Origin of the sequence: Bathymodiolus thermophilus thioautotrophic gill symbiont, assembly GCF_003711265.1 — a bacterium.
GTDB lineage: Bacteria > Pseudomonadota > Gammaproteobacteria > PS1 > Pseudothioglobaceae > Thiodubiliella.
Map to the genome: position 1 here is coordinate 2,536,951 of NZ_CP024634.1, position 115,343 is coordinate 2,652,293.

Genomic DNA, 115,343 nt, shown 5'->3' on the forward strand with positions numbered 1-115,343 from the left:
ATTTGTAACTGGATTTATTTCAAAATGATAAGGGGGGAATGCATTTTCCCCGAATTGATATGTCTGAGGATTAATATACAATGTACCGGCATAAAGCAAACCGCTACAAATTATAGTTATTAATAATAAGGTTTTTAAAAAACCAAAAAAAAATAGTGTTAAATTGAATTTGCATGTTTCTAAAAAGTTGTACGATTTGGGGTGCAAAAAAATAGTGTATTTTTCTAAATCTCAGGAACCTTCAAGGGGATTCTAAAGTTAGTAACTAAAATCAAAAACGATTTTTTCACCCTTATTTCAAGGTTTATCTTGTTATTACTATAAAAATATTCACTCCATTGGAGACCTTTGCATAAATATAAATAATCATCAGGAATCCACTTTTCACCCACTTGGTAATTTTTTAAACCCAGCCTTAGCCCTGCTAGGACAAGGTTTAAGAAAATTACCAAGTGGGCAAAAATTGAATATCATCCATATTTATGCAAAGGTCTCCATTAAATGAGAAAATTTACTTTTATCATTTGTCAAGTATACCACTTCCGAATGTTTTAGAGAATTTAAAAAATCTAAAAATAGAAGCCCAAAATCTAGCACCACCTATTACTCCGCCTACATTTATAGCCCTTTGTATAAATATGAATCATCATCAAAACCTACCTTTTACCAGGTTGGAAAAAATTGAATTTTGCCAATCATCCATATTTATACAGAGGTCTATCGTTATAATACTCACATGAATATCAAACAACTGCTTCACAACATTACCTCAACTGAGTTCAACTTTGCCGTAGCAGGATTGTGCCTCAACTCACAACAAGTACAAGAAGGCGATGTATTTATTGCCCTACAAGGGCGCTCAACTCATGGCATTCAGCACATTAACCAAGCCATTGAAAACGGCTGTATTGCTGTGTTGATTGACTCAAAAGACATTGAGTGTCGTGTGCCTGCTATTCGTATTGACGATTTAGGACTGCACTTACCTGTTCTGGCAAAACAAATGTATGGTGAAGCACTAAATGTAGAGATAATCGGCATTACTGGCACAAATGGCAAAACCTCAGTGGCTTGTTTTATCTCGCAATTGCTCACTTTATTAGGGGTTAAAAATGGGTTGATTGGCACACTGGGTATTGGTCAATCTGAGCAATATTCTCAGCACACCACACCCGATATTCTCACACTCTACCGCACACTTGCTGGGTATTTTAAAAATGGCATAAAAACCGCTGTATTAGAAGTGTCATCACATGGCATTGATCAAGACAGAATTGCAGGTCTCAACCTCACACATGCAGTGCTTACCAACCTCACGCAAGACCACTTAGATTACCACCAAAATCTTAGCGCCTATCAAAGTACTAAGGCACGATTATTCTCACTAGCCAGTGTTACTACCACTATTCTTAATCGAGACGATGAACATTATGTCAATTTTTTAGAAGTGGCAAAAGGCAAGAAAATCATCGACTTTGGTTTAGATGATTTTGACGACATCAAACCTACCGAACAAGGTTTTTTGGTCACACTACAAGATTATGTTTTTGAGGTACCTTTCTTAGGTGAATACAATTTATCAAATATCTTGGCTGCCTTTAACACGCTTAAAGCCTATGGATTTGACATTGAAAAAATCATCCCCCTACTACACAAACTCACGCCACCACTAGGCAGAATGCAGAAAATAGACAACCATTTGGTGTGGATAGACTACGCCCACACACCAGATGCCATCGAAAACACCATCACTTCACTGCAAAAACACTATCCAAACTTTAAAATTCGCCTGGTATTTGGTTGCGGTGGCAATCGAGATCAAGACAAACGCGCAAAAATGGGCAAAATTGCCTCAAAATTAGCAGACACCCTTATTTTAACCAACGATAACCCACGCAATGAAAACCCGCGTGCCATTATTGACGACATCTTGAATGGTATTGACGACAGTTATGAAGTGGACATCACCTTAGACAGACAACTTGCCATTGAAACTGCCATCACCACCTTGGGCGAAAATGAATGCCTGCTCATCGCTGGCAAAGGACATGAAACCACACAACAATTTAAAGACAATATCGTTGATTTAAATGATATTCAAATTGCCCAAAACATTCTTAAATCTTCTTGAAAAAGGCGCAATACCCAGTCATATAAATACCAATTTTCATCTTTTTTTATCAACCCAACAGTTGAGTACTAACTATATCAACAAAAATATAAGCACCATATTATTTCAAATAATATGAGACCTCTGCATAAATATGAATTAATATAACTGTTTTAGAAAAAACGGTATAATACGAATTTTTAGCAACAAAACAAAAAAATTATGTTTAAAATTTTAACTCTAGTTTTATTAGGTTTTACTTTGTCAGGTTGTTTTCTCACTAAAGTTGTTACCGTGCCAATGCGTGTTGTCGGTGCAGTTGTTTCAGTAGTGCCAGTAGTTGGCAATACAATGGATGCTGCGATTGATACAGCTGCTGATACACTGGATGCTGTTCCCCTTTAAAGAGAATCGTAACGCAGCGTTTTATTGCTCCAATATAAATAAAACCACTCAAAATCCAGTGTGTGTAAATTACACTGGATTTTTTTGACGACTTTTTAACAAGACCAATGGCTTAATTGACATCACTTAAAATACAAAATAATTTACACTTTACAGGCTATAACCGTTAAAAATAACAAATAAAATTGTTTTTTAACGGTTATAATAGTAAATTATGGCAAAAAAACCTGAAATCTTTGAAAACATCCAGCGCTTGCGAAAGCGTTATTATGCTTCATTCCAAAACAAGCAATCGTTATTAGACTTGCTCTCAGAAACCGAAGTTGGAGAGCAGGTTTATGACTCCAATGCAATTGAGAATTCCACGCTTACCCTAGGCGATACTGAGAAAGTTTTATTGCAAATTGACCTCGATAAATACATTTCTGAACGAGAGTTATTTGAAGCAAAAAACCTTGCTCGTGTGGTTGACTATATCAACAAAAAAGCCACACAATCGGAACTTACCTTGGAGATTATTCTGCTATTACATCAAATGTTACTGGCCAATATCAATGATGATTTTGCAGGAAGATGGCGACAAAAGGACGAATGGGTGCGAGTTGGCAATCATATTGCCGTTGCCCCTGAGCAAATTATCAACAAATTACACAAAATGCTGGCAGATTATTTTGCAACAAATGATGAACATATTATTAAACGCATTGCCCTACTACACTTGCAATTTGAGCAAATTCATCCTTTTATTGATGGCAATGGGCGCATTGGGCGTGTGTTAAATAATTATTTGTTAATTCGTGATGGCTTTGTACCGATTAATATTAAATTCATTGATAGAGCAGATTATTACAGCGCTTTTAGCGAATTTAATGAAACAGGAAAAACCAAAGTAATGGAGCAAATTATCGGCACAGCATTGTCAAATAGCTACCACAAACGCTTGGCATACTTAGAAGGCAAAGAAATTATCACCTTAGCAGATTACGGCAAACGGCACAAAATATCACACGCCAATCTCATTAACAAAGCCAAACGCCAAACCATTGCCGCTTTTTCTGAAAAAGGCAAATGGAAAATTGGTGATTAGTCCTAAAAAACCAATTAAGATAAACTTAAGACAATAAACCTCTTGATTTAATTCTTAATAAAACCCCTGCGTAAGCAGGGATTTTTATTGGGAATTACTTTATTTTTTTAAAGATTGATCAATAAAACGGCACCAAAATTATTCATATCATCACCATCTATATCCATCTTTTCAAACTCAACACGATATTTCATTGTCTCATTAATTTTTCCATCTACACCAATGCCATAAAATATATCGGTACCATCCAATTCGGATGATACACCAGTGGAAGTATTTGTAGTTTTAAAGTCCCAAGAATGAAAACCTAATTTAACAAAAGGTAAAAAATCTTCACCTGAATTGAAATAATACAATCCAGCCACACCGAAACTATTTCCAGATGTATCCAGTATAGTTACTACACCATCTACTGTTATGGCATCTTTAGTAAAATTAGTAAATTGCAATTCAGTAGCCACATTATCATTTAAACGCTTACCAACTAACGCCTTAAAACTAGTGCTTTTGTATTTCAAAGTATATCTTGTTCCAGAAATAACAATATTTTCTTTGTATTTACTTGATGTACCCCCAATACCAAAATATATGCCATTGGTGTTGGTGCTGGTGCTGGTGCTGGTGTTTGCATATGCTATTGAAATCAAAAAATTAGACAATACAATTATTTTTATTAAGTTTTTCATTTTTATCCTTATATAATACTTAAAAATTTTACCACAAGTCACAATAATCACACCTAAAATAATGCTCTCATCTGACACACACACTATTGCCAAAATGCTAAAAATTGATTGCCCTGTCAATGTTAAGTTTAATGGCGTTTGCACCGATACACGAAAACGCATGGATGGCGCTTTGTTTGTGGCATTGATTGGGGATAATTTTGATGCACATAACTACCTTCATCAAGCACAAAAAATGGGGGCGGTGGCTGTTGTAGTCAGTAAAAAAGTGGATTCAAATTTACCCTCATTGGTGGTTGAAAATACACAAACAGCATTGGGTTTAATCGCCCACTGGCATTTGCAAAATATCAAGCCTACTGTCATTGCCATTACGGGCAGTAACGGTAAAACAACCACCAAAAATATGTTAAAAAATATTCTGCAATTAAAGGCACCCACTTTAGCAACCCAAGGCAATCTTAACAATCATCTTGGCGTGCCAATGACTTTACTGGCATTGAAGAAAAAACACCAATATGCAATCATTGAAATGGGCGCCAATCATTTGAATGAAATTCAGCATTTATGCACGCTTGCACCGCCTGATATTGCACTTGTAACGAATACTTTGGATGCCCATATTGGCGAATTTGGTGGCTTTGATAATTTGGTTCAAGCCAAAAGTGAAATTTACACCTGTCATTCAAAAAATATTGTCAATACACAAACCACTTTTACAGGTGATATAAGTTTTGGCGAGGGTGGCAATGTGTTTGCCAGTAAGATTGACAACAATTGTTTTACTTTACACATTGTCAATAAAAAAGTACCTATTATGCTGCAACTACTTGGTAGGCATAATATTGACAATGCCTTAGCGGCAAGTGCTTGCGCTTATGCGCTAGGGATTGACATTAATCTAATCAAGCAGGGTTTGGAAAATACAACACCTGAAGCAGGTAGGCTGAATATTATTCAACAACCCAATCTTACTATTATTGACGACACTTATAACGCCAGCCCTCAATCCATGGAAGCGGCAATTGCCACTCTGTTAAATTTTGAAGGTGAAAAAATTGCCATACTTGGCGATATGGCAGAACTTGGCAACAACACCAAAGCCTTTCACCAAGAAATCGGGCAATTGGCTAAAAATACACTGGATAAAGTTTATACCTACGGAGAATTGGCAAAACATTACGAAGGTCTTCACTTTGACGATTTAGAGTGTTTAGCATCACATCTTTTAACTCATCACACCAACGCCACCCTACTAATCAAAGGCTCTCGTATCGTTAAACTTGAGCAATTAGTAAAGCATCTGCAAAAATAACACCATTCTTGCTTGACCTTTGACACAAATATAGCGATAATACTGGACTTGTTTATATGTTCTTCATTTTTTTGTATTTTATATACAGTAGATGACACATAACGCAATTGTTTATGTTTTGTATTTTTTTTTGCTTAAGAGCGTGAAATGCAAGGCATTTTTTATCAGACAGTATTTCATATACGGCAGATGGAAAATAACGCAGTAGTTCACGCTCTTAAGCAAAAAAAGCGCTCGTAGCTCAACTGGATAGAGTACTCGGCTACGAACCGAGCGGTTGCAGGTTCGACTCCTGCCGAGCGCACCATATTTTTTTTTCTAAACCCTTGTGAATATGCAGGGGTTTTTTGGTTTAGGCTGGTAAGATATTTTTTTATGATGACAATACCTAATATTTTAACTTTATCTAGAATTGCGTTAATTCCGCTTTTTGTGGTGTTGTATTATTTTCAACCTGCTTATACGGATGTGCCAATATTCACTTGGATTAATTTTTCGGTTACGGGTATTTATGCTGCTATTAGTATGACGGATTATTTAGATGGGTACTTGGCGAGGAAGTTGAAAATGACTTCAAAATTGGGGGCTTTTTTGGATCCTGTGGCGGATAAGTTGATGGTTTCAACGGCGTTGGTTTTGTTGGTTGATTATTATCCTAGTAATACACATTGGTATATTGGTGTTTGTGCGTTGATTATCATTTCTAGGGAAATTTTGGTGTCGGCATTGAGGGAGTGGATGAGTACTATTGGTCAGCGCTCTACTATTAATGTTTCATTTATTGGCAAGGTAAAAACCTTTGTGCAGATTTTTGCTATCTTATTCTTGCTTTATCAGCAACCCTTCTTTGGCTTGCCAAGTTTCGATATTGGTGTGGCATTATTGTTGTCTGCAACTTTGTTGACTTTATACTCTGGTTTAATTTATTTGAAAGAAGGTGTAAAAACATTCAAACCTTGACAAAAAACACATTATAATATGCCACTTATGCGGGAATAGCTCAGCTGGTAGAGCATCACGTTGCCAACGTGAATGTCGCGAGTTCGAATCTCGTTTCCCGCTCCAATTTCGAAGCCTGTCCTGACAGGCTTTTTTTTATTACCGCTTTATTCTTGGCCGGATAGCAAAGCGGTTATGCAGGGGCCTGCAAAGCCTTACAGACCAGTTCGATTCTGGTTCCGGCCTCCAAAATACAATAAAAAGCCCGACTATAGTCGGGCTTTTTATTGTCTGAAAGAACGATTCTTACAAAGATTTAAGGCGTAAGCGCAATGCATTAAGTTTAATAAAACCTGCTGCATCTTTTTGATCATAAGCACCTTGATCATCTTCAAAGGTAGCAATTTTCTCACTAAACAATGAATTATCAGATTGACGACCGACCACAATCACATTACCCTTGTAAAATTTAAGACGCACAACGCCATTCACAACTGCTTGAGTTTGGTCAATTGCCGCTTGCAACATTTCACGCTCAGGTGCAAACCAAAAACCGTTGTAAACCATATTGGCATATTTGGGCATTAATTCATCTTTCAAATGTGCTGCTTCTCGGTCTAGCGTAAGACTTTCCATGGCACGATGTGCCTTTAGCATTACTGTGCCAGCAGGTGTTTCATAACAACCACGGGACTTCATACCGACAAAACGATTTTCAACAATATCATCACGACCAACACCATGTGCGCCTGCTCGCTGATTCAAATCTTCCATTACCGATGCAGGACTCATTGCCTGTCCGTTAATGGCCACAATATCGCCCTTTGAATAAGTTAACTCTACATATTCGGCTTTATCAGGTGCATTTTCAGGTGATGCTGTCCAACGCCACATATCGTCTTCTGGCTCTGCCCAAGGGTCTTCTAAAATATCACCTTCGTAAGAAATGTGGAGTAAATTTGCATCCATTGAATACGGGGATTTTTTATTTTGTTTTTGATAATCAATTTCAATGCCGTGTTTTTGCGCATAGTCCATCAAAGATTCTCGTGAAGACAAATCCCATTCACGCCAAGGGGCAATCACTTGAATATCGGCATCTAATGCGTAAGCATTTAGCTCAAAACGCACTTGGTCGTTGCCTTTACCTGTGGCACCGTGACTAATAGCATCAGCACCTACTTTGTTGGCAATTTCTACCAATCGTTTAGAAATTAATGGGCGTGCAATGGAAGTGCCAAGCAAATATTCACCTTCATAAATAGCATTAGCACGAAACATTGGGAAAACGAAATCACGCGCAAACTCTTCGCGTAAATCTTCAATATAAATCTCTTCGACACCCGCTGCTTTTGCTTTGGCACGCGCTGGCTCCACTTCTTCACCTTGACCAATATCGGCAGTAAAGGTAACCACTTCACACTGATAGGTATCTTGTAGCCATTTAACGATAATACTGGTGTCTAATCCGCCAGAATAGGCGAGAACTACTTTGTTTATTTTTGTTTTATTCATTTGTTTTTATACTCGAATGTTTTTGTTAATAAAATTTGGTTGCGCTGATTTAACACTTCAACCTTCCATCGCCCTGTCCATTTACGCCAAAGGTTTTTACTGGAATAAACACGCCAACGATTGCCTTTTGGGTGAAACCTAACTTCTGCCATTTTTTTACCTTTGTAGAGCCAGCGATGTCTAATCGTTTGCCCCTTGAGGTTTCTTAAGTTGGTGTAAAAGAATATTTTTTTCGTGCTATTGTCAATTTCACTAACCTTACCCTGTGGCATTCTATTGACAATATTAAGTGCAAAGGTTGCCTGAGAAATATGTTCATGTGGCCATGCAGCAAACGCCGTGTTGATCAAAAATAAACATCCCAATAATAAGTGCTTCATTATTCCACCCAAGTGATCACATGTTGATAAATTTCTTTTTGTGCTATTTTATCATCTCTAAAGGTGCGTCCACGCACAGAAATTCCTGCTAAATGCACTGAATTCTTATCACCACTAATTAGCGGATGCCAATCGGGTAAAGATTTGCCTTCGTACAACAATCGGTACGCACAAGTTGATGGCAACCAATTAAATTTATCACCCCAATCGGGATAAATTGTCAAACAATCTGGCACCCAAGATTGACGCATTTCATAGTGCGGACATTGGCAAGTTTCCTCATCAAGATAACGACAGGCTACATCGGTGAAATAAATTTCATTCGTATCTTCGTCTTCAATTTTATGCAAACAACAACGCCCACAACTGTCACACAATGATTCCCACTGTGTTCGTGTCATTTCTTCAAGTGAAAGCGTTTGCCAAAAATTATCTGTCATTTTTTTAAAACTTTTTGTGGAGTTGGGTCGTCTTTTGCAGTATTGTTTGTCGGTGTTTTGCTTGTAGTATTGTTTGCTGGTGTTTTGTTTGTAGTATTGTTTATCAATGTTTTGTTTGTCGGTGTTTTGCTTGTAGTATTGCTTGTCAATGTTTTGTTTGTTGGTGTTTTGCCTATAGTATTACTTGTCAATGTTTTGTTTGTTAGTGTTTTGCTTATAGTATTGTTTGTCAATGTTTTGCTTGCAGTATTATTCGCCAATGTCTTGGTGGTATTATTGAGAATTTTGGAATTTTCTAATAAAGAGCGCGCAATTTCTTGCATATTTGGCATTTTGCCAACAATTGATTTTTTTGAGTCATTGAGAATAGGATGGCTGTGCCTACGGGCTAAACGAGATTGTGCCTTGCTAAATCCTCGTTTTGCTGACTCTTGATACATTAACAATGCCTGCACAGGCTTTGCTGTGCGTTCAAAAAAATCGGCTAGGTAATATTGCGCTTCAGCATTAGATTGTATGGCCGCTTTTTCATACCAATATTGTGCTAATTTTAAATCCTTATTGCCCCCCATTTCTTTTTCATACAACTGTGCTAAACTCAACTGTGCTGGAGAAAATTCTAATTTTGCCGCCCTTGCATACCAATATTGAGCGCCTGTTATATTTTGTCCAAAATGGTATATTTTGGCTAATTTGTATTGTGCAGTTATGAAATCTTGTTGCGCCGCCTTCTCATACCAAAATATTGCTTGATTCAAATTTTTTGTTATACCAATGCCATTGTAATAAAATTCAGCCAAATTAAACTGTGCTGTGGGATAGCCAAGTTCGGCAACTTGTGAATACCAATAGAAAGCCAATTTAATATCTTTTCTAGTATTAATACCGTGATAATACATATTTGCCAAACTGAATTGTGACCTAGCATTGCCACTTTTGGCGCCTTTTTTTAATTGTGTCAACAGTTGCTTGGCCGATAATACTTGCTCGGCACTTAATTTTTGCTTAACAGTATTGTGCGCCTCTTTAGGTTGCAGAAGCTGCAATGCCTGTGTGTTTACACTTAATAACAATAATAAAATAAATCGAATCATAAAATTTAAAGAAAGTGTCAGAATACTGCTTATTTTAAAGCGTTTTTAATTAATTTGCGACAATAATCGTGCCATGCCAATAGCAACACCCGAACACTGTGGCAGTGAATTTTCAAGTTGTGATAAAAATTCTTGGTTCATTTCAGGCACAAATTTTGTCAATTGTTGGCGCTTGTTTAATTCCACGGAAAACACATCTTTATAATCTGCACCCGCTTGCAATTCATCGTAACCATTGGCAATTTCCACACCATTCATATACAGTTCAAACCGATGTGCCACTTGCCCTTCTACTCTAGCAAGTGCGGATTGACTGGCTGGATAATCATAAATAAAACACAATGGCAAAGCCTGCAACTGTGGCTCAATCAAATGCGTAAAAAGTAAAATTTGTAAATCTTCAATCCACTCAAAATCACTCGTTAAACCTTGTTCAATCGCTATTATCTTTAGCGTTTCAAAATCTGTATTTAAAATATCAATGTTGCCGTATTGTGTGAATGCCTGAGCATAAGACAACTTACTAACAGAGTAGCGGATGCCCAGTGTTTGTAACAGTTGAACAATATCATCCATCAATTGATGAATATCAAAACCAAGGCGGTAATACTCCATCATGGTAAATTCGTTAAAATTTTGACTGCCTTGTTCATTGTCACGAAACACTTGGCAAATCTGATAAATATCCCCACTGCCCTGTGCCAGCAGTTTTTTCATTTCTAATTCAGGCGAAGTGTGTAAATATTTCGATTTTTGCTCAATATCTTTATTAACTTGTGCCGTAATGCTGTCAATATAAACATCAGTAACAGGGGAGTCTAACAGCTGAAGCGTACATACTTCAACAACCTCTCGCTCAGAGAAAAATTGCCGTATGCTTGCCAAAAAACACGCATATTGCTTAAGTGCGTCCCGCATACTCATTCGTGCGCGTATCCACTTTGACTTTTTCACCAATACTAATAAATAATGGCACTTGCACCACCACACCCGTATTCATTGTTGCAGGTTTTCCACCCGTACCAGCCGTATCACCCTTTAACCCCGGATCGGTATCTACCACCTCAAGCATCACATGATTTGGCGGTGTTACCGAAATTGGATTATTATTCCAAAGCGTAATCACACACATATCCTGTTCCACCAAATACCCTTTAGCATCACCCATTCCTGTTTCATCGACCACATATTGCTCAAAAGATTCTGGATCCATAAAATTATAAGTATCGCCATCACTATACAAATACTGCATATCCAACTCCATCACATCCGCACCCTCCACAGACTCGCCAGATTTAAAAGTCTTCTCCAAGGTTTTACCCGTAATCAAGTCCCTTAACTTTACCTTATTAGACGCCTGCCCCTTACCCGGTTTGCGAATTTCATTACTTATAATTGAACAAGGATTGCCATCTAACATTAGTTTTAAGCCATTTTTGAACTGACTGGTTGAATAATTTGCCATTTTTTAAAATCACGAAAATAAAAACTCTTATTTTACTCAAACTACACTAGATTTTGTTTGTAAAATAACGCCATGCTAAAAGTAAAGGATATGCCTAAAACTAACCCCTACAAAGAAAAACTATCTTACCATTCTGACTGCGTGGAAGAGTCTTTTCAGATGGGGTCATTAGACCAATTCGAAACACAAGACTCTAATTATAAACACGGCAAACCTAATTTTACTTTTATTGATTTATTCGCAGGTATCGGTGGCTTTCACTTAGCTGCTGCAAATCTAGGTGGGCAATGTGTTTTTGCCAGCGAATTTGACGACAATGCTCGCAAAACTTATGAAGCAAACTTTTTAAAACACAACAAAGAACTGTTTTATTCAGGTAACTTTGCAGGCGATATTACCGAGGTTAATGAAAAAGATATACCTGATTTTGACTTTTTATTTGCAGGTTTTCCGTGTCAGCCTTTTTCTCAAGCTGGATTTAAAAAAGGCTTTAGCGAAACAAGGGGCACGCTATTTTTTAATATTGTAAAAATCATTCAAGAAAAGCAACCTAATGTCTTTTTTTTAGAAAATGTGAGGGGCTTATTGAGGCATGATGACGATAAAACCTTTGCAACTATAAAACAAGTTATTACCGAAAAATTAGGCTATTCATTTTTTTATAAAATTATTAAAGCCTCTGATTTTGGCTTGCCTCAACACAGACCAAGATTATTTATGGTTGGCTTTAAAGATAAAAATATAAACTTTAAATTTCCAGAAGCTCAAGCGTTAAAAACAACAATGTCCGATATTTGGAATGGACATTGTCCGAAAAAAATTGGTTACACGCTTAGAGTAGGTGGTAGAGGGTCGAAAATTGATGATAGAAGAAATTGGGATTCCTATATGGTTGATGGCAATATTAAAAAATTAAGTTCTAATGAAGGAAAAAAAATGCAAGGGTTGCCTAATCACTTTATTTTCCCAGTTTCTGAAACACAAGCCATGAAGCAATTAGGTAACTCTGTTGCTGTAGCAGCAATTCAAGCTGTAATAAAACAAATACTTGGTTATCTGGAGCCTGTGCATAAATATGAATAATCATCAAAAATCTACTTTTCACCCACTTGGCAATTTTTTAAACCTAGCCTCAGCTCTGCTAGGACAAGGTTTAAGAAAATCACCAAGTGGGCAAAAATTGAATTTTGCTAATCATCCATATTTATGCAAAGGTCTCTATTTATATGAAAATACAAAATTTGAAAGTGCGGGCAGTTCAAGGCATAATTATGGGAAAATTTACCAACAAGAGGGTGAAATGTATTTTAATTTAAACCTACAAATTAGATTTATAAAATAACAAACTAATATGCACATACACGAATACCAAGCAAAAACATTATTTAACCAATTTGACATTCAAACGCCTAAAGGGGTTTTGATTTCAACTGTAGAACAATCAAGCGAAGCTTGCTCAGAATTAGGGGGGAGCGTTTGGGTGGTAAAAGCCCAGGTTCATGCAGGTGGACGAGGCAAAGGGGGTGGGGTAATTTTATGTCGCTCAATGGCAGAGGTTGAAAGTGCGTCGGAAAAATTATTAGGTCTGCAGTTGGTTACACCACAGACTGATGCTAAAGGCCTGCCAGTTAGCCAGTTGCTGATTGAGGCAGGGCAAAATATTGAGCGGGAATTGTATTTGGGACTGTTGATTGATAGGCAGACGCAAAAAATTACTGTTTTAGCCTCTGTTGAAGGGGGAATGGACATTGAAAAAGTTGCCAGTGAAACGCCTGATAAAATCATTAAATTTGGCGTTGACCCATTGGGCAGTTTGTCTGTGCAAGATTGTACTTTGGTGGCGGAAAAATTAGGACTTAATGCTGATTTAACTCAGCAATTTAACACAACACTCTTGGGTTTGTATGAAATTTTTACCCAAAAAGATGTGAGTTTAATTGAAATCAACCCCCTTATTGTTACGACAGAAAATCAATTATTGGCATTGGATGGCAAAATTGATTTTGATGATAACGCCTTATATCGCCATGAGGATATTGCTAAGTTGCGCGATATTTCTCAAGAAGATAAAAAAGAACAACTTGCCAGCGAACACCAGCTTAACTATATTTCACTTAACGGCACCATCGGCTGTATGGTGAATGGCGCAGGGTTGGCGATGGCAACAATGGATTTAATCGAGCATTTTGGTGGCTCACCTGCTAATTTCTTAGATGTGGGTGGTGGCACAACGGCCAATCGTGTGGCAAAGGCTTTTGAACTGATCCAAACTGAGGCGAATGTTAAAGGTATTTTGGTGAATATTTTTGGTGGCATCGTGCGATGTGATTTAATCGCACAAGGGATATTGCAAGCGATTGAAACAGTCGGCTTAACTCTGCCAATCGTGGTGCGATTAGAAGGCACCAATGCCCCAGAAGGTTTAAATTTACTTGATAAATCTGAGTTTAATATCCATGTAGAGTCCGATTTAACCAAAGCCGCCATCAAGATTGTGACATTAACCAAGGAGACCTCCGAATGAGCGTTCTAATTGACAAAAATACACGAGTAATCACGCAAGGCTTTACTGGTAAACAAGGCACCTTCCACTCCGAACAATCCATTGCCTATGGCACGCAATTCGTCGGTGGCGTCACCCCAAACAAAGGCGGGCAAACACATTTAAACCTGCCTGTTTTTAACACGGTAGCAGAAGCCATGAGCGCAACAGGTGCCAATGCCAGCATGATTTATGTACCGCCTCAATTTGCCTACGCTTCAATACTTGAGGCCATCGAAGCACAAATGCCTGTAATTACTTGCATCACCGAAGGCATTCCCGTGCAAGATATGCTTAAAATCAAAGCCATTCTAAAAACTTCCGATTCCATTCTAATCGGCCCTAATTGCCCCGGCGTAATAACACCCGATGAATGCAAACTGGGCATTATGCCTGGTAATATCCACCAAGCTGGCAGTGTTGGCGTTATCTCTCGCTCAGGCACACTGACTTATGAAGCAGTACACCAAACCACACTAGCGGGTTTAGGGCAAAGCACCTGTATTGGCATTGGCGGCGACCCTATTCAAGGGATGAATTTCATCGATTGCCTCGCCTTATTTGAAGCAGACCCACAAACCCAATCCATCATCATGGTAGGTGAAATCGGCGGTTCAGCCGAAGAAGAAGCGGCGGAATACATCCAATCCCACATCTCCAAACCCGTCGTCTCCTACATTGCAGGACTCAGCGCACCCAAAGGCAAACGCATGGGTCATGCAGGCGCAGTAATCAGCGCAGGCAGTGGCAAAGCCATCGATAAAATCAATGCCCTAAAAAAAGTTGGCGTTGCCATCGCACCAACGCCTGCAACCATGGGCGAAACTTTGTTGAATATTTTAAAATGAAAAAACCTATTATTGTATTAGGCATCGGCGAATTGGGCAGCGTATTCGCCCGTGCCTTTTTAAAAAACAACCACCCTGTTTACCCCATCACAAGAACCACCGATATTGACGAACTACGCACATCCATTGACCCCGAATTTATCTTAATTTGTACAGGTGAAGCAGATTTACAATCTGCACTAAAATCCATCCCCAACGAATGGAAAGACCGTGTAGCCATGATGCAAAACGAACTCCTACCTCGTGATTGGACAGCACACAACCTCACAAACCCCACCATAATTTCAGTCTGGTTTGAAAAGAAAAAAGGCACAGATTCCAAAGTACTAATCTCATCCCCCACCTACGGCAAAAAAGCACAAATCCTAGTTGATGCTCTAGCCCTAATTGACATCCCCGCCCATATATTAACCTCTCCAGACGAATTATTATTCGAATTAGTCTTAAAAAATCTCTACATCCTAACCACCAACATTGCAGGCATATCCATCGAACCAAACGCAACCGTTGACACCTTACACAATCAACACCTAACCCTAATGCGCAATGTCTCAAACGACATTCTAACCCTCCAAACCCAACTCGCCAAACAAACCTTTGATGCCCAAAAATTAGAACAAGGCATGATAAAAGCCTTCCAAGGCGACTTAACACACCAATGCATGGGCAGATCCGCACCCGCAAGACTAAAGCGCACACTTGAATTGGCAAAATCGTTTAATTTATCTCTCCCAACCTTAGAGGATATTGCCGGTCAAACTCTTTAGTTTTTTTAAGCGAATCTGACCTAACAAGGCTGGGTTGGTGGTGGTTTCTATGGCAGTAAAGCCCACTCTCATTATCAGCCTGTATAAGCATAAGAAGACCCCTGCATAGCATCCCAAAACCAACCATCAAAACCCAAAACCCTCAATTTTTGACTTTTCAAAGTCAAAAAACATATAAAACCCAGCTTTCATTAAAAAAATCATCAATATCAACTATAAATCGCTCATTTTTTACTCTTTTTTGTACTGTTTCCACAAAAAAAGACACAATAATCCCTAGGTTGTATTTAATCCCTTGTTAATATAAACATTCGCCGCTCTAACTAGATTATAAGCAATAGCTTTAAGATTAACTTCGCTGGCAACTTTCTCTAAACCAATATAACGACTTCTTGCCAAACCATAAGTGCGTTTGAGCGTACCAAAGGTGCGTTCAACCACAAACCTTCTTTTGCTGATTGCTTTATTGCGTAATTTATTCCAATGACTCATTTGCTTGCCTTTGGGTTTTTTGCGCATAATACCATCTCTTAACTTTTGTGCTTTAAGTGCTTCACTATTAGCTTGAGAGGCTGCTCCTTTGTCGTATAAAACTCTTACGCCTTTTTGATTGCCTGCCTGTTTAACATTTTCTTCAAAATGAGTCATTTCACTATCATTAGCAGGGTGCGTAGTGGCTTTGTTAATTAATCCATTGGCATCAGTTGTTACTACTGATGAATATCCATAAGTGTATTTTCCCGCCTTAAATGTCCATCTTGCATCTTTATCATCTGAATATTGAATTGGGTTACTATCAATCTCATAAACCTCACCAGTTTTGTGTGTTGTAATAATCTTCTTAGTGCGTCTAGCACTTTGAATTAAGGTTGCATCCATGGCAACATGTTTGCCATTAGAGAGTTTGAGTTGATTATTCTCAAGCATAAGATTGATGCTACTCAAAAGTCTATCAAATAGATTTTGTTTGATTAGTTTGGTTCTAAATCTGCCAATGGTTGTAGCATCAGGTTTGTTGCCACTTAGGCTAAAGTTGCAAAAGTTAATAAAGACTAAATCTCTACTAAGACTATCAGCCAACTTCTCATCAGAGAGATTGTGCCATGTGCCTATTAATAGCGCTTTAAACAGACTAACAGCAGAATAGTCAACTTTAATATGAGACAGATCTTTGGCTATAACTTCCCAATCGATAACTTTGTTAATGATGTCTAGTTGGGAGTTTGGTATGTTGATAAAACTATCAGCAAAGGTTTGTTCTTGAGTGGTTTTAACTCGCATTTTTTTGTAAGTGTCTGATAATTATAGTATTTTATCATAAATGCTAATGTTTGCATAAGGTTTTGAGGGTTGATTTGTGATTTTTTGTTGGGTTTTTTAGTTTAATGCAGGGGTCTTATAAGGGTTGTTATAGTTAGAGGCGCATCTTTTAACAGCCATGGTCAAGCAGTATTTAAAAAAGAAACAAATATTACTCACCTGACATTGATGGGCATAAAGGTGGGACATGGAAAGAGCTTGATTTAAAAGGTAATGATAGAAGCGCTTTGGATGAAAATTTAAAAAGGATAGGTAAATAATGTTATGTGTTAACTTTGAAACTGCTATGGTTAATCAGGAATTTAAGGGATCAATACAAATTGATGATTTTTATGAAAGTTTTATATCCTCTAGTTTTATAAGTAAAGATAAGTATATGAAACAATGGAAAGAAGGAATGGAACTAATCAAATTTGAAAACAAATCCATGATTATTGTAGATTATTATGGACATGATCATAAATTTGAATTTTGCGGAGTTTGGTGGCTTCTTTACAAAACGAAACAAAAAATAATGATTTTAAATGGCTGGATACCTAAAACTATTAATGGAGAAAAATTTTCATTTGATAACTGGAAAAACTTTATACCTGATTATGAAGAATATTCTGATGGAGGGGAAACATCAGAATGGGTAACTAATTTACCACCCAAGCCAAAAGTTAAACAAGACTCCGATAAGATTTGTTTAGAGACCTTGGGTCGAAAAAGGTGGCCAAGGCCAAAGGGACGCTACCCTTTTATCGAATAGATGGCGAATAAGGGGGTACTACCCTTTTTATGATAAAACACCCAAATGCCACCGATATCATATCACCATTAGCTATGACGCCAACGGCAATCTAGCAAGTTATCAGAACACAACTTACCCTACAGTCAAAACCAAGTCGTGGCACAATGCGCCACCAGTAACTGTAATGGTCTAACAAACTTAGACACAAAAATAGCCTTATAATACAAAATATAAGGAGGTCAATAATGACAAACACAACACAAAGAAAAGAACGAATAAACTTTACAATTGAACAAAAATTGGATTACGCCAAACTGATGGCGCATGAGAACTACAGCGACAAAAAAATTATAGCAATCTCAGGCGCTAGATCTTCTGCAGTTACAAGATGGAGGAAGTAATACTTAGCAGAGATAAACGGAAATACACCCAAATCTGGCAAAGCCATGACCCCTGAACAACAAAAAATTCAATTACTCAAGAAACAACTATGGCGCTCGCAAAGAAACAATGAAATCTTAAAAAGGCAACAGCCTTGTTCGCAGTGGACAATCAAAACACACCATGATTACCAAAATAAACAAGGCTTGCAAACAATACAACACTAAGGAATTGTGCAAATTACTCAAACTTCCTCGCAGTAGTTATTACTATCAGGTCAAAGACAAGCCTGTCAATGATAATATCAATAGTATGATTAAATTTATCAAACTGAAACACTAATGAAACAAGCTAGTGTAGTCGCCATACACCCAAGAAAACGATATTATTACCCTGATTTTCTGGCACTACACATAAAAAGGCAAAGAATCTGTTAAATCGTGCGTTTGAGCAACAAACATTCAACACCCATTGGGTGGGTGATATTACCTATATCAAACTTATCAAGATTGGAGCTATTTAGCCAGTGTGCTGGATTTAAGTTTGAAACAAGTTGTCGGCTGGGCGTTATCAAAGCATCCTAATGCTCAATTATCTAAAGATGCATTGCAAATGTGCCATATCAAGACATCAGCCCAATACCAATAAACTTATGTTCCATTCAGATCGAGGCGTGCAATACTGTGCAAACATGTTTACACAGTATTGCAACAGCAAAAACATCATTCAAAGTATGAGCAGACGGGGCAACTGTTGGGATAATGCAGTGATGGAGCGATTTTTTAGAAGTCTCAAGACTGAAAGATTAAATTATCAAAGTTTTGCTAATCACCAAGAAGTGGTGGATAATGTAGAAAGTTATATCTACTTTTATAACTACAAAAGAATTCATTCGGCCATTGGGTATTTAACACCTGCTCAGAAAACAGCTGAATTGGAAAAAGTGGCTTGAAATGTGTCCAAGTAAATTACACCATTACAGAGAGGAAACATCAGAATGGGTAATTAATTTACCATCCAAGCCAAAAGTTAAACAAGACTCCGATAAAATTTGTTTAATATAAAAAAATTAGTGAAAATCAAAGGAGTTGGTATCACTTGATTTTATATATAATGGAAATTTCTATATAAAACCAACTAACGAACTAAACCCTTACACCCCAATCTTACCTATGACAATAGCGCCAGAATGACCAACAAAACCTATTCAAAACTCTTTAACCAACAAAGCAGTTACGATAACAACGATAATATTATTCAAGACACCATTAACTTTACCACTCAAAGTCATAAAAATTACCAATACGACCACCAAGACAGGCTCACTAAGGATAGCCATAACAACCATTATTTTGCTTATGACAAACTCGGTAACATCACCAGTACCAATCAAAATAATCAAGGTAATAATCAAAGCACTCAAACAGAAGCAAGAACAACTAATGACGACAATCAATACACCCAAATAACACAAAATAGCAACAGCATCAATATCACCATCAGCTATGACGCCAACGGCAATCTAGCAAGTTATCAGGACAAAACCTATACCTACGACCTACTCAATAGACTCACCAGCATCAGCCAAAACACCACCACAATTGTACAATACTACTACCTAAAAGATAGACTAGGCTCAGTAGTAGGCTTAATAAACAACAACCAACAGCTGGTAGAAAGCTACCACTACAATACCTTTGGCAAACTCACTATCAAAGACCACGACCAAAATATCATCCCCAAATCCAACTACAACAACCCCTACGCCTACACTGGCAGAAGATTTGACAACGAAAGCGGACTCTACTACTACAGAAACCGCTACTACCAACCCAGCCTAGCAAGGTTCATCTCCCAAGACCCCAAAGGCTATATTGACGGCTACAACCTCTACGCTTATGTAAAAAACAACCCGCTTAGATATACCGATCCATTTGGCACTACTGCACAACAAGCCAATTACGATTATCAGGAAGAGTGGAACAATTGGGACAATGATAATGACTGGGATAGTTTTAATGATACTAGTTATTGGGATGATGGCAATAACAATAGCAGTCAAGACAATCCTGGCACCACCACTACTATAGGTGAAAATAATGGTATTATCAACACTATTGGCACTACCCTTACTAAAAGTGTAAATCAGTTAAGCGAGATTTTAGATGTTGTAACATCTGGTGCGAGTAGGAAAGTTGGCCCTAGTTATGGAATACATGCAAAAGGGAAACTGGGGCCATTTAAGGTTGGTGCTGGTGGCGCCAAACTTAATTCTAAGGGCTTGTCTACTTGGGGTAAATCAACGACAGATATTGAATTGAGTGCTTTCAAATACGGTGGCCGTGCTTATTTATGGGATATTGATATTGACTCAAGTGGTGTTAATAATATTGATATATTGGGAATTGCCAAGCCAACTTGGGACTGGTCTATTGGAGCAGGGGTAACTTTTCCACCTTATTCAGTTGAAGTTGAATACGACTTTCAGCCGCTGAAAGAGTATATTTACAATCAGTGGAATGAATGGATTTCAGAATGAGCACTTACCATTTATCACCGAAATTAAAAAAGTTTTTTCATTTATGCTACAGATCTACATTTTATTTGTTTTTATTTTATTTTATTTTTTTCTTAGTCTTTATCGGTATTATGTTTACAATTGCAACATCTAGGGCAGATCTAAAAGCAATGGAAAGCAATCAAATACTTCTTGGTGTGACTTATGTTTACAGTATTTTTTTACTATTTTGTATTGTAAGTATGGCGTTTTATGCATTTGGCTATTTATGGCAATTGTGGCAAGAAAATCAAAAAAAAGAAGCGCTCAAGGGGCTAGTTATCTTTATGTTTATGACTATGGGGACTGGATATATATGGTTTTATTATTCTGAAATAAAAAAGCGAAAAATTCGTATGAAGTTCCCCCCCTATCCTAAAGAACTAAAAAAAGATGTAACTAATCAACCCTTAAAAACCTCAAACCAAAAATCCAAAAAAATCCAAAGAATGTGAGAATAAAGAGAATAAGGGGTTGTAATGGTTCAACAAACTTAGGCACAAAAATAGCCTTATAATACAAAATATAAGGAGGTCAATAATGACAAACACAACACAAAGAAAAGAACGAATAAACTTTACAATTGAACAAAAATTGGATTACGCCAAACTGATGGCGCATGAGAACTACAGCAACAAAAAAATTATAGCAATCTCAGGCACTGGATCTTCTGCAGTTACAAGATGGGGGAAGTAATACTTGGCAGAGATAAACGGAAATACACCCAAATCTGGCAAAGCCATGACCCCTGAACAACAAGAAATTCAATTACTCAAGAAACAACTATGGCGCTTGCAAAGAGACAATGAAACAAGCTAATGTAGTCGCCATACGCCCAAGAAAACGCTATTAGAATCTGTTAAATCGTGCGTTTGAGCAACAAACATTCAACACCCATTGGGTGGGTGGTATTACCTACATCAAAACTTATCAAGGTTGGAGCTATTTAGCCAGTGTTGGATTTAAGTTTGAAACAAGTTGTCGGCTGGGCGTTATCAAAGCATCCTAATGCTCAATTATCTAAAGATGCATTGCAAATGTGCCATATCAAGACATCAGCCCAATACCAATAAACTTATGTTCCATTCAAATCAAGGCATGCAATACTGTGCAAACATGTTTACACAGTATTGAAACAGCAAAAACATCATTCAAAGTATGAGCAGACGGGGCAACTGTTGGGATAATAAGACCCCTGCATAGCACCCTAAAACCAACCATCAAAACCCAAAACCCTCAATTTTTGACTTTTCAAAGTCAAAAAACATATAAAATCCAGCTTTCATTAAAAAAATCATCAATATCAACTATAAATCGCTCATTTTTTACTCTTTTTTGTACTGTTTCCACAAAAAAAAACACAATAATCCCTAGGCTGTATTTAATCCCTTGTTAATATAAACATTCGCCGCTCTAACTAGATTATAAGCAATAGCTTTAAGATTAACTTCGCTGGCAACTTTCTCTAAACCAATATAACGACTTCTTGCCAAACCATAAGTGCGTTTGAGCGTACCAAAGGTGCGTTCAACCACAAACCTTCTTTTGCTGATTGCTTTATTGCGTAATTTATTCCAATGACTCATTTGCTTGCCTTTGGGTTTTTTGCGCATAATACCATCTCTTAACTTTTGTGCTTTAAGTGCTTCACTATTAGCTTGAGAGGCTGCTCCTTTGTCGTATAAAACTCTTACGCCTTTTTGATTGCCTGCCTGTTTAACATTTTCTTCAAAATGAGTCATTTCACTATCATTAGCAGGGTGCGTAGTGGCTTTGTTAATTAATCCATTGGCATCAGTTGTTACTACTGATGAATATCCATAAGTGTATTTTCCCGCCTTAAATGTCCATCTTGCATCTTTATCATCTGAATATTGAATTGGGTTACTATCAATCTCATAAACCTCACCAGTTTTGTGTGTTGTAATAATCTTCTTAGTGCGTCTAGCACTTTGAATTAAGGTTGCATCCATGGCAACATGTTTGCCATTAGAGAGTTTGAGTTGATTGTTCTCAAGCATAAGATTGATGCTACTCAAAAGTCTATCAAATAGATTTTGTTTGATTAGTTTGGTTCTAAATCTGCCAATGGTTGTGGCATCAGGTTTGTTGCCACTTAGGCTAAAGTTGCAAAAGTTAATAAAGACTAAATCTCTACTAAGACTATCAGCCAACTTCTCATCAGAGAGATTGTGCCATGTGCCTATTAATAGCGCTTTAAACAGACTAACAGCAGAATAGTCAACTTTAATATGAGACAGATCTTTGGTTATAACTTCCCAATCGATAACTTTGTTAATGATGTCTAGTTGGGAGTTTGGTATGTTGATAAAACTATCAGCAAAGGTTTGTTCTTGAGTGGTTTTAACTCGCATTTTTTTGTAAGTGTCTGATAATTATAGTATTTTATCATAAATGCTAATGTTTGCATAAGGTTTTGAGGGTTAATTTGTGATTTTTTGTTGGGTTTTTTAGTTTAATGCAGGGGTCTTATAATGCAGTGATGGAGCGATTTTTTAGAAGTCTCAAGACTGAAAGATTAAATTATCAAAGTTTTGCTAATCACCAAGAAGTGGTGGATAATGTAGAAAGTTATATCTACTTTTATAACTACAAAAGAATTCATTCGGCCATTGGGTATTTAACACCTGCTCAGAAAACAGCTGAATTGGAAAAAGTGGCTTGAAATGTGTCCAAGTAAATTACACCATTACAGAGAGGAAACATCAGAATGGGTAATTAATTTACCATCCAAGCCAAAAGTTAAACAAGACTCCGATAAAATTTGTTTAATATAAAAAAATTAGTGAAAATCAAAGGAGTTGGTATCACTTGATTTTATATATAATGGAAATTTCTATATAAAACCAACTAACGAACCAAACCCTTACACCTCAATCTTACCTATGACAATAGCGCCAGAATGACCAACAAAACCTATTCAAAACTCTTTAACCAACAAAGCAGTTACGATAACAACGATAATATTATTCAAGACACCATTAACTTTACCACTCAAAGTCATAAAAATTACCAATACGACCACCAAGACAGGCTCACTAAGGATAGCCATAACAACCATTATTTTGCTTATGACAAACTCGGTAACATCACCAGTACCAATCAAAATAATCAAGGTAATAATCAAGGCACTCAAACAGAAGCAAGAACAACTAATGACGACAATCAATACACCCAAATAACCCAAACACAAAATAGCAACGGCAATAGCGTCAATATCACCATCAGCTATGACGCCAACGGCAATCTAGCAAGTTATCAGGACAAAACCTATACCTACGACCTACTCAATAGACTCACCAGCATCAGCCAAAACACCACCACAATTGCACAATACTACTATGACGCACAAAACAGGAGAGTGCAAAAAGTATTGCAAAATAGCAACAGTAACAACAACACAACCACCACAACCTACCTCTACAACCAAAACCAAGTCGTAGCACAATACACCAGTAACGCCAACGACATTAGCAACATAGAACCAAGCGTAGAGTTCATCTACTCCAACAAACAAGACGACCCAATCGCCCTGATAACCAACCAACAAACCTACTACTACCTAAAAGATAGACTAGGCTCAGTAGTAGGCTTAATAAACAACAACCAACAGCTGGTAGAAAGCTACCACTACAATACCTTTGGCAAACTCACTATCAAAGACCACGACCAAAATATCATCCCCAAATCCAACTACAACAACCCCTACGCCTACACTGGCAGAAGATTTGACAACGAAAGCGGACTCTACTACTACAGAAACCGCTACTACCAACCCAGCCTAGCAAGGTTCATCTCCCAAGACCCCAAAGGCTATATTGACGGCTACAACCTCTACGCTTATGTAAAGAACAACCCGCTTAGATATACCGATCCATTTGGCACTACTGCACAACAAACCAATTACGATTATCAGGAAGAGTGGAACAATTGGGACAATGATGACAACTGGGACAATCTTGGCAATACTAGTTATTGGGATGATGGTGACGACAATAGTAGCAATTCCACTCCTAAAACAGGTGGAAACCTGCCAAGTAACACCTTAAACCTTGTCGTTCCAATAAAGGGTAAAAGTTCAGACAATCATTTAGTAGATAGTCAAAAGAATAAAACAATATCACAAAATAACCATGTTGGAAAATGGATTATTAACGATATAAGTATAAATAAAATACAAAGTACATTACAATTTTTAGGAAATAGGATTTACCAAGCAAAGAAGTATAAACCCCCAGGACAAGAAGATCTTTGGAATACAACCAGAAATGTAACCCAAATTTGGATCCCATTAACGACTGAAGAATTAAAGGGTAATAATAATCTAGATAATCTCGCGAATTATAAGTACGGAGTAACCAAAAAAACTACACAAAGATACTTAAAAGGCAGGGACGAATGGTCGTTAACAGGTAAATCTTGGTATTGGCAACCAGGAGTTAAAGATGAAGAGTATGAGTTTAAAAAGTGAAAATATATTGAGATTTTGGGGGGCGTTGGACTTATTTTTTATATTAATAATGCTTTATAGAGACATTGAATCCGGTTTAATTCCATATTATTCGTATATTGTAAATTCGATAAATATTATAGATAGTTATGGTAATAATCTTCCAATTGCATTCTTTTTATCCGCCATAATTTTACAACTATCTATTATATCTTCTGCTGTATTGTTATTGCTCAATCATCGGTGGGCAAAAATATTATGTTACAGTCAAATTCCATTTAGATTATTTTTAGTAGTGCCATCCATTCCTTTTATTTTAGAATTAGGCTCTAAAGTATTCAATAATAATGCTTATGCCGCCGTGATTTTATTATTACTATCTGAGATTGTGAAATTTATATCGCTATATAGAAAATTATAAACCCCCAGTAATTTCAGACAACAATTTAATTTTCTTACTTTAAGCCCATTAAACTAAACAAAAAACGGAGTAAAAAATGAGCACCTCATTCCCAAACTCCGCTTGGAAATACATAAACCACCGCCAACAAAAAACCACCTCCTGGCAACCCTCACCCAACCCAATGGCACCCTTATTAGCTGCATCTATAAGAATAAGGGGTGCTACCTTTTTGATGACAAAATACTCAAATGCCAAGACAAGCCAGAAGCATATTTGCCAACATTCCACACCACATAATCCAAAGAGGTGATCGCAATTGTGATGTATTTTTCAAAAAAAGTGGTAGCGCCCTTTTTTTCGGCATAGAAACCCACAAACATTATGACAACTACCAAAACCTTATTCACCTCTCTCAAGAAAACGCCCATTATTATCAATACGACAATGCCAATCGCCTTACTCAAACCACCGATGCCTTAGGCAACATCAGCACCCAAGATTACGACAACTTTGGCAATACAATTAGCGCCACTCAAGCACTAGGCACAAGTGCCGAAGTTACAACTTACTTCAACTATGGCAACAACATTTACCGCACCTACAACGCCCTCAACCAAATGATCAGTAGCAAACAACCACCTATACCTACGATACCAACGGCAACCTAACAACCCTCACCCAACCCAATAGCACCCAGATTAGTCACATCTACGACAGCCTCAATCGCAAAACCCAAGTCAACAATACCTTAGCACAGACCTTAATTATGATAAACTTTCCCGCATGACCCGTGCAACAGACCACAACCCCCAACAACAAGACAGCAATATCCAACAAAAAACCAATACCATTACCTATCGTTATAACGCCCTAAGTCAAGTCACCAATGAAACCCAAAACGGCAAAAGCGTCAGCGTTAGTTACGACAACAGCCAAAACCCAACCAGAATCCGCTACAACGCCCAACTCACCATCAGCAAAAGCTACAACTACTACAACCGACTAAGCACAATAGAATACCAAAACAATAACATCGCCAGCTTTAACTACAACGCCGATAAACCCATAGCACTTATCAAAAACCAAAAAATCTACTACTACCTCAAAAACCACCTCGGCTCTATCATCGCCCTAACCAACAACACTTGCCTATTAGAAATCTACGAATACAACGCCTTTGGCAAACTCACCATCAAAAACCACAACCAAAATATCATCCCCAAATCCAACTACAACAACCCCTACACCTACACCGGCAGAAGATTCGACAACGAAAGCGGACTCTACTACTACAAAAACCGCTACTACCAACCCAGCCTAGCAAGGTTCATCTCCCAAGACCCCAAAGGCTATATTGACGGCTACAACCTCTACGCTTACGCAAAGAACAACCCACTTAAATACACCGACCCATTTGGCACTACTGCACAACAAACCAATTACGATTATCAGGAAGAGTGGAACAATTGGGACAATGATGACAACTGGGGCAATCTTGGTGATACTAGTTATTGGGATGATGGTGACGACAATAATGGTAATAGTCAAAACAATCTTAGTATCACCCCTGCTACAGATATAGATGACTGGCGGAGTGGTGTCTCAAACTCTGTTGCTCCAATAACAAATGCCCCGCCAATGGAAAGCGGAAGTTCAGGTAATCATTTGGTAGGCAGCCAAGAAAATAGTTATTTTGGGCTGAATACTGATAGCAATCTTGGGGCAGGTGGTACGGCTAAAGACACAGTTCCAGTATTTAGCAAGAGTAATTTATCTAAATATATTCAAATCTCTCAAGAAAAATTTAAACAAGATAAATGGAAAGCTATTACTGGTAATTATTTCAACACCAACAAAGTGGTTACAATAGATTCTAGGAAAATAGCTGTGGTATTAAATAGTACAGCGTTTCCTCCAACTTTCCAACAAAGAATATCGGTAGAAGCACTTATTTTACATAGGGATACCGTGCAAACTAGTGTCGCCTATCCAGGTTTTTTTAAGCGCAAAGACTGGAGGTTTACTGGCAGTAATTTTCCAAGACCTATAATATATCAAGCACCAAAAGATAGTCGCTGGCGTATATCTTCTCCAAGACAAGCTCATCAGCATAATAATATTTCTCAATCATGGTTCAATGCCTATGTCCCTAAATAAAATATTCATATTTACACTGTTAACCATAAGTTTTAACTTGTCTTATGCTAATAATACTACCAAATACAAAGCATACGAATGCATTAGTTACATTCATTTTGATTGGGACGATTACAAAGGTGACAAAACCAAGATTTTTAACAAAACTAGAGAATACGACATTCAATACAACATGTTATTGTTTGTAAGTAGTTACAATATAAAACTTTCAGGAGATAGGTTTATAAAAGATGACTCAGGTATGTATTTATTATATGATGATAATTGTGAAAAAAAAACACAAATGAGTGAGAAAATTATGCAATATTATAAAAAAAATATTAAAAATTGGCCAAAGTATTTTGTAACCAATGCTATTATTGCACCAAATGTCAATTATTTTAACTAAAGGCAATCAAAAGGTCAGTATCACTTGATTTTATGCATAAAATATAAAACCCCAGCAATCTCAAACAACAATTTAATTTTCCTTATTTCAAACCCGCTAAACTAAACAAAAAAATCGGAGTAAAAAAATGAGTAAAAAACGAACTAAATACACCTCTGCATTCAAGACTAAACTCGTGCTTGAACTATTGCAAAACGAACAAACCTTAGTGCAGATTGCTAGCAAGCATAACATCCTTCCTCAGAACCTACAAAATTAAAAAAAAGCTTTCTTGCTAACGCAGAAATTGCCATGGAGCCCTCTAAAGCTGTTAAAGAATACAAAGAAGAACTTGTCAAAGCACAGCAACAGAATGAGCGTCTAACTACCCTAGTAGGCAAAGTAACAGTAGAGAAGTGGTTGGCAAAAAAGCTAAAAAGCTTGGACTCATCTAATCTCAAGCAGTTAGTTGATTTCAAGCCATCTTCATCCTCTTTATCCGTTAATTATCAATGTCAATTATTGAGCATTAACAGAAGTGAAGACCCCTGCATTAAACTAAAAAACCCAACAAAAAATCACAAATCAACCCTCAAAACCTTATGCAAACATTAGCATTTATGATAAAATACTATAATTATCAGACACTTACAAAAAAAATGCGAGTTAAAACCACTCAAGAACAAACCTTTGCTGATAGTTTTATCAACATACCAAACTCCCAACTAGACATCATTAACAAAGTTATCGATTGGGAAGTTATAGCCAAAGATCTGTCTCATATTAAAGTTGACTATTCTGCTGTTAGTCTGTTTAAAGCGCTATTAATAGGCACATGGCACAATCTCTCTGATGAGAAGTTGGCTGATAGTCTTAGTAGAGATTTAGTCTTTATTAACTTTTGCAACTTTAGCCTAAGTGGCAACAAACCTGATGCTACAACCATTGGCAGATTTAGAACCAAACTAATCAAACAAAATCTATTTGATAGACTTTTGAGTAGCATCAATCTTATGCTTGAGAATAATCAACTCAAACTCTCTAATGGCAAACATGTTGCCATGGATGCAACCTTAATTCAAAGTGCTAGACGCACTAAGAAGATTATTACAACACACAAAACTGGTGAGGTTTATGAGATTGATAGTAACCCAATTCAATATTCAGATGATAAAGATGCAAGATGGACATTTAAGGCGGGAAAATACACTTATGGATATTCATCAGTAGTAACAACTGATGCCAATGGATTAATTAACAAAGCCACTACGCACCCTGCTAATGATAGTGAAATGACTCATTTTGAAGAAAATGTTAAACAGGCAGGCAATCAAAAAGGCGTAAGAGTTTTATACGACAAAGGAGCAGCCTCTCAAGCTAATAGTGAAGCACTTAAAGCACAAAAGTTAAGAGATGGTATTATGCGCAAAAAACCCAAAGGCAAGCAAATGAGTCATTGGAATAAATTACGCAATAAAGCAATCAGCAAAAGAAGGTTTGTGGTTGAACGCACCTTTGGTACGCTCAAACGCACTTATGGTTTGGCAAGAAGTCGTTATATTGGTTTAGAGAAAGTTGCCAGCGAAGTTAATCTTAAAGCTATTGCTTATAATCTAGTTAGAGCGGCGAATGTTTATATTAACAAGGGATTAAATACAGCCTAGGGATTATTGTGTTTTTTTTTGTGGAAACAGTACAAAAAAGAGTAAAAAATGAGCGATTTATAGTTGATATTGATGATTTTTTTAATGAAAGCTGGGTTTTATATATTTTTTGACTTTGAAAAGTCAAAAATTGAGGGTTTTGGGTTTTGATGGTTGGTTTTAGGGTGCTATGCAGGGGTCTTAAGTGGCTTATATTACAAACCAAAAACAAACGATACTAAGCAAACCATCAAAAACCACATTACCAAAGTGTTTGAACGCATACCTATTTACGGCGAAAAAAAAGTACACCAACAATTACTTGAAGACGGCTACAAAGTAAGTCTAAACACCGTTGCACGCTATCGTCAAGAACTGGGCTTAAAGGCAGTATTGGCAGTTAAACAAGTTGATACGACCATACCAATCAAAACGCATAAGAAGTACAGTTACAAGCTTCGAGACCTTGGTATCAATCATGCCAATCAAGTTTGGTCTACAGACATTACTCATATCAAGATTGCAGGCGGTATGGTGTATATGGCAGCCATTATTGATTGGTATTCTAAAGCGGTGCTATCACACAAGATATTCAACACTATGAATTTGCAGTTAGTAATGAGTGTACTCAATGATGCTTTAGAAAAGCACCCACATCCAGAGATATTTAATACCGACCAAGGTAGTCAATACACCAGCGAGATACACATTAAACGACTAAAAGATTTAGGTATTCAAATATCTATGGATGGTAAAGGCAGAGCCACAGATAATATCTGCATTGAGCGCTTTTGGCGAAGTGCAAAATGCGAAAGGGTTTATCTGAACGAGTATCAATCTATTTGTGAGTTGATCGTTGATGTGGATGATTGTATTAAGTTTTATAATCATCGAAGATTTCATGAAACATTGGGGTATAGAAAACCAATGGATGTGTGTCGGGAGCGTGTACAATTAAATCAAGAAAAGGCGAAGGCTTCTTAAATTGGGCTATATAAGAAATTTTAAAAAGTTGTCAGGGGTTTTGGGGTAATGTAGTTGGTGGCGGTTTCTATGATAATAAAGTTCACTCTCATTATCAAACCTTTTGCTTGTATAAGCATAAGGGTTGTTATAGTTAGAGGCGCATCTTTTAACAGCCATGGTCAAGCAGTATTTAAAAAAGAAACAAATATTACTCACCTGACATTGATGGGCATAAAGGTGGGGCATGGAAAGAGCTTGATTTAAAAGGTAATGATGGAAGCGCTTTGGATGAAAATTTAAAAAGGATAGGTAAATAATGTTATGTGTTAACTTTGAAACTGCTATGGTTAATCAGGAATTTAAGGGATTCATACAAATTGATGATTTTTATGAAAGTTTCATATCCTCTACTTTTATAAGTAAAGATAAGTATATGAAGCAATGGAAAGAAGGAATGGAACTAATCAAATTTGAAAACAAATCCATGATTATTGTAGATTATTATGGGCATGATAATAAAAAATTTGAATTTTGTGGAGTTTGGTGGCATCTTCACAAAACGAAACAAAAAATAATTATTCAACATGGCTGGATACCTAAAACTATTATATGGAGAAAAATTTTCATTTAACAACTGGAAAAGTTTTATACCTGAAAGATATTCTGACGGAGAGGAAATAGCTGAATGGGTAATTAATTTACCACCCAAGCCAAAAGTTAAACAAGACTCCGATAAGATTTGTTTAGAGACCTTGAGTCGAAAAAGGTGGCCAAGGCCAAGGGGACACTACCCTTTTAGTCGAATAGATGGCGGGCGGCGACTAAAGGGATACTACCCTTTTAGTCGAATAGATGGCGAATAAGGGAGCACTACCCTTTTTATGATAAAACACCCAAATGCCACCAATATCATATCACCATCAGCTATGACGCCAACGGCAATCTAGCAAGTTATCAGAACACAACCGCCACAACCTACCCTACAGTCAAAACCAAATCGTGGCACAATACACCACCAGTAACACCAACGACATTAGCAACGCAGACCCAAGTGTAGAGTTCATCTACTCCAACAAACAAGATAGCCCAATCACCCTGATAACCGACCACCAAACCTACTACTACCTAAAAGATTAGACTAGGTTCAGTAGTAGGCTTAATAAACAGCAACCAGCAACTGATAGAAAGCTACCACTACAACGCCTTTGGCAAACTCAGCATCAAAGATACAGACAGCATCATAATAAACAATTCAAACCATAACAACCCTTATGCTTATACAGGCAGAAGGTTTGATAATGAGAGTGGACTTTATTATTATAGAAACTGCTACTACCAACCCAGCCTTGCTAGGTTTATCTCTAACGACCCTCAGGGCTTTGTAGATGGCTATAATATGTATGCGTATGTAAAGAACAATCCACTTAAATATACGGATCCATTTGGGTTGAGGGCTAGGAGTAGTTGCTATAGCACATGTAGCTCTACTGTTTATTTCTATGGTCTCTACAAACCAAAAGTAGAGCCTAGTCTTTTGAATTATCCTAGTCTTTTGAATTATGTGGTAGACCCTGTTCCTGTGAATAGTTTGTTAAGAAACACTCATATGGCGTTAGATGTGGCTGGCTTGTCTCCTGGTGTAGGTATAATTCCTGATGTTATTAATGCTATTGCATACACCATAGAAGGCGATTTTGCAAATGCAGGGATAAGTGGACTCTCTGCAATTCCTTTGTTAGGGCAGGTGGTAACAGCAGGTAAGTATGGTGCGAAAGTTGCCAGTATAAATAAATTTGCAAATAATCCAGATATAGATTTAAATTCTTATACTAGAATAAAAGGAAAAAGCAACACCTTTAAAAGTAGTAATGATAACTCTATTTGGTCAAAAGATACAACTAAACACGGCGGAGAACAATGGAAAAGATGGAAAAGCCAAAAAGAGTTCGAAAAAGGAAAGAGACCCCAAAGTATTTGGCCAGATGGAAGGATTAGAAAATAATGAAATTCCCAGTAAATAGCGAGCTAAGTCATTTAAAAAATAAATTATTTTTATCTAATTTTGATAATTTTTTAGAAAATGCTAATGATTTTATTTATATAAGTTTTTTTGACCATTGGCTTTCAAGAGAAGAAATAGAAAGCGACAAGATGGCTACATATTTTTTATCTGAAAATGCAGATAAAAAATTTTATAAATTATTTTATAATTTCGAACAAAAAATAATTGATTTTTTATTTGGTATTTACGATAAAGGGCATGTTTTTGGTTTTTTTCCAAACAACAGTAAAAAAGATTCACCTTTGTTTATATTAGAGACAAAGGGTGATTTAGAAGTGTTAGCAACAGTATCACTTAGAACAGAAAAAGAGGTTTGTTTTTATTCAGTATTTTATGAAGCATTAATATATACAAATGAGGACTTAACTTGGAAAATTATATTTTTAAATCCTAAATTAAGGAAGCTATTGGAATCAAATATTAATAAAACTAAGTTTAATACTTTAATTTTAAATAGAGGGCACCTCTAAAAAAACCAATGCAATTTATGAAAAGTATAAATCAGCATTTTTCTCATCCAAAAATTCATCAAATAGCGGGCTATTCTCCTTATTTTTGGCTAAAAAATGCACTATTTTCTACTTTCCCTAAATCGCACTGGAGTTTTTGGAGGTGCCCTAGAGACCTTTGCACAACTCAACTGAAAATCATCAATATGGTAAAATAACGCCTATCTAAAATGTCTTGGAAAAACATCCAGCAAAACTCATTTGCAGACTCTTTTGTTGTTGAGCATAAATCCCTATCAGGGGGCGCTACCTTTTTTATGACAATACGACAGCGTAGGCAACCGCACCCAACAAACCTCAGCCCTCGGACACACCACACATTACGAATACAGCCTATACTTGGCAAACCAACCAAACAAATTGACGCCAACGGCTTTAGCCATAAATATCGCCATGATGCCAACAGCAACCTCATCGCCCAAACAGATGCCAACGGCTTCACCCACTTTATTTTTTACGACTCATTAGTCAACCCTTAAAAACCACACAACAATTTGATTTATAACAATAAAAAATCAAATACCCATAGACAAATCAACCAACTTTTGGTATAACAACACTCTTTTACTGGTCGTTTTACCTAAAAAATATGCTAACCGAATCTTTGCCAATATCCACCCAAAACAATTTATTCCATTCAGAGCTTTTTAATCAATTAGACATCAAAGACCCACTCATTGCACTATCTCACGCCATAGACTGGCAAGTTTTCAATGATGCCTTCACCAAGCACTATTGCCTTAACAATGGCAGACCCTCAAAACCCATTCGCCTAATGGTGGGCTTGCTTATCCTCAAACAGTTAGAGAATCTATCAGATGAAGCCGTTGTTATGCAGTTTAAAAGAAACCCGTATTACCAATACTTTTGTGGTCACAGTGCTTATATTGCTAATGTACCTTGTAACGCCACTGAGTTAGTGCATTTCAGAAAACGCATTGGCGTTAAAGGTTTTAATCTTATCTTTAAAATGAGCGTTGAGTTACACGGTAAAAAAGCACAAGAGTCAACTGTGTTAATTGACACCACCGTTCAAGAGAAAAACATCACTTATCCTACTGACGCCAAACTGGCAATTAAGATAATTAATCGCTTAAACAAACTGGCAAAACAACACGGCATCAAACAGCGAAGAACTTATGTCAAAGAAGTTAAAAACTGTCGTCTTAGCATTCGCCACTTTCGCCATGTCAAAAAGCGTGCCAAAGCCAAAAAAGCCCTTAAAAGACTCAGAACCATTGCCAACAAGCTTATCCGTGAACTGCAACGCAAACTTTCAGTCTATTCTTTGTTTGAAATCTATCAAAAAGACTTCTTGTTCTACCAAAAAGTGCTCGCTCAACAACCTGGAGACAAAAACAAAATTTACGCCCTACATGAGCCCGATGTTTATGTTATTGCCAAAGGCAAAGACCATAAGAAATATGAATATGGCAACAAAGTTTCAATCGTCTCTACCAAAGACAGTAACATTATCGTTGGCGTGGCAAGCCATAAAACAAACATTCATGATTCAAAAACACTAGATACAGCCATTGCTCATGCTAACGCTAATCGTATCAAGCCCATTCAGAAGGCAGTATGTGATAGAGGGTATGTGGGTGCAAAAGAAGTACTAGGGGCTGAAATCATCTTACCTAAAAAGCCCCTGAAACGAGACAGCCGTTACCAACGAGATAAAAAGCGTAAGTTGTGTAAAAGACGAGCAGCAATAGAACCTATCATTGAAGACCCCTGCATTAAACTAAAAAACCCAACAAAAAATCACAAATCAACTCTCAAAACCTTATGCAAACATTAGCATTTATGATAAAATACTATAATTATCAGACACTTACAAAAAAATGCGAGTTAAAACCACTCAAGAACAAACCTTTGCTGATAGTTTTATCAACATACCAAACTCCCAGCTAGACATCATTAACAAAGTTATCGATTGGGAAGTTATAGCCAAAGATCTGTCTCATATTAAAGTTGACTATTCTGCTGTTAGTCTGTTTAAAGCGCTATTAATAGGCACATGGCACAATCTCTCTGATGAGAAGTTGGCTGATAGTCTTAGTAGAGATTTAGTCTTTATTAACTTTTGCAACTTTAGCCTAAGTGGCAACAAACCTGATGCCACAACCATTGGCAGATTTAGAACCAAACTAATCAAACAAAATCTATTTGATAGACTTTTGAGTAGCATCAATCTTATGCTTGAGAACAATCAACTCAAACTCTCTAATGGCAAACATGTTGCCATGGATGCAACCTTAATTCAAAGTGCTAGACGCACTAAGAAGATTATTACAACACACAAAACTGGTGAGGTTTATGAGATTGATAGTAACCCAATTCAATATTCAGATGATAAAGATGCAAGATGGACATTTAAGGCGGGAAAATACACTTATGGATATTCATCAGTAGTAACAACTGATGCCAATGGATTAATTAACAAAGCCACTACGCACCCTGCTAATGATAGTGAAATGACTCATTTTGAAGAAAATGTTAAACAGGCAGGCAATCAAAAAGGCGTAAGAGTTTTATACGACAAAGGAGCAGCCTCTCAAGCTAATAGTGAAGCACTTAAAGCACAAAAGTTAAGAGATGGTATTATGCGCAAAAAACCCAAAGGCAAGCAAATGAGTCATTGGAATAAATTACGCAATAAAGCAATCAGCAAAAGAAGGTTTGTGGTTGAACGCACCTTTGGTACGCTCAAACGCACTTATGGTTTGGCAAGAAGTCGTTATATTGGTTTAGAGAAAGTTGCCAGCGAAGTTAATCTTAAAGCTATTGCTTATAATCTAGTTAGAGCGGCGAATGTTTATATTAACAAGGGATTAAATACAACCTAGGGATTATTGTGTCTTTTTTGTGGAAAGAGTAAAAAATGAGCGATTTATAGTTGATATTGATGATTTTTTTAATGAAAGCTGGGTTTTATATGTTTTTTGACTTTGAAAAGTCAAAAATTGAGGGTTTTGGGTTTTGATGGTTGGTTTTAGGGTGCTATGCAGGGGTCTTCATTGGACATCTTAAAGCAGATTTTAGATTGTCTAGGAATTTACTCAAAGGGCAAGTTGGTGATGAAATTAATGTTTTAATGGCTGCTGTGGCGTGGAATTTGAAAAAGTGGCTGATTGCCACTGTTATTTTTTTGTCTTTGCAAAAAATTGGTTTGTTTTTTGTGAAAAGGGCGAGGATTTTGTGTGTTATTGTTTGAAAACTGGTTTGGTTGATTAGGGGTGGTGGGGTTTGGGGCTTTTAAGGGTTGACTATTTATTGTGGCGCTGTTTGTATCTTTGATGGTGAGTCTATTGAGTAGGTCGTGGGCATAAGCCTTGTCCTGATAACTGCTAGATTACCGTTAGCGTCATAACTGATGGTGATATTTAGGTATTTTGTCATAAAAAGGATAGCGCCCCTTATTCCTATAGCAGTACTGTGTGCCTATAAAATCGTTGACTCTTGCACTATTGTTATGCCATTGGCTATCCAAAGTTCAGCGGTGCCCGAACCAGCATTTATACAGACACCCGCAGTGCCTCCAGTTAGAGACTTTATGAAGCCAAATGCTTCAACTACATCACCTGCATTTCCAAAAATTTTAAGCACATCAGTTTCACTAGAAATACTTAATAGATCACTAAGATTAAGCCTCAAAGTGTTGTTGCCTGAACCAGTTAAATCAATAATTTCAATATCCTTAATCCTGCTATTATCCAGCAGTGTGAGGTCTAAGGTTAAGCCCTTGCCATCTAATGCCAGTGTATCAGTGCCATTCCCTCCATTAACACGAGATAATAGATTATTACTTTCTATATTCCCAGAAAGTTTTGAAAGATTATCTTTATTGATGATGATAGTATCATTGCCCATGCCTGAGTTGAATACATCTGTCCCACCGTTACCAGTTAGAATATCATCACCTAGACCAGAAACAAACAACTCATCCTTTTCAGTGCCAGTTAATGTGTCATCCTTATCTGCATTTTTATCACCTTGAAAATCAATAGAACGCCCGATATTTTCGTTATTAGCGTTAATTTCTGCTGAAGTTGACCAAGTTCCATCAAATTTGCCGAATCTTGCATAAAGAGATGTGCCCCAATATTCAGATGAAATAGAATCAATGAAGCCATCACCGTTGAAATCTGCTGATGAAGTCACTGGAGGGCAAAGGTTATCGCTGTTGATGACGAATCCTTGATCATCGGCGGTTCCATTTGCTATAGCAGATAGCGATACACTAGATGTGCTCTTTTTCCCAAAGATTGCAAATTTCTGGTACTCGGCACTAGCAATTATATCGCCTATACCATCACTGTTGGTATCGACAATTACATCATCTAGACCATCATTGTTTATATCACCTGCTGCTGACACCGATGCACCAGCATAAGATTCATATATATATCCCTTAATTGCAAAACCGCCAGTTCCATTGTAAACATCTTTGAGTAATACACTAGAGGTATCAGTTTTACCGAACACAACATAGGCTGTACCTGATCTCTTTATTCCCCAGGTATGCCATTCTTTAGGTGCACCTATAATCAAGTCATCTAGCCCATCTCCATTTACATCTCCTGCTGACGATACTGCATAACCACTTAGACTATTTCCTGCCCTACCTATAATAGTAAAACCTCCTGAACCTAAGTTATTAACATCGACCCCTTCACCATCAACTTTGCCAAAAACTACATAAGATTTACCTGTCTTCCATCCCCACTTATAGTATTGAGAGGCCAACCCAACAATCAAGTCATCTATACCATCCCCGTTTACATCACCTGCTGAGGATACTGCCTGACCCTGACTCCTCGGATAGATTGTATTCCAACTTGTACCTGTATTAATAGTGAAGCCATGTGCACTAGATACTTCTGGCACTGTTGAAGCACCACTCCCCCCATCAGTTGTAGTTCCTGAAATATCGGTGGTAATAGTAATGGCGTGTGCATTGCTATAGATTTCTGACGCATTACCAGCTAAATCTTTTTGCCAAACACGAATGTCTCCGATAGCATAACTATCAGGATCTAAGGTAAAGCTATTTCCTTCACCAAGAATGGCTATGCCACTGTCGCCACCATCAGTACAATAAAACCAAGTTGCACCTACTTCTAGTCCACTAACAATAATTTCAGCGTTGCTAGTAATTCCATCTGTTTGATCAGATCCGGTGTCCGTAAAACTAAATGATAATGTGGCTGGTGCAATTATATCAATTGTAGGCGCTACTGATGAAACCGAGAATGTGATAACTTCATCAAAACCATCCTTGCCTGAAAGGTTAATAATAATCGTACCAACTTGAGAAAGTTTTGAAGCCCAGGTAATGTCATTGACTAAAGTCCAAATATTATCGACAATAGTTGGAAGGTTAGAATCAATCCTATGCACAAGAGTACTGCCTTGTTTAAACAAAATACTGGAGATACTTAAATCCTTCACTGTTCCTATAACTGCGATAGCACCACTCAGTGCCACTATGGTTAACTCACGGGCATTAATAAGGTCATCAGCACCCTTACCATTCCAATAAAATTGATGCTCTAATACAGGTTCTAGAGTAGTAGTAACCACAGATAATGCAGCCAAGAATTCCCTCATACTAGCCTCTACATCGGTATCAATACTGTTAACTTCATCGTTTCCTGCATTGATTTGTGGCTCCCTGTAATATAGCTCACCGTTTTCATTCATAGTGAATTTTTCTTGGTATTTATCTGCCAAAGTAAAAATTACATTTTCATCAGCTGTTTCTGCTGTGTAGATTATGGATAAAGAAGGTAAACCTAACTTAACTTGAGTTTCCTCACCACTGCTGAATATTGGGCTAGTGGCGCCTAGTATGAAAGTTCCAGTGTTGCTACTAATAACTTCAGCACTATCGGCAAAAAATAACCTTTCTGAGTGCTTACGGTCTCCATAGCCATAACTGTTGTACTTTCCTATATTTTCATGTATGTCTTTCATAAAATATCCTGAATCGATCACTTTTAATTGCACAATATTTTTATTGTGCTTGTAGTTAATTTAGAGCATATATTACACATAAATGTAATGAGTTGTCAATACTTATTTTATGTTTTAAGTTAATAAAATACTCTAACTTAAAAGGGAAAGCAAAAAAGTGCTTGCATTTATAGTTAAGGAGAATAAATGGATACCACCCTTTTTATGATGGAATAAGGTGAAATAAGGGGCGCCACCCTTTTTATGAGAGAATACTCAAATGCCAAGACAAGCCAGAAGCATATTTGCCAACATTCCACACCACATAACCCAAAGAGGTAATCGCAATTGTGATGTATTTTTCAAAAAAAAGTGGTAGCGTCCCCTTTTTTTATATACATGGACAATAAATTAGTTAGGCTAAAAGATTTTCTAGCGATTGAAAAAGATGAAGGGGCTCTAAATATCTTCGTATATTAGAAGATTGTTGGGGTGGTAATAATTGTGATAAAGCTAAAAATATAGTTTCAATAATTGATAAAAACAACCTTCCAAGAGCTACTGCATTCCTATCTATGATGTATCTTACAGATAAAGGCTTAAAAGAAGATAAAGTTAAATCAGCATATTGGCCAAACAAGTCTTTTTCTAATTTTAAAATTATTGAGTGCGGAAAATGGTTACCAATATTTTATATACAAAATAAGAATTACAACAAAGCCTATGAAATATACTCTCAACTAAAATATTTGAATAATCACGCCATCCTTAATTCTCTAGGAACATTTCATAAAAAAGGCATTATATTATTACAAATAAGCATCTAAACATAGAAACTTGTCTGCCCCTATAAATATTAAGACCCCTGCATTAAACTAAAAAACCCAACAAAAAATCACAAATCAACCCTCAAAACCTTATGCAAACATTAGCATTTATGATAAAATACTATAATTATCAGACACTTACAAAAAAATGCGAGTTAAAACCACTCAAGAACAAACCTTTGCTGATAGTTTTATCAACATACCAAACTCCCAACTAGACATCATTAACAAAGTTATCGATTGGGAAGTTATAGCCAAAGATCTGTCTCATATTAAAGTTGACTATTCTGCTGTTAGTCTGTTTAAAGCGCTATTAATAGGCACATGGCACAATCTCTCTGATGAGAAGTTGGCTGATAGTCTTAGTAGAGATTTAGTCTTTATTAACTTTTGCAACTTTAGCCTAAGTGGCAACAAACCTGATGCTACAACCATTGGCAGATTTAGAACCAAACTAATCAAACAAAATCTATTTGATAGACTTTTGAGTAGCATCAATCTTATGCTTGAGAATAATCAACTCAAACTCTCTAATGACAAACATGTTGCCATGGATGCAACCTTAATTCAAAGTGCTAGACGCACTAAGAAGATTATTACAACACACAAAACTGGTGAGGTTTATGAGATTGATAGTAACCCAATTCAATATTCAGATGATAAAGATGCAAGATGGACATTTAAGGCGGGAAAATACACTTATGGATATTCATCAGTAGTAACAACTGATGCCAATGGATTAATTAACAAAGCCACTACGCACCCTGCTAATGATAGTGAAATGACTCATTTTGAAGAAAATGTTAAACAGGTAGGCAATCAAAAAGGCGTAAGCGTTTTATACGACAAAGGAGCAGCCTCTCAAGCTAATAGTGAAGCACTTAAAGCACAAAAGTTAAGAGATGGTATTATGCGCAAAAAACCCAAAGGCAAGCAAATGAGTCATTGGCATAAATTACGCAATAAAGCAATCAGCAAAAGAAGGTTTGTGGTTGAACGCACCTTTGGTACGCTCAAACGCACTTATGGTTTGGCAAGAAGTCGTTATATTGGTTTAGAGAAAGTTGCCAGCGAAGTTAATCTTAAAGCTATTGCTTATAATCTAGTTAGAGCGGCGAATGTTTATATTAACAAGGGATTAAATACAACCTAGGGATTATTGTGTTTTTTTTGTGGAAACAGTACAAAAAAGAGTAAAAAATGAGCGATTTATAGTTGATATTGATGATTTTTTTAATGAAAGCTGGGTTTTATATGTTTTTTGACTTTGAAAAGTCAAAAATTGAGGGTTTTGGGTTTTGATGGTTGGTTTTAGGGTGCTATGCAGGGGTCTTCGAATGGGTTTTGAGGGTCTGCCATTGTTAAGGCAATAGTGCTTGGTGAAGGCATCATTGAAAACTTGCCAGTCTATGGCGTGAGATAGTGCAATGAGTGGGTCTTTGATGTCTAATTGATTAAAAAGCTCTGAATGGAATAAATTGTTTTGGGTGGATATTGGTAAAGATTCGGTTAGCATATTTTTTAGGTAAAACGACCAGTAAAAGAGTGTTGTTATACCAAAAGTTGGTTGATTTGTCTATGGGTATTTGATTTTTTATTGTTATAAATCAAATTGTTGTGTGGTTTTTAAGGGTTGACTAAGTAGTCAACCCTTAAAAACCCCAAACCCCACCACCCCTAATCAACCAAACCAGTTTTCAAACAATAACACACAAAATCCTCGCCCTTTTCACAAAAAACAAACCAATTTTTTGCAAAGACAAAAAAATAACAGTGGCAATCAGCCACTTTTTCAAATTCCACGCCACAGCAGCCATTAAAACATTAATTTCATCACCAACTTGCCCTTTGAGTAAATTCCTAGACAATCTAAAATCTGCTTTAAGATGTCCAATGATAGGTTCTATTGCTGCTCGTCTTTTACACAACTTACGCTTTTTATCTCGTTGGTAACGGCTGTCTCGTTTCAGGGGCTTTTTAGGTAAGATGATTTCAGCCCCTAGTACTTCTTTTGCACCCACATACCCTCTATCACATACTGCCTTCTGAATGGGCTTGATACGATTAGCGTTAGCATGAGCAATGGCTGTATCTAGTGTTTTTGAATCATGAATGTTTGTTTTATGGCTTGCCACGCCAACGATAATGTTACTGTCTTTGGTAGAGACGATTGAAACTTTGTTGCCATATTCATATTTCTTATGGTCTTTGCCTTTGGCAATAACATAAACATCGGGCTCATGTAGGGCGTAAATTTTGTTTTTGTCTCCAGGTTGTTGAGCGAGCACTTTTTGGTAGAACAAGAAGTCTTTTTGATAGATTTCAAACAAAGAATAGACTGAAAGTTTGCGTTGCAGTTCACGGATAAGCTTGTTGGCAATGGTTCTGAGTCTTTTAAGGGCTTTTTTGGCTTTGGCACGCTTTTTGACATGGCGAAAGTGGCGAATGCTAAGACGACAGTTTTTAACTTCTTTGACATAAGTTCTTCGCTGTTTGATGCCGTGTTGTTTTGCCAGTTTGTTTAAGCGATTAATTATCTTAATTGCCAGTTTGGCGTCAGTAGGATAAGTGATGTTTTTCTCTTGAACGGTGGTGTCAATTAACACAGTTGACTCTTGTGCTTTTTTACCGTGTAACTCAACGCTCATTTTAAAGATAAGATTAAAACCTTTAACGCCAATGCGTTTTCTGAAATGCACTAACTCAGTGGCGTTACAAGGTACATTAGCAATATAAGCACTGTGACCACAAAAGTATTGGTAATACGGATTTCTTTTAAACTGCATAACAACGGCTTCATCTGATAGATTCTCCAACTGTTTGAGGATAAGCAAGCCTACCATTAGGCGAATGGGTTTTGAGGGTCTGCCATTGTTAAGGCAATAGTGCTTGGTGAAGGCATCATTGAAAACTTGCCAGTCTATGGCGTGAGATAGTGCAATGAGTGGGTCTTTGATGTCTAATTGATTAAAAAGCTCTGAATGGAATAAATTGTTTTGGGTGGATATTGGTAAAGATTCGGTTAGCATATTTTTTAGGTAAAACGACCAGTAAAAGAGTGTTGTTATACCAAAAGTTGGTTGATTTGTCTATGGGTATTTGATTTTTTATTGTTATAAATCAAATTGTTGTGTGGTTTTTAAGGGTTGACTAAGTATAAGGGTTGTTATAGTTTGAGTTATTTATTGTGGCGCTGTTTGTATCTTTGATGGTGAGTCTATTAAGACCCCTGCATTAAACTAAAAAACCCAACAAAAAATCACAAATCAACCCTCAAAACCTTATGCAAACATTAGAATTTATGATAAAATACTATAATTATCAGACACTTACAAAAAAATGCGAGTTAAAACCACTCAAGAACAAACCTTTGCTGATAGTTTTATCAACATACCAAACTCCCAACTAGACATCATTAACAAAGTTATCGATTGGGAAGTTATAGCCAAAGATCTGTCTCATATTAAAATTGACTATTCTGCTGTTAGTCTGTTTAAAGCGCTATTAATAGGCACATGGCACAATCTCTCTGATGAGAAGTTGGCTGATAGTCTTAGTAGAGATTTAGTCTTTATTAACTTTTGCAACTTTAGCCTAAGTGGCAACAAACCTGATGCTACAACCATTGGCAGATTTAGAACCAAACTAATCAAACAAAATCTATTTGATAGACTTTTGAGTAGCATCAATCTTATGCTTGAGAATAATCAACTCAAACTCTCTAATGGCAAACATGTTGCCATGGATGCAACCTTAATTCAAAGTGCTAGACGCACTAAGAAGATTATTACAACACACAAAACTGGTGAGGTTTATGAGATTGATAGTAACCCAATTCAATATTCAGATGATAAAGATGCAAGATGGACATTTAAGGCGGGAAAATACACTTATGGATATTCATCAGTAGTAACAACTGATGCCAATGGATTAATTAACAAAGCCACTACGCACCCTGCTAATGATAGTGAAATGACTCATTTTGAAGAAAATGTTAAACAGGCAGGCAATCAAAAAGGCGTAAGAGTTTTATACGACAAAGGAGCAGCCTCTCAAGCTAATAGTGAAGCACTTAAAGCACAAAAGTTAAGAGATGGTATTATGCGCAAAAAACCCAAAGGCAAGCAAATGAGTCATTGGAATAAATTACGCAATAAAGCAATCAGCAAAAGAAGGTTTGTGGTTGAACGCACCTTTGGTACGCTCAAACGCACTTATGGTTTGGCAAGAAGTCGTTATATTGGTTTAGAGAAAGTTGCCAGCGAAGTTAATCTTAAAGCTATTGCTTATAATCTAGTTAGAGCGGCGAATGTTTATATTAACAAGGGATTAAATACAACCTAGGGATTATTGTGTCTTTTTTTGTGGAAACAGTACAAAAAAGAGTAAAAAATGAGCGATTTATAGTTGATATTGATGATTTTTTTAATGAAAGCTGGGTTTTATATGTTTTTTGACTTTGAAAAGTCAAAAATTGAGGGTTTTGGGTTTTGATGGTTGGTTTTAGGGTGCTATGCAGGGGTCTTCTATTGAGTAGGTCGTGGGTATAAGCCTTGTCCTGATAACTGCTAGATTACCGTTAGCGTCATAACTGATGGTGATATTTAGGTATTTTGTCATAAAAAGGATAGCGCCCCTTATTCCTATAGCAGTACTGTGCGCCTATAAAATCGTTGACTCTTGCACTATTGTTATGCCATTGGCTATCCAAAGTTCAGCGGTGCCCGAACCAGCATTTATACAGACACCCGCAGTGCCTCCAGTTAGAGACTTTATGAAGCCAAATGCTTCAACTACATCACCTGCATTTCCAAAAATTTTAAGCACATCAGTTTCACTAGAAATACTTAATAGATCACTAAGATTAAGCCTCAAAGTGTTGTTGCCTGAACCAGTTAAATCAATAATTTCAATATCCTTAATCCTGCTATTATCCAGCAGTGTGAGGTCTAAGGTTAAGCCCTTGCCATCTAATGCCAGTGTATCAGTGCCATTCCCTCCATTAACACGAGATAATAGATTATTACTTTCTATATTCCCAGAAAGTTTTGAAAGATTATCTTTATTGATGATGATAGTATCATTGCCCATGCCTGAGTTGAATACATCTGTCCCACCGTTACCAGTTAGAATATCATCACCTAGACCAGAAACAAACAACTCATCCTTTTCAGTGCCAGTTAATGTGTCATCCTTATCTGCATTTTTATCACCTTGAAAATCAATAGAACGCCCGATATTTTCGTTATTAGCGTTAATTTCTGCTGAAGTTGACCAAGTTCCATCAAATTTGCCGAATCTTGCATAAAGAGATGTGCCCCAATATTCAGATGAAATAGAATCAATGAAGCCATCACCGTTGAAATCTGCTGATGAAGTCACTGGAGGGCAAAGGTTATCGCTGTTGATGACGAATCCTTGATCATCGGCGGTTCCATTTGCTATAGCAGATAGCGATACACTAGATGTGCTCTTTTTCCCAAAGATTGCAAATTTCTGGTGCTCGGCACTAGTAATTATACCGCCTACATCATCATTGTTGATACCGATAATTACATCATCTAGACCGTCATTGTTGATACCGACAATTACATCATCTAGACCATCATTGTTTATATCACCTGCTGCTGACACCGATGCACCAGCATAAGATTCATATATATATCCCTTAATCACAAAACCACCAGTTCCATTGTAAACATCTTTGAGTAATACACTAGAGGTATCAGTTTTACCGAACACAACATAGGCTGCACCTGATCTTTGTATTCCCCAAGTATGCCATTCTTTAGGTGCACCTATAATCAAGTCATCTAGCCCATCTCCATTTACATCTCCTGCTGATGATGCTGCATAACCATTTAGGCTGTTTCCTGCTCTACCTATAATAGTAAAACCTCCTGAACCCAAGTTATTAACATTGACCCCTTTACCGTCAACTTTGCCAAAAACTACATAAGATTCACCTGTATCCCATCCCCACTTATAATGTTGAGAGGCCAACCCAACAATCAAGTCATCCATACCATCCCCATTTACATCACCTACTGAGGATACTGCCTGACCATAATCCCTCGGATAGCGTGTATCCCAACTTGCACCTGTATTAATAGTGAAGCCATGTGCACTAGATACTTCTGACGCTGTTGAAGTACTACTCCCCCCATCAGCTGTAGTTCCTGGAATATCGGTGGTTGTTTCTGTGATAATAATAATGGCGTGTGCATTGCTATAGATTTCTGACGCATTACCAGCTAAATCTTTTTGCCAAACACGAATGTCTCCGATAGCATAACTATCAGGATCTAAGGTAAAGCTATTTCCTTCACCAAGAATGGCTATGCCACTGTCGCCACCATCAGTGCAATAAAACCAAGTTGCACCTACTTCTAGTCCACTAACAATAATTTCAGCGTTGCTAGTAATTCCATCTGTTTGATCAGATCCGGTGTCCGTAAAACTAAATGATAATGTGGCTGGTGCAATTATATCAATTGTAGGCGCTACTGATGAAACCGAGAATGTGATAACTTCATCAAAACCATCCTTGCCTAAAAGGTTAATAATAATCGTATCAACTTGAGAAAGTTTTGAAGCCCAGGTAATGTCATTGACTAAAGTCCAAATATTATCGACAACAGTTGGAAGGTTAGAATCAATCCTATGCACAAGAGTACTGCCTTGTTTAAACAAAATACTGGAGATACTTAAATCCTTCACTGTTCCTATAACTGTGATAGCACCACTCAGTGCCACTATGGTTAACTCACGGGCATTAATAAGGTCATCAGCACCCTTACCATTCCAATAAAATTGATGCTCTAATACAGGTTCTAGAGTAGTAGTAACCACAGATAATGCAGCCAAGAATTCCCTCATACTAGCCTCTACATCGGTATCAATACTGTTAACTTCATCGTTTCCTGCATTGATTTGTGGCTCCCTGTAATATAGCTCACCGTTTTCATTCATAGTGAATTTTTCTTGGTATTTATCTGCCAAAGTAAAAATTACATTTTCATCAGCTGTTTCTGCTGTGTAGATTATGGATAAAGAAGGTAAACCTAACTTAACTTGAGTTTCCTCACCACTGCTGAATATTGGGCTAGTGGCGCCTAGTATGAAAGTTCCAGTGTTGCTACTAATAACTTCAGCACTATCGGCAAAAAATAACCTTTCTGAGTGCTTACGGTCTCCATAGCCATAACTGTTGTACTTTCCTATATTTTCATGTATGTCTTTCATAAAATATCCTGAATCGATCACTTTTAATTGCACAATATTTTTATTGTGCTTGTAGTTAATTTAGAGCATATATTACACATAAATGTAATGAGTTGCCAATACTTATTTTATGTTTTAAGTTAATAAAATACTCTAATTAAAAGGGAAAACAAAAAAAGTGCTTGCATTTATAGTTAAGGAGAATAAATAGATGTCACCCTTTTTATGACAAAATACTCAAATGCCAAGACAAACCAGAAGCATATTTGCCAACATTCCAACCCAAAGAGGTAATCGCAATTGTGATGTATTTTTCAAAAAAAATGGTAGCGCTCCTTTCTTTTCATACTACTACCTAAAATATAAACTAGGGCTCAGTGGTAAGTTTAACAAACAACAACTGGTAGAAAGTTACCACTACAACACCTTTGGCAAACTCACCATCAAAAACCAAAATATCCCCCCCCAATCCAACTACAACAACCCCTACACCTACACCAGCAGAAGATTTGATAATGAGAGTGGACTTTCCTCCAACGACCCTAAGGGCTTTGTAGATGGCTATAACATATATGCGTATGTGGAGAACAATCCTCTTAAATATACGGATCCATTTGGGTTGAGGGGTGAGGAGTAGTTGTTATAGTTTATGTGGCTCTATTTTGTCAAAAAATACATCTAAACACGGTAGAGAATAATGGAAAAGATGGGAGCCAAAAAGAGTTCAAAAAAGATTTACCTTTGTTTATATTAGAGGCAAAGAGCGATTTAGAAGTGTTAGCAACAGTATCGCTTAGAACAGAAAAAGAGGCTTGTTTTTATTCAGTATTTTATAAGGCATTAATAAATACAAATGAAGATTTGACTTGGAGAATTATATTTTTAAATCCTAAATCAAGGAAGCTATTGGAATCAAAAAAAGGCAAGATATTACAATTAGGCCGACAAGTGCAAATAGGATAATTTATATTTTTTATTGTCATCAAAAGGTTAAAACGATAGTTTTGAGGGGTTGATTTTTTGAGGGTGGTATGATTTTGAATGTGTTACCCATGTGGGTTATCCAAACAGTTTGGGGTGAGGTGCATAATGAAAAAATTTAAACCGATAAATTAATAATCTCATTCCAGAAGGTGGGTATAATTTTTTAGTAAATTACTTTTTAATACTTTTAACTATTACACACTCTACTCAAAAAAATCTTCGCTTTATTGCCATTTGTCTTGCTTTAAGCGCCACTGCTTTACTTGCTTCTTGCGTTAATTCCCATGCAACCAAACAAACAAAACAATCGCAACTACCGACTCAATTATTGGTAAAAAAAGATTATCTTAGAGAGATAGCGCCATTGAAAAAAAACTACAAGGTAGGCGACAAGGGGCAGGAGGTTGTTAAAATAGAAGAGTGGCTGATGTTATGGCAACTGAATGAAAACTTTACTAGTGATATTATCAAAATTACACCCGATAAAGAATTTGATCAAACAACCGAAAAAATCCTCAAGCAAGTGCAATTATTTGTTAATCTGCCAGCAACAGGTGTAGTAGATCACACCACTTGGAAGGCATTAGTTTCACCGATGACCAGAGCGTTTGACATTCGATCTTTCACAAACAAAACATTGCGCCAAAAAATGAAATATTTTGCCACCAAGCACTTGCAATATAGAGCCTCTGAGCTGATGACAGATAATATTGGTCCGTGGGTTAGGTCTTATATGAACGACCATGATGGGGCTTGGGCGTATTGGTGTCAAGGGTTTGTTTGCACTATTTTAGATCAAACTTTTAGCACCATTGGAGAGTATTTTAACGAATATTATGCGGACACTTGGACAGTTGAAGTTATGCGTGAGCAGGCGGCAGCTAAAAAATTATTAGTTAGTCATCAGCAATTGAAAGACAAGATATATCTACCGCAAGAAGGAGATATGGTGCTGTATATATCAACCAAAGATGGTAAAGCGCACCACACAGAAATTATTTATCAAATTTTAGATGCAAAAAATGGTGATATGCTCACTGTTGGTGGTAACACCAATTTTTCGGGTAGCACAGATGGGGTTGGCACATTTCTAATAGACAGAAATTTCTTAGATGCAAAGGTAGAAGTAATTAAATTAATTGACATTGAAGTCATCAGCCAACACAAGAAATTTCCAAACAATGCACGGAAATTATTAAGAAGTTACTCAAATGTAATAGCGGATTTTTCTGACAATCACATCCTTTTTAAAAGCGGAAAACGCCTATTATTTAACGACAACAAAACTAAAACGGCTGACCAATTACTCAGCAACCCAGACATCAAAGACCAATTTTACTACCCTTACCAAAAAGGCAAGATCTCAACACTAGTAAAACCTCGTTTTGATCCAGGTAGAATTGCCAATCAAGATTTTTTCAAAACTATATATGGCAACACCCAAGCCGAAGTTGAAAAAAACCTTGTTGACATTGTTTGGGCACCAAAATCAGATGGACGCAAAATCAAAGTGACTAAAATTAACGGCGTAGCAAGCAAAATAAAGGCCATTGGCGAAGAATTAGACAAACACCCAGAGCTTAAACCCTTTATTCGCAATATTGGAGGCAGCTATAAATGGCGTAAAGTAAAAGGCACTAATCGATTAAGCCGACACAGTTTTGGCATTGCAATTGATCTTAATGTTGCCAAATCTAACTATTGGGAATGGGATTGCAAATGCACAGATGAGCAAAAAATCCTTGCACCACATACCAGTAAAATTCCACAAATCATTATCGATACTTTTGAAAAGTATGGCTTTATTTGGGGTGGAAAGTGGTATCACTACGACACCATGCACTTTGAATATAGACCTGAATTGCTATAGGATTGCTGTGCAAGTTAGGCAAAAATTGGATTTTGCTAACCATTCAACTTATACAAAGGTTTCATTTTATAAAACAAAAGAGAGTATCTCTGATATCAAATTGATTGGTTTGTTGGCTCTACAGATAAAATCTATATATTGCCATTGTTAAATAATCTTGCTGACGCAAGGAGACCGCTGGAACAAATTGTTAGGTAATTGATAGTTTTTTAATATTGTATTGCAGTCGTTAAAATCATTTATTAGGTGGCTTTAAATAATGAATATTTGCACCATTCCTTATCTTTGAATGGATATGTTATATTTTATTTTTGTTCCAAAGCCAACTGGTATTTTAGGTGACTGATATTCATATGAGTTTAAATACAAAGTTATTGCCTTTGCAGAATCGCCTATATATACATGATATTTATCCAATATAACCATTCCCTTATAACCTGTGGGATTTTTATGCCAGCAGCATGCTCCTTCTCTTTCGGCAGTAATATCTTCACCATTAGGCCCGCTTAACATACTAAAAAACCATCGCTGACCTCCATGCCCACCTGTTTCCTTCCAGCCACCTGTTTTAATAGCCTTATGTTCATTTTTTCCATATTCAGAGTCTTTACTATGCTCTGTTAAATAGAAAATAGGTGGTTTTTTTCTAACAAACTGGGGGCTCTGTTGACACGAAACCAACAATAAAAGAAATAGTAATATTATTGTAATTTTTGATAGCATCTAACTTCCTTGAAAACACAATTATTGTTATAAAGACACATTTCCTTATTTCACTTAAAAAATAAACTCTTGTAAAACTGATTAGATTATATCTATTTTTAAACTAAAATTTAATCAAATCTGATAACAGAAAACAAATTAATTATTTAATGAATGCGTGAAATAATTCCTAAATTGACGGATGCAATTTTAGAGCACTCTCTTTGTTGTCACATTTAAAAGCTGCTTTGTGGCGATTGGAATAAGGGAGCCTCCAAGATGGAAAACAAGAGAGTATCCACTCCTTGTTTCCATCTTATTCTCTCGAAAAATGGTAGCACCCCTCCCATTCTCTATAACAAAAATGAAGACTCTGCTCAAATTTTTGATTATGTGAAAATTCACTCAAAATCACCCTTCTTATTTTGAGTAATTTTATATTCAAATGAAACTAATGACCTTTTAGCTCCATTACGACCCTTCATTTTAATTACACCAAGTTTAATGGCTAAAAAAATCCATTCTTATTAACTACAATAACAAATTCATCAGAGTTAGGGGTTCTGGCTCTCGATGTATAATCAAATGCATTGGAGGCATTTGTTATATCTGAAAAAGACCTTACTCCATCAGCTAGCGCGATCCCTTCAATGTTTTCAGGATCGTTATACATATGAATTGAGGCATCACTTGCACTAGAAAATTGTAGGTCAAATTGCATACTACCCGACCCAACAACAAAACATCCATTGTTGTTTTCATAGTCAAATTCAACTGTTCCAGTAGAATTTGGATTAGAATATTGGCTAGAACTGATTGCATTACAAATAGCTATCGGACTTTTAGAAGCTTCAAAAGGATTTTTTCCCACGGTTGGACGAGCTTTAGTAGTTTCGTCGTGAATTCCGCTTATTAGTTCTAAATATGCGCTTTCAAAATCAGCGCAAAAATCCACATAACGCTTAGTTATTAGAAATGTAGGAATAGCTTTCAACTTATTGCATCTGACGATGGGTATGATTTTTTCAGAATTTATATTTTTTATTAATTCTGAAGTTAGGATCATTTTTTCGTATCCAACTCCGTTCTTGCCTTCATTGGCTTTAGATGCATATGCTTCAGAACAAACACAAATAACTCGATCGGATTCCGTTAGCCTATCCATAAAGGCTGGGATATCTCCTCCAAGTCTCAAGTCCCATTGATCTAGAATTACATCAACACCATTCTCTCTTAATCTAGTGGCGAGGCTGAGCACCCATTCTTCATGCTCTTCATTATCGTGCGAATATGACATAAAACATTTGGGTACTGGACTCATAAACTTTCCTTTTTTATACAACTATCATTACAAGGAAACACCCCCTGTATTTTTACAACTTTATTGGCTTGAAATTAGATTTTATTACTTGGTGTGATATTTAAGCAAAAGATTTCTTGCATAATTTTATGCAATTATAACAAAAAATATAGGGATTAATATAAGAAATTTATGTGCTTACCATTCTATTTTTAATGATCTAGTTTAGTGATTCATCTTGGTAAAAACTTGCTCAATTTTTTGCTCTAAAGCCAGCAAACTAAAGCCTCGAATTTCTTCGATAAACTTTTGTCCCATAAAAAATACTTGCACCACGGGCAAGGAAAATACGCCGTGTTGAGCGCAAATTTCTTGTGTGTGTTCACAATTAATATAAGCCATGGTTAGGGTTGGAAATTTATCAGAAAAACTAGTTTCAATTTGTGGTTTGATGGTTTGGCATACGCCGCAGTTTGTGCCGCCGAATAATATTAATATTGCTTCTTTTTCTTGCTTTAAGGTGTCTAATTGCGTTTGATTGTGGATGTTGATCATAGTTGATTTTTTAGCTGGGTAAAGAATACTTCAAAACTGGGTAGGTTTAATTGAGACGACCTTTGTTTTTTGCCCCACATGGGTTCGGGAAAATGGCTGTCGGTTTCAAAGCGTGCCATAATGTGCCAGTGGACTTGTGGTAATAAGTTTCCAAAAGAGGCGATATTAATCTTATCTGCATTGAAATAACTTAACATTAACTTTTCAGTAATGTCAATGATTCTAAAAATCTCACGCTTTTCATCTGCTGTGCATTCGCTAAATTCTTTGATTTTTCGTTTGGTGAAAACTTTAATCCAAGGGATTTCGCTAGGTTCTATTGCTACGATTACTAGGTCATTTTGATATATTATCATGGCTTACTGATTTTATTGTCTTCTTCTAAATTGTTCACTATCTTTAGAGCCTTGTGTGCATGGTTTTTATTCTTAGACTGGGACAATTCACGAAGCACAGACACTACATTTTTTACATATATGGCAAACTCTGTACGATGTCCATAAGAGCGTAAAAACTCATGAACTCCTTTAAGGTATTCTGCATTATCTAACATGTGTTGCCTTATCTCTTCTTGTGAAAGTTGAGATAAATGTTTTACCCTTTGCTCATAATCACAGTTTTCTTCATCACGCATCAAAATTATTATTTTTTCAATTGGATTAACGGCTTCTTGATGATTGTTTTCAATGCATTCTTTGTAAAAATCAGATAACTCCACATCAAAATCTAAAATTTTTTGTAGATCATCAAATTCAGCATTTTTCATCCAATCAAGATTCCCTTGAATGAATTCTTTTAAGCGTTCAATAGCAAAATTGTGATATTTTTGTTTATTGTTGCTATCTAGATTTTCTAGTGTTTGAATATTATCTAAAAAAACTTCAGGTGAAAAAGCACTTTCAGTGATAATTTCCTTTTCTAAAATCTTCCATAAATCTAATGTATATGCATCTATTCCATACGACATATCATAGAGATGCTTATCTCGCTTTACTCCAATATCCTTATGTACAGAATATAAACGCCGATTCTCAACTTTAGGTTCAACAATTCTTATAAAAGATTCCTCATTAACAAGTGAGGTTTGACAATACTTAATAAGCTCAGATGCAATATCACTTTGTAAAAAATCAAGTTTATTATGGTCGTCACCATCAATCAATGACAGTAACTCCTCGAATCTTTTGTCTTCTATAAATTTATCAGTTTCTTCAAGTCCAAGTGATGGTAAGAGTGATGGTGATCTCTTACGGACATACTCTATAAAATCAGAAAAAGAAGAAACTTGTGCGTTAATAGCGGCAATTTCGATAATACTACCCACTATTTCAGTTGTAACTTCTGGTGCATCCTTAATATAGGGCTGAATAAAGGAGAAATCATTTAATGCATTAATAATTCGATCAATAATCCGTATATTATTTATTTTGTGCCTTGTTAAATAATCCTCTAACGGATAATCTGTAAAAGTGGCTAACTTACTCTTTAATATGTCTAACGATTCAGATGGCTTTGGATTGTAGTCAAATTCATAATCAATCAACTTTTCTTTATATTTGGCAAATGTTTCTTTGTTATTGCTCTCTAACTCCCCTTCATTTAAAATCATAACAACTTTGCAATTTTTTTGTTCTTTTAGTTCAGATATAAGACCCAGAACTTCTTCTAATTTCATTGACGAAGACAGCCTTTCAAAATCATCAAAGCATACAATAACATCTTTAAAATCTTTATTATCAAGCAAAGTTATGAGTGCTGATGTATTGATATACGGAACCTTTATGCCTTTAAGTAATTTTTTTAAATTTTCAAGGGCGTGCCCACCCTTGGAAATAACTTGTAAAAATATATCTGTTCGAATGTCTGAAATTTTTTCCTTGCCAAACAAAGAGATATAAGCGGTCTTTTGTCCTGTCGATTTCTTGTTGAATTTATACCAAGAGGTAATTTTTTTACTCGTTAATTTATCTTTAAATTCATTCCAAAAATAGGTCTTACCCACACCCCATTTACCACTAATAGAAACAACAACAGCATCATCTCTTCCAAGAATATTTGCCAGTCTTTCCTCTAAATTTTTGGCACTCATTGCTTGTTTTGTTTATTTAATAACATGGCATCACCATAGGAAAAAAACCGATAGCGTTCCTTAATGGCGTGTTGATAAATTGCCATCATTTGTGTGTATCCGATGAAGGCGCTGACTAGCATTAGTAGGGAGGATTTGGGTAGGTGAAAATTGGTGATGAGGCTGTCAACGATTTGGAATTGGTAACCGGGGTAGATGAAAATATCGGTTTCTCCTTGTTGGGCGATGAGTTTGCCGTTTTTAATGCTGGATTCTAAGACGCGGACAGTGGTTGTGCCGATGGCGATAATGCGTCCGCCATTGGCTTTGGTTTGGTTGATTTTATCAACGGTTGCCGGGTTGATTTCGAATATTTCGCTGTGCATGGTGTGATCTTCGATGTTGTCGGTTTTGACGGGGACGAATGTGCCTGCGCCGACATGGAGTGTTACAAATGCGTGGTCGATGCCTTTGTTTTTTAACTTTGTGAGTAGTTTGTCGTCAAAATGTAATCCTGCGGTTGGGGCGGCGACGGCGCCGTCTTTTTGTGCGTAAACGGTTTGATAGCGGTCTAAATCTTGTTGGTTGTCTGTGCGTTCAATATAAGGTGGTAAGGGGATATGTCCAACATTGTCTAGTAAAGTAAGTAGTGAATCGGTGGAAAATTCAAGTGTGTAAAAACTGCCTTGCTTGTTTAGGATGGTTGCGGTTTCGCCATTTTCGAGTGTGATTTTGCTGTTAATTTGTGGCGCTCTGCTGGCTCTAATCATTGCCAGTGCTTGGTTTTCATCTAAAAGGCGTTCAATCATAATTTCAACTTTGCCGCCTGTTGCTTTTACGCCAAACAAACGCGCGGGAATGACCTTGGTGTTGTTCATGACCAGCAAATCGCCCGATTGAAGAAAATCGGCTATTTGATTAAATTGTGCGTCTATGATGCTTGATTGTCCAACTAAAAGCCGTGAATCCGTTCTATTTTTTGGTGGATTTTGGGCGATGAGTTCGCTGGGTAGATTGAAATCGAATGCTTTTAATTGCATGGTTTTTTGCTAAACGGGCAGGGCTCGTTCAATAACTCCAGAACTTGATAAGTGGCAGTAACAATGGCACGGGGGGTAATGGTGGCACCAGTAAAAGCATCAAATGTACCGCCGTCTCGTTTGACCTTCCACTGGTTTTTGTTGGGATTGAATAAAGACAAACCTTTAAATTGTTCAATCCAATTTGATTTTTTTAACTCAATTTTATCACCCAAACCGGGGGTTTCCTTGTGTGCAATAACACGAACACCTAAGAGTTTTTTATCCACGCTAACCCCTGTTAATAGACGAATACCACCACTATAACCGTTGGGATAAGTGTGTTCAATTAAATAGGCAAAGGTTTTATTTTTCTTCTTAGCGGGGTAAATACCGATGGTTTGTTTAACCCCGTGCAGTGTGATTACTTTGAGAAATTTATCTTTTAGAATGTCATTGTCATAATTTTCAACCAATTCGCCAAGGCGTTGAATCAATAACTGCTCTTCGTTGTATTTGATTTGCGCTTTGGTAGAATCATATATTAATGCGACTAAGAATACACTGATGACAGTGAATATAAACAATAATGCGCCTGCTTTTATCATTGATTTAATCATTTTTCTATTCTGACTTGCCAAAAACTCTGGGCTGTGTGTAATAGTCAATCAATGGCACGGTGATGTTCATCAACAATACGGCAAAAGCAACACTGTCTGGATAATTGCCAAAGGTGCGAATAATGACAATAAGTACACCTATTAAAAAACCATAAATCAGTCGCCCTTTTGGTGTGGTGCTGGCTGAGACTGGGTCAGTGGCAATGAAGAATGCGCCTAACATTGTACCGCCTAACATTAAGTGGTTTTGCACAGGTAGATAGTATTCGCTACTGCCTAGTGATAGGAAGAATGCGGTTACTACAATGCCTAATAAAAAAGCGCTTGGAATTTGCCAGAAGATAACTCGGCGTATCAGTAAATACACGCCACCTAGTAAAAATCCCATATTAACCCACGCCTGAGTGGCTGAATGCACATTTATTTCACTTATCATCTTACCCAGCCCCAATTGGGTTTTTACTTCGTCTAAGTGCGTTGCGCCACTCAGTGCATCAACGAGATTAAGGTTAAATATTATTTCAAATGCTTGGCTAAGATTGATAAATTCACTTGCCCATGTGGTCATTGGCAATGGGTAAGAAATCAACAAAAAAGCATAGCCTAGCATCGCTGGATTAAAGGGGTTGTTGCCTAATCCACCATACAGTTGTTTGCCGAAAATAATCGCAAAACTCACCCCCACGACCACCACCCACCATGGCGCAATACTTGGGATTGACACGGCTAGTAACAGGGCTGTTAGCACTGCCGAGCCATCACTAATGGCGGGCATAATAGGTCGTTTTCTTATTTTTAAAAAGAGGGATTCTGTTGCAAGTGCAGTTACCACGGCTAAGACAATTTGCACAATAACGCCCCAGCCGAAGAAGGTGTAAATCGCAATTATGCCTAATGCTAAAGCGTAGATCACTTGGCGCATCATCTGTGAAGTTGAGTTAAATATTGCTATCATTTTTTATCCTGCTTGGTTTTTTTGACCCTTGCCATGGCTTGTGCTATTTTATCTTTTTGCACTTTGTCGTTTGCCATTTTTTTCTTCAATTCTATTTTTTTCTTTGCCATCATTTCAGCGCGTTCTTGCTTATTTCTCTCTAAACGATATTCCCTAAATTCAAATCGCTCTCTAGCAACATCTGTTTGGTGCTTTTCTCTCATCTGCTGCTGATGTAGTGCCTTAGCAAAGGAAAAATACTCAGCCAATGGAATGTGGCTCGGACACACCACATCACAACAACGACATTCAATACAATCTCTTAAATTATAATCCATTGCCCTATCAGTATGCTCACTCTTAGCATGCCAATACAATTGCTGTGGCAATAAGCCAACAGGGCAGGCTTGATTACATTGCCCACAACGAATGCATTCTTGAACATGGGGCTTGGCTTTTGTGTGATTAACAAAAATACAATTGCTAATCTTACAAATAGGCACAGCAAGCGTTGCCACATCAACACCCATCATCATGCCCCCCATGCGAATATCATGTTGTTTATCATCGGGCTTGGCCAGAGCCACAATATGGGCAAATGATGCGCCCAGCCGCACGGCAAAATTATTCGGCACAACGCCGCTGCCTGTTACGGTTACAATTCTAGAAACCAGTGGCTTGTTCTCAATCACGGCATCAAAAATGGCCTTACTGGTGGCAACATTTTGACAAACAAAACCTTTGTCGGTGGCAAATCCACCTGATGGAATTTCAACATTGAATAAAGTCTTAATCAATAACTTTTCCGCACCAGAAGTGTATTTAGTTGGGATTTGAACAATGCTAATTTTGTCATTGTGATTAAACATTAATAACGATCGATAGGCCTCAGGCTTATCGTCTTCAATGGCAATAACCGCTTGACTTGCACCACTAATATGTAGCAAAATCTCCACGCCACGCACCACTTCTCGTGGATAATGTTGCATCAAAGCATCGTCACACATAATCCCTGGCTCGCACTCGGTGGCATTGATAATGAGCGTATGGCAATCAAGTGATTTACTGAGTTTTGAATGCGTGGGAAATCCTGCGCCACCCAAGCCAATAATGCCCGATTGTTGTATATGCTGAATCAAAGTTTCAGGCGAACAATGCAGAAAATCACCACAATCTTCACGCTCAATCCACACATCTTTGCCATCAGATTGAATGGTAATACATGTTGATTTCAAGCCAGATTTATGCGGAATAATTTGTTCGTCAATTGCCACCACCGTACCAGAAATTGAGGCATGAATAGGCACGCAAAACACATCTTGTGTTTGCGCAATTATCTGCCCTGTCAACACTTTATCACCCACCACAACACAAGGTATCGCCTCATCGCCTATGCGCTGTTGCAACGGCAATACAACTTTATCCGGCAGTGGCGCTTGCACGATTTCTACCTGGTCTACAGGATAGGGATTGGTCATCACAATACCGTCATTAAAGGCACTAAAGGCATCACGCATGTGTTGTTACCTCGTTTATATTCGGTATATAATTCTTTAATGTTTGTTGCGTTTCTTTAATGTGAATACAATCTACAGGACACACTGGAATACACAAATCACAACCCGTGCATTCCTCTTCAATCACTGTTGTCATAACCTTAGAAGCCCCCACAAAAGCATCCACAGGGCAGGCTTGAATGCACAAAGTGCAACCAATACAAACTTGCTCATCAACCACCACCACATGGTCGGTTGTATTTTCTCCAAATTCTTCATTCAGCAACAGCGTTTCCACATCCAGCAACTGTGCCAAAGCATCCACGCCATCTTGTCCACCGGGGGGACACTGATTAATTTGCGCCTCCCCTTTGGCAATTGCCTCAGCATAAGGGCGACATCCCGCAAAATCACATTGCCCACATTGAGTTTGGGGCAAAAGTGCATCAATTTGATCTACCAACGGATTGCCTTTAACCTTAAATTTAATCGCAGCATAGCCTAACAACAATCCTAAGATTAAAGACAAAATGGAAAAAATAAGAATTGAATCAAACATATGCAATCATGCCAATCCAATAAAACCCATAAACGCCATTGACATCAACCCAGCAGTAATGAGCGCAATAGGCACACCCTGAAACACAATAGGCACATCTGCCCCATCAATATGCTCACGAATACTCGAAAATAATACCAACACAAAAGAAAAACCAACCGCCGCACCAAAACCATACACGGCTGATGCCAAAAATCCATTGTCTTGATTCACATTTAATAACGCCACCCCTAAGACCGCACAATTTGTCGTAATCAGTGGCAAAAATACACCCAAAGACTGATGCAAAACAGGAGAAGTCTTGTTCACCACCAATTCCGTAAAACCTACCACGCCTGCAATCGTAACAATAAAAGCAATCGTTCGTAGATATTCCAGCTCAAATGGAATCAAAATATAAGCATTAATCAAATAACTGCTTACACTCGCCAAAGTCAGCACAAAAGTCGTGGCAAAGCCCATACCAATTGCCGTATCAATTTGCCTAGACACACCCATAAATGGACACAAGCCTAAAAACTTCACCAAGACAAAATTGTTCACCAAAATGGTACTAACGAGAATCAGAACATACTCATTCATAAAAACCCTCGTATAACAACTCGCATAAAGCCTGACGAATATCATCTAATTCATTGGCAACACTGTCCACTTCATTTTTAATTCTATTCTTTAACAAAGAACGAATTTCACCAATGAGGCCTGTGCATAAATATAGATGATGAGCAAAATTTAATTTTTGCCCTCCTAGAGGATTGCTGTGTGATGCTAACCAAATCAGTGATTTTCTTAAACCTTGCCCCAACAAGACTAAGGCTAGGCTTGCCCGCCTAAAGGATTGTTGGGCGTTGCTGGAAAAAATACTAAGTGGGTGAAAAGTAGATTTTTGATGATTATTCATATTTATGCGCAGGTCTCATAAATGCAAGCATCCGCATCTTGCTTTAACTCGTCTCGCTTGTTAATGAAATAACGATACGGCAGATTGCCTTCAATAATGTTAATCACCCTATCAGTTTGGAAAAAATCAACCGATTTGCGTATGTCCCTCGTTGCTTGCAACATAACCACCTCATTTTGTTAAATCGTTATGTAACATTATAACGCAATGAGGCCTTTGTATAAATACGGATGGTTGGCAAAATTCAATTTTTACCCCCTAGAAAATTGCCAAGTGGGTAAAAAGTGGATTTTTGATGATTATTCATATTTATGCAAAGGCCTTTGATAGAAGGTCTCACAAAATAATCTTCAACAAACCAAATGAACTGATCAACAGCAACACCGCCCCAACCCAGCGCTTAAACAACCTATCATTTTGAATAATTTTATCGTGTAATTTAAGCCCTATCAAATGCCCAATTGTCGCCGTAGGAATTAGCAACAATGACAACTGCCAATCAATTACCACCCCAAATGCTACAAAAGTGCTCATCTTAATTCCCACCAAAATAAACCACAGTACAAACAGCGTATTACGCAAATATTCCTTCGCCACATAACGCATATACACTGCCACTATCAACGGTGCACCTGTCAGCGAAGTGCCTGCCACATAACCACCTAAAACCAACAAAAGTTTATCCACCCACGGCTGATGCGAGGTAATTTTTTGATTAGAAACCCAAATAACAGCGTAAAAAATCGTAATCGAATACACAAATATAATCATCACTTTATCAGGCAACGCAATCAACCCAAATACCCCAATCAAAGTTGGTGGAATAATCCAAATAAGCGATTGTCTAAGATACACCCAATCCACCTTTTTAATTGATTTCAACAAAGTTAATGACGAAAAAAACAACAGATGAATACCAACCACAGGCAACCAATAAACTGGCGATGCCCCTATCAACAACATTAATGGCAATCCCAGTGCTGCACCGCCAAACCCAAGTCCCGTGCGCACAAATCCTGCCCACATAAAAATCAGACCTACTAACAATAACTCTACATTGGAAAAAATCACATTATGTCATCTATAAAAAATATTTGATTACGACTTTAAATTACTATCCTTAAGACCTTTACATAAATATGTATTAACAAAATACAATTTTTGTCAAATTGGTGATTTTATTAAACTTTGTCCTAACAGGGCTAAGGCTGGGTTTAAAAAATGACTAAGTGGGTAAAAAAGTGAATCCTTGGTGATTATTCATATTTATATAATGTGAATTTACACTCCTTAATTTCTTTCTGTGGTAATTTTGGCGTTACTAATAACCACTCCATATCTTCCTGCCCAAAACTCCTTGTCTTTACCACCATCTCTATAAGTAATATAATGCACGGTCTTTCCTGCTGGGATGTCGATAATTTGAGAGACTTTTTCCACTGATCGGTCTCCATTCCAAATGCAAAGTTTTGGTGTTTTTGTCGGTCTCTTTCCAGTGGAAAACCGATTAATAATATTATGATCTTTATCCTTCAACTCTACTTCTAAAAGCAAATAGTCGTTACTACAATATGTATCCTTAAATTCGGCACTAACTAACACCTTGTCATTATCATCTAATATGCCAAATTCATTCATATCAATTGTTTGCTCTTTAATGTTCCAAAGATATGAGGTGTTAAAGCCCTTATTAACACTATTGTTGTAAAAGCCAGAGGCGAAACCTTTTCCACCATTTTCAATGATATTCCAATATTTTAAACCCTCTTGAGCGTTGTTGTTTTTTAAAAGATTACCGCCAACATTGAAACCTAAAACCTTTAAAAATTTCCAATAATAATTATCGCCACCATTTACTGGAAAGGATTGATACTTTTTATTCCTCCCCAAACCCACAAGTTTAAATACCTCATAGCGCTTACTATACGGATTAAAATATCCAAATTCATCTCCTAAATTAGCCATTCTACTATCGTCACCCCAATGCTTGTATTTTGAAATTTCTTGGTTAAGCTTAATAGCCTCAGATAACACATTGCCTAAATATAGCCAATAATCGTTATTGGTTTCATCCGTCGGAAAATCTTTATAACGCCCATGATGGTTCAACTTTTGAAGACTAAAATATTCAGTTTTTTGAGTATATGGATTTTCGTACACATAAATTGTGTTTATCTTTCCTTTTCTGTCATTTGTTCCCCAAGCATTTATGGTTGCATTATTAGTTGTGTAAAGAATATCATCAATAGACTGCCTGTGCTTTTTAGTTGCGTAATTTGAAATCATAACAACGGACTCTGTTTGATATGCAACCTTCACTCGATTTTTCTTTTCAGAATCATATAACTGAAAAGAAGAGGTTAAATAGTGCTCCATGGTTAGATTTTCAACATAAGAATCTGCTAAAAAATAATGTATATTGCCATTAGGTGTGACACTAAGACCTAATGTCCACCATGTAGATTCTTGTATTTTTTTTACCCCAGGGAAATCAAATGACACATCCATAGAAGAGGGGGCAGGGCGGCGTAAACTTATTGTATATTTTAGATTTCTTGGGTTTTGGTATATCCAAATTCCTGGCCACCGGGCCTTCGTACCATTCCAAAATTTGGACACAGTAGGCATTCTGAGCGATGTGTATTGGAGACTGTCCATTAAGGAAATACCTTCGGTGTATATATGCATTAAAACAGCAGGAGTATCGGATGCCACCCATCCTTTTTTGTTTATGATAGGCATAAAAAAATCATCTTGGTTCTCTTTGTCTACGCCACTGTAATACTTTGTTCCTCCAGTAGAGTGATCGTCATGCCATTGAGAATTGCGAATATGGGAGTAGAATTGGAGAGATTTTTTACCAGAAAATAAACTTGAATCCGAGAAGCCACTTTTAACATTCGGAGTACGACCTACTTTAATGCTTTCTGGGGCGCCTCTTTGAGTTCCAGTTAACCCGTAACCTTGACCCGCCCATCCATGATTATAAAAAAAATCACTACTCCCTCTTTTTTCTTTCTCAAAATCAAGTTTTTGTACTGTACTTCCCGTACCTGGAATTGCAACAGGATACACAATTGAACCAAACACTGTATTAGAAATAAAAGATATCAAAAAAATAGAAGTTTTTTTTGTACTTTTTTTTATTTTTTTACTATAATGCATTACTTCTCTTCAATATAAATATAAAATCTTGCAATACAAATATAGTGTACCTTTTTACTTTATCTATACTCAATCATAAGTTCAATAAAATGAATTGAGCAAAACAATAATAAATTTATGATTTCGTATATTGTAAGTTGCAAGCCTTGATTGTATATTATTCAGAAAAATATGTCAATACTTTTTTAAAATGAATGATATAGCACTTATAATCGCCCAAATATTAGTAGTAAAAATACTTGTGCTACTTATTGGTAGAACAGATATTTTTACTACTAGAGACCTTTGCATAAATATAAATAATCATCAACAATCCTCGTTTTACCCACTTGGTAATTTTTTAAACCCAGCCTTAGCCCTGCTAGGACAAGATTGAAGAAAATTACCAATTGGACAAAAATTGAATTTTGCTAATCATCCATATTTATGCAAAGGTCTCTACTAATGCTTGGGATGAGGATGAATGCCAGATTGTTTAGTTTATTTTTGAAAATGGCATGGCGTTATCATAAAAAATATTTGATTACAACTTTAAATGATTGTCTCAAACTGAAGCACATCCAAGAACAAAAGTTAGGTTGTTAGTTTTCTCTCATCTACAAAATCACAAAAGCTATAAATAAGTAGTTAAATATATGCAAGCAGACATTACTTCGGTCAAAATATGGCTTTATCGTTTTGTAAGAAAAACAGCACAGTAATAGAAAATATAAATATTATACAAAGACCTCTATTGGCATGTCAAAAATAAAAGCAATGCTTAATCCATGCTTATCATACGACTTAATTGGAAATTCTAATATGCTCAAAACAAAAATAAACTTAACGAAGTATGGCAACCAATGCCTCGGCACTTTGCTGCACTAAGTTCAAATCCTTACCTTCAACCATCACTCGAATAAGTGGCTCAGTACCAGAAGCACGAATTAACACTCTACCTGCCCCACCCAAATCATTTTCCACTTTAAGTTGCGCCTGTTGTAAGGCTTGATGTTGCAATAAATCAATCTTTTCTTTGACTTTAACATTGATCAATACTTGTGGATATTTCTGCACTTCAGATTTTAATGCATGGAGTGTTTTACCACTTTTAACCAGCACTTCTAATACTTGTAAAGCAGCAATAATGCCATCACCTGAAGTGGTTTGATCAAGGCAAATAATATGCCCTGAGCCTTCGCCACCGAGAATGGCATTGTTTTGTTGCATTTGCTGCATAACAAATCTATCACCCACATCAGCTTCAATAAAATTAATGTTCAAATCTTTGTAACTATGTTGTACGCCTAGATTGGTCATTTTAGTACCAACCACCGTATTATTTTTAAGTCGGTCTTGCGATTGCCACGCTTTGGCAATAATAAAAACCAACTCGTCACCATCAATCAATTCGCCTTGACTGTCAACCATCATTAAACGATCGCCATCGCCATCAAAAGCAATCCCTAAATCGGCTTTTTTCTCCACCACAACTTGTTGTAAATTCTGGGTATTAGTCGCACCGCAATCAAGATTAATATTAAACCCATTCGGCTGGTTATGGATAACGGTGGTATTGGCACCCAACTCAGAAAACACATCTTTTGCAATGTGATAAGTGGCACCATTCGCACAGTCAACTACAATATTAAGGCCAGATAAATTAAGGTTTTTGTCAAACGAATGTTTACAAAAATCAATGTAATGCTCCAAGGATTGCTCATGTCGAATGGCTTTGCCGATGTTTTCACTGCTCACGCTAACCATTAACTGTTGCAATTGTTCTTCAATATTTTTTTGATCTTGGCTACTGAGTTTAAGCCCTTTATCAGAAAAGAATTTAACCCCATTGTCTTGAAAATGGTTATGCGATGCACTGATTACCACGCCTGCTGTAGCGCCGTAAGTTTGCGTTAAATATGCCACTGCGGGGGTTGGCATTGGGCCAAGTAGCCCAACATCTACGCCAGCAGATAAAAAACCTGCCTCTAGTGCAGATTCAAACAAATACCCTGAAACACGGGTGTCTTTGCCGATAACAACACTGGGTTTTTTGTTTTTTTGTGCCAAAACTGAGCCGACTGCCCAGCCTAATTTTAAAAAAAAATCTGCCGTAATTGGTTCAATACCGACTTCGCCACGAATACCATCTGTTCCAAAATAATGATTCATTTCTCCACCTTCTGTAATATTGTTAACGCATCTTTGGTTGCCAAAACATCATGCACACGCACCATATTTGCCCCCTTCTGAATTGCGATTATGGCCGCCATAGTGCTACCAACAACCCTTCCTTTTATTTTCCTATCGTTAAGCATTTGAGCAATCATTCTTTTGCGTGATAACCCTGCTAATAATGGCAAACCAAAACTTTTGAATTCATTAAAACGGCGTAAAATTTCTAAATTATGTTCGTAAGTTTTACCAAAACCAAAACCGGGGTCTAAGATTAACTTTTCTGTGCCAATACCTGCACCAACACAAGCCTCAATTCTTTGTTCAAAAAAATGTTTAATATCATCTACCACATCCCCATACACAGGGTTATTTTGCATATTGCTTGGATTGCCTTGCATATGCATCAAACAAATATTAACGCCCAATTCACTCGCTGTTTTTAATGCACCCTCAACACGCAAGGCATAAATATCATTAATCATACTGGCACCCGCTTTAACGGCTTGTGCCATTACTTCTGGCTTTGAGGTGTCAATTGAAATAGGCGTGTTAGTAATTTTAATCAGCGTCTCAATAACGGGAATAACGCGTTGAATTTCATCTACAACAGAAACGGGGTCGGCATTTGGGCGGCTTGACTCACCACCAACATCAATTATATCAACACCTTGCTCAATCATACGCTGTGCACCTTGAATGGCATCAGCACTATTAAAATGTTGTCCGCCGTCAGAAAACGAGTCGGGGGTTACATTTAATACACCCATAATTTTTGTTTGCACAGTCATTAACAATGACCCAATGAAAACTTAGGCGACTTGCTCAGTAGTATTGCCACTTGGTGCTTCATTGGCCTTGTCATCACTGGCATCTGCTGCTGGCTCAATAGTTTTGCCCAATTCAGTAGAAGCAATATCAGAATCAACAATAACTGCCGCCTCACGCATCGGTCTTCTTTCCATTAAGTCGTCAATTTGTTCTTTATCAATGGTTTCAAATTCCATTAGCGCCTTAGTCATGGTGTGCAAAATATCAATATTATCTGTCAATATTTTTTTGGCTATTTCATAGTTGGCGTCAATAACTTTGCGAATTTCAGCATCAATTATTTTAAAAGTGTCTTCTGAAATATGCTTATGCTTAGTCACTTGGCGCCCTAAAAACACCTCGCCTTCATCTTCACCATACGCCAAAGGCCCTAAAATATCAGACATACCCCATTGTTTTACCATTTTATGCACAATCTCAGTAGCCCGCTCAATGTCATTACTGGCACCTGTAGTCACGCCATCTGCACCATAAATCAACTCTTCAGCAATACGGCCACCGAATAATGATGCCACTTGCGAGTTCAATTTGCGTCTAGAGATACTGTAACTGTCCTTTTCTGGCAAAAACATCGTTACCCCTAGCGCACGCCCTCTAGGAATAATACTAACCTTGTAAACTGGGTCGTGTTCAGGCACTAAACGGCCAACAATCGCATGCCCTGATTCATGGTAAGCGGTCATTTCTTTTTCGGCTTCATCCATAACCATTGATTTGCGTTCAGCACCCATCATAATCTTGTCTTTGGCTTTTTCAAATTCCTGCATACCCACCAATTCTTTGTCCTTACCCGCGGTAATCAACGCCGCTTCATTGCATAAATTTGCTAAATCTGCCCCTGAAAAACCGGGTGTGCCTTTGGCAATATCACTGGTTTTAACATTTTTTGCAATTGGTAATTTTTTCATGTGTACTTTTAGAATCGCATCACGACCACTAATATCTGGCAAACCCACCATGACCTGACGATCAAAACGCCCCGGTCTGAGCAACGCAGGGTCAAGCACATCTGGACGGTTGGTAGCGGCAATGACGATAATGCCTTCAGACCCTTCAAAACCATCCATTTCAACCAACATTTGATTGAGTGTTTGCTCTCGCTCATCATGACCACCGCCCATGCCAGCGCCTCGTTGACGACCCACTGCATCAATTTCATCAATAAAAATAATACAAGGTGCATTTTTCTTGGCTTGTTCAAACATATCACGAACGCGTGAAGCGCCAACACCCACAAACATTTCAACAAAATCAGATCCTGAAATGAAGAAAAATGGCACTTCTGCCTCGCCTGCAATGGCTTTAGCCAATAAGGTTTTACCTGTACCTGGAGGGCCAACCAACAAAACCCCTTTGGGAATTTTGCCACCGACTTTGGTAAATTTACTTGGTTCAGATAAAAAATCCACCAACTCTTTTACATCTTCTTTGGCCTCTTCTACGCCAGCCACATCTTTAAAAGTAATGTTTGATTCATCTTTGGGGATTAGTCTTGCCTTAGACTTGCCAAAACTCATGGGATTTTTGCCACCCATTGCGCCACCAGCCCCTTTCATTGTATAAAGAATAACCCCAATCAATAATAAAATTGGCGCTAATGAAATAATCAACTGCTTAAAAAATCCATCTTTTTCAGGTGGCTTGGCAACCACATCAACCCCATTATTAAGCAAATCACCCATCAAACCTAAGTCGCCAGGACTGTAAGTAACAAACGCTTTTCCGTCTGAACCTATGCCAGTAATATTGCTACCTGAAATGGTTACATTGGAAACATCGCCCTGTTTGACGCTTTGAATAAACTGAGAATAGGTAATGCTGTCTTTCTCTTCATTGGACTGAAACTGACTGAAGATTGAACTTGCCACAGTACCCAAAACTAACCAAAATAATAAACTTTTAAGCATAATAAAAAATTAAGAAAAATTAAGAAAAATTAAGGCAACAAATATACCCTATTATGTACCCGCATATTACAGAAATAGAATGTGTGTTTTTTAAGGTTTAATGCACAAATAAATTCAAATTCTGTCATAATTCTTACTTTCAACCTTATATTTGATAAAAAAATATGTCAAAAACCAGCCTCTTTGTCATTATTCTCCTTTCCAGTTTACTGGGCGCTTGTGATTTTCACATACCCACCAAAGTTGTAGCACTTAATGCATCAATCACTGGCAAAACAGACAGCGTATTTGCAATCAAACTTAAAGAACATTTTGATACAGAAGCAGCTCAATCTTTCATTGTCCAAGTTGGCAATGAAGCACAAAGAAAACAAGCCGCTACTTATTTAGACGGTACTGCCAGTAGTCACACGCTAACACTTAGCGTACCAGTTAAAATATTTCGCAACAAAAAATTATTGTTATCCAAAACCCTAAGCGCCAGCACAACCACGGGCAAACTACCTACAACACAAGCCAATAGGCTACAAATTGATGCAAGTTATACACAACTCCGCAGTACCATTATTACAGAACTATTAAGAAGGCTGGAGTACCTAGATGAGAATTAAACCTGAACAATTGAAAAATAATGTAGCCAAGCAACTCAATTCTCTTTACTTTGTTTTTGGCCCAGAACTCTTGTTGACCGAACAAAGTTTAACTTACATCAAAAACAGCGCAAAAGCACAAGGCTTTGATGACAGAGTTAGTTTTGAAATAGATGGTAATTTTGATTGGACTGCAATCACTGCCGAGCTTTCAGCCGTATCGTTATTTTCACCAAAACGCATTATTGAATGTCGCTTAAAAACAGGCAAAATTGGCGTCAAAGGCTCAAAGGCACTCACTAAAATTGCCTCAAGCCTACCAAGTGACATTTTATTTATTGTCTCCACTGGAAAACTTGATTTTGCGCAACAAAAAAGCAAATGGTTTAAAACACTTGATCAATATGGCGTTATCGTTCAAGTTTGGGAAATGCAAAAAGACCATTTGGTCGGCTGGATTGCTAATCACATGGCAGAATCAGAACTACAAGCCAACCAAAAAATCGCAGAAGGCATCGCCTACTACACCGAAGGCAATTTACTGGCATCTATGCAAGAAATCCAAAAACTCAAGATGGCTTACCCCGATGGCAATATCGATACCCAAGATTATCTGCAACAGCTTAACCAACAATCTCAATACACAGTTTACAACCTCATCGATTCCGCATTAGCAGGCGACAGCAATCAAGTGCTAAAAATTTACGCAACAATGACCGACAGTACAGCAATGCCGATTATGCTAAGTGGTGCACTCTACCGAGAAATTGATGCAATCATTAATATGGCAATTGAATTGCAACAAGTAAAGCAAATCGACAGCGTGCTAAACAACCATAGAGTATGGAAAAATAGGCAAGCAACCATTGGCAATGCACTAAAACGCCTGCCTTATCAGCATTTACAAAAAATATTATTGTCACTTGGGCGCATTGACCGCTCAATCAAAGGCATGGATAATCTCAATGTCATTGACGAATTACGCGCATTATTACTAACCATTGCAGGGAAAACATTATGGACTCAATAACCAATTTAATCACCACACTCGGTAAAAATGCACGCACCGCTGCAAAAACACTCCGCAGTGCCAGCACACAACACAAAAACAACGCCTTAAATAACATCGCCACACAAGTTAATCAAAACCGCAAAGACATTTTAAACGCCAACCAAAAAGACTTAGAACAAGGCAAATCCAGCGGACTGGATGCGGCACTATTAGACAGATTGATGCTGGACGATGCACGCTTAGACGGCATTATTGAAAGCCTTAATCAAATTGCCGCCCTACCCGACCCAGTTGGAGAAATTACCAATCTTAAATTCCGCCCAAGTGGCATTCAAGTGGGCAAAATGCGAGTGCCACTTGGGGTAATGGGCATTATTTACGAATCCCGCCCTAATGTAACAATTGATGCCGCAGCACTTTGCCTTAAATCAGGTAACGGTGCAATTTTGCGTGGCGGATCTGAAGCCATTCATTCCAATTTAGCACTTTATACTTGTGTAAAACAAGGTTTAATTGATGCAGATTTAGACCAAAACTGCGTGCAATTAATCAACACCACCGACCGTGCAGCAGTTACCGAACTGGTTAAAGCCTCTGATTATATAGATGCCATTATTCCACGCGGCGGCAAGGGCTTGGTTGAAGCCATTAGCAACAATGCCAAAGTACCTGTGATTAAACACCTGCACGGCATTTGTCACACTTATATCGACAAAGATGCTGACACTCAAAAAGCCATTGATATTGCCTTTAATGGCAAAACACGGCGTTATGGCGTCTGCAATGCCACCGAAACTTTATTGGTACACGCTTCTGCTGTAGGGCGCATTATGCCCGAACTTGTTGCAGAATTTATTGCCAAAGGCGTAGAACTCAGAGGCTGTATAGAAACACAAAAACTCTCAAAACAAATCAAACAAGCCACAGAAGAAGACTGGAACACAGAGTACCTGGATGCCATTTTATCCATTCGCATTGTCAACTCAATATCCGATGCCATTAACCACATTGAAACCTACGGCTCAGGACACACCGAATCCATTGTTAGCGAAAATTACACTTCTACACGGCGCTTTATGAGCGAAGTAGATTCCTCCTCAATCATGGTGAATGCCTCTACTGCTTTTGCCGATGGCTTTGAATACGGACTTGGTGCCGAAATTGGCATCAGCACTGACAAATTTCATGTGCGTGGCCCTGTGGGTTTAGAAGGACTCACTTCACAAAAATATATCGTGTTGGGTGATGGGCATATTAGAAAATAATTGCCAAAAAAATCTTTTCAGTCTGCATTTTCCCAAACTTGACAACTTGGCAACTTAGGTTAAAATAAAAATTTTAGTAACAGTCTAAGCTCATGTTAAATATTTCAAGTGCCGATGCAAAGAACAATTTTTCTGATGTGTTAAAACAAGTACAAAATGGCGAAAGTTTTGTGATTGAATACGGCAGAAAACAAAAAAAAATCGCCAAAATCATCCCTTACCAAGAAACAGAAATCCAACCCATTAAAATTGGTCTGTATAAAGACAACGATGCATTTGATTTTAAAATACATGATGACTGGGAAATGACTGCTGAAGAATTATTAGACTTGAAATAATATAGAGGCCTTTGCATAAAATATGAACAATCATCAAAAATTGAATTCTACCAATCCATATTTATACAAAAATTTCAATGTATATTATTGATACACATATTTTTCTTTGGCTGATAAAATACCCAGAAAAAATTAATCAGCACCAACTGCAAATATTACAAAATGCCCGAGAAAACATTTACATTAGTAATATTAGTTTTTTAGAAATTGCATTAAAGTTTCAAAAAGGAAAATTAGAATTATTTGGCTTTTCGCCCGAACAATTGGTAAAAATTGCCAAAAAAATGAACCTAAAAATAATTGATATAGACGCACAAACCATGGCAAATTCTCACCAACTTCCCCCCGTTAAAAAACACAAAGACCCATTTGACCGATTGCTTGTTTGGCTGTGCTTGCAAAATAACTGGACCTTACTTTCAGCTGATAACAAACTTAATGAATACACACAACAAGGATTAAAGTGGATATAAACCAACAATTAGAAATTTTCCAGCGTGGCACTGATGAAATCTTGCCACTTGAAGAACTAAAAGACAAACTGAAACGCAAAAAAGTTTTAAAAATCAAAGCCGGCTTTGATCCAACCGCACCTGATTTGCATCTAGGACATACCGTTTTAATCAACAAACTCAAGCAGTTACAAGATTTGGGTCATGAAATCCAATTTTTAATCGGTGATTTCACTGCGATGATTGGCGACCCAACGGGCAAAAGTAAAACTCGCCCACCACTTTCAAGAGAACAAGTGCAAGAAAACGCCAAAAGTTACACCGAACAAGTATTTAAAATTCTAGACAAAAATAAAACCACAATTGTATTCAATTCACAATGGATGGACAAAATGACGCCAATGGAATTTATTCAACTTGCCAGCAAACAAACAGTTGCCAGAATGCTAGAACGCGATGATTTTTCCAAACGCTACAAATCAGGACAAGCCATTTCCACCCACGAATTCCTATACCCTTTGGTTCAAGGCAACGATTCTGTCGAATTGGCAAGCGATGTAGAAATCGGCGGCACTGACCAAAAATTTAACCTATTGGTAGGCAGAGAACTGCAAAAACAAGCCAAACAAGAGCAACAAGTTATTCTCACCATGCCGATTTTAGAAGGATTAGACGGTGTGCAAAAAATGTCAAAATCTCTCAATAACTATATCGGTATTGACGACACGCCCGATGATATGTTTGGCAAAATTATGTCAATTTCAGATGTGCTAATGTGGCGTTATTTCGAACTGTTGAGTTTTCAAAGCTTAACAGCCATTGCCGATTTACAGCAAGCAATGGCTCAAGGCAAAAACCCAAGAGACATTAAATTTATCCTCGCCGAAGAAATCATTACCCGCTTCCATAATGCCGACGCCGCCCAACAAGCACAACAAAATTTCATTGACCGCTTTTCTAAAAATCAAATCCCCGATGAAATGGCAGAATTTACCTTTGATACAGGCATCAAAATCGCCAATCTACTCAAAGACGCAGGACTTTGCCCCAGCACCTCAAACGCCTATCAAATGATCAAACAGGGGGGTGCTAAAATCAATGGCGAAAAAATCACCGATAGAAATTTTGAACCAAAAGCAGGCACAGAAGTCTATCAAGTTGGCAAACGCAAATTCGCAAGAGTTACCATCCAATAAAAGGCGTATAATACCTCCCTTATCAGGGGATGACATGGCTTCGACGAGGAGTTGGATCTCAAGGATGCATGCCGAGGATGAGAATAACTCGTAACCGTTTCTCAAAAAAGATAGTTGCAAACGAAGACAACTACGCTCTAGCTGCATAGCTAGCCGCTCCCTTGAGATTGTCTGTATCTCTTGGAAAGCGGTCGCTTACAGACTCGCTAGGATTATTTTTTCAGGATAATTCGGTTAAAACGCACTGAAATCGCGCTTACATCCCTGATGGTCGGGTGGTAAGTTGCTAACTCTAATAGACTAAACTAAGCATGTAGATTCTTTGTTTGAAAGTTTTCGGACGCGGGTTCAATTCCCGCCATCTCCACCAAATTAGTGATTATGCTCGTTTTTAACGGGAATCTTCTTTTGTACTACCAACCAACCCCTTCCTACGCACAAACCTAGGAATCTCCCTCTTAAAAACCAACATCAAAGCATCTATCCGTTGAACTAATTTCATTTTTATGACATGGGTAAACTTTGGCATATTGTCCTTAATAAAGCACCAAAAGGCCGTATAGAAGTTTTTACATGTTAATATTCTGAATCAATTAGCACCAACTCACCAAAATAACCAGGATTTGAGTTGCTTTCTGCATCTGAAATAGCGTTGCGCTTTACTCTTACTGGTATCGCACTAGCCCGAAGTGCCGATGTAATGTCTGTGTCAGCATCGCCATAGTAATATTGTATACCCTTTGCTTTAATTTCCTGTGTTTTATCATCATCCCCTGTAAAGATTACATTAGCCGTCTCTTTACCCAAAGAAAATGTTTTAATCAAACGCTGAGTTAATGTCTCAACTTCTGTTTTGGGTCTAGCCGTAATAAAATAGATCTTGTCCTTACGGGATTGATGAAAACTCAGCAAATCTCTAGCAATTTTTTTTGGTAAACTAAAGGCATCTAACACTGTATTCATTTGTTGCCAAAACTCATTTGGTAACTCAGACCCATACTTATTTACTCCGTAATAAAAAGGAGGGGTCGAAAATAATACGGTATCATCAATATCAAACCCAACAGTTAACTTAGATGACGAGCCTAATGCTTTTTTAAAATCATCCATAGTTAAAAATTTAGATGGTTTTCTAATGTGAATAGGTTTGTTTTGTTCGCAAGCATTTTTTATTTTTGGAACATTGAGATTAATAGGGTTAATCTGTTTGTCAAAATATTGATATGTTTGCATTAAATACTGCTTGTCATCAAAACTATATTTGGCACAAATAAACTCAGAATGATTGACATCACCAAAAGCAGCCTTTAGGTCTTGATAAGCAACATCTCGACCAACATTATTTTTAATGAAACTTTGAATTTTTTGCTGGGAATTTAAAGCAACAATGGTATTAAAGTAGTCTTGTTGGGTTTTATTAGAGCAAGTGCCATGCTTGCGCCATTCATGTGATTCTAAATTTGGGGTTATATCAGTGTATAAAAGGCCTAATTTATGACGCAAGTCTTCTGATATTTTTCCCACATCAAAAGGCGCATCGGTACAAAATTCAGGATATGCCGAACTGTTTTTTAGATTCGGCCATAAGCCATGTGGCGCTAAAGCATTACTGTTAGTAGTTTGATAAAGTATTTCACAAGAGTCTGCAGAAGGTTCATCAACGCCAGTTTCCATATCACGACCGTCCGATATGCATAATTCATTTAACCAAAATTGACTAAACACATAATAATCAAAACACCCTGGAAGGGTTTTAATACCCCCAGATGATCCTTCTGGAATAATTGGGCAAATGGTTTCTTTGGTTGTAACTTCAGCATAGTTATTACAGCCTTGTAGCGTTAAAAACAATAGTAATAGTAAAAACTTATTAAGCATATTATTATTCAAAGTCGTTTAATTAGAAAAAATTATATCAGATTATTTTGCAAAGAGTTGTGGGGATAAAGGATGTCACCCTTTTTATGATAAAATACTCAAGGTTGCCTTGCGGGGAATGCTAGTTTTATTGATAAGTTAAGTAGCATAGCCAGTTTAAAGATGTTAGCAGGCCTAAAAAAAGTGGTAGCGCCTTTTTTTTCAAAAAATATAAATATATTTTAATTCAATTTACTTGCTAGTTAAATATTAAAAGAGGAATTATGGAGGAAGTTAAGCTAAAAGCGCAATGTAATAAATGCCTTGGAGAAACCAATCATCTTTTGCTTCATAAAGAGGATCAGCCATGGGATGAAGACATGGGGTGTGGAAATATCATCTATGGCAGTGAGACGTTTAACATGGTTAAGTGTTGTGGGTGTGACAGTGTAAAACTAATGTACACAAGCTGGTTCTCTGGAGCATGCGATGAAGACGGACCTATAATAGAAACCAATTACTACCCGCCAGCAATATCTAGGGCTGAGCCGAAATGGGTTTCAAGTTTAGGTGGTTTTTTTTCACAGGAACAAGAACGATATTCTTTTAAACTTCTCCGAGAAATCTATTCAGCACTACACAATGATTCTAGGTGTTTAGCGGTTATGGGCATAAGAGCGCTTCTTGAACATCTAATGATCGCCAAGGTTACCGATAAAGGAACTTTTAAAAAAAATTTAGATGCATTTCAAGCGGAGGGATATTTGTCAAAAAAACAACGAGGAATCATTGAGCCAATTCTTGAAGCAGGGCACGCAGCGATACACAGAGCATATCACCCTAGCTCAGAAGATGTTTTAACTGCAATAGAGGTAACTGAAAGTCTAGTTGAAACTATCTATGTTCATCCAAAGAAAGCAAACAAGCTTAAAGAGCGAGTTCCAAAGCGCAATGAATAAACACTTAACAAGTGGCTCCCATCGTGCTTTTTGTGCATTTACTTCGCAAATTATTGCAAAAAAACATGTCACTTTATCTACCCCTGAGCATGGCGTTATAGTAAAGGAGTAATGATGTTTAAAAATGGGAAATAAGGGGGCACTACCCTTTTTATGATAGAATCCTAGAAGCGTATTTGCCAACATTCCACACCACATAACCCAAAGAGGTAATCACAATTGTGATGCAGATTATTACTTTAAAAAAGTGGCGGCACCCCCTTTTTTTTTTAGTTCCAACTAGAATATAACAATTTGAGGTATATTCATTTCATCTTCTATTTCGCCTTTTTTACTCACACACTCACTAAGTATTTTTCTTTCTGTTGCATCCAGATTTTCCCATATAGAGGGTTTAATGCATAAATCCTCACTCTCGTTTAATAAATACGAGTTTAATATCTTAGATATATTTTCTGTTTCTAAATTTATAGTCATAAAATCTGAACACATAGAATCAAATTCAGATAGCCAAACAAAAGAAATTATTGTTTTATCAATATCCGGAACAACACTTAAAGCCACTATTGGCTGAGCATTGCTAAAGTGGTTTGACATCCAGTCAGAATAATTCCCGCGTAAGAGAGAAATACAGGTTGTCGATGATATGCCAATGTTTTTGGGGATTATAAAAGAATTGTGTGATATTTTAGAATAATCACCTGTTTCATAACAATCAAATAATTTCTCAAAATAATATGGTGCATCTATATCAAGAAAAGCCTTCATCCCCCCTATATGACGATTATATTGTCTAGCGCCCTCATCTCCGAATAAGTGCTGACACTCTTTATAAATACCTTTTGACCTATCATGAGTATTTCTTTTATTGGCATACTCATAACTAAAACATCTTAGAAAAAGCAATAAGCTATGTTCATCTAAATTTGCTTCTAAATTCCCATTTTCTATTGGTTCAAATATACTTGCATCATGTTCATTACAATAACCAACAAAAGTTGATGCTTCAGCTATTTGCTTTTTTTGGAAGATATTAAAATTACCCTGTCGGCTAGCCATGAAGCTTTTATAAATATTCTTTTCTACTGAAATAACTTTTAAATCTTTTGCTATAGAATTAAGCTGATGTTTTTTTTGCTGAGAGTGCGAGCGTATACCCTTCTTTGAACATGATGGAAGCATGCATTTATACTTGATGCGACTTGCTAATTTCTGAGCTTTACCAAGCCCCTTTTGTATCAACTTAATCTTTTGTGTTTCACGCATTTTGCATACTATTCCTAATTGAATCTATGAACATAATGTAGTGCTACTTTTTAATCTAACGACTAACTTGAGAAATAGTTTTCCCGTTAGGGGAAACTATTTTTCTCCAAGGTTTTGTTAGAATCTTATACACTCAACAAAACCTGAATTTAAATCTTCTGTAACTAAAATAGGATAACTATTTTGAACTACTATTTCTGATATTAACTTATAAGACGGATGCCCATAACTATTTTTTTCTCCAACAGAGATGGGGCACCAATAGTATTTATCATCAAGGATGGATTTGTCAAAACTTTTTAGATCTCCATGATGTGGTATTTGAATTGTTCCTACACTTTCCCAAAAAAATTTAAAGATTGATTTGATTTTTACTTTATTCAAATCAGTGTCACCAGTATATATACAACTTACTCTATGCCTTTGTTTCACCATTCTATACCATCGAATATGATGAAATTCTGCATAACATCTAAAATATCTATAAGGGCAATCAAAACAAAACGCCTCTTGTTTACAATCTTTATACAAACAATTTATTCCAGAATAAAGTAACATAGAATTTTGATTTATATTACCCTTAACTTTTGTGTAAATCTTTTTTATTTCTGTGCGACGAGATACAATTTCATCAATAGTGTATTTTGAATCATTTTTTAATTTTTCAACATCAAACCCACTGCTTCTTAATAATTTTTCAAGTTCAATCTTTCTAGAATTACACAGGTAATTGTATGGAATAAATACCCACTTATAAGAATTAAAAGTTTTTCTTAAGATTGACCCACTTTGTATATTCGTAGTTTTTAAGTTTTCTAGATCAATCGTAATATTATCATTTATTGGTCTTTCATTATCTTCTGACTCTTGGACAGTTATTATTTGAGTTTCTTGGCCAAAAAACTCTTGAGGATTTTCGATTAAAGTCCAAATTTGAAAATCTAAAGCTTTATATAAGTTGATTAACAATGTTTTTTCTTCATCATGTAATAGTGGCATAACAACTTTTTTTATTTTAGTATGCTCATTTAATGTCTTAATTTTATTAACATGGTCGTAATCAAAATGTGATATAAATAATATATCTATAACTTCATCTTTTTTAAATGCTCGTTCAACAACTTTATTGGCTTCTAGAGTGTCCTTCCAATTTCCACAATCATAAACAATATTGAAATTATTATGCCTTTCAGAATAAAAAGCACCTTGTCCAATCGGATGAAAAATTCGTTCTATCAAAATGCTCCTTATGTAATACTAACGCCTTGCTCAGCGGTATAGAAAATCGTGCCGATTACTCTTCAATTAGAACGCTTTTTTGTATCCAGCCGTAGCAATTTGTTAGACTTAAATATAACAGATATACAGAAAGATTATATCATAACACGCACAGCTAGCATGTTTACACATCTAATTTCAAAACATCCGCATTAAATAACTCAGTATTTTCACTAGATAATAACAACTCTCCATTATAATTTAGAGAATTTTTTTAATAGCTCTTGCTCAATAACCCTTGCATCTAAACCAACTTCAAAATTCTATATACATTACCAAAAATCCTTTAGTTTACGGATTTTAAATAAGAAAAATTAAATTTTTGTCTGGGGTTGCTGGGGTATTATAATTGTGCCAATCATCCATATTTATGCAAAGGTCTCAAATAAGCATTATTTTTTATTCCCCCAAAAACTTTTTTTCTTTTTGGCTTTGTTTTCTTGAGAATTGCTATTTTTGCCATATCTCGGCTTATTGCGAGGGTTGCTCTTCTTGGGTTTTTTATTTTTTGGTGGCAATAGGTTTTTGCTGGATTCTGGCAGGTTGTGGTCGGGGATGAAGTCGTCTATCATGATGCGATCGAGTTTTTTCTGGGTGAGGCGTTCGATGTCGAAAAGCTGTTTGGCTTCATCGGCGCTAACTAATGAAATGGCTTCGCCTTTTGAGCCTGCACGGCCTGTTCTACCGATACGATGAACATAGTCTTCTGGCACATTTGGTAGGTCAAAATTGACCACGAGTGGGAGTTCGACGATGTCAATGCCACGAGCGGCAATATCGGTGGCGACTAGGACATTAACTTTGCCTTTTTTGAAGTCGTCAAGCGCTCTGGTGCGTGCGCCTTGGCTTTTGTTGCCGTGAATGGCGGCGGCGGTGATGCCGCGTTTTCCGAGTTGTGTGGCAATGCGATTGGCGCCGTGTTTGGTGCGACTAAAGACCAATACTTGGTACCAGCTGTGCTCTTGAATGAGGTGGGTGAGTAGTGCTTGTTTTTTGGATTTGTCAACGGGGTGAATCCATTGCTTGACTGATTTTACTGTGGTGTTTCGTGGGGTTACTGAGATTTCTACGGGGTTGTTGACTAGAGTTTTTGCTAACTTTCTGATGTCATCTGAAAAAGTGGCTGAAAACATTAGGGTTTGTCTATTTTCAGGCAAAATCTTTAAAATCTTCTTAATATCATGAATAAAACCCATGTCTAACATTCTGTCGGCTTCATCCATTACTAAGATTTCTAATTGATCAAACTTCACTGCATTTTGTGAATATAAATCCAATAATCTGCCAGGAGTTGCCACTAAAATATCCACGCCACTTCTGAGCTTTTGCATTTGTGGATTGATTTTTACGCCACCAAATACCACGGTTGATTTGAGTGGCAAGTGCTTGCCATAAGTGGCTACACTATCATTAACTTGGGCGGCCAATTCACGCGTTGGCGTTAGGATAAGTGTGCGCACTTGGTTGGATTTTGCCAGTGTTCCTTTGGATAAAATTTGCAAGATTGGTAAGGTGAAACCTGCGGTTTTTCCTGTGCCTGTTTGTGCGGCAGCCATTACATCTTTGCCTTGCAATACCGCAGGAATTGCCTGCTCTTGGATTGCTGATGGCTTATCGTAGCCTTTTTTAGTAACAGCGTCGAGAATAGAATCTGATAAACCTAGTTTAGAAAAACCCATAAGAAATTGTTTTTTGAAATAAAGGGGCGTATTTTACATTGTCATCTTGTAAGACCTTTGTATAAATATAGATGATTAGCAAAATTCAATTTTTGCCCTCTTAAAGAGTGCTGTGTAGCGTTAACTCAATTGGTGATTTCTTTAAATCTTGTTTTAATAAGAGAGGAACGGTTATAAACCGTTCCCTACGGTTGGGTATTGTTGAAAAAAATTGTCGAATGGGTAAAAGGTGGGTGCTTGATGATTGTTCATATTTATGTAAAGGTCTCTATAATATATTTATGAATAATCAAACCATTAAAACACCGTGCGTGGATATTTGCAAATACAATAAGCAGAACTTTTGCGTGGGGTGTAAACGCAGTAGTGACGAAATCAGCGGTTGGATTCATTATTCAGACGAAATGCGTCAGGCGATTATGCAAGATTTAAAAAATAGGAAAATTGATTAACCTATTTCTTCTGGCGTTCTTGCTTTGATACTTAAAGCATGCAATTCGCCAGAATCGATCTCCGCACGCACGGCAGCCAATACCATTTTTTGCCTAGCCAATAACGACATCCCTGCAAAAATTGGTGAAACTACCAGGGTTGAGCAATTACAGCCATCCCCTTCCATGGTAACCGTTGAATTTTCAATACCTGCTTCAAGTTTTACTTGTACTTCTTCTAAAGTCATAACTACGCTCCGAACGCACCTTTCAGTGCAAAGAAAAATAAAATAGACATCAATGCACCTGCTGGCAAGGTGATGAGCCATGATAAAAAGATTTTGTTAATCATACGCAAATCTAATGCCGCCATACCTCTGGCTAAACCAACGCCCAATACTGCACCTACCAACACTTGCGTTGTTGAAACAGGCAAGCCTGTGCCTGAGGCAATGACCACAGTGGTTGCCGCTGCGAGCGTCGCTGCAAAGCCTCGTGAAGGGGTTAATTGGGTAATGCCAGTGCCGATTGTGGCAATGACTTTATGTCCATAAGTAACCAAACCAAGCACAATACCAACGCCACCTACCAACAAAATACCAACTGGCAATGCACTTTTAGAGCCAATAACGCCTCCGCTTTCAATAACACCGTAGATTGCTGCCAATGGGCCAATCGCATTTGCCACATCATTCGACCCATGTGCAAATGCCATTGCTGCTGCGGTAACAATCATTAATACGCTAAATACTCGCTCCATAGAGGTAAAGTGGAAATCTCTATTTTCATTAGGGTCAAGATGAATACGGCGAATAACAATAGCACCAATAATGGCAACCAATAGTCCAAATATGGTCGCCAATAAATAACTTGTCATCATATCAAATTCCAAGCCAACATGCTTAAGTCCTTTAAAAATTGTGACCAAAGAAATGATAAAGCCAACTAAAAACATATAAAACGGCACATATTTTTTGGCATTTTCAAAAGGTTTGGAAGTGTCAATAATCAAACTTTGCAAACTCTTAAACAAAACAAACGCAATACTGCCCGCTAAAATTGGCGACACAATCCAACTCATCGCAATGTTACCAACTTTACCCCAAGCAACAGCATCAACGCCAATACCTACTGCACCAAACCCAACAATAGCGCCAACAATGGAATGTGTTGTTGACACTGGCCAACCTAAAGAGGAGGCAATCATCAGCCAAACGCCTGCTGATAATAAGGATGCCAACATCCCGTAAACCAACAAATGAGGATCATTGGTAAAAAGAGAAGCGTCCAAGATGCCTTTACGAATTGTTGCCGTTACCTCTCCGCCTGCCAATACCGCACCTGCAAATTCAAAAATAACCGCAATAACAATCGCTTGTTTAATCGTAATTGCACCCGAACCAACCGATGTACCCATCGCATTTGCCACATCATTCGCACCCACGCCCCACGCCATAAATAACCCAAAAGCAATAGCAAGAATTAATAAAATGCCACCGTAATTTGCAATAATTTCCATAATTTACCTCTTTTTTTATTTAATAAGTTATATATACTATAATTATTTATAACTTCATTCATTTAGCGAGTAACACTTCTAAACGAGAGCCAACTTTTTGAGCTGCATCCGCCAACTCACCGAGCCACTCAACTGCTCGATAATAAAACATCACATCAACAGGTGGGTAATCCTCTTCCAAGGGAAATAACTTAGTGCGAATTTCGTGCTGAATTCTATCCGATTGACTTTCAAGTTCATTAACTTCTGCAATAATAGAGCCAACAACTTTGCGCTCTCTATTGCCAAATGCAGTTTCCATTAGTTCATCCAATTCATTCACTGCTTTAAGCGCCGCTGCTGAAGTTTTAATACACACATCGGTAAGCTCAATCACATCGTCAGAGATTTCATCTGGCAAAGTCATTTTGCGATTAATTATTAATCCTGAAACATCTTTGGTGGTGTTGGCAATAGAATCTTGAATCAACAACAAGTCCAATAAATCCCGACGAGAAAACGGCATCATAAAGGTGGAAGGTAGGCTTAAACGCAGTTCTTTTTTCAAAACATCAGCCTCACCCTCTTTGTGTCCAATGGTTTTTCTAATTTCTTCAGCGGCCTTCCAATCTTTTTCATGGATAGCAATCATAAAGCCTTTCAACTCTGAAATGCATGAATGAACGCTCGTCATGTGCTTTTGTAGTGGGCTAATTGGTGATTTTCCAAACAGTCCATCAATAATACTTTTTGCCATCTTTTCTACTCCTCCCAAATAAAGCGAATTTTAACAAAGAATCTTTGTGCGTCAAGTTTTATATTCAATTTTTTTAACCCTCCATTCAAGTTCGTAAAATGGTTATAATTTAAGACTGTTATTTTTAATGCGAATTAACCTAATTATGAATTTAGATTATCTTGATTTCGAACAGCCAATTGCCGAACTAGAAGGCAAAATTCAAGCCCTGCAAAATGTTAAAGAAAAAGTTGATATTTCTCAAGAAATACAAGCGCTACAAGACAAAAGCGCCACACTAACAAAAAAGATTTTTGCCTCACTCTCAGATTGGCAAATTGCACAATTAGCACGCCATCCTAATCGACTCTATACCCTTGATTATATCGATGCAATCTTCGATGAATTCATCGAACTTCATGGCGACCGTGCTTATGCAGATGATACTGCTATCATTGGCGGTATTGCCAAACTTGATGGTATTTCTATTATGTTTATCGGCCAACAAAAAGGTCGCACAACACAAGAAAAAATCAAACATAACTTTGGTATGCCAAAACCAGAAGGCTATCGCAAAGCCTTGCGTTTAATGAAATTGGCAGAAAAATTTTCCCTACCAATTGTTACCTTTATTGACACCCCAGGGGCTTATCCTGGTATTGGTGCAGAGGAGCGTGGGCAGTCTGAGGCAATTGCCAAAAACTTATTTGAAATGTCAACACTGGCAACACCGATTGTCTCTGTGGTCATTGGTGAAGGCGGCTCAGGTGGTGCGTTAGCGATTGGCGTGGCAGATAAAATAATGATGTTTAAATACAGTATTTATTCGGTTATCTCACCTGAAGGGTGTGCATCTATCCTCTATCAAGATGCAGCCAAAGCGAATGTTGCCGCAGAATCACTCAAATTAACCAGTACACATCTACTAAGCAAGGGATTGGTTGATGTTATTATTGATGAGCCCCTAGGTGGCATTCATCGCAATCCCGATCAGGCAAAAGTTTTGTTAAAAAATGCCCTAAAACAGCAACTACAAGAAGTAACGGCGACAAACATTAACCAGTTGGTTCAGCAACGAGCGGACAAACTCTTAAGTTTTGGACAGTTTCAAGAGTAAAGATGCCTTCTTGGAGGGTAAAAAAATTGTCCTTGCCTTAAGTGGTGGCATTGATTCAATTGTATTGTTGCATTATTTACACGCACATTATCCCAACAACCTGCGTGCCGTTCATTGCAACCACCATTTGTCCAAACATTGTACCGAGTGGGCAACATTTTGCCAAACCCAGTGTCAAACGCTCAACATTCCTTACACTAATATCGATTTATATTTAGAAAAATGTTCTAATATCGAAGAAAATGCGCGTAAAAAACGCTACCATGCGCTATCCTGTAACTTGCAAGAAAATGAGATATTATGCACTGCACATCATCAAAATGATCAAGCAGAAACTTTGCTATTACAACTTTTTCGTGGCTCTGGCGTGGCTGGACTGGCATCTATGCCCACATTAAAGCCTTTTGGCAAAGGGCAGCATTATCGACCGCTACTCAACACAGGGAAATCCACAATTCTTAAATACGCTCAAAACAACCGTCTATCTTGGATTGAAGACGACAGCAATACAGACACCCGTTTTCGGCGTAATTTTCTACGATTGGACATTATTCCCAAATTAGAAACAACTTATAAAAATTTAACCCAATTATTAGCGCGAAGCGCCAAACACCAATCCGAGGCTTTGCAACTAACACAAGATTTGGCCAAAATCGATATGGCAACCCACCAAATCATCAATAACAACCGATTAAACACCGCACACCTAATTAAACTTAACCCTTATCGTATTAAAAATATCATTCGCTACCATTTAATTGGCTTAAAATTTTTGCCACCCTCAGACAAGGTTATGCAGCAAATTTTAGAATTATTGTCCGCCAAACAAGACACCAACCCTATGGTTAGCTGGGGCAATTTTGTAGTGCGTCGCTATCGCAATGAACTTTATTTTATCAATACGCAAGTGCCGACACAGTCAAGTGATTGCCCGTATTTTGCCGAATTTAAAGACGCCGATAGTTTTTCTATTCGCTATCGAAATGCTGGCCAACACATTAAATTACCCAACAAAACACACACGCAATCACTCAAAAAAGTTCTGCAAGAAGCGGGCATTCCGCCTTGGGAGAGAAACACTTTGAAAATGTATTATATTGCAGACGAACTGCGTGCAATGGAGCGTATCGGCTACATGGCACACGCTGAATAACACCATGCCCCTCTTACGATTTTAAAATAAATACCTAAGGAGGTACAATAAGCGATTAACAAAGATCAATTCTTGCCCTCTTGAAGGCATGCCAACCCATCTTTAGTCCTTACTCTAGCAGGAGAGAAATGGTTGCAAACCACTCTCTACAGCTAGGTTTACCCCAAAGGACTGTGTGTATCGCTGGAAAAATTGCCAAGTGGATATATATTTACACCAAAAGTTCAAAAAAACACGCCCCCATCTATTTTTATGGCATAATTCGAAACTTATCAATACATTATGAGACCTTTGCATAAAATATGAATAATCATCAAGAATTCACTTTTCATCCACTTGGTAATTTTTTTAAACCCAGCCTTAGCCCTGCCAGGAAAAGATTTAAGAAAATCACCCATTGGGCAAAAATTGAATTTTGCTAATCATCCATATTTATGCAAAGGTCTCATTATGCATCAACCCTTACCAGCATTATTTAATCTCGGAGTTTACTATGAGTACACTTAATCGTTTTATTGTCAGGATTTTATTTGTTTTATTTACTTCACAGGTGTTTAGCACCAGTGTAAATGCAACTGAGGCAGCAACTTTGGCGACCAATAAGTGTAGTTCTTGCCATGGGGGAGATTTTACTGGTTCTTCTGCACCCACACTTATTGGAAAGGCATCTGATTATTTACGAACAAGGCTGAATGCCTTTAAAGGTGGGCAGGGTAATACAACAATGCAAGGTATAGCCGCTAATCTTAGCGCTGCAGAGATTAATACATTGGCAAATTATTTTCCAACTTTAGGGGCACTTGAAATTAGCACGGGTAATGTTGCTGTGAATGAGAATGCGCAAACCGTTACTACACTTGTGGCGAATAAAACTGGGGTAACTTTTAGCCTTAATGGAAGTGGGAATGACAATAGTTTGTTTATGATTGATGGCGCTGTGTTGAAGTTTAAAAATGTCGATGGTGCAAATTTTGAAGCCTCACCGACTAAACATAGTTTCACCGTCAATATTCAAGTTGCTAAAAGCAGTGTAGAGGTTAAGAAAACCCTTACCGTTACCCTGAGAGACCTTAATGACGAAACCCCTACTAACATCAACTTCATAGGCAGCTCTACCATCGCTGAAAACACCGCCATTGGCTCTGAATTAGGTACATTTTCTACCATTGATGCTGATGCTAACGACACTTTTACCTACACCAGTAACAATGCCATATTGGCCATTGACGGCAACACACTCAAACTCAACGCCGCTCTAAACTATGAGAGTGCCACTAGTTTCACTGCCACCATTACCGTAACCGATGGCAACGCCCACAGTTTTAACAAAACCTTTGACTTTTTAGTTAGCAATATAGAAGAGGACGCCATTACTCTAACTAGAAAAGAAATTGCATTTAACGCAACTGCTGGCGCAATCATAGGCACCTTATCCAAAGTAGATGCAAGCACTTTAACTTACAGCGTTAACGACACCACCAATTTTGAAATTACTGACAATCAACTAAAAATCAAAATTGATGCTACTGCGATCACATTCCCAGCCACCATTACCATTACCGCCAGCGACGGCGCCCTAACCTCTACAAAAGACTTTACCATTACCAAAACCATCGATAATGCTGACACTCCAGTAATCAATCAATTCATCGTAACCCAAGGTGGCAACAACGGTCGGCTGATTGGTAAAACTGGCGGAACAGTTACCGTCAATGCTTTAGTATCAGCAGAAACTTATGATTGGAGTAAATCTGATATTACTGGCACAAGCAATCAAACAATTTTTTCTTTTGACCCTGTCAACACAAATACTGGCATTCTAAAGATTACATTAAAAGCCCAGAACAATAACCTCTCATCAGAAAGAGTTTTAAAACTTAAATTGATTGCAGGAAATGTCAACAGTGAGAACAATGACAAGGACAGCGATGGCATTCCCGACAACAAAGACACCCATATCGAAAGCAATAAAATCCAAGCAGGCGAGGGGAAAACTATGACCAGTTTAGGCGATACTAGAATATTGCTAGGCGCTATGGGCAAAGATTCTGGGCGATTAACCCTTGATCGAATAAAACAACATATAACAGATAATCATTTGACTGAAAATGCCATAGATACATTAACTACTGGCAATATCTATGACTATGTAGTTGAGGGCTTAAGCGCTATTGGCGCCTCCACCCAAGTGATCATTGAACTCACCACCGCAATCCCTAAAGATGCAGTATTGCGTAAATATTCATTGGTGAATGGCTGGAGTAACTTTATGGTTGATGACAACAATACGATTAAATCCAGTGCAGACAATACTTGCGCCAATAACGCTACTTGGCAAACTGGGTTAATCACAGGTGCAACTTGTCTTAAATTAACCGTTAAAGATGGTGGTGCAAATGATACCGATGGCGACCAGACCAACAACACTGGTCAAGCCAACGGTGTGGTTGAAAGCACTATTTCAATAGCAACGCCTGCTGTCATTAGCGACGATGACAACAGTAGCAGCGATAGTAGCAGTGGTGGCGGTGGCGGTGGTTGTGTTTACAATCCTAATGCGCCTGCCAGATTTGATATGGGCTTTATTCTATTGATGACATTAAGCGCTTATTATTTAATGAGAAGAAGGCGTCGATTTGTCCGTTAAGTTTTTAGTTGACAAACAATTTTGGGTCGCTATTGTAGCGGCTCTTATTGTTTGGATTCTGGTTTATTTTTTTGCCAGTGCTTTGATTGTAAAAAGTGAATTCAATCCAATTTATGCCATTTTCCTTTACCCTATCATTGAAGAATTGGTTTTTAGAGACTTAATACAAGATTATTTGCACACTAAATTTGCAGGCACTGTTGCTCAACTTTCGCTGGCCAATATCTTAACGACTATTTTATTTGTGTTGTTACACTTAGTTTATCACCCAATTTTATGGGCGCTGGCAGTTTTTATTCCTTCATTAATCTTTGGTTATTTTAAAGACAGAGCCAACCATGTATTACCTGCGATAATCTTGCATATATTTTATAACTTTGGGTTCTTTTTATTGCTTTGAAAATGAAGGCGCCTGTATTTAGATATAAATATTGAGACCTTTGCGTAAATATAAATAATCATCAAGAATCCACTTTTTTATTTTTATTAATTTTGATTATTTTATGCAAAAATCTTAATGTATAATCAAAGTGAATTTTCTAACAATGGAGAAGAAAAGTATGTTTAAAAACAATATATATTTATCATCTGGAATGTTTAATGCAGACACCAACCTTTATAACGCTTGTCTTGCAAAATACCTTGAAAGTAAAAAACATCGCTGTTATTTACCGCAACGAGATGGGCTTTCGGTAGCAAAATTGAATTCTTATTTACAAAAACATTATCCAAAAATTGCCAATGAAGTCTCTTGTTATATTCCATATTATTTTGATCTAGGCTGTGGCATGAGGGATGCTATAGCAGTTGTTGCCAATATGGATGATCCAGTGGACATAGGGATGACCGTTGAAGTTTCCTACGCAAGCATTGTTAATTTACCTGTTGTTGGTGTGAGAACAGATATTAAATCTCCATTTGGAAATGTGAACGACTTAATATCTATTAACCCATTTCCAGTGATGCAATGTGATGTTTATCTAGCAACACAGCCATTTAATGGTGAATACAAAGACATTATGCATCACCTTGATAATATATTTGATACAATTGAAGCAAGTGTGGAGCAGTTGATAAAAATAAAAAGCAACAATATGACACATTCTAAAAACCCAGTTATAATAAATATTCTAAAAGCTTCGGAAATACTCTTTGATGGCATAAAAGATATACATACAGAGGCAGCCATAGAAAAGGTTGTTAAAAGATATCTTGCACATAAAGAGTTTTTTGATTCTATTGTGCCTAAAGCAATACCAGAATTGTAAAGTTGCTTCTTTATTACTTTTACGCTTAGAGATTAAAACCGAACTAAGCGGTTAAGCGTATTAAAGAAAGGAATAAAAATAAAGGGGAGGTCTATGGCCTCCCCTTTATTTTGTTATCAATGGAGACCTTTGCATAAAGTTTTTTATTCATAAGGATTACAGATTTTCAATCCATGCAAAATCTTAATTTCTAAAGCCTCCATTGCTTCTGCCTCCTCTTCTTCAATGTGGTCATAACCCAATAAATGTAATGCCCCATGCACCGCTATATGCATTAAATGATGCTCGAATGTTTTGTGTTGCATTTGAGCCTCTGCTTTCACCACTGCACTGCAAATAACCACATCTCCCAAAATAGCTTCGTCAATTTCCTTAGGCAAATCACTTGGAAAGGACAACACATTGGTGGGTTTGTCTTTATTGCGGTAGGTTTTATTTAAATGTTGAATTTCGGCAATATCCACAATACGAATCAACAACTCACTTGCGCCAACCCCTAAATCGGCAATCACTTGTTGCAAAATATCAGTCAGATTTTGCACATCAATAGATAAATCGTTAATACTATTTTGAATAACAACCATACTTTTATTTATTGTATAAAATCATTTATTTTATACAACAATAAATTTCACTTGTCATCAATCCTTAAAGTTGCTGTTCCCGTTCCATTAAATCAAACTTTTGACTATAAATGCGAAGTTGAAGTGGCTCAAGGTATGCGGGTTAAGGTGCCTTTTGGACGCAAAAAAGTTATTGGCATTGTACTTGCTAAAAAAGACAAAAGTGATTTTGCAAAACTAAAAACCATTGAAGAAGTATTGGACGACACGCCAATATTAGATCAACCAATGCTCGATTTTTTGCATTGGTCAGCAAATTATTACCATCATCCAATTGGCGAAGTGATTGCCGCTGCATTGCCAAAAAATCTACGCATTGGCAAACCAGCAATCATCAAAAAAGTGGTCGGACTGCCAATTGAAACCAGCGAACCCAATTTTGAACCCACAGACGAACAACAACATGCCATTGCGCAAATCTCAACTTCTTTAAACCAATATCACGGATTTTTACTCCACGGGGTAACCGGCAGTGGCAAAACTGAAGTCTATCTACGCATCGCTCAGAAGGTACTCAATCAAGGCAAACAAGTGCTAGTCCTAGTACCTGAGATTGGACTTACGCCACAGATGATTGCACGCTTTGAATCCAGACTGAACACGCACATCGTCTCAATTCACTCTCAACGCAACGAAACACAAAAATTAGACGCCTATTTAATGGCAAAAGACGGCTCTGCTGGCGTGGTACTTGGCACACGCAGTGCGATTTTTGCACCCATGCCAAATTTAGGGTTAATTATTATTGACGAAGAACACGACACTTCTTTTAAGCAACAATCCAGTTTTCGCTATTCTGCCAGAGATTTGTGCTTTGTGCGTGCCAAACAAGCCGATATTCCTGTGATATTAGGCACAGCCACACCATCTTTGGAAATGCTCAAGCAAGTGATGGACAAAAAAATTACTCGCCTAACCCTAAAAAAACGCGCAAGTGGTGCACCCTTGCCAAAAGTAAATTTGATTGATATGCGCACCGAAACAGGTAGTGCACTTTCTGCATTATTAATCGAAAGAATGCGGCAACATCTGAAAAATAACAAACAAGTTATGTTGTTTATCAACCGCCGTGGCTACGCTCCCGTGTATTTTTGCACGCAATGCGATTGGAAATCAGAATGCGACCACTGTGATTCGTCAATGATTTATCACCGCCACATTAATCGCCTTAGGTGCCACCATTGTGGCGATGAAAAAATACCCGAACAAACCTGCCCCGACTGTGGCGAACAATCGCTAGAAGTGTTTGGTTACGGCACCCAAAGACTGGAAGAAACACTAGGCTCACACTTCGCCAACACCTCAATCATTCGCATCGACCGCGACACCACTCGCCGCAAAAAAGCCTTTGAACAACATTTAGAACAAATCAACTCTGGTGAACCCTGCATTATTGTCGGCACGCAAATGCTGGCCAAAGGGCACGACTTCTCTAATCTAGCAATGGTAGGCGTTTTGGACATTGACGGTGGCTTATTATCCAGCAATTTCCGTGGCACAGAATACTTGGCGCAACTCCTAATTCAAGTATCAGGGCGTGCCGGCAGAAGTGGCGAACAAGGCGAAGTGGCTATTCAAACCCGCTACCCTGACCACCCCATTTTTAACTTCGTACTGTCCAACCGCTACACTCAATTTGCCAGCACCCTACTCAAACAACGCACCCAAGCCAAAATGCCACCATTTTCCCATCAAGCCCTCATCTGCGCTAACGCCAAAGTCAAACAAAATGCCCAAGATTTTTTACAAGAAATGGCAACACTACTCAAAAGCATTCAAATAGACACCGTGGAAATTTGGGGGCCCGTTTCTGCCGTTATGGAAAAAAAAGCCGACTATTATTATTTTAATCTCTACTTGCAATCCGACAACAGAAAATCCCTACACCAAATGCTTGCCACCCTCAACCAACACACCAAAACACTTACCCTTAAAAATAAAGTCCGTTGGTATTTAGATGTTGATCCCGTCGAATAATACAATATCCCATAAAGTAGGAAAGGGCAAAAGATAGAAATATTATTAAGAGACCTTTGCATAAATATGGATGATGAGCAAAATTCAATTTTTGCCCACTTGGTGATTTTCTTAAACCTTGTCCTAGTAGGGCTAAGGCTGGGTTTAAAAAATTACCAAGGGTAAAAAGTGGATTGTTGATGATTATTCATATTTATGCAAAAGTCTCATCAAGTATTAACAACAACTTTAATCGCACTGGTAATAACTGACAATTCATCATCAGTAACCGTAAACGGTGGCATAGTATAAAGAAATTTACCATACGGCCTAAGCCAAACACCATTATCAATAAGCTGGTTTTGAGTTTTTTCAACCTCGATATCGCTTACCATTTCTATGATACCAATAGCACCTAAAATCCGCACATCAGCCACTTTGTCATTTTGCTTAAGTGGTGCAAGTTCATCGTAAAAATGTTTTTCAATACGAGCAATATTATCTTGCCATGGCGAATTAAGTAACAAATTAATACTGGCATTTGCCACCGCACACGCAAGTGGATTTGCCATAAAAGTAGGGCCATGCATCAAAGTACCAACTGTCTGTGCTATCTCATCGGTAGTAAGTGTGGCAGCCAGCGTCATATAGCCACCTGTCAGCGTCTTGCCCAAGCACAAAATATCCACTTCAACATCCACATATTCCAGGGCAAATAACTCACCTGTTCTGCCAAAACCAGTGGCAATTTCATCAAGAATAAACAGCACTTGGTGTTGCTTGCAAAGTGCCTTGGCTTTAAGCAAATATTGTGGATTGTAAAATCGCATGCTACCAGCACCTTGCACCACAGGCTCTAAAATCATGGCAGCAATGGCGCCAGAATGTTGCTTTAGCGTTGCCTCTAAATCTGCCAATGCCTCATCCATAGGGGTAACAGATGGACTTTTGACAAAAAAATGTTGGGGCAAAATGCCTGAGAATACATGATGCATGCTGTTGCTTGGATCACATACGCTCATTGCGCCGAAAGTGTCTCCATGATAGCCACCCTGAATGGTGACAAATTTGTGCTTGTCTGCCTTGCCTTGATTGTACCAATATTGACATGCCATTTTGAGTGCCACTTCTACAGCAACTGAACCTGAATCAGAAAAAAACACTTTATTCAAAGGCTCTGGCGTGATTGTTACCAAAGTTTTTGCCAAGTCAATGGCACTTTGATGTGTTAAACCGCCAAACATAACATGCGCCATCTTTTTGAGTTGCTCAGTTACAGCTTGATTCAAAACAGGATGGTTGTAACCATGAATCGCTGACCACCACGAACTCATGCCATCAATGACCCGTCTATCACCTTCTAAATTAAGACAAACGCCATCAGCTGACAGCACTGTATGCGATTTTATGGGATTAGGCACTTTGGCATACGGATGCCAAATATGTTGATGGTCAAATGTATTCATACAACCATCATAAATACTGCTTAAGCTCAGCCATCGAATCGATCACCAAATCAGGCTTGGCATCACGAATATCATTGCCATGATTGTAACCATAAGACACACAAATAATATCAAAACCTGCTGCGCGTGAAGCCTTTACATCGCTGATTGAATCGCCCAACATCATTGAATCTTTTGGGTCAATGCCAAAAAATTTGGCTGCATGAAACAAAGGCAACGGGTCTGGTTTTTTCTTCGCCAAAGTGTCACCAGAAATAACCAATCCAAATTCATCAAAAATACCCAAATCTTTTAAAATCGGCAGTGTAAATTGTTCAGCTTTGTTGGTCACGCAACCCAAAATATAGCCTTGTGCTTGCAGATAATCCAAACCTTCTCGAACGCCGTCATACAACGATGAGCGAGCCGAAGTGTTGTTGGCATATAAATCCAAAAAAATTGGATAGGCCTTATCATATTCAGCCTGATTAGCCGTGCCCTCCAATTCGCCTGTGAGTGTGCGTTCTACCAATTTTGGCACACCGTTACCGACCCAATGACGCACTTTTTCCTCACCCCATTTTTCCCTGCCCATGGTTACCATTAGTTCATCAACGCAATATGCCAAATCTGGCACGCTATCGACCAAAGTGCCATCAACATCAATCATAATTAGTTTTGGATTAAATTTTTTCATTTTTTCCTTGTTGTCCTTGTTGTTAAAGGTAGAATACACAATTTTACGAGTTTTGAGATATTTTAATGCAAAAAACAACAACAATCGGCTTCATTGGTGCAGGCAATATGTCTTATGCTTTGATTTCTGGCTTACTTAAAAACGGATTTTCAGCAAAAAACATCAGACTCAGTGACAAAGATGAAGTTTTATTGTCGCAACGACAAGTAGAATTTGGCGTTAAAACTTTTGCCGATAATGCACAACTTGCTGCACAATGTGAGGTTATCATTCTTGCCGTAAAACCACAAATATTATCAAATGTTTGCAAAGAAATACAAGTGCACATTCACCACCAACCTTTAATCATTTCTATCGCTGCTGGCGTCAAAAGCAATGACATTAATCGCTGGTTAGGTGGCACTGCACCTATTATACGCACGATGCCAAATACACCTGCACTGCTCGGCAACGGCGCAACGGGGCTTGTTGAAAATGAGGCGGTTAATAACCAACAAAAAGACTTGGCAGAACAAATCCTTAGCGCTGTTGGCCAATGCTTTTGGGTGGCAAATGAAGATCTGCTTGATGCCGTTACAGCACTCTCAGGCAGTGGCCCCGCTTATTTCTTTTTAATGATTGAATCAATGTCCAATGCAGGCGTTGCTCTCGGGCTAGATGAAAAAATGGCTGAAAAACTCAGCATTCAAACTGCACTAGGTGCCAGCATGATGGCAAACCAAAACAACGAATCAGCACGCCAACTACGCAACAAAGTTACCTCAAAAAATGGCACAACACAAGCCGCAATCGAGTCTTTTCAAGACCAAAATTTTGAAGCAATCGTTTCCCATGCAATGCGTGTTGCCTTTAACCGTGCTAAAGAAATAGGCTTTGAACTAGGTGCAGATGAATAACAAACTGGAGACATCAGCCATCTATTTAACTTTAAGCCTTGCCACTTATCTGCTTGTTCTATTTGCAACTTGGTATTATTTTTATAATATATGGCTGAGTTTAGGAATGAGTACCCTATTGTCCCTATGGCTGGTTTATTTCTTACCAAGAGCGGTGTGGTTAAGCCACCCCCGTTCAGTTGTTAAAATTTCTTTAGACAAAAACAGATTGACATTGGAAAGAAAGGACCATTCCACACAGCAATATACTGCCTTTTATCCTGCATATCAATCTCGTTTTTTGCTTATTATTAATGTGGGAAAAGAATCGGTGGTTATATTTAAAGATGCGCTGGCATCGCAATCCCTTTCACAATTTAATCGATATTTTAATACGCAGAAAGATGTTAACACCTGAAGACACACTCAGACTCAATGTACTCATTGCCACTTGTGTGGCAATTCGTGTTGATGTATATAAATTGGTGGTTGTAGGCTTAACACCAGACCAAAAAGAACAGACTATTACCCTCAACCCAACAGCTGATAGTGGCAAAACCATTCAAGCCGCACAAAAACTTCTGGTGTCTAAAGTGCTTGGCAGTATGGGTGGTTACCCCTCTTATTTAAAACGCTGGTCAAGAATGGGGCAAGTCGGCTCTACCAACCTAAAATCATTGCTAAAAATTGGCAATATTGAAGCCGTAGTTGCCGTAGCAAATTCGCAAAACTTAGACGATGAAGTGCTTGATTTGGTTTGGTGGTGCGCCACCAACACCGACCAACAAGCAGAAATTGGGCGTTTTCTACTCACCCGAGATTTTGTCGTCAAACACACCGTTGGCAAACAAATTGCTGATTATTTATTAGAATTTTTACCCTTTACTGACGACACAACACAACTGATTGACACCGCCAATTTACTCTTACAAGGTGATTTAATCTCTCAACAAGCACGAGACAGACTGTGGAAACAGGGTCAACGAAAAACCGCCTTTTTAGTGGGTTTCATTGAACGAATGGCAGGCAATTTACCCAATAATAACAACACAATCGCATTAGACACAAACAGCAAAGAATTGGACTATGTCAACAGCGAACAAGGTCAAATTATGCTGCAAACCATCGCCCACATTCTAAAAAAAATCAACCAAGAACATGTCCTATACCGCACCTTAGAAGTGTTAGGCAGTTGTTTATCGCACCCCATGATTCAACCCCTTGCAGACATTCAACACTGCCAACACCAAGCGCAAACCGTCGCCAAACAACTAGGCTTAGAAGACGAAAAAATCAAAGCCCGACTGCTACTTGCCAGCGCCAGCGAACAATTGGCCGTCAGCACAATTTCCGCCCACAGCCTCGCAGGCTCTGCCATTCGCAAAAAATTGGCCAATGTATTAACCCCTATTCAAGACGCCTTAAAACTGTTAACCACCCCATAAACCACTGTCTAAATACCTAGAATAACGCTTACACAACAGCATTAACGACTTTATCTTATGTTTTCATTCGCAAAATTAAATAACCAACAATACCTGATGCAAACGAGCCTATTAGTATTGCCAATTTATCCGTATATTGAAAAATATTGTCATCTTCAAATGCCAAAGAAACAATAAACAAACTCATCGTAAACCCAATACCTGTCAGTATTGACACCCCATACAATTGCATCCAATTACTGCCTTTGGGCATTTCAACAAGTTTAAGTTTTATTGCAATCCAGCTGAACCCAAAAACACCAATTTGTTTGCCAAAAAATAGCCCAAACATAATGCCTAATGGCACAGAACCAGACATTTGACTAAGAGATATGTCAATAACATTAACACCTGCATTGACGAATGCAAACAATGGCAGAATGAAAAATGCAGTCCAAAAATGTAAATTATGCTCTATTTCTTTTAAAGGTGAAATTGCTTGTTTGTTTTCATCTTTTGCATTTAACGGAATGGTAAATGCCAGCACCACCCCTGCTAATGTTGCATGGACACCAGATTTAAGCACGCTAATCCACAATACAGTTCCGACAATAAAATACGCTGCTTTTTTTGAGACACCGAATAAATTAAGCGCAATTAAAACAAGTAAAGACAATAATGCCACAACAATTGACAAAGTGGACAAGTCAGTGGTATAAAAAATGGCAATAATAACAATCGCCCCCAAATCATCAATAATAGCCAATGCCATTAAGAATATCTTAAGAGAAGCAGGAATGCGATTGCCCAACAAAGAAAGAATTGCCAACGCAAAAGCAATATCTGTTGCCGTTGGGATTGCCCACCCATGCACTGCCATTGGATTATTTTGATTGAAAGCCAAATAAATAACTGCGGGAACTATCATACCTCCAATAGCGGCAATACCAGGTAAAGCGATTTGACTCAAGGAAGACAACTCCCCTTCTAATATTTCCCTTTTTACTTCGAGACCAATCAATAAAAAGAAAATAGCCATCAAGCCATCATTCACCCAATGATAAAGTGATTTATCAAGATTCAACGAGCCGACTCTTATTTCAACAGGAATATGCAAAAATGACTCATATATTGGCGATAAAAATGTATTGCTCAGTATTAACGCACAAATGGTTGCAAACACCAATAAAACGCCACTAGAAGACTCTTTCTTTATAAAATTTTCAATTATTTTCATTGTAATATCTGTTTAGTTTTCATTAATAAATTCCATTAACTGCCCCATAATAATTGCATATTAGCAATAGCAGACAATGAAGCAGTTTCAGTTCTTAGTACCCTTGATCCCAAAAGCAAACTTTGGGCGCCTTGTGCCTTTGCATCGGCTATTTCTTGGTCGCTGAGTCCGCCTTCAGGGCCAATGATAATGGTCGCTTGATTGATTTTATCTATTTCTAACAGCGATTGCTTGGCACGATGATGTAGCACAAATCCATTGCCAAATTTGGTGTTAATAAAGGTTTCAAAATTCATGGCTTGGATTAAATCCGGTATAACGGATCTGCCCGATTGTTCGCAAGCGCCAATGATAATTTTTTGCCAATGGGCAATGCGTTTGTGTAATTTATCGCCTTGAAGTTTGACAATACAGTGTTCAGTAAAAAGGGGAATGATTTTATTAACGCCCAGTTCTACCGATTTTTGTATTAAAAAGTCCATTTTTTCACCTTTAGCAATCCCTTGCGCTAAGGTAAGATTAAGTTTTGATTCACACAGGTTTGGTGTTTTTTCTAGAATTTGAACAACACACTCGTTTTTCACTTGCAATACTTCAGCACTATAATTTATGCCATCGCCATTAAATAAAATGATATTTTTTCCTTGCGGGAAACGCAATACTTTGGTTAAATGATGTGAGGCGTATGCGCTTAATATCAACTCATTACCGACAATCAGAGGGGTATTTTGGTATAAACGCACATTTTTCATAGCTTCTAAATCAAGCACTTTATAATGAGGGGGATAATGATACATCAAATTAGACAAAAAAAATTACTAAGCCAACTTGCAAAAAATGCTTTGGTGATTGTTAGCACCAATCCAGAGCAATATCGTAATGGCGATGTGCATTATCCTTTTCGTCCGCACAGTGATTTTTGGTATTTAACAGGTTTTACTGAGCCTGAGGCAATTGCGGTTTTTTCCAAAGAAAGTTATACAATTTTTTTGCGTGACCAAGACCCAAGGCGTGAAATTTGGGATGGCGAACGATTGGGCGTTGCCAATGCACCACAGGCTTTAAACGCAGATTATGCTTATCCTATTAGTGAGTTAAAAACACAATTGCCTCAATTAATTGCAAATACAACCTTATATTACGACTTCAAGCCTTGTGCATTGGACGATGACATTATGGCATACTTGACGACAACCAAAACGCAATCGCTCAATGAATATTTACATGAAATGCGTTTAATTAAAGACACCAATGAGATTGCATTAATGCAAAAAGCCGCTGATATTTCTACACAAGCACACCAACTGGCAATGCAACAAAGCAAAGCGGGGGCGTTTGAATATGAAATTGCCAGTATTTTTGACGCTAATTTTAGAAAAAATAATGCCGAACACGCCTATACACCAATTGTAGCAGGCGGTAAAAATGCCTGTATATTGCATTATATTAAAAACGACCAAGTGCTGAATGAAGGTGATTTGTTGCTAATTGATGCCGGTTGTGAAGTTGCTGGATACGCCGCAGACATTACCCGTACTTTTCCAGTAAATGGGACATTCAGTCAAGCGCAACGACAAATTTATCAAATTGTACTGGATGCACAATTGGCTGCCATTGAATGTATCAAACCGGGGGAAACTGTTACCAAGCCCCATCAAATTACGACAAAAATTATCCGACAAGGCTTAATAGCATTAGGAATTTTACAAACTGATGGCGATTTGGCGCAATTTTATATGCATGGCACAGGGCATTGGCTAGGGCTAGATGTGCATGATGTTGGGCGTTATAAGCAAGGCGAACAGCATCGACAATATCAAGCAGGTATGGTAACCACGGTTGAACCCGGTATTTACATCCGTAAGGATGATAAAATTAACCCAATTTATTGGAATATTGGCGTAAGAATTGAGGATGATATACTGGTTACTGAAAATGGCAATCGTGTGTTAACCAAAAATCTAGCAAAAACGATTGATGAAATTGAATTATTAATGAGAAAAAAATGAACATACAAGAGGCAATAAAAGCAGTCATCGCAAAACAAGATTTAACCGAAGATGAAATGAGCGCAGTGATGAACGACATTATGACAGGCAAAACGCAAGAGGCTCAAATCGGTGGTTTTTTGGTGGGATTGTCAATCAAAGGAGCAACTGTTATAGAAATTACAGCAGCGGCAAAAGTAATGCGCTCATTGGCATCTAGTGTTACCGTTCATGACCCAAAACACTTGGTTGACACTTGTGGCACGGGTGGCGATGGCTTGGGATTGTTTAATATTTCAACCGCCTGTGCTTTTGTCGTGGCAGCAGCAGGTGCGCAAGTTGCCAAACACGGTAATCGCTCTATTTCTTCTAAATCAGGTAGTGCCGATGTCCTAGAAGCGGCAGGCGTTAATTTAGAGATGACAGCAGAAGCGATTGGTAAAAGCGTAGAAAAAATTGGGGTTGGATTTATGTTTGCACCTGCCCACCATTCAGCAATGAAACACGCCATTGGCGCACGCAAAGCCTTAGCAGTGCGCACTATCTTTAATGTCCTAGGGCCCTTAACCAACCCAGCAAAAGCGCCTCATCAAGTGATGGGCGTTTACGACAAAGCATTGGTTGAGCCAATGGCCAATGTACTCAAAAGCTTAGGTTCTAAGCATGTAATGGTGGTGCATTCTAAAGATGGATTAGACGAAATTTCAATTGCTGACGATACTTTTGTCGCTGAATTGAAAAACGACAAAATTACTACTTATACAATCAATCCAACAGAATTTGGTCTATCACTTGGCAATTTAGATGACATTAAAGCAGAAGATGCCGACAGTTCATTGGCATTAATTCAACAAGCATTAGACGGCAAAGATGGTGCCGCTAAAGACATTATTGCACTGAATGCTGGTGCAGCAATTTATGTATCAGGCGTGGCTGATTCGTTGCCAGCAGGCATCAATAAAGCCATTAAAATTTTAAACAGTGGCGCAGCTCATCAAAAACTTGATGACTTCGTCAAAGAAAGCACAGGATGTTAATATGAGCAATAAAGAAACCAACCTAATTTGGATCGATTTAGAGATGACAGGCTTATTGCCAGAAAAAGATGTCATTATTGAAATTGCCACAATTGTTACAGACAAAGATTTGAATATTTTGGCAGAAGGTCCCGCACTTGTTATTCATCAAAGCAACGAAATTTTAGCAGGTATGGACGAATGGAACACCGAACACCACACCGCTTCTGGACTGGTTCAGCGTGTTAAAGACAGCAATGTCTCTGCACAACAAGCCGAAAAACAAACCATCGAATTTCTCAAAAAATATATAGACACAGGCGCCTCACCCATGTGTGGTAATACCGTCTGCCAAGACAGGCGTTTTTTATACAACTATATGCCTGAATTAGAAAAGTTTTTCCATTATCGCCATATTGATGTTAGCACACTAAAAGAGTTAGCCGTACGCTGGAAACCTGAGGCAAAAATGATTCGTGAGGGAGAATCTGCACACTTAGCACTGGCTGATATTCGTGATTCTATTGATGAGCTTAAACACTATAGAAAAACCTTTATCAGGGATTAATTTTTTTGGTATAATGGCCATTCTTTAGAATGGATTTTAGATAAAAAATTAGTCTATTTTTACTATAGAATTAAAAAATTAGGATGATAAAAAAGATGAAAATGATCTTTCCAACTGCAGAAAGCATTGAATTTGCACAAAAGTCTGCGAAAAAAATTGCCACAGTAAAAATCATAGCTGACACTTTTATGAATTTTGATGCAGATTATCAAAATTTCAATAAAGTTGACAGAGGATTTATGCAAAACTTAATTGAAGAAAAAGACTTGTCCAGAGAATACACCAAAAAATACATTTATGGCTAAAAAGCCCCATAAATTGCCAACTTACAACCAAGATTACGATATTGTTCTACAAGCAATTACCACAAGATTACCCATTGCGTACTGTAAATGGTCGACTGTTAACAACATTGACCCCGCTAATTACACCGCTATTTTGGATAGCGTCATTAAGGGTTTTGAAAAATATACACTTGAAAATTTTGAGTATATATACACAGAAACCAAAGCGAAAATTACCGACTACATCAATACCTTTGAAGTTGCACCACAAGGCTCTATTGACGAATTTAAATTAATATTTTTCTTATCAAGGACACTATCGGAAAACCTAGAAAACAAAGGCTTAAAGGTTATATCAGAAGTTGTTTTAACAGCCATGATTTGGCTGTTAGATCTACGCCTAGATTCTGTCAAATGCCGTAGAGAGGCACTAAGCACACAAATTATTAAGATGATACATAGGAATGGTATCGCCAAAGAAACAGGCAAAGTTGGGCTATACCTAACTTACAAATGTTTGTATAACTCTGCAAAAGACAATTAAAAAAATTAGCCCTTGGTACTCTCCTGCAAAGATCAACTTATTTTTGCACATTAACTCGAAACGAGCAGATGGTTATCACCACTTACAAACCATTTTTCAATTATTGGATTATTGTGATGAACTTAATTTTACTGTTAAGCAAGATGGCGTTATAACACGCATTAGTGGTAATGATGGCGTGCCGTTAGAGCAAGATTTAATCATTAAAGCGGCTAAAGCACTACAAAAAGCAACAGGTACCAGTTTGGGTGCTGATATTTCTATCATAAAAAATATTCCCACTGGGGGTGGATTGGGTGGCGGTAGTTCAAATGCGGCAACTACATTAATTGCACTAAATCAATTATGGGGCACCCAATATTCAACACAACAATTGGCAGAAATTGGTTTAACACTGGGTGCTGATGTACCTATTTTTATTGCTGGATATAGTGCTTGGGCGGAAGGTGTGGGGGAAATTTTGACACCCATAAACTTGCCAAAACACTATTTTTTAGTGGTCTCTATTAACAAACATATTTCAACCAAAGAAATTTTCTTGCATAAAGCATTGACAATGACCCCTATAGTGGGGAAAATATACCCTTTCTCAGAACTAATCAATCCACACAATGATTGTCTTGAGGCTGCCATTCAGTTGGAGAGTGAAATTTTAGAAGTGTTAACGCATTTGAAATTATCCAAAAACCACTTATACCAGCCGAGAATGACAGGCACAGGAAGTTGTGTCTTTGTAGAGTTTAGAGACGAGAAAGATGCTTTGGTAGCATTTAACAAGCTACCAAACAAATGGTCAGGTTTTGTAGCGCAAGCGCTCAATACCTCGCCAACACTTAATTGGGCTGTCGCCAAGCGGTAAGGCAACGGGTTTTGATCCCGTCATGCGCAGGTTCAAATCCTGCCAGCCCAGCCAATTTAAAAAACCTTTGAAATACTGAGTCGTTTAGTCTAACTAAACTTCTTCGTCTTTTAGAAGGTGAAGGTTTTGCACGGTAACTCCATTTTCAAAAAATATAAATGAGACCTTTGCATAAATATGGATGATTAGCAAAATTCAATTTATATCCACTTGGTAATTTTCTTAAACCTTGTCTTAGCAGGGCTAAGGCTGGGTTTAAAAAATTACCAAGTGGGTGAAACGAGGATTCTTGATGATTATTCATATTTATGCAAAGGTCTCACTATCAATAAACTTGGGCGATTATAAGCCCGATACTCTTTATTTTATTTCTAAAAATGGTATAAATGCCCCAACCTCACCCCAACAGATTTAAGGAATTTCTAAGTAAACGAAAAGTGGATTCTTGATTATTCACATTTATGCAAAGGTCTCACAGGTATAATTTAAACACTTTAACGGCTATTAGCAATTTCTATGTCACTTGACAAAATTAAAATCTTTAGCGGCAACGCTAATCCTCAACTTTCTGGCGAAATTATTTCAAATTTAAATATTGTGCAAGGAAAGGCACTGGTTAGTCAATTTAGCGATGGAGAATCGCAAGTTGAAATCTTAGAAAATGTACGCGGTTGCGATGTATTCGTTTTACAGCCTACTTGCGGACCATCACCGGCAGAAACTTTAATGGAATTACTCATTATGGTTGATGCATTAAAACGCTCTTCAGCCGCCAGAATTACGGCTGTGGTTCCTTATCTTGGCTATTCTAGACAAGACCGCCGTTCGCGTTTAACACGGGTGCCAATTACAGCAAAACTGGCTGCAAAAATGATTGAAGCATCTGGCGTTGACAGAATTTTAACCATTGATTTACACGCCGACCAAATTCAAGGATTCTTCAACATTCCAATTGACAACATTTATGCCCAACCAGTATTGATCAAGGATATTCTTGAAAAAAACTATCGTGATATGATTGTAGTATCGCCCGATGTCGGTGGCGTTGTGCGTGCGCGTGCTTCTGCTAAAAAACTAAATGATGCTGATTTGGCCATTATTGACAAGCGTCGTCCAGAAGCAAATATGGTTGAGATTATGAATGTGATTGGCGATGTTGAAGGCAAAACTTGTGTGTTAATTGATGACATGGTGGACACCGCTGGCACACTCTGCCAAGCGGCGAATATTTTAAAAGAAAAAGGGGCTAAAAAAGTTGTGGCTTACGCCACACATGCCGTTTTATCTGGCAATGCAATTGACAATATTAATACTTCAAAATTAGACGAACTTGTAGCCACCAACACCATTCCCTTGTCCGACCCAGCCGCTCGTTGTAAAAAAATAAGACAACTGTCTATTGCACCAACACTTGCAGAAGTCATTAAGCGTATTAGCGAAGAACAATCTATTAGCACCATCTTTTCTGACTTTGAATAACAAAAAAACGCACTAAAAATTTGAATTGTAACAATTGCACAAGGGTCTAATGTATAATTACTCTCTTTCGGTCAGTCATAAAATAAAATAATTACTTATGAAATCTACAACAAAAGAACACAAAAAAGCGCTCGAAAAACTCATCATGATTGGCAAGGACAAAGGTTATTTAACCTATGCCGAGCTAAACGACCTATTGCCAGAGGACTTGCTAACACAAGATCAAATCGAGCCCATTGTTTCTATTTTAGAAGAATTGGATATTGTCGTCTCCGAAACTATTCCTGATGCAGATACCTTAGTTGTAGAATCAGGCGCCAAAGCGCAATCAACTTCTGCGGAAGCAGCTGTTGCCGCCTTGGCAGCCCTTGACTCAGAATTTGGCAGAACCACCGACCCAGTTAGAATGTATATGCGTGAAATGGGCGTGGTAGACTTACTGGAACAAGAAGATGAAATTCGCATTGCCAAAGAAATCGAATCTGGTATCTTTGAAATTATGCAAGCAATTACCCTGTATCCATCAATTACCGAACACTTTTTTAAGGCGCACACACGACTTGAAGAAGGAAAATGTAAAATTACAGATGTTATTATCGGCTACCAAAACGATGCACAAGATTTTGCCAAGAAAAAAGAGGCTTTTGATGCAGGTGAGTTTGACGATGACGAAGAATACGCAGACATGGAAGAAATGGAATATACAGGTCCCGATGAAGACCAGGTATATGTGCGTTTTGACAAAGTTTCAAAATTGTCTGAAATCTATCAAAATACCAATCAAGAGCTTGGCTTTCGCAACGAAAAAACCGTTACTGCACGCGAAAAATTATCCACCAGTTTATCAGACTTGCGTTTAGCACCAAAATTAGTTACTGCCATGGTAGAAACCATTTGCAACCGTGTTCACCAAGTCAAACAACAAGAAAAGATTGTGCAAAGCGCTTGCTTATACGCTGGCATGGAAAGACTACAATTTTTTGAATTATTTACCAACAATGAAACGAACTTTGATTGGCTAAAAGAAGCCACATTAGATAAAAAAATTGCAGATGCTTTGCTTGAGAGCAAAGATGAAATTTATTATGCACAAAAAAATCTTCGTGAGCATGAAGAAGAAATGCAAATCACCATTGTTGAATTAAAAGCACTAAACAAACTTTATCGCCGTGGCGACCGCCATGCTAAAAAAGCAAAGGCACAAATGATTGAAGCAAACTTGCGTTTGGTTATTTCAATCGCTAAAAAATACGCCAACCGTGGTTTGCAATTCTTAGATTTAATTCAAGAAGGCAATGTTGGCTTAATGAAAGCAGTTGATAAGTTTGAATATCGCCGTGGTTATAAATTCTCAACCTACGCAACTTGGTGGATTCGTCAAGCCATTACTCGCTCAATTGCAGACCAAGCACGCACCATTCGCATTCCAGTCCATATGATTGAAACCATCAACAAACTCAATCGTGTTAAACGCCAGTTACTGCAAAAGTTTGGTCGTGAAGCAACACCTGAGGAATTGTCAGGAGAGATGGAATTACCGGAATACAAAATTATTAAGATTTTAAAGATTGCCAAAGAGCCTTTATCAATGGAAACCCCAGTTGGCGATGATGAAGATTCTAATATTGGTGATTTTATTGAAGACACCAATCTTTCTTCACCTGTAGAAATCACCACCAGAGAAAGCTTAAAGGAAACAACGGGTGATTTACTTGCCAACCTCTCGCCAAGAGAGGCAAAAGTGTTAAAAATGCGCTTTGGCATTGATATGAACACCGATCACACTTTAGAAGAAGTTGGTCGTCAATTTGATGTAACGCGTGAACGCATTCGTCAAATTGAAGCAAAAGCGTTGCGCAAACTTAGGCACCCTTCTAGGGCGCATAAATTGCAAAGTTTCCTAGAGTAAAATTTTTTTCGGGCCTATAGCTCAGTTGGTTAGAGCAATCGACTCATAATCGATTGGTCCTTGGTTCAAGTCCAAGTAGGCCCACCATTTTAAAACCTTGATAGACTTCGTAAGCAACAAGTCTATCAAGGTTTGCAACTTGTTATTACTTAACAAGTATTTACAAAATCGCAAAGATGGCGTAAGACCAACAAATGCCCTGTTTATCTATTGATTGCAGGGCATTTTTAACTTTATGGATAAACAATTTCAACCACTTGGCGTTGGACAAAATAACCAAAGCCCGATACAAATATCCAGTTAGTATTGTGCCTTGTCTTTGGCAATATAACAAAGCAACCAATACCCTTTTCAAAAAATAAAATGAATAATATAGTGTTGATAATCATCCAAGTATTAGCAATAAAAATACCTGTTACTTATTGATAGCATAGGTATTTTTACTGCCAATACTTGGATGAGGATGAGCGCTAGATTGTTTGGTTTATTTTTGAAAATGGTATAAGATAGGCTTTATAAAAATTTACAAATGAGTGAAAGTTGGCCTTTGGTTAATATTTATGTCAAATGCAGGAGTCTCAGGTGGCATAAATTCGATTGAGAATGGAACCCTATTGATTAATATAATCTCTATAAAATTTCTTTACTTTATTTGGCGTTTGCTTTGATTGTAACAAACCTTGAATTATGCGTCTAAAGACATCGTCAGCAACTTGCTCCAATTGCCTTATGGTTATATTTTCTAATTGAGTAGCCTTTAATATTTCTGAACGATGGTACACGATATAACTTTTATGTTTGATAAAAGGGTGGTCGCCTTTATCTAAAACACAAGACTTGTCATCAAATGAAGTTTTGTAACTACTCAGATTAACGGTAACAATTTCACCATTAACAGGTTCAGTCAATATGATAAAAAGGTGCTTTAAGTCTTTATCTCCTTGTCTTGGTGTTGCCACAAGCAAGGTAACCCTGGGCAACGGAATAAACATTATATTATGCGTTTAACGCCAAATTGATTGCATTGCGTTTGTCTATTTCTTGGGATAAAGATGAGGCTGTCTCTTTGTCCAGTCCAATAGATATAAAAATATCATGATAACTTACTGGCATTGACGAGCCCTGAGGGTCTTTCCACTCAGGGCATATTTTAGGGTCGTGTTGCATATCTGCTAACTCCCACTGATTTTTATTGCCATACTGCTGCCAAACTTTATCAATAATCTCAATATCTGCTTCGCTCAATTCATCAAAGCTCTCAATATTGACATTTTGTCTCTTGAGAGACACATTGTGATTTTCTTTATCAGACACCCAGCTTTCCCAACCATTAGGCTCTGACTTTATCGTACCACTTGCTAAATCATAAGTGTTTGATAAAACCATGCCAAAGCGCATTGCCACCATACTATCGTATGATATCGGACATCCATATTCAACCAATGAAGCCCTGTCTATAAAATACAGTAATTTCATCAACTTTAGTATAGACATTGTTTGCTCGTCCTCTTTAGAAAGAACATATCCAGCAACTTGAGAAATTTTCAATTCATCTAACATAGATGTTATTATATACAAAAACACCAACTACAATTCCAATCCAAAAATAGAAAATGTAAATTCCAGAATAAAAACAAAATTCACACTTGATTCATCATTCAAGCCCAGTGGATCTAAATTACTTTCCAGCAATAAGGTATGATAGTCGTATGACATTTGACAAAATCTTGCCACAACTTATCGAACTGACGACCCAAGTTGGGGATGAAATTTTGTCACATTATAAAAATGACCTTGAAATTGAATTTAAGGCAGATGAAACGCCACTTACTATTGCTGATAAAAATGCGCACCGTTCCATTGTCAATGTCTTATCTCAATTAACGCCCAACATACCCATCTTATCGGAAGAATCTGATGCTATTGCCTTTGAAAAACGCTCAAAATGGCAGGAATATTGGCTGATTGACCCCTTGGATGGCACACGCGATTTTATAGAGCGAACAGGGGAGTTTTGCATTTGCATTGCTTATATCAAAAATCATCAGGCAATTTTTGGATTGGTCTATGCGCCTTTTGATCGTACGCATTATTACGGTTTTGACAATCAAGCGTATCAAATTCACAACCACACCAAAACACGCCTCAAAGTATGCACAGCGACACAGCCACTACGCGTGGTAACTGGACACTATTCAGCACACAGCGCCCACTTGAAAACCCATCTCCAACAACTGGGTAAACATCAACTCTCACACTTGGGTAGTGCGCTAAAATTTTGCAAAATTGCACAAGGTGAATACGATTATTACCCTAAATTTGGCCCTTGTTCTGAATGGGATACGGCGGCAGGCGCTTGTATTTTGCAAAATGCGGGTGGCTCTGTTGTTGATGTCAATGGCAAATCACTCAGATACAACACCAAAGATAATTTGTTGTCGCCTGTGTTTTTTGCTTCAGGTAAATCTTAACGACAAATCAATGGCTTGAATGTTTTTGGTGATAGCACCAGTAGAAATATAATTGACACCCGTTTCTGCCACAGCCACAATTGTCTTTTCATCGATATTACCTGACGCTTCTAAAGGCAGTTTGTTGTGCGTTACTTTCACCGCTTGCGTCAAATCAGCAATTGAAAAATTATCACAAAGCACCCTGTTAATACCAGTCAATTCCAGCGTTTCAGTAAGTTGGGTCAAATCTTCCACTTCTACAATCAAAGGCAAATTTGGGTATTTAGCATGCGCCAATTGAACTGCGCTTTTGATTGAACCAGCAGCAATAATATGGTTCTCTTTGAGCATAACACAATCATACAATCCCATGCGATGATTCACGCCACCACCACATTTAACTGCATATTTTTGTGCCAATCGCAAGCCAGGAATCGTTTTTCTGGTGTCTAAAAGTTGGGCATTGGTGTGTGCAATTTTTCTCACCAAATACTGGGTTTGTGTTGCCACAGCACTAAGTGTTTGCAAAAAATTGAGTGCCACCCTTTCCGCACTAATAATTGCCCTAGAAGCACCTGATAAAATGCACAAAACTTGCCCCTGCTTGATGTTGTCGCCATCATTCAACTGCCATTTCATTTGAATATCACCATCAAGCGATAAAAAAGCCGTTTGCGCATACTCAATACCACACACAACCGCCGATTCTCTGGCGATAATCTGTGCCGACACCCCGCTCTCATCCAACAAACTGGCAGACACATCACCCGCACCAATGTCTTCGCTCAATGCCCGTGCAACAATACTGCTAACTGGCTCACTCATTGATAAATTCATAAATAAGCCGTGCCGATTCTGTGCTGGCATTTAAATGAAGTTGTTGATGGATTTTTTTAAATTCTGTTGCCAAATTTTGACTATCGCCATTTAAAATTTCCAGTGCGTGCTTGGCAATATTCTCACCCTTCGCATCTTTTTGAATCAACTCTGGCACCAAAGACTTATTAGCAATGATATTCGGCAAACTAACCCACTTAATTTTGACCAATCTGGAGACAATAAAATAACTAAACGCTGACAATTTATACACCACCACCATCGGCACACCAATCAACGCCAACTCCAAAGCAGCTGTCCCCGATGCCACTAACACCAAATCCGCCTGTGGCATCCGCTGATGCGCATCTCCCGTAGAAATACTCACTTTAGCAGCATCGCTCAATGGCTTTGCCCATGCCAACAATTCCTCATTTGCCAATGCCACATGGAAAGTCAATTGCGGATCCTGCTTTGCCATTATCTCTGTTGCTGCTAACAATTCAGGCAACAATCTAGTCACTTCACTCGTGCGTGAACCGGGCATTAGTAAAACCGTTTTGGTGCTTTGGTGATTACTTCTAGGATGCAGCATTTCAGCCAATGGATGCCCAACAAAAACGGCTCGTTGCCCATGTTTTTGATAAAAATCTACTTCAAAGGGAAACAAGCACAAAACCAAATCGGTTGATTTCTTAATTTTTTTAATACGACCCTGACGCCATGCCCACACTGAAGGCGAGATAAAATGCACAGTCTTAATGCCTTGGCGTTTTAACTTCTTCTCAATCACAAAATTAAAATCAGGCCCATCCACACCAATAAACACATCTGGCACATCAGCAGAAAAATAGGCAATCATCCGCTTGCGTAAGCGCAATAAAGCAGGCAATTTTTTCAATACCTCACTCACCCCCATCACATTCACCTGCCGCTGATCCCACAACTGCACACAACCAGCCGCCAGCATCTTCTCACCCGCCAGCCCCTGTATTTGCACCGTGTCATCTTGCGCCTTTAATGCAGCCACCAACTTAGCGCCGATTAAATCCCCCGAAGTCTCAGCAGCACTAATCGCAATTTTGAGTGCCATTAACTGTTATTTTCTCGGCAAAATAATTTGTGGCTCTTCATCAAATGCACGATAAATCACCATCACATTGCCAATCACCTGCACCAAATGCGCCCGAGTAATATCAACAATCTTATCAATCATCACCTGCTTACTCTCCTTGTCATCCGTCCGAATTTTGATTTTCAACAACTCATGCTTAGTCATCGTCAATGCCAATTCCGCCACCACCGACTCACTCAGCCCATGCTGTCCGACCATCACCACAGGCTTTAGCCCATGTCCACGAGCGCGTAAGAATTTTTTTTGATTGTTTGTTAGTTTTTTCATTTAGTAATCTATTTTTTGTTTAAATAAGTAATTGAATTTCATCGGCAACCTATTGGCAAATAAGAAACGCCCAATAGGTCAAACCCTATTCAAATGATTTTGCCATCATTTGCACCTCAAGAACGGCTTGTTTGTTATTATTTTCCCACTTGGATTTATCGGCTTTATTAACCAAACCCAATAATTCTAATTCGTAATCATCCAGTTTCACTGTTTCTCCAAAATATGTAAATATTCAGTGGTTTTATTTGTTTTATTAAATCGATTGCTGTCCGCTTTGAATCTCTGATATTCTGTTGTGGTTAAATCATACTTGCCATATTTTTGCATAATATTTTTTATTACTTTGCTACTCATTAACCCTTCATTGTTGTAACTCAAAAATATATGTTTAAACTGTGCATCTTTAATTAAATTTTCAAAACTCTCGGCCACTTCTGATTTTTTACAATACTGTGAGCGATTATACTCCCTCAACCCAGTTTTTCCCTTTGGAATAAAATCATCATACTTGGCAATCGTATTTAATAAATGATAATTTGCCCCGTATTGCCTTTGATTATAAGGCGGATCAAGATATAAAATATCACCTTCAATTTTTTTAATCAATGTATTGCCATCTTCATTAAAAACTTGATGGTCATTGTCATTTAATTCAAACATTGCGGGCTTTAAAATTAACGATTTTTGCGCTGATTTTTTAAGGTGCTTTAAATAAGCCCCATAAACTGATGCCGTGTTAGCAACTTTATCAGCACTCTCTAAAAGCGAGGCTAATAAAAAATAATATAAATCATCGCCTATCTCCCGTTTATCCTTCCACTGTTTAATTTTCAACCTAATTGTATCAATTTTTAATCCATTTTCATCACTAAAATATTGTCTCCCCGTGCCACCACCCAAACAATAATTTTTATAAATAAAGCCTTCCTTTGGGAGTAACTTATTAAGTATATTGATATAATTTTCAGCGCCTTTAATTTCTTTATGGTTTTCAATATAATTTTTATTTAATACAAAAGCATAAAACTCTAAATCATTACTGATTACACCTTTTACTTGAGTCTTGAAACTCCGTGCCACCGCCCCTGTTCCTGCAAAAATATCACAGAAAGTTTTATCTTTTAAATCCTTGCCAACCACACCGTGAATAGATTTTTTTAAAAAACTAGACAGTTTATTTTTTGAGCCGATATAGTTCATGCTGATTTTTTTAAATTGTGTTTAAAAACTTCCATAATAGTTAAAGATAGCAATATTTTTGGTGGTTCAAATTTATTTGTTAAATCGTAATTAAAAACCTTAATGTAGTATTTTTCTAAAATATCCTCTTTGGTTAATACTTCATTCGTGAATAGATTAAACAAATCATCATTATAATAATGAATTTTATCTAAACCAAGAATAATGGCTTTGTTTTTAGGCGATAATCCATAGTCATCAGTATTAAGATAAATAGACTCTAACACTGATATAACCGTAGTAATTTCATCGCCAAGATAGTCAAATATATTGTCATTTTCAGTTAATGTTATAATTTTATTTTGCATTTTTATTTCCTTGTTTAATAATCTTCAAAGGACTAACCCCAAAAAATTCTGCCAATTCATTAACATTACTTTTTATTGGATTAAACCGCTCAGATAAAATATTAGATAACTGATTTTTAGAAATACCCAGCATTTGTGCTAGTTCACTTTGCGTACTAATGCCCTGCTTCGCCATAAGTTCCTTTATCTTAAATTTATCTAACTGCAAAGTATACTCCTTTATTAAAACAAAATACAACTATTTTATTAACTAATTAATAATTATTTATTAACTATCTTATTCAACTCTTCACGCCACTTGTAAGGATCGTACCAAAAACAACCAACACAACCATTTTCATCATGTTTATCTTTCCCTTGCCACTTTTTATTACCTTGATGCCAAAAATAAATACCAGGAAAAGATCCTCGCTCACCCGTCTTAACGCATTTTTCACAAAATCTTGATTTAAGTAAATTATTACTCCTATTAAGCAAAATAAACCGTTCTTTAATTTCATTTGCCGACATAGTTGAACTATTTGCCTTTTCATCGCTAGCCCACCTTGTTTGAGGAAATTTATGATCAATCTCTAATTGATTGGAGGATATCTTTCTAAGTAAAAATGCCTCTTCATTATCAAACAACATTTTTATTTTTCTAGCCAAATATAATGAAATGCCTGCACGACTTTTGGTTTCATCCAAAATCTTTAAAGATTTTAATTTTCTATGAACTGTATTGTAACCACAAGTTGGGCAAAGTTTCGTTTTATACCACTTACTTTCATCTTTATCTAGTTGAATACCCTTCTCTTGTCTCCAAATCTGCCAAGTTTTTGCTTGCCCTGACTGTAATTCGCATTTAGTACAATGCCAATTTAAATCTTTTAGAACTTCCCAATCATGATGTGAAGTTGTATTTTCTTTAAATGGATTTTCATTCATGCTGTTACCCCCTTCTGTATTTTTTATTTTGTAACAAATCTTGAATCTCTTCTTTAAAAGTTGACATTATATTTTCTAAAAAACCAATATATTCCTCAATTTTTTTAAAATCTTCAAATACATATGAATTTTCCCCATGTGCAATTGAGTTTCTTATACTAAGCAATTTATTTAAAGTTCTTTTATATTGGTCAAAATTTTCTATTTCTAACTTAGTTTTCTGACAAACTTCCTCTAAAGTTTTAAAATTTAAATTAGATTTCAAATTTAATTTCTCAGGTAATTTTATATTTTTATTGAATTTTCCATACAAATTAACTAAATGCCTTTTTCTTCTATCAAAGCCACTAGAGCCATCCAAACTACTTAAAGTATCTTCATAGGCAACCGTTAAGTAAGTACTGCAATAATCTTTATCAGTCAAATTCAAATTATTTAAATAATTAAAAACAACTTTTATAGAGTTTGCAACAAACCCTTCCCAATGGGCGTAAATTGCTGGAATCATATTCTTAAGAAATATCGTTCGTTGCTTTTCATCTAAAGCTGTCAATATGTCCTTAATATTACCCAACTCCTCAAGTCGCCAATCAATATCTTCTTGTATTTCATCAAAAACTTTATTCATTAAATAATTCTTTAGCTATCGTCAACTTTTTTACAAACCTTCTTGTGTTACTTGTTCCATGTCCTGAAGCTTCTTTATAAGATTCATTACTCAAAATCCTGTTAATCTTTTTTTGAAAAGCACCAACATCTGTAGAATTATTTTCGTTATAAATATATGCTAAATACATAACTGTATCATAAGTACTGGCAGAAAATTGCTGTTTCCCTTTAAATGGGGTTTCTACTTGAGAAAGAAAAGTAACAATGTCAATGAATTTACTTTCCTCCACCTCGTAATCAAATGATTCTTTTTCCGTTTCATTTCTCATAAAATCGGTTAAGTAAAGTTGTATGTTGGAATTAATCTCCCAACTATTGTATTGGGTAACAATAGCAAAATATCTTAACACAAGTTCCTCTAAAGCCATTTTTTCTTTTTTCTTTTCACTTCCTTTGACAAGAGGATCTAATTTTTCTGACAACCTATTTATTAATTTATTGAAATTCCCTCTAAAAACACAATTTCTAATTTCTTGCTCGCTTAATGGGCTTCCACCTGTATTTAAACGATTAAATAATTCATATCGCATGTCAAAACCGCTATCCCACCTCAATATCTCTACCCTGCAAACCGATCTCTTTATAGATAACGATAACTTTGCTGGTATTTCTTGATTACCTAAACCATTTAACAAGTCTTTTATTAAAGACGATTTTCCTAACTTGAAATTATTCTTACTATCATCTCTCAAAATTCCAAAAAAAGAAAAAATAGTGGATATTCTTTGTAAACCATCAACAAGCTCCCACTTACCCTCTTCATCTTCTGCTACAAATATTGGGGGAATTGGAATGCCCAGTAACAGCGACTCTATGAACCTCGTCTTTTGTTCGTCTTGCCACCTAAATGCCCTTTGGTACTCTGGAGAAATGATTAGATCTTTTTCTTGATATATATTCATAATTTCACCGAATGACATATCTAGCCTATCTGACTTTAAATCACTTCTTAACTTGGTTATTTCTTCCTCTATTTCTATTTTATTCACAATCAAAACTCCTTCTTAAAAACAAAAATATACTCATGCTTAAAAATATAATAATCACTACTCAAAGCGCGATATCGCCAAATACCACCTGTACCTAATTTTCCACGATTACCTTCAATATTTTTGATAATTGTACCTTTTAATTTAACTTTAAAATGACGCTTTATCATGTCCATACAATAAAAACCCAACGGCAAAACTTCACTATTTTTATAAACATCACCAATAACAATGGCAAAATAGCGATTTTTTTCCAAATGCTTTAAACTGTTTTCACAAACTATTTTAAATTGTTTGATAAATTCATGGATATTGTCGCAAGCAGATAAATCCTCTTTTTTATTGGTAAACTTAACAATATCCATATAAGGCGGATGCATTAAGACAAACTGCACTTTTTTATCAATAACTTTATCCATGTTTTTAGCATCTAAAGCACTGCATTCCCTGATTTTAAAATCAGCACTTGAGCCTTGCATTTTCTCGTTAACATAATTTATCATTTCTGGATTTATATCAACACCAATATACTTTCTGCCTAATGTTTCACATTCAAAAAGTGCAGTGCCACTACCCATAAATGGCTCAAAAACAATTTCATTTTGTTTAGTGTATCTTTGAATAAGTTGGTTTGGTATTTGAGGAATAAAATTAC

119 protein-coding genes, 5 tRNA genes, 1 other RNA gene and 6 pseudogenes (1 of these 131 running past the window's edge) are annotated in these 115,343 nt (G+C 37.4%); 74 read left to right on the forward strand and 57 right to left on the reverse strand.

Going from position 1 to position 115,343, the window contains the following annotated elements:
• Positions 1-736: 736 nt before the first annotated feature.
• The 3 genes from MS2017_RS09295 to MS2017_RS09305 all read left to right on the forward strand — a co-directional run bounded on the left by MS2017_RS09295 (position 737) and on the right by MS2017_RS09305 (position 3,602).
• The gene (locus tag MS2017_RS09295; RefSeq protein WP_071563722.1) at positions 737-2,131 is read left to right on the forward strand and encodes a UDP-N-acetylmuramoyl-L-alanyl-D-glutamate--2,6-diaminopimelate ligase; all 1,395 of its coding nucleotides are present in this window, start codon (positions 737-739) and stop codon (positions 2,129-2,131) included.
• Between the two features lie 201 nt (positions 2,132-2,332).
• Positions 2,333-2,515, forward strand: coding sequence for a DUF6726 family protein (locus MS2017_RS09300; protein ID WP_122951991.1), 183 nt, complete (start codon positions 2,333-2,335; stop codon positions 2,513-2,515).
• A gap of 214 nt (positions 2,516-2,729) precedes the next feature.
• Positions 2,730-3,602 carry a Fic family protein gene (locus MS2017_RS09305; RefSeq protein ID WP_122951992.1) on the forward strand — a complete coding sequence of 291 codons (873 nt, stop codon included), beginning with the start codon at positions 2,730-2,732 and terminating at the stop codon, positions 3,600-3,602.
• 107 nt (positions 3,603-3,709) lie between these two features.
• Here the strand turns inward: MS2017_RS09305 and MS2017_RS09310 are convergent, their stop codons facing one another.
• On the reverse strand, positions 3,710-4,288 hold the full coding sequence (locus MS2017_RS09310; protein WP_164707691.1) for an outer membrane beta-barrel protein: 579 nt from the start codon (positions 4,286-4,288) through the stop codon (positions 3,710-3,712).
• A gap of 61 nt (positions 4,289-4,349) precedes the next feature.
• On the opposite strand from MS2017_RS09310, the gene MS2017_RS09315 reads away from it, so the two are divergent.
• The 5 genes from MS2017_RS09315 to MS2017_RS09335 all read left to right on the forward strand — a co-directional run bounded on the left by MS2017_RS09315 (position 4,350) and on the right by MS2017_RS09335 (position 6,791).
• A complete protein-coding gene (locus MS2017_RS09315) occupies positions 4,350-5,603 on the forward strand; it encodes a UDP-N-acetylmuramoyl-tripeptide--D-alanyl-D-alanine ligase (RefSeq protein WP_122951994.1) in 1,254 nt (417 codons plus the stop codon).
• 230 nt (positions 5,604-5,833) lie between these two features.
• Positions 5,834-5,910, forward strand: a tRNA-Arg gene (locus MS2017_RS09320).
• A gap of 68 nt (positions 5,911-5,978) precedes the next feature.
• Positions 5,979-6,563 carry a CDP-diacylglycerol--glycerol-3-phosphate 3-phosphatidyltransferase gene (gene pgsA, locus MS2017_RS09325; RefSeq protein ID WP_071565130.1) on the forward strand — a complete coding sequence of 195 codons (585 nt, stop codon included), beginning with the start codon at positions 5,979-5,981 and terminating at the stop codon, positions 6,561-6,563.
• 29 nt (positions 6,564-6,592) lie between these two features.
• Positions 6,593-6,668, forward strand: a tRNA-Gly gene (locus MS2017_RS09330).
• 49 nt (positions 6,669-6,717) lie between these two features.
• Positions 6,718-6,791 (forward strand) — tRNA-Cys (locus tag MS2017_RS09335).
• Between the two features lie 57 nt (positions 6,792-6,848).
• Here the strand turns inward: MS2017_RS09335 and MS2017_RS09340 are convergent.
• From MS2017_RS09340 to efp, 6 genes are read right to left on the reverse strand one after another with little or no spacing between them, the layout of a single operon-like run.
• Positions 6,849-8,057, reverse strand: a complete 1,209-nt coding sequence (locus tag MS2017_RS09340) for an argininosuccinate synthase (RefSeq protein ID WP_122951995.1) — start codon at positions 8,055-8,057, stop codon at positions 6,849-6,851.
• Positions 8,054-8,437: a DUF2914 domain-containing protein gene (locus MS2017_RS09345; RefSeq protein WP_084032386.1), complete on the reverse strand. Its 384-nt coding sequence runs from the start codon at positions 8,435-8,437 to the stop codon at positions 8,054-8,056. Before MS2017_RS09345 ends, MS2017_RS09340 begins: the two co-directional genes overlap by 4 nt.
• On the reverse strand, positions 8,437-8,877 hold the full coding sequence (locus MS2017_RS09350) for a YcgN family cysteine cluster protein (RefSeq protein WP_122951996.1): 441 nt from the start codon (positions 8,875-8,877) through the stop codon (positions 8,437-8,439). The genes MS2017_RS09345 and MS2017_RS09350 overlap by 1 nt, the downstream gene beginning before the upstream one ends.
• Positions 8,874-9,971: a tetratricopeptide repeat protein gene (locus MS2017_RS09355; RefSeq protein ID WP_071565127.1), complete on the reverse strand. Its 1,098-nt coding sequence runs from the start codon at positions 9,969-9,971 to the stop codon at positions 8,874-8,876. The genes MS2017_RS09350 and MS2017_RS09355 overlap by 4 nt, the downstream gene beginning before the upstream one ends.
• Positions 9,972-10,016: 45 nt before the next feature.
• The gene (gene epmA, locus MS2017_RS09360) at positions 10,017-10,895 is read right to left on the reverse strand and encodes an EF-P lysine aminoacylase EpmA (protein ID WP_122951997.1); all 879 of its coding nucleotides are present in this window, start codon (positions 10,893-10,895) and stop codon (positions 10,017-10,019) included.
• Positions 10,873-11,436, reverse strand: a complete 564-nt coding sequence (gene efp / locus MS2017_RS09365) for an elongation factor P (RefSeq protein ID WP_071565125.1) — start codon at positions 11,434-11,436, stop codon at positions 10,873-10,875. The genes epmA and efp overlap by 23 nt, the downstream gene beginning before the upstream one ends.
• A gap of 72 nt (positions 11,437-11,508) precedes the next feature.
• On the opposite strand from efp, the gene MS2017_RS09370 reads away from it, so the two are divergent.
• The 5 genes from MS2017_RS09370 to MS2017_RS09390 are packed head-to-tail and all read left to right on the forward strand — an operon-like array spanning position 11,509 to position 15,593.
• Positions 11,509-12,519, forward strand: coding sequence for a DNA cytosine methyltransferase (locus tag MS2017_RS09370; RefSeq protein WP_241156926.1), 1,011 nt, complete (start codon positions 11,509-11,511; stop codon positions 12,517-12,519).
• On the forward strand, positions 12,512-12,778 hold the full coding sequence (locus MS2017_RS09375; protein WP_122951999.1) for an HpaII family restriction endonuclease: 267 nt from the start codon (positions 12,512-12,514) through the stop codon (positions 12,776-12,778). Before MS2017_RS09370 ends, MS2017_RS09375 begins: the two co-directional genes overlap by 8 nt.
• Positions 12,779-12,787: 9 nt before the next feature.
• A complete protein-coding gene (gene sucC / locus MS2017_RS09380; RefSeq protein ID WP_071565123.1) occupies positions 12,788-13,960 on the forward strand; it encodes an ADP-forming succinate--CoA ligase subunit beta in 1,173 nt (390 codons plus the stop codon).
• The gene (sucD, locus tag MS2017_RS09385) at positions 13,957-14,826 is read left to right on the forward strand and encodes a succinate--CoA ligase subunit alpha (protein ID WP_071565122.1); all 870 of its coding nucleotides are present in this window, start codon (positions 13,957-13,959) and stop codon (positions 14,824-14,826) included. The genes sucC and sucD overlap by 4 nt, the downstream gene beginning before the upstream one ends.
• Entirely contained in the window at positions 14,823-15,593 is a 771-nt protein-coding gene (locus tag MS2017_RS09390) for a hypothetical protein (RefSeq protein WP_122952000.1), read from the forward strand. Before sucD ends, MS2017_RS09390 begins: the two co-directional genes overlap by 4 nt.
• A 276-nt stretch (positions 15,594-15,869) precedes the next feature.
• Here MS2017_RS09390 and MS2017_RS09395 read toward each other — a convergent pair whose 3' ends face one another.
• A complete protein-coding gene (locus MS2017_RS09395; RefSeq protein ID WP_122950936.1) occupies positions 15,870-16,874 on the reverse strand; it encodes an IS5 family transposase in 1,005 nt (334 codons plus the stop codon).
• Between the two features lie 188 nt (positions 16,875-17,062).
• Between MS2017_RS09395 and MS2017_RS11945 the strand changes: the two are divergent.
• The 7 genes and pseudogenes from MS2017_RS11945 to MS2017_RS11950 all read left to right on the forward strand — a co-directional run.
• Positions 17,063-17,173: pseudogene (locus MS2017_RS11945) on the forward strand (hypothetical protein); the annotation flags it as partial.
• Positions 17,173-17,664 (forward strand): hypothetical protein, encoded by a 492-nt coding sequence (locus tag MS2017_RS09405; RefSeq protein ID WP_122952001.1) that lies wholly within the window; start codon positions 17,173-17,175, stop codon positions 17,662-17,664. The pseudogene MS2017_RS11945 and the gene MS2017_RS09405, both read left to right, overlap by 1 nt.
• A gap of 227 nt (positions 17,665-17,891) precedes the next feature.
• Positions 17,892-18,979, forward strand: a pseudogene (locus tag MS2017_RS09410) (IS3 family transposase).
• Positions 18,980-19,216: 237 nt separating this feature from the next.
• Positions 19,217-20,566, forward strand: a complete 1,350-nt coding sequence (locus tag MS2017_RS09415) for an RHS repeat-associated core domain-containing protein (protein ID WP_122952002.1) — start codon at positions 19,217-19,219, stop codon at positions 20,564-20,566.
• Positions 20,567-20,715: 149 nt separating this feature from the next.
• Positions 20,716-21,039 (forward strand): hypothetical protein, encoded by a 324-nt coding sequence (locus MS2017_RS09420; protein WP_164707692.1) that lies wholly within the window; start codon positions 20,716-20,718, stop codon positions 21,037-21,039.
• A gap of 85 nt (positions 21,040-21,124) precedes the next feature.
• Positions 21,125-21,280 carry a hypothetical protein gene (locus MS2017_RS11525; RefSeq protein WP_164707693.1) on the forward strand — a complete coding sequence of 52 codons (156 nt, stop codon included), beginning with the start codon at positions 21,125-21,127 and terminating at the stop codon, positions 21,278-21,280.
• Between the two features lie 157 nt (positions 21,281-21,437).
• Positions 21,438-21,715, forward strand: a pseudogene (locus MS2017_RS11950) (DDE-type integrase/transposase/recombinase); the annotation flags it as partial.
• Between the two features lie 239 nt (positions 21,716-21,954).
• Here the strand turns inward: MS2017_RS11950 and MS2017_RS09425 are convergent.
• On the reverse strand, positions 21,955-22,959 hold the full coding sequence (locus MS2017_RS09425; RefSeq protein ID WP_122951693.1) for an IS5 family transposase: 1,005 nt from the start codon (positions 22,957-22,959) through the stop codon (positions 21,955-21,957).
• A 119-nt stretch (positions 22,960-23,078) separates the two neighbouring features.
• Between MS2017_RS09425 and MS2017_RS09430 the strand changes: the two are divergent.
• From MS2017_RS09430 to MS2017_RS11535, 19 genes and pseudogenes are all read left to right on the forward strand, one after another.
• A pseudogene (locus tag MS2017_RS09430) lies at positions 23,079-23,270 on the forward strand (integrase core domain-containing protein); the annotation flags it as partial.
• 237 nt (positions 23,271-23,507) lie between these two features.
• The gene (locus MS2017_RS09435) at positions 23,508-25,076 is read left to right on the forward strand and encodes an RHS repeat-associated core domain-containing protein (RefSeq protein ID WP_122952005.1); all 1,569 of its coding nucleotides are present in this window, start codon (positions 23,508-23,510) and stop codon (positions 25,074-25,076) included.
• A complete protein-coding gene (locus MS2017_RS09440) occupies positions 25,060-25,476 on the forward strand; it encodes a hypothetical protein (RefSeq protein ID WP_164707694.1) in 417 nt (138 codons plus the stop codon). The genes MS2017_RS09435 and MS2017_RS09440 overlap by 17 nt, the downstream gene beginning before the upstream one ends.
• A gap of 230 nt (positions 25,477-25,706) precedes the next feature.
• Positions 25,707-26,126 (forward strand): RHS repeat protein, encoded by a 420-nt coding sequence (locus MS2017_RS09445; RefSeq protein ID WP_122952007.1) that lies wholly within the window; start codon positions 25,707-25,709, stop codon positions 26,124-26,126.
• A gap of 115 nt (positions 26,127-26,241) precedes the next feature.
• Positions 26,242-27,615, forward strand: a complete 1,374-nt coding sequence (locus tag MS2017_RS09455) for an RHS repeat domain-containing protein (RefSeq protein WP_122952008.1) — start codon at positions 26,242-26,244, stop codon at positions 27,613-27,615.
• A 37-nt stretch (positions 27,616-27,652) separates the two neighbouring features.
• Positions 27,653-28,003, forward strand: coding sequence for a hypothetical protein (locus MS2017_RS09460; protein WP_164707695.1), 351 nt, complete (start codon positions 27,653-27,655; stop codon positions 28,001-28,003).
• 291 nt (positions 28,004-28,294) lie between these two features.
• The gene (locus tag MS2017_RS09470; RefSeq protein ID WP_122952010.1) at positions 28,295-28,597 is read left to right on the forward strand and encodes a hypothetical protein; all 303 of its coding nucleotides are present in this window, start codon (positions 28,295-28,297) and stop codon (positions 28,595-28,597) included.
• Positions 28,598-28,641: 44 nt separating this feature from the next.
• Entirely contained in the window at positions 28,642-29,646 is a 1,005-nt protein-coding gene (locus tag MS2017_RS09475) for an IS5 family transposase (protein ID WP_122951164.1), read from the forward strand.
• 153 nt (positions 29,647-29,799) lie between these two features.
• Positions 29,800-30,609, forward strand: a complete 810-nt coding sequence (locus MS2017_RS09480; RefSeq protein ID WP_122952012.1) for an IS3 family transposase — start codon at positions 29,800-29,802, stop codon at positions 30,607-30,609.
• A gap of 188 nt (positions 30,610-30,797) precedes the next feature.
• Positions 30,798-30,908, forward strand: a pseudogene (locus MS2017_RS11955) (hypothetical protein); the annotation flags it as partial.
• Positions 30,908-31,222 carry a hypothetical protein gene (locus MS2017_RS09490; RefSeq protein ID WP_122952013.1) on the forward strand — a complete coding sequence of 105 codons (315 nt, stop codon included), beginning with the start codon at positions 30,908-30,910 and terminating at the stop codon, positions 31,220-31,222. The pseudogene MS2017_RS11955 and the gene MS2017_RS09490, both read left to right, overlap by 1 nt.
• A gap of 368 nt (positions 31,223-31,590) precedes the next feature.
• Complete coding sequence (locus MS2017_RS11530; protein ID WP_158009272.1) at positions 31,591-31,728, forward strand: hypothetical protein; 138 nt, start codon at positions 31,591-31,593, stop codon at positions 31,726-31,728.
• Positions 31,729-31,771: 43 nt separating this feature from the next.
• Positions 31,772-32,029, forward strand: a pseudogene (locus MS2017_RS11835) (RHS repeat-associated core domain-containing protein); the annotation flags it as partial.
• A gap of 141 nt (positions 32,030-32,170) precedes the next feature.
• The gene (locus tag MS2017_RS11745) at positions 32,171-32,593 is read left to right on the forward strand and encodes a hypothetical protein (protein ID WP_241156927.1); all 423 of its coding nucleotides are present in this window, start codon (positions 32,171-32,173) and stop codon (positions 32,591-32,593) included.
• Positions 32,593-33,123 (forward strand): hypothetical protein, encoded by a 531-nt coding sequence (locus tag MS2017_RS09500; protein ID WP_122952015.1) that lies wholly within the window; start codon positions 32,593-32,595, stop codon positions 33,121-33,123. The genes MS2017_RS11745 and MS2017_RS09500 overlap by 1 nt, the downstream gene beginning before the upstream one ends.
• Positions 33,124-33,332: 209 nt before the next feature.
• Complete coding sequence (locus tag MS2017_RS09505; RefSeq protein ID WP_122952016.1) at positions 33,333-33,641, forward strand: RHS repeat domain-containing protein; 309 nt, start codon at positions 33,333-33,335, stop codon at positions 33,639-33,641.
• A gap of 110 nt (positions 33,642-33,751) precedes the next feature.
• Positions 33,752-34,963: an IS5 family transposase gene (locus MS2017_RS09510; protein ID WP_122952017.1), complete on the forward strand. Its 1,212-nt coding sequence runs from the start codon at positions 33,752-33,754 to the stop codon at positions 34,961-34,963.
• Positions 34,964-35,006: 43 nt separating this feature from the next.
• Positions 35,007-36,011 (forward strand): IS5 family transposase, encoded by a 1,005-nt coding sequence (locus tag MS2017_RS09515; protein ID WP_122950936.1) that lies wholly within the window; start codon positions 35,007-35,009, stop codon positions 36,009-36,011.
• A gap of 140 nt (positions 36,012-36,151) precedes the next feature.
• Positions 36,152-36,379, forward strand: a complete 228-nt coding sequence (locus tag MS2017_RS11535; RefSeq protein WP_164707696.1) for a hypothetical protein — start codon at positions 36,152-36,154, stop codon at positions 36,377-36,379.
• Between the two features lie 227 nt (positions 36,380-36,606).
• Here MS2017_RS11535 and MS2017_RS09520 read toward each other — a convergent pair whose 3' ends face one another.
• Positions 36,607-39,141, reverse strand: a complete 2,535-nt coding sequence (locus tag MS2017_RS09520; protein WP_122952018.1) for an FG-GAP-like repeat-containing protein — start codon at positions 39,139-39,141, stop codon at positions 36,607-36,609.
• A 954-nt stretch (positions 39,142-40,095) separates the two neighbouring features.
• Here MS2017_RS09520 and MS2017_RS09530 point away from each other — a divergent pair.
• Positions 40,096-41,100, forward strand: a complete 1,005-nt coding sequence (locus MS2017_RS09530; protein ID WP_122952020.1) for an IS5 family transposase — start codon at positions 40,096-40,098, stop codon at positions 41,098-41,100.
• A 3-nt stretch (positions 41,101-41,103) separates the two neighbouring features.
• Here the strand turns inward: MS2017_RS09530 and MS2017_RS11970 are convergent, their stop codons facing one another.
• Positions 41,104-41,463: a transposase gene (locus MS2017_RS11970; RefSeq protein ID WP_122952021.1), complete on the reverse strand. Its 360-nt coding sequence runs from the start codon at positions 41,461-41,463 to the stop codon at positions 41,104-41,106.
• 181 nt (positions 41,464-41,644) lie between these two features.
• Positions 41,645-42,976 carry an IS5 family transposase gene (locus MS2017_RS09540; protein WP_122952022.1) on the reverse strand — a complete coding sequence of 444 codons (1,332 nt, stop codon included), beginning with the start codon at positions 42,974-42,976 and terminating at the stop codon, positions 41,645-41,647.
• A 310-nt stretch (positions 42,977-43,286) separates the two neighbouring features.
• Here MS2017_RS09540 and MS2017_RS09545 point away from each other — a divergent pair, with 310 nt between their 5' ends.
• Positions 43,287-44,291 carry an IS5 family transposase gene (locus tag MS2017_RS09545; RefSeq protein ID WP_122952023.1) on the forward strand — a complete coding sequence of 335 codons (1,005 nt, stop codon included), beginning with the start codon at positions 43,287-43,289 and terminating at the stop codon, positions 44,289-44,291.
• A 318-nt stretch (positions 44,292-44,609) separates the two neighbouring features.
• On the opposite strand, the gene MS2017_RS09550 is transcribed toward MS2017_RS09545, so the two are convergent.
• Positions 44,610-47,192: an integrin alpha gene (locus MS2017_RS09550; protein ID WP_122952024.1), complete on the reverse strand. Its 2,583-nt coding sequence runs from the start codon at positions 47,190-47,192 to the stop codon at positions 44,610-44,612.
• A gap of 220 nt (positions 47,193-47,412) precedes the next feature.
• Here MS2017_RS09550 and MS2017_RS09555 point away from each other — a divergent pair, with 220 nt between their 5' ends.
• From MS2017_RS09555 to MS2017_RS09565, 3 genes are all read left to right on the forward strand, one after another.
• Positions 47,413-47,808, forward strand: coding sequence for an RHS repeat domain-containing protein (locus MS2017_RS09555; protein WP_122952025.1), 396 nt, complete (start codon positions 47,413-47,415; stop codon positions 47,806-47,808).
• Positions 47,809-47,822: 14 nt separating this feature from the next.
• Positions 47,823-48,134 (forward strand): hypothetical protein, encoded by a 312-nt coding sequence (locus tag MS2017_RS09560; protein WP_122952026.1) that lies wholly within the window; start codon positions 47,823-47,825, stop codon positions 48,132-48,134.
• Between the two features lie 385 nt (positions 48,135-48,519).
• A complete protein-coding gene (locus MS2017_RS09565) occupies positions 48,520-50,025 on the forward strand; it encodes a M15 family metallopeptidase (protein WP_164707697.1) in 1,506 nt (501 codons plus the stop codon).
• 279 nt (positions 50,026-50,304) lie between these two features.
• Here the strand turns inward: MS2017_RS09565 and MS2017_RS09570 are convergent, their stop codons facing one another.
• From MS2017_RS09570 to MS2017_RS09635, 15 genes are all read right to left on the reverse strand, one after another.
• On the reverse strand, positions 50,305-50,748 hold the full coding sequence (locus tag MS2017_RS09570) for a hypothetical protein (protein WP_122952028.1): 444 nt from the start codon (positions 50,746-50,748) through the stop codon (positions 50,305-50,307).
• Between the two features lie 487 nt (positions 50,749-51,235).
• Positions 51,236-52,048, reverse strand: a complete 813-nt coding sequence (locus tag MS2017_RS09575) for a toll/interleukin-1 receptor domain-containing protein (protein ID WP_122952029.1) — start codon at positions 52,046-52,048, stop codon at positions 51,236-51,238.
• Positions 52,049-52,252: 204 nt separating this feature from the next.
• Positions 52,253-52,582 (reverse strand): thioredoxin family protein, encoded by a 330-nt coding sequence (locus tag MS2017_RS09580; protein ID WP_122952030.1) that lies wholly within the window; start codon positions 52,580-52,582, stop codon positions 52,253-52,255.
• Complete coding sequence (locus MS2017_RS09585) at positions 52,579-52,938, reverse strand: HIT family protein (protein WP_071564913.1); 360 nt, start codon at positions 52,936-52,938, stop codon at positions 52,579-52,581. Before MS2017_RS09585 ends, MS2017_RS09580 begins: the two co-directional genes overlap by 4 nt.
• Positions 52,935-54,671 (reverse strand): P-loop NTPase fold protein, encoded by a 1,737-nt coding sequence (locus MS2017_RS09590; protein ID WP_122952031.1) that lies wholly within the window; start codon positions 54,669-54,671, stop codon positions 52,935-52,937. The genes MS2017_RS09585 and MS2017_RS09590 overlap by 4 nt, the downstream gene beginning before the upstream one ends.
• The gene (gene queA, locus MS2017_RS09595) at positions 54,668-55,690 is read right to left on the reverse strand and encodes a tRNA preQ1(34) S-adenosylmethionine ribosyltransferase-isomerase QueA (protein WP_071565337.1); all 1,023 of its coding nucleotides are present in this window, start codon (positions 55,688-55,690) and stop codon (positions 54,668-54,670) included. The genes MS2017_RS09590 and queA overlap by 4 nt, the downstream gene beginning before the upstream one ends.
• Complete coding sequence (gene rsxG, locus MS2017_RS09600) at positions 55,681-56,289, reverse strand: electron transport complex subunit RsxG (protein WP_071565338.1); 609 nt, start codon at positions 56,287-56,289, stop codon at positions 55,681-55,683. The genes queA and rsxG overlap by 10 nt, the downstream gene beginning before the upstream one ends.
• A gap of 4 nt (positions 56,290-56,293) precedes the next feature.
• Positions 56,294-57,244, reverse strand: coding sequence for an RnfABCDGE type electron transport complex subunit D (locus MS2017_RS09605; protein ID WP_071565339.1), 951 nt, complete (start codon positions 57,242-57,244; stop codon positions 56,294-56,296).
• Positions 57,241-58,740, reverse strand: coding sequence for an electron transport complex subunit RsxC (gene rsxC / locus MS2017_RS09610; RefSeq protein WP_122952032.1), 1,500 nt, complete (start codon positions 58,738-58,740; stop codon positions 57,241-57,243). The genes MS2017_RS09605 and rsxC overlap by 4 nt, the downstream gene beginning before the upstream one ends.
• Complete coding sequence (gene rsxB, locus MS2017_RS09615) at positions 58,733-59,278, reverse strand: electron transport complex subunit RsxB (RefSeq protein ID WP_122952033.1); 546 nt, start codon at positions 59,276-59,278, stop codon at positions 58,733-58,735. Before rsxB ends, rsxC begins: the two co-directional genes overlap by 8 nt.
• Positions 59,279-59,284: 6 nt before the next feature.
• Entirely contained in the window at positions 59,285-59,860 is a 576-nt protein-coding gene (gene rsxA, locus MS2017_RS09620; RefSeq protein WP_071565341.1) for an electron transport complex subunit RsxA, read from the reverse strand.
• Positions 59,853-60,179 carry a hypothetical protein gene (locus tag MS2017_RS09625; RefSeq protein ID WP_122952034.1) on the reverse strand — a complete coding sequence of 109 codons (327 nt, stop codon included), beginning with the start codon at positions 60,177-60,179 and terminating at the stop codon, positions 59,853-59,855. The genes rsxA and MS2017_RS09625 overlap by 8 nt, the downstream gene beginning before the upstream one ends.
• A 2-nt stretch (positions 60,180-60,181) precedes the next feature.
• Positions 60,182-60,343 carry a hypothetical protein gene (locus tag MS2017_RS11540; RefSeq protein WP_158009540.1) on the reverse strand — a complete coding sequence of 54 codons (162 nt, stop codon included), beginning with the start codon at positions 60,341-60,343 and terminating at the stop codon, positions 60,182-60,184.
• Between the two features lie 172 nt (positions 60,344-60,515).
• The gene (locus MS2017_RS09630; protein ID WP_237731911.1) at positions 60,516-61,205 is read right to left on the reverse strand and encodes a TSUP family transporter; all 690 of its coding nucleotides are present in this window, start codon (positions 61,203-61,205) and stop codon (positions 60,516-60,518) included.
• A 264-nt stretch (positions 61,206-61,469) separates the two neighbouring features.
• Positions 61,470-63,344 (reverse strand): hypothetical protein, encoded by a 1,875-nt coding sequence (locus MS2017_RS09635; protein WP_122952035.1) that lies wholly within the window; start codon positions 63,342-63,344, stop codon positions 61,470-61,472.
• Positions 63,345-63,534: 190 nt separating this feature from the next.
• Here MS2017_RS09635 and MS2017_RS11545 point away from each other — a divergent pair, with 190 nt between their 5' ends.
• Positions 63,535-63,720 carry a hypothetical protein gene (locus MS2017_RS11545; protein ID WP_139458795.1) on the forward strand — a complete coding sequence of 62 codons (186 nt, stop codon included), beginning with the start codon at positions 63,535-63,537 and terminating at the stop codon, positions 63,718-63,720.
• A gap of 446 nt (positions 63,721-64,166) precedes the next feature.
• Here the strand turns inward: MS2017_RS11545 and glmM are convergent, their stop codons facing one another.
• From glmM to ftsH, 3 genes are read right to left on the reverse strand one after another with little or no spacing between them, the layout of a single operon-like run.
• Positions 64,167-65,495 carry a phosphoglucosamine mutase gene (glmM, locus tag MS2017_RS09640; RefSeq protein ID WP_071565178.1) on the reverse strand — a complete coding sequence of 443 codons (1,329 nt, stop codon included), beginning with the start codon at positions 65,493-65,495 and terminating at the stop codon, positions 64,167-64,169.
• Positions 65,492-66,268, reverse strand: coding sequence for a dihydropteroate synthase (gene folP, locus MS2017_RS09645; protein ID WP_241156928.1), 777 nt, complete (start codon positions 66,266-66,268; stop codon positions 65,492-65,494). The genes glmM and folP overlap by 4 nt, the downstream gene beginning before the upstream one ends.
• 42 nt (positions 66,269-66,310) lie before the next feature.
• The gene (gene ftsH, locus MS2017_RS09650; RefSeq protein ID WP_071565180.1) at positions 66,311-68,236 is read right to left on the reverse strand and encodes an ATP-dependent zinc metalloprotease FtsH; all 1,926 of its coding nucleotides are present in this window, start codon (positions 68,234-68,236) and stop codon (positions 66,311-66,313) included.
• A 164-nt stretch (positions 68,237-68,400) separates the two neighbouring features.
• Here ftsH and MS2017_RS09655 point away from each other — a divergent pair, with 164 nt between their 5' ends.
• From MS2017_RS09655 to ssrA, 7 genes are all read left to right on the forward strand, one after another.
• Complete coding sequence (locus MS2017_RS09655) at positions 68,401-68,847, forward strand: hypothetical protein (RefSeq protein ID WP_122952036.1); 447 nt, start codon at positions 68,401-68,403, stop codon at positions 68,845-68,847.
• A complete protein-coding gene (holA, locus tag MS2017_RS09660) occupies positions 68,837-69,856 on the forward strand; it encodes a DNA polymerase III subunit delta (RefSeq protein ID WP_122952037.1) in 1,020 nt (339 codons plus the stop codon). Before MS2017_RS09655 ends, holA begins: the two co-directional genes overlap by 11 nt.
• A complete protein-coding gene (locus MS2017_RS09665) occupies positions 69,844-71,103 on the forward strand; it encodes a glutamate-5-semialdehyde dehydrogenase (RefSeq protein WP_071565183.1) in 1,260 nt (419 codons plus the stop codon). The genes holA and MS2017_RS09665 overlap by 13 nt, the downstream gene beginning before the upstream one ends.
• Before the next feature lie 92 nt (positions 71,104-71,195).
• Positions 71,196-71,441 (forward strand): type II toxin-antitoxin system Phd/YefM family antitoxin, encoded by a 246-nt coding sequence (locus tag MS2017_RS09670; RefSeq protein ID WP_071564880.1) that lies wholly within the window; start codon positions 71,196-71,198, stop codon positions 71,439-71,441.
• 77 nt (positions 71,442-71,518) lie between these two features.
• Positions 71,519-71,914: a type II toxin-antitoxin system VapC family toxin gene (locus MS2017_RS09675; protein WP_122952038.1), complete on the forward strand. Its 396-nt coding sequence runs from the start codon at positions 71,519-71,521 to the stop codon at positions 71,912-71,914.
• Positions 71,905-73,089, forward strand: coding sequence for a tyrosine--tRNA ligase (gene tyrS, locus MS2017_RS09680; protein WP_122952039.1), 1,185 nt, complete (start codon positions 71,905-71,907; stop codon positions 73,087-73,089). The genes MS2017_RS09675 and tyrS overlap by 10 nt, the downstream gene beginning before the upstream one ends.
• 25 nt (positions 73,090-73,114) lie before the next feature.
• Positions 73,115-73,459: a transfer-messenger RNA gene (gene ssrA, locus MS2017_RS09685) on the forward strand.
• A 206-nt stretch (positions 73,460-73,665) separates the two neighbouring features.
• Here the strand turns inward: ssrA and MS2017_RS09690 are convergent.
• Entirely contained in the window at positions 73,666-74,967 is a 1,302-nt protein-coding gene (locus MS2017_RS09690) for a ribonuclease T2 family protein (RefSeq protein ID WP_122952040.1), read from the reverse strand.
• Between the two features lie 263 nt (positions 74,968-75,230).
• Between MS2017_RS09690 and MS2017_RS09695 the strand changes: the two genes are divergently transcribed.
• The gene (locus tag MS2017_RS09695; RefSeq protein ID WP_122952041.1) at positions 75,231-75,905 is read left to right on the forward strand and encodes a DUF4145 domain-containing protein; all 675 of its coding nucleotides are present in this window, start codon (positions 75,231-75,233) and stop codon (positions 75,903-75,905) included.
• Positions 75,906-76,184: 279 nt separating this feature from the next.
• Here the strand turns inward: MS2017_RS09695 and MS2017_RS09700 are convergent, their stop codons facing one another.
• The 3 genes from MS2017_RS09700 to MS2017_RS09710 form a co-directional block, all read right to left on the reverse strand.
• Positions 76,185-77,171, reverse strand: coding sequence for a hypothetical protein (locus tag MS2017_RS09700; RefSeq protein ID WP_122952042.1), 987 nt, complete (start codon positions 77,169-77,171; stop codon positions 76,185-76,187).
• A gap of 117 nt (positions 77,172-77,288) precedes the next feature.
• On the reverse strand, positions 77,289-78,410 hold the full coding sequence (locus MS2017_RS09705; protein ID WP_164707698.1) for an MBL fold metallo-hydrolase: 1,122 nt from the start codon (positions 78,408-78,410) through the stop codon (positions 77,289-77,291).
• Positions 78,411-78,841: 431 nt separating this feature from the next.
• Complete coding sequence (locus MS2017_RS09710; RefSeq protein WP_122952044.1) at positions 78,842-80,128, reverse strand: DEAD/DEAH box helicase; 1,287 nt, start codon at positions 80,126-80,128, stop codon at positions 78,842-78,844.
• Positions 80,129-80,409: 281 nt separating this feature from the next.
• On the opposite strand from MS2017_RS09710, the gene MS2017_RS09715 reads away from it, so the two are divergent.
• A complete protein-coding gene (locus tag MS2017_RS09715; RefSeq protein WP_071563926.1) occupies positions 80,410-80,580 on the forward strand; it encodes a DUF1289 domain-containing protein in 171 nt (56 codons plus the stop codon).
• On the opposite strand, the gene MS2017_RS09720 is transcribed toward MS2017_RS09715, so the two are convergent.
• Genes MS2017_RS09720 through MS2017_RS09730 form a run of 3 tightly spaced genes read right to left on the reverse strand, consistent with a single transcriptional unit; the run spans position 80,577 to position 82,814 of the window.
• Positions 80,577-80,807 (reverse strand): BolA family protein, encoded by a 231-nt coding sequence (locus MS2017_RS09720; protein ID WP_071563920.1) that lies wholly within the window; start codon positions 80,805-80,807, stop codon positions 80,577-80,579. The genes MS2017_RS09715 and MS2017_RS09720 overlap by 4 nt on opposite strands.
• Positions 80,808-80,809: 2 nt before the next feature.
• Positions 80,810-82,078, reverse strand: a complete 1,269-nt coding sequence (locus tag MS2017_RS09725; RefSeq protein ID WP_122952045.1) for an inorganic phosphate transporter — start codon at positions 82,076-82,078, stop codon at positions 80,810-80,812.
• A gap of 58 nt (positions 82,079-82,136) precedes the next feature.
• Positions 82,137-82,814, reverse strand: a complete 678-nt coding sequence (locus MS2017_RS09730; protein WP_122952046.1) for a TIGR00153 family protein — start codon at positions 82,812-82,814, stop codon at positions 82,137-82,139.
• A gap of 145 nt (positions 82,815-82,959) precedes the next feature.
• Between MS2017_RS09730 and MS2017_RS09735 the strand changes: the two genes are divergently transcribed.
• The 5 genes from MS2017_RS09735 (at position 82,960) to MS2017_RS09755 (ending at position 88,978) form a co-directional block, all read left to right on the forward strand.
• The gene (locus tag MS2017_RS09735; protein WP_122952047.1) at positions 82,960-83,910 is read left to right on the forward strand and encodes an acetyl-CoA carboxylase carboxyltransferase subunit alpha; all 951 of its coding nucleotides are present in this window, start codon (positions 82,960-82,962) and stop codon (positions 83,908-83,910) included.
• Complete coding sequence (gene tilS, locus MS2017_RS09740) at positions 83,891-85,063, forward strand: tRNA lysidine(34) synthetase TilS (RefSeq protein WP_122952048.1); 1,173 nt, start codon at positions 83,891-83,893, stop codon at positions 85,061-85,063. The genes MS2017_RS09735 and tilS overlap by 20 nt, the downstream gene beginning before the upstream one ends.
• A 493-nt stretch (positions 85,064-85,556) precedes the next feature.
• Positions 85,557-87,710, forward strand: a complete 2,154-nt coding sequence (locus tag MS2017_RS09745; protein ID WP_122952049.1) for a JDVT-CTERM domain-containing protein — start codon at positions 85,557-85,559, stop codon at positions 87,708-87,710.
• A gap of 82 nt (positions 87,711-87,792) precedes the next feature.
• The gene (gene mrtJ, locus MS2017_RS11960) at positions 87,793-88,110 is read left to right on the forward strand and encodes a JDVT-CTERM system glutamic-type intramembrane protease MrtJ (RefSeq protein ID WP_420886050.1); all 318 of its coding nucleotides are present in this window, start codon (positions 87,793-87,795) and stop codon (positions 88,108-88,110) included.
• Positions 88,111-88,270: 160 nt separating this feature from the next.
• A complete protein-coding gene (locus MS2017_RS09755) occupies positions 88,271-88,978 on the forward strand; it encodes a TIR domain-containing protein (protein ID WP_122952051.1) in 708 nt (235 codons plus the stop codon).
• Positions 88,979-89,121: 143 nt separating this feature from the next.
• Here MS2017_RS09755 and ybeY read toward each other — a convergent pair whose 3' ends face one another.
• Positions 89,122-89,562, reverse strand: a complete 441-nt coding sequence (gene ybeY / locus MS2017_RS09760; protein ID WP_071563915.1) for an rRNA maturation RNase YbeY — start codon at positions 89,560-89,562, stop codon at positions 89,122-89,124.
• On the opposite strand from ybeY, the gene priA reads away from it, so the two are divergent.
• On the forward strand, positions 89,548-91,578 hold the full coding sequence (gene priA, locus MS2017_RS09765) for a replication restart helicase PriA (RefSeq protein WP_241156929.1): 2,031 nt from the start codon (positions 89,548-89,550) through the stop codon (positions 91,576-91,578). The two genes, ybeY and priA, sit on opposite strands and share 15 nt — an antisense overlap.
• A 209-nt stretch (positions 91,579-91,787) precedes the next feature.
• On the opposite strand, the gene bioA is transcribed toward priA, so the two are convergent.
• Positions 91,788-93,023 (reverse strand): adenosylmethionine--8-amino-7-oxononanoate transaminase, encoded by a 1,236-nt coding sequence (gene bioA / locus MS2017_RS09770; protein WP_071563914.1) that lies wholly within the window; start codon positions 93,021-93,023, stop codon positions 91,788-91,790.
• Positions 93,024-93,030: 7 nt separating this feature from the next.
• The gene (locus tag MS2017_RS09775) at positions 93,031-93,699 is read right to left on the reverse strand and encodes a phosphoglycolate phosphatase (RefSeq protein ID WP_122952052.1); all 669 of its coding nucleotides are present in this window, start codon (positions 93,697-93,699) and stop codon (positions 93,031-93,033) included.
• Between the two features lie 65 nt (positions 93,700-93,764).
• Here MS2017_RS09775 and proC point away from each other — a divergent pair, with 65 nt between their 5' ends.
• Genes proC through MS2017_RS09790 form a run of 3 tightly spaced genes read left to right on the forward strand, consistent with a single transcriptional unit; the run spans position 93,765 to position 96,019 of the window.
• Positions 93,765-94,595: a pyrroline-5-carboxylate reductase gene (gene proC / locus MS2017_RS09780; protein WP_122952053.1), complete on the forward strand. Its 831-nt coding sequence runs from the start codon at positions 93,765-93,767 to the stop codon at positions 94,593-94,595.
• The gene (locus tag MS2017_RS09785) at positions 94,588-94,992 is read left to right on the forward strand and encodes a hypothetical protein (protein WP_122952054.1); all 405 of its coding nucleotides are present in this window, start codon (positions 94,588-94,590) and stop codon (positions 94,990-94,992) included. The genes proC and MS2017_RS09785 overlap by 8 nt, the downstream gene beginning before the upstream one ends.
• Positions 94,979-96,019 (forward strand): hypothetical protein, encoded by a 1,041-nt coding sequence (locus MS2017_RS09790; protein ID WP_122952055.1) that lies wholly within the window; start codon positions 94,979-94,981, stop codon positions 96,017-96,019. The genes MS2017_RS09785 and MS2017_RS09790 overlap by 14 nt, the downstream gene beginning before the upstream one ends.
• Before the next feature lie 55 nt (positions 96,020-96,074).
• On the opposite strand, the gene nhaA is transcribed toward MS2017_RS09790, so the two are convergent.
• Both nhaA and MS2017_RS09800 read right to left on the reverse strand, forming a co-directional pair.
• On the reverse strand, positions 96,075-97,235 hold the full coding sequence (nhaA, locus tag MS2017_RS09795; RefSeq protein WP_071563910.1) for a Na+/H+ antiporter NhaA: 1,161 nt from the start codon (positions 97,233-97,235) through the stop codon (positions 96,075-96,077).
• Between the two features lie 35 nt (positions 97,236-97,270).
• On the reverse strand, positions 97,271-98,005 hold the full coding sequence (locus MS2017_RS09800) for a 16S rRNA (uracil(1498)-N(3))-methyltransferase (RefSeq protein WP_241156930.1): 735 nt from the start codon (positions 98,003-98,005) through the stop codon (positions 97,271-97,273).
• Positions 98,006-98,023: 18 nt separating this feature from the next.
• Between MS2017_RS09800 and MS2017_RS09805 the strand changes: the two genes are divergently transcribed.
• The 7 genes from MS2017_RS09805 (at position 98,024) to MS2017_RS09835 (ending at position 102,548) form a co-directional block, all read left to right on the forward strand.
• Positions 98,024-99,244: an aminopeptidase P N-terminal domain-containing protein gene (locus MS2017_RS09805; protein WP_122952056.1), complete on the forward strand. Its 1,221-nt coding sequence runs from the start codon at positions 98,024-98,026 to the stop codon at positions 99,242-99,244.
• Positions 99,241-100,260, forward strand: coding sequence for an anthranilate phosphoribosyltransferase (gene trpD, locus MS2017_RS09810; RefSeq protein WP_122952057.1), 1,020 nt, complete (start codon positions 99,241-99,243; stop codon positions 100,258-100,260). The genes MS2017_RS09805 and trpD overlap by 4 nt, the downstream gene beginning before the upstream one ends.
• Position 100,261: 1 nt before the next feature.
• Positions 100,262-100,807 (forward strand): oligoribonuclease, encoded by a 546-nt coding sequence (orn, locus tag MS2017_RS09815; protein ID WP_071563907.1) that lies wholly within the window; start codon positions 100,262-100,264, stop codon positions 100,805-100,807.
• Positions 100,808-100,902: 95 nt separating this feature from the next.
• Positions 100,903-101,112, forward strand: coding sequence for a hypothetical protein (locus MS2017_RS09820; RefSeq protein ID WP_071563906.1), 210 nt, complete (start codon positions 100,903-100,905; stop codon positions 101,110-101,112).
• Complete coding sequence (locus MS2017_RS09825; protein ID WP_071563905.1) at positions 101,105-101,635, forward strand: hypothetical protein; 531 nt, start codon at positions 101,105-101,107, stop codon at positions 101,633-101,635. Before MS2017_RS09820 ends, MS2017_RS09825 begins: the two co-directional genes overlap by 8 nt.
• Before the next feature lie 4 nt (positions 101,636-101,639).
• On the forward strand, positions 101,640-102,494 hold the full coding sequence (gene ispE / locus MS2017_RS09830; RefSeq protein WP_084032300.1) for a 4-(cytidine 5'-diphospho)-2-C-methyl-D-erythritol kinase: 855 nt from the start codon (positions 101,640-101,642) through the stop codon (positions 102,492-102,494).
• A tRNA-Gln gene (locus MS2017_RS09835) sits at positions 102,474-102,548 on the forward strand. The genes ispE and MS2017_RS09835 overlap by 21 nt, the downstream gene beginning before the upstream one ends.
• 91 nt (positions 102,549-102,639) lie before the next feature.
• Here MS2017_RS09835 and MS2017_RS11550 read toward each other — a convergent pair.
• Positions 102,640-102,798 carry a hypothetical protein gene (locus MS2017_RS11550; RefSeq protein ID WP_164707700.1) on the reverse strand — a complete coding sequence of 53 codons (159 nt, stop codon included), beginning with the start codon at positions 102,796-102,798 and terminating at the stop codon, positions 102,640-102,642.
• Between the two features lie 212 nt (positions 102,799-103,010).
• Here MS2017_RS11550 and MS2017_RS09840 point away from each other — a divergent pair, with 212 nt between their 5' ends.
• The 3 genes from MS2017_RS09840 (at position 103,011) to MS2017_RS09850 (ending at position 105,969) form a co-directional block, all read left to right on the forward strand.
• Entirely contained in the window at positions 103,011-103,973 is a 963-nt protein-coding gene (locus MS2017_RS09840; protein ID WP_122952058.1) for a ribose-phosphate pyrophosphokinase, read from the forward strand.
• A gap of 97 nt (positions 103,974-104,070) precedes the next feature.
• Positions 104,071-105,882: an RNA polymerase sigma factor RpoD gene (gene rpoD, locus MS2017_RS09845; protein ID WP_071564613.1), complete on the forward strand. Its 1,812-nt coding sequence runs from the start codon at positions 104,071-104,073 to the stop codon at positions 105,880-105,882.
• A gap of 10 nt (positions 105,883-105,892) precedes the next feature.
• A tRNA-Ile gene (locus tag MS2017_RS09850) sits at positions 105,893-105,969 on the forward strand.
• Between the two features lie 524 nt (positions 105,970-106,493).
• On the opposite strand, the gene MS2017_RS09855 is transcribed toward MS2017_RS09850, so the two are convergent.
• The gene (locus tag MS2017_RS09855) at positions 106,494-106,790 is read right to left on the reverse strand and encodes a hypothetical protein (RefSeq protein ID WP_139458236.1); all 297 of its coding nucleotides are present in this window, start codon (positions 106,788-106,790) and stop codon (positions 106,494-106,496) included.
• Between the two features lie 88 nt (positions 106,791-106,878).
• Positions 106,879-107,376 carry a Panacea domain-containing protein gene (locus MS2017_RS09860; RefSeq protein ID WP_164707701.1) on the reverse strand — a complete coding sequence of 166 codons (498 nt, stop codon included), beginning with the start codon at positions 107,374-107,376 and terminating at the stop codon, positions 106,879-106,881.
• Between the two features lie 152 nt (positions 107,377-107,528).
• Here MS2017_RS09860 and cysQ point away from each other — a divergent pair, with 152 nt between their 5' ends.
• The gene (gene cysQ, locus MS2017_RS09865; RefSeq protein ID WP_241156932.1) at positions 107,529-108,353 is read left to right on the forward strand and encodes a 3'(2'),5'-bisphosphate nucleotidase CysQ; all 825 of its coding nucleotides are present in this window, start codon (positions 107,529-107,531) and stop codon (positions 108,351-108,353) included.
• Here the strand turns inward: cysQ and nadC are convergent.
• The 11 genes from nadC to MS2017_RS09915 form a co-directional block, all read right to left on the reverse strand.
• Positions 108,339-109,172 (reverse strand): carboxylating nicotinate-nucleotide diphosphorylase, encoded by an 834-nt coding sequence (gene nadC / locus MS2017_RS09870; protein ID WP_122952061.1) that lies wholly within the window; start codon positions 109,170-109,172, stop codon positions 108,339-108,341. The two genes, cysQ and nadC, sit on opposite strands and share 15 nt — an antisense overlap.
• Positions 109,153-110,244 (reverse strand): lipid-A-disaccharide synthase, encoded by a 1,092-nt coding sequence (gene lpxB, locus MS2017_RS09875; protein WP_122952062.1) that lies wholly within the window; start codon positions 110,242-110,244, stop codon positions 109,153-109,155. Before lpxB ends, nadC begins: the two co-directional genes overlap by 20 nt.
• 6 nt (positions 110,245-110,250) lie before the next feature.
• Positions 110,251-110,553, reverse strand: coding sequence for a ribosome assembly RNA-binding protein YhbY (yhbY, locus tag MS2017_RS09880; RefSeq protein WP_071564606.1), 303 nt, complete (start codon positions 110,551-110,553; stop codon positions 110,251-110,253).
• An 85-nt stretch (positions 110,554-110,638) separates the two neighbouring features.
• Positions 110,639-110,764 carry a hypothetical protein gene (locus MS2017_RS11840; RefSeq protein ID WP_277424487.1) on the reverse strand — a complete coding sequence of 42 codons (126 nt, stop codon included), beginning with the start codon at positions 110,762-110,764 and terminating at the stop codon, positions 110,639-110,641.
• Positions 110,761-111,756, reverse strand: coding sequence for a DNA adenine methylase (locus MS2017_RS09885; RefSeq protein ID WP_122952063.1), 996 nt, complete (start codon positions 111,754-111,756; stop codon positions 110,761-110,763). The genes MS2017_RS11840 and MS2017_RS09885 overlap by 4 nt, the downstream gene beginning before the upstream one ends.
• Entirely contained in the window at positions 111,753-112,103 is a 351-nt protein-coding gene (locus tag MS2017_RS09890; RefSeq protein ID WP_122952064.1) for a hypothetical protein, read from the reverse strand. The genes MS2017_RS09885 and MS2017_RS09890 overlap by 4 nt, the downstream gene beginning before the upstream one ends.
• Complete coding sequence (locus MS2017_RS09895; RefSeq protein WP_122952065.1) at positions 112,093-112,311, reverse strand: helix-turn-helix domain-containing protein; 219 nt, start codon at positions 112,309-112,311, stop codon at positions 112,093-112,095. Before MS2017_RS09895 ends, MS2017_RS09890 begins: the two co-directional genes overlap by 11 nt.
• 53 nt (positions 112,312-112,364) lie before the next feature.
• Entirely contained in the window at positions 112,365-113,030 is a 666-nt protein-coding gene (locus MS2017_RS09900) for a hypothetical protein (RefSeq protein WP_122952066.1), read from the reverse strand.
• Between the two features lie 4 nt (positions 113,031-113,034).
• The gene (locus MS2017_RS09905; protein WP_122952067.1) at positions 113,035-113,658 is read right to left on the reverse strand and encodes an MAE_28990/MAE_18760 family HEPN-like nuclease; all 624 of its coding nucleotides are present in this window, start codon (positions 113,656-113,658) and stop codon (positions 113,035-113,037) included.
• Positions 113,651-114,688 (reverse strand): DUF262 domain-containing protein, encoded by a 1,038-nt coding sequence (locus tag MS2017_RS09910; RefSeq protein WP_122952068.1) that lies wholly within the window; start codon positions 114,686-114,688, stop codon positions 113,651-113,653. The genes MS2017_RS09905 and MS2017_RS09910 overlap by 8 nt, the downstream gene beginning before the upstream one ends.
• Before the next feature lie 2 nt (positions 114,689-114,690).
• On the reverse strand, positions 114,691-115,343 hold the 3' portion of the coding sequence (locus MS2017_RS09915; RefSeq protein ID WP_122952069.1) for a class I SAM-dependent methyltransferase. Its footprint extends 115 nt past the window's final position; 653 of the gene's 768 nt are visible here — the last part of the coding sequence; its start codon lies off the right edge, out of view — the gene reads right to left on this strand; the stop codon is at positions 114,691-114,693.

Excerpts from the sequence above, each read along its gene's own strand:
- MS2017_RS09295 (WP_071563722.1), top strand. The coding sequence starts at position 737 with ATGAATATCAAACAACTGCTTCACAACATTACCTCAACTGAGTTCAAC.
- MS2017_RS09300 (WP_122951991.1), top strand. The coding sequence starts at position 2,333 with ATGTTTAAAATTTTAACTCTAGTTTTATTAGGTTTTACTTTGTCAGGT.
- MS2017_RS09305 (WP_122951992.1), top strand. The coding sequence starts at position 2,730 with ATGGCAAAAAAACCTGAAATCTTTGAAAACATCCAGCGCTTGCGAAAG.
- MS2017_RS09310 (WP_164707691.1), bottom strand. The coding sequence starts at position 4,288 with ATGAAAAACTTAATAAAAATAATTGTATTGTCTAATTTTTTGATTTCA.
- MS2017_RS09315 (WP_122951994.1), top strand. The coding sequence starts at position 4,350 with ATGCTCTCATCTGACACACACACTATTGCCAAAATGCTAAAAATTGAT.
- pgsA (WP_071565130.1), top strand. The coding sequence starts at position 5,979 with ATGATGACAATACCTAATATTTTAACTTTATCTAGAATTGCGTTAATT.
- MS2017_RS09340 (WP_122951995.1), bottom strand. The coding sequence starts at position 8,057 with ATGAATAAAACAAAAATAAACAAAGTAGTTCTCGCCTATTCTGGCGGA.
- MS2017_RS09345 (WP_084032386.1), bottom strand. The coding sequence starts at position 8,437 with ATGAAGCACTTATTATTGGGATGTTTATTTTTGATCAACACGGCGTTT.
- MS2017_RS09350 (WP_122951996.1), bottom strand. The coding sequence starts at position 8,877 with ATGACAGATAATTTTTGGCAAACGCTTTCACTTGAAGAAATGACACGA.
- MS2017_RS09355 (WP_071565127.1), bottom strand. The coding sequence starts at position 9,971 with ATGATTCGATTTATTTTATTATTGTTATTAAGTGTAAACACACAGGCA.
- epmA (WP_122951997.1), bottom strand. The coding sequence starts at position 10,895 with ATGAGTATGCGGGACGCACTTAAGCAATATGCGTGTTTTTTGGCAAGC.
- efp (WP_071565125.1), bottom strand. The coding sequence starts at position 11,436 with ATGGCAAATTATTCAACCAGTCAGTTCAAAAATGGCTTAAAACTAATG.
- MS2017_RS09370 (WP_241156926.1), top strand. The coding sequence starts at position 11,509 with ATGCTAAAAGTAAAGGATATGCCTAAAACTAACCCCTACAAAGAAAAA.
- MS2017_RS09375 (WP_122951999.1), top strand. The coding sequence starts at position 12,512 with ATGAATAATCATCAAAAATCTACTTTTCACCCACTTGGCAATTTTTTA.
- sucC (WP_071565123.1), top strand. The coding sequence starts at position 12,788 with ATGCACATACACGAATACCAAGCAAAAACATTATTTAACCAATTTGAC.
- sucD (WP_071565122.1), top strand. The coding sequence starts at position 13,957 with ATGAGCGTTCTAATTGACAAAAATACACGAGTAATCACGCAAGGCTTT.
- MS2017_RS09390 (WP_122952000.1), top strand. The coding sequence starts at position 14,823 with ATGAAAAAACCTATTATTGTATTAGGCATCGGCGAATTGGGCAGCGTA.
- MS2017_RS09395 (WP_122950936.1), bottom strand. The coding sequence starts at position 16,874 with ATGCGAGTTAAAACCACTCAAGAACAAACCTTTGCTGATAGTTTTATC.
- MS2017_RS09405 (WP_122952001.1), top strand. The coding sequence starts at position 17,173 with ATGTTATGTGTTAACTTTGAAACTGCTATGGTTAATCAGGAATTTAAG.
- MS2017_RS09415 (WP_122952002.1), top strand. The coding sequence starts at position 19,217 with ATGACCAACAAAACCTATTCAAAACTCTTTAACCAACAAAGCAGTTAC.
- MS2017_RS09420 (WP_164707692.1), top strand. The coding sequence starts at position 20,716 with ATGGAAAGCAATCAAATACTTCTTGGTGTGACTTATGTTTACAGTATT.
- MS2017_RS11525 (WP_164707693.1), top strand. The coding sequence starts at position 21,125 with ATGACAAACACAACACAAAGAAAAGAACGAATAAACTTTACAATTGAA.
- MS2017_RS09425 (WP_122951693.1), bottom strand. The coding sequence starts at position 22,959 with ATGCGAGTTAAAACCACTCAAGAACAAACCTTTGCTGATAGTTTTATC.
- MS2017_RS09435 (WP_122952005.1), top strand. The coding sequence starts at position 23,508 with ATGACCAACAAAACCTATTCAAAACTCTTTAACCAACAAAGCAGTTAC.
- MS2017_RS09440 (WP_164707694.1), top strand. The coding sequence starts at position 25,060 with ATGAGTTTAAAAAGTGAAAATATATTGAGATTTTGGGGGGCGTTGGAC.
- MS2017_RS09445 (WP_122952007.1), top strand. The coding sequence starts at position 25,707 with ATGCCAAGACAAGCCAGAAGCATATTTGCCAACATTCCACACCACATA.
- MS2017_RS09455 (WP_122952008.1), top strand. The coding sequence starts at position 26,242 with ATGACCCGTGCAACAGACCACAACCCCCAACAACAAGACAGCAATATC.
- MS2017_RS09470 (WP_122952010.1), top strand. The coding sequence starts at position 28,295 with ATGGAGCCCTCTAAAGCTGTTAAAGAATACAAAGAAGAACTTGTCAAA.
- MS2017_RS09475 (WP_122951164.1), top strand. The coding sequence starts at position 28,642 with ATGCGAGTTAAAACCACTCAAGAACAAACCTTTGCTGATAGTTTTATC.
- MS2017_RS09490 (WP_122952013.1), top strand. The coding sequence starts at position 30,908 with ATGTTATGTGTTAACTTTGAAACTGCTATGGTTAATCAGGAATTTAAG.
- MS2017_RS09500 (WP_122952015.1), top strand. The coding sequence starts at position 32,593 with ATGAAATTCCCAGTAAATAGCGAGCTAAGTCATTTAAAAAATAAATTA.
- MS2017_RS09505 (WP_122952016.1), top strand. The coding sequence starts at position 33,333 with ATGTCTTGGAAAAACATCCAGCAAAACTCATTTGCAGACTCTTTTGTT.
- MS2017_RS09510 (WP_122952017.1), top strand. The coding sequence starts at position 33,752 with ATGCTAACCGAATCTTTGCCAATATCCACCCAAAACAATTTATTCCAT.
- MS2017_RS09515 (WP_122950936.1), top strand. The coding sequence starts at position 35,007 with ATGCGAGTTAAAACCACTCAAGAACAAACCTTTGCTGATAGTTTTATC.
- MS2017_RS09520 (WP_122952018.1), bottom strand. The coding sequence starts at position 39,141 with ATGAAAGACATACATGAAAATATAGGAAAGTACAACAGTTATGGCTAT.
- MS2017_RS09530 (WP_122952020.1), top strand. The coding sequence starts at position 40,096 with ATGCGAGTTAAAACCACTCAAGAACAAACCTTTGCTGATAGTTTTATC.
- MS2017_RS11970 (WP_122952021.1), bottom strand. The coding sequence starts at position 41,463 with ATGCTAACCGAATCTTTACCAATATCCACCCAAAACAATTTATTCCAT.
- MS2017_RS09540 (WP_122952022.1), bottom strand. The coding sequence starts at position 42,976 with ATGCTAACCGAATCTTTACCAATATCCACCCAAAACAATTTATTCCAT.
- MS2017_RS09545 (WP_122952023.1), top strand. The coding sequence starts at position 43,287 with ATGCGAGTTAAAACCACTCAAGAACAAACCTTTGCTGATAGTTTTATC.
- MS2017_RS09550 (WP_122952024.1), bottom strand. The coding sequence starts at position 47,192 with ATGAAAGACATACATGAAAATATAGGAAAGTACAACAGTTATGGCTAT.
- MS2017_RS09555 (WP_122952025.1), top strand. The coding sequence starts at position 47,413 with ATGCCAAGACAAACCAGAAGCATATTTGCCAACATTCCAACCCAAAGA.
- MS2017_RS09570 (WP_122952028.1), bottom strand. The coding sequence starts at position 50,748 with ATGCTATCAAAAATTACAATAATATTACTATTTCTTTTATTGTTGGTT.
- MS2017_RS09575 (WP_122952029.1), bottom strand. The coding sequence starts at position 52,048 with ATGAGTCCAGTACCCAAATGTTTTATGTCATATTCGCACGATAATGAA.
- MS2017_RS09580 (WP_122952030.1), bottom strand. The coding sequence starts at position 52,582 with ATGATCAACATCCACAATCAAACGCAATTAGACACCTTAAAGCAAGAA.
- MS2017_RS09585 (WP_071564913.1), bottom strand. The coding sequence starts at position 52,938 with ATGATAATATATCAAAATGACCTAGTAATCGTAGCAATAGAACCTAGC.
- MS2017_RS09590 (WP_122952031.1), bottom strand. The coding sequence starts at position 54,671 with ATGAGTGCCAAAAATTTAGAGGAAAGACTGGCAAATATTCTTGGAAGA.
- queA (WP_071565337.1), bottom strand. The coding sequence starts at position 55,690 with ATGCAATTAAAAGCATTCGATTTCAATCTACCCAGCGAACTCATCGCC.
- rsxG (WP_071565338.1), bottom strand. The coding sequence starts at position 56,289 with ATGATTAAATCAATGATAAAAGCAGGCGCATTATTGTTTATATTCACT.
- MS2017_RS09605 (WP_071565339.1), bottom strand. The coding sequence starts at position 57,244 with ATGATAGCAATATTTAACTCAACTTCACAGATGATGCGCCAAGTGATC.
- rsxC (WP_122952032.1), bottom strand. The coding sequence starts at position 58,740 with ATGCGTGATGCCTTTAGTGCCTTTAATGACGGTATTGTGATGACCAAT.
- rsxB (WP_122952033.1), bottom strand. The coding sequence starts at position 59,278 with ATGTTTGATTCAATTCTTATTTTTTCCATTTTGTCTTTAATCTTAGGA.
- rsxA (WP_071565341.1), bottom strand. The coding sequence starts at position 59,860 with ATGAATGAGTATGTTCTGATTCTCGTTAGTACCATTTTGGTGAACAAT.
- MS2017_RS09625 (WP_122952034.1), bottom strand. The coding sequence starts at position 60,179 with ATGAATAATCATCAAAAATCTACTTTTCACCCACTTAGTATTTTTTCC.
- MS2017_RS11540 (WP_158009540.1), bottom strand. The coding sequence starts at position 60,343 with ATGTTGCAAGCAACGAGGGACATACGCAAATCGGTTGATTTTTTCCAA.
- MS2017_RS09630 (WP_237731911.1), bottom strand. The coding sequence starts at position 61,205 with ATGTGGGCAGGATTTGTGCGCACGGGACTTGGGTTTGGCGGTGCAGCA.
- MS2017_RS09635 (WP_122952035.1), bottom strand. The coding sequence starts at position 63,344 with ATGCATTATAGTAAAAAAATAAAAAAAAGTACAAAAAAAACTTCTATT.
- MS2017_RS11545 (WP_139458795.1), top strand. The coding sequence starts at position 63,535 with ATGAATGATATAGCACTTATAATCGCCCAAATATTAGTAGTAAAAATA.
- glmM (WP_071565178.1), bottom strand. The coding sequence starts at position 65,495 with ATGAATCATTATTTTGGAACAGATGGTATTCGTGGCGAAGTCGGTATT.
- folP (WP_241156928.1), bottom strand. The coding sequence starts at position 66,268 with ATGGGTGTATTAAATGTAACCCCCGACTCGTTTTCTGACGGCGGACAA.
- ftsH (WP_071565180.1), bottom strand. The coding sequence starts at position 68,236 with ATGCTTAAAAGTTTATTATTTTGGTTAGTTTTGGGTACTGTGGCAAGT.
- MS2017_RS09655 (WP_122952036.1), top strand. The coding sequence starts at position 68,401 with ATGTCAAAAACCAGCCTCTTTGTCATTATTCTCCTTTCCAGTTTACTG.
- holA (WP_122952037.1), top strand. The coding sequence starts at position 68,837 with ATGAGAATTAAACCTGAACAATTGAAAAATAATGTAGCCAAGCAACTC.
- MS2017_RS09665 (WP_071565183.1), top strand. The coding sequence starts at position 69,844 with ATGGACTCAATAACCAATTTAATCACCACACTCGGTAAAAATGCACGC.
- MS2017_RS09670 (WP_071564880.1), top strand. The coding sequence starts at position 71,196 with ATGTTAAATATTTCAAGTGCCGATGCAAAGAACAATTTTTCTGATGTG.
- MS2017_RS09675 (WP_122952038.1), top strand. The coding sequence starts at position 71,519 with ATGTATATTATTGATACACATATTTTTCTTTGGCTGATAAAATACCCA.
- MS2017_RS09690 (WP_122952040.1), bottom strand. The coding sequence starts at position 74,967 with ATGCTTAATAAGTTTTTACTATTACTATTGTTTTTAACGCTACAAGGC.
- MS2017_RS09695 (WP_122952041.1), top strand. The coding sequence starts at position 75,231 with ATGGAGGAAGTTAAGCTAAAAGCGCAATGTAATAAATGCCTTGGAGAA.
- MS2017_RS09700 (WP_122952042.1), bottom strand. The coding sequence starts at position 77,171 with ATGCGTGAAACACAAAAGATTAAGTTGATACAAAAGGGGCTTGGTAAA.
- MS2017_RS09710 (WP_122952044.1), bottom strand. The coding sequence starts at position 80,128 with ATGGGTTTTTCTAAACTAGGTTTATCAGATTCTATTCTCGACGCTGTT.
- MS2017_RS09715 (WP_071563926.1), top strand. The coding sequence starts at position 80,410 with ATGAATAATCAAACCATTAAAACACCGTGCGTGGATATTTGCAAATAC.
- MS2017_RS09720 (WP_071563920.1), bottom strand. The coding sequence starts at position 80,807 with ATGACTTTAGAAGAAGTACAAGTAAAACTTGAAGCAGGTATTGAAAAT.
- MS2017_RS09725 (WP_122952045.1), bottom strand. The coding sequence starts at position 82,078 with ATGGAAATTATTGCAAATTACGGTGGCATTTTATTAATTCTTGCTATT.
- MS2017_RS09730 (WP_122952046.1), bottom strand. The coding sequence starts at position 82,814 with ATGGCAAAAAGTATTATTGATGGACTGTTTGGAAAATCACCAATTAGC.
- MS2017_RS09735 (WP_122952047.1), top strand. The coding sequence starts at position 82,960 with ATGAATTTAGATTATCTTGATTTCGAACAGCCAATTGCCGAACTAGAA.
- MS2017_RS09745 (WP_122952049.1), top strand. The coding sequence starts at position 85,557 with ATGAGTACACTTAATCGTTTTATTGTCAGGATTTTATTTGTTTTATTT.
- MS2017_RS09755 (WP_122952051.1), top strand. The coding sequence starts at position 88,271 with ATGTTTAAAAACAATATATATTTATCATCTGGAATGTTTAATGCAGAC.
- ybeY (WP_071563915.1), bottom strand. The coding sequence starts at position 89,562 with ATGGTTGTTATTCAAAATAGTATTAACGATTTATCTATTGATGTGCAA.
- bioA (WP_071563914.1), bottom strand. The coding sequence starts at position 93,023 with ATGAATACATTTGACCATCAACATATTTGGCATCCGTATGCCAAAGTG.
- MS2017_RS09775 (WP_122952052.1), bottom strand. The coding sequence starts at position 93,699 with ATGAAAAAATTTAATCCAAAACTAATTATGATTGATGTTGATGGCACT.
- proC (WP_122952053.1), top strand. The coding sequence starts at position 93,765 with ATGCAAAAAACAACAACAATCGGCTTCATTGGTGCAGGCAATATGTCT.
- MS2017_RS09785 (WP_122952054.1), top strand. The coding sequence starts at position 94,588 with ATGAATAACAAACTGGAGACATCAGCCATCTATTTAACTTTAAGCCTT.
- MS2017_RS09790 (WP_122952055.1), top strand. The coding sequence starts at position 94,979 with ATGTTAACACCTGAAGACACACTCAGACTCAATGTACTCATTGCCACT.
- nhaA (WP_071563910.1), bottom strand. The coding sequence starts at position 97,235 with ATGAAAATAATTGAAAATTTTATAAAGAAAGAGTCTTCTAGTGGCGTT.
- MS2017_RS09805 (WP_122952056.1), top strand. The coding sequence starts at position 98,024 with ATGATACATCAAATTAGACAAAAAAAATTACTAAGCCAACTTGCAAAA.
- trpD (WP_122952057.1), top strand. The coding sequence starts at position 99,241 with ATGAACATACAAGAGGCAATAAAAGCAGTCATCGCAAAACAAGATTTA.
- orn (WP_071563907.1), top strand. The coding sequence starts at position 100,262 with ATGAGCAATAAAGAAACCAACCTAATTTGGATCGATTTAGAGATGACA.
- MS2017_RS09820 (WP_071563906.1), top strand. The coding sequence starts at position 100,903 with ATGAAAATGATCTTTCCAACTGCAGAAAGCATTGAATTTGCACAAAAG.
- MS2017_RS09825 (WP_071563905.1), top strand. The coding sequence starts at position 101,105 with ATGGCTAAAAAGCCCCATAAATTGCCAACTTACAACCAAGATTACGAT.
- MS2017_RS11550 (WP_164707700.1), bottom strand. The coding sequence starts at position 102,798 with ATGAATAATCATCAAGAATCCTCGTTTCACCCACTTGGTAATTTTTTA.
- MS2017_RS09840 (WP_122952058.1), top strand. The coding sequence starts at position 103,011 with ATGTCACTTGACAAAATTAAAATCTTTAGCGGCAACGCTAATCCTCAA.
- rpoD (WP_071564613.1), top strand. The coding sequence starts at position 104,071 with ATGAAATCTACAACAAAAGAACACAAAAAAGCGCTCGAAAAACTCATC.
- MS2017_RS09860 (WP_164707701.1), bottom strand. The coding sequence starts at position 107,376 with ATGTCTATACTAAAGTTGATGAAATTACTGTATTTTATAGACAGGGCT.
- nadC (WP_122952061.1), bottom strand. The coding sequence starts at position 109,172 with ATGAATTTATCAATGAGTGAGCCAGTTAGCAGTATTGTTGCACGGGCA.
- lpxB (WP_122952062.1), bottom strand. The coding sequence starts at position 110,244 with ATGGCACTCAAAATTGCGATTAGTGCTGCTGAGACTTCGGGGGATTTA.
- yhbY (WP_071564606.1), bottom strand. The coding sequence starts at position 110,553 with ATGAAAAAACTAACAAACAATCAAAAAAAATTCTTACGCGCTCGTGGA.
- MS2017_RS09885 (WP_122952063.1), bottom strand. The coding sequence starts at position 111,756 with ATGAACTATATCGGCTCAAAAAATAAACTGTCTAGTTTTTTAAAAAAA.
- MS2017_RS09890 (WP_122952064.1), bottom strand. The coding sequence starts at position 112,103 with ATGCAAAATAAAATTATAACATTAACTGAAAATGACAATATATTTGAC.
- MS2017_RS09900 (WP_122952066.1), bottom strand. The coding sequence starts at position 113,030 with ATGAATGAAAATCCATTTAAAGAAAATACAACTTCACATCATGATTGG.
- MS2017_RS09905 (WP_122952067.1), bottom strand. The coding sequence starts at position 113,658 with ATGAATAAAGTTTTTGATGAAATACAAGAAGATATTGATTGGCGACTT.